The organism is Pseudomonas sp. GNP013, assembly GCF_054343995.1.
In genome coordinates this window covers 172,744-285,806 of record NZ_JBTGUT010000001.1, presented here as the reverse complement: position 1 = coordinate 285,806, position 113,063 = coordinate 172,744, and the positions used below count along the sequence as shown (strand labels likewise).

Genomic DNA, 113,063 nt, shown 5'->3' with positions numbered 1-113,063 from the left:
TGCCCTGTTGCTCACCGCCTGCGGAGACGGCGAATCGCTGTTGCCGCCCGATGCGCGTCTGCCCGATGGGGGTCGTTACCGTGGCGATGTGGTCAATGGCCTGTTGCAAGGCCAGGGCCGTGTCGACTACCCCAACGGCAGCTGGTATGCCGGCGCGTTCGACAAGGGCCAGTGGCACGGCCAGGGCGAATGGCATGGCAGCAACGGCGAAGTCTATAAGGGCGAGTTCCAGCAGGGCCTGTTCGATGGCCAGGGCAGCCTGACCACTGCCGGCAGCCAATACGTGGGCGGTTTCAAGAACGGTCGCCGCAACGGCGAAGGCACCCTCAAAGAGGGGCAGATGACCTATCGCGGCGAGTTCCTCGACGACCAGTATTCAGGCCTCGGTCGCCTGGAGCTGGCCGACGGCAGCCAGTATCAGGGTCAGTTCGCCCACGGCAAGCCGAACGGCGAAGGCCAGCGCAACGACGACAGCGGCAACCAGTTCAGCGGCCGTTTCGTCGATGGCCAGTTGGAAGGCAACGGCACGTTCAACAGCGCCGACGGCGACATCTACGTAGGCCAGTTCAAACAGAACCAGCTCAACGGCAAGGGCCGCTACGAAAACGCTGACGGCGATGTGTGGATCGGCGAATTCAAGGAAGGCGCCTTGAGCGGTAAAGGCGAGTTGATCGGCGTGGACGGCAGCCACTACGTGGGCCAGTTCAGCGATTGGCGCTTTACCGGCGAGGGCCGTCTGAACCTCACGGACGGCAGCTTCTATATCGGCGGTTTCGACAGCGACAATTATCAAGGTCGCGGCACACTGGTGCTCGCCGATGGCGCCGTGCAGGCCGGCACCTGGGTCAATGGCCTGCGCGTGCGAGACGCCGACGGCAAGCTGCTGCCCGACCCGCTGGAAATCGGCGTGCTCGCCCAGGGCCGTTTGCTCAACGAGGCGCTTGCCGCGGTGCCCGCCTCCACCCCTGCCGTGGAGCTGTACACCCTGGCCGTGGCCGGCGACGGCAAGCAAAGCGTGTTCCTGCGCGAAGCCGATTACGTCAGCAACATGCTCGCCACGCGCTTCGGCGCCCGTGGGCAGATTCGCCTGGTCAACCATCGCGACCACATCACCGACCGCCCCCTGGCCACCCGCGAAAGCCTGCGCCGCGCGGTGCAGACCCTGGCCGAACGCAGCGGGCCGGAAGACCTGGTGTTTATCTACCTGACCAGCCACGGCACCCACGAACATGAACTGGTGCTCGACCAGCCGCGCATGGAACTGGCCGACCTGCCCGCCGACGAGTTGGCCGCCGTGCTCACCCCGCTGCAAAACCGCGACAAGATCATCGTGATTTCCGCCTGCTATTCCGGCGGCTTCATTCCGGCGCTGAAAGACGAACACACGCTGATCATGACCGCTTCGCGGGCCGATCGCGTGTCGTTCGGCTGTTCCGAGGAAGCCGACTTCACCTACTTCGGCGATGCCCTTTTCGCACAGGCTTTTAACCAGACCGACGATTTGCAGCAAGCCTTCAAACTGGCGCAACTGCACGTGACCGAGCGCGAGCAGGCGGACAACTTCGAAGCCTCCGAACCGCAGATCTGGGCGCCCAAGGGGGTGATCGCCCACTGGCAACTCTTACGCAAACAGCAGGCACGAAAGGCGCTCGAAAGCGTCTCAATGAATAGCAAGGAAGCCAAAGGCAACTAAGCTGTAATGTGTAATAAGGGGGAAACACCATGTACCTGACACCTCAGCATATCCTGCTCGCAGGCGCCTCAGGCCTTACCGGCGAACACCTGCTGGACCGCCTGCTCAACGAACCTACCGTCAGCCGCGTACTGGCGCCGAGCCGTAAACCACTTGCCGAACACCCCCACCTGGAAAACCCGGTGGGCGAACCGGCAGTGGTTCTGCCACAGCTGAGCGGCCAGGTGGATATCGCCTTCTGCTGCCTGGGCACCACCATCAAGAAAGCCGGCTCCGAAGCGGCCTTTCGCGCCGTCGACCTGGACATGGTCGTGGCCTTTGCCAAACGCGCGCGGGAACTGGGCGCGCGACACCTGATCGTGATCAGCGCGATTGGCGCCGACCCGAAATCCTCGGTGTTCTACAACCGGGTCAAAGGCGAAATGGAACAGGCATTGAAGGCGCAGGACTGGCCGCAATTGACCATCGTGCGGCCTTCGCTGCTGCTGGGTGACCGACTGGAACCGCGTCTGGCCGAACAACTGGCCGGGCCGTTGTCGCGCTTGATTCCAGGCAAGTACCACGGCATCGAAGTGTGCGACCTGGCTCGGGCCATGTGGCGCCTGGCTCTGGAGGAACAGAATGGGGTGCGGGTGGTGGAGTCGGATGAGTTGCGCAAACTCGGCAAGTAACCGCTCTTATCAACACAAAATAGCGCGTTGATTTTAAAGCCTGAAGTTCAGGCAGCCACATGCCTGTGGGGAGCGGGCTTGCCCCGCGTTGGGGTGCGAAGCGCCCCCAATCGAGCAAAACGCGGTGTACCTGATACGGCTCAGCGCCTGGCTTTGGGGCTGCTGCGCAGCCCAACGCAGGACAAGCCTGCTCGCCACAGGGAATCTGCGCTTAACTGAACGGCATTAGGGCAAGCCCGCTCGCCACAACAGACCGGCTCGCCACAGAGGCGCCAATCGTTAGAGACCGCCCGTCGCGTTAAAGCCTACGCCCAGCACTGTCAACACCGACAGCGGCAACAACAGCGTATCGAGCAGTGCGCTGGCCGGCAGGTCTGCATGTGGGTAGCGCGGCGCCTCAGCCCCGAACTTGTCCTTGGCACAACAGCCGCCGTCAATCGCGTACAGGTCCAACCGTGTACCGGCATACACCACCGGCGCGCCGGGCTGCGCGGCATCCAGCGTGCGTGCCGTGGCGCAGCCGGCCAGTTGCAGCGCCAACACCACCAGCAACGCCTTATTCATCACTGCTCAAATGGTGCTCGCCCCAGCGCGGCAGCATGTCCTGGGGAATATTGAGCAGGTTGAGAATGCGCGCCACCACGAAATCCACCAGGTCGTCGATGGTCTGCGGCTGGTGGTAGAAGCCCGGCGACGCGGGCAGGATGGTCACGCCCATGTTCGACAACTTGAGCATGTGCTCCAGGTGAATGCTCGAGTACGGCGCTTCACGCGGCACCAGAATCAACTGGCGACGCTCCTTGAGTGTCACATCCGCCGCCCGCTCGATCAGGTTGTTGCAGGCACCGGTGGCAATCGCCGACAACGTACCGGTGGAGCACGGCACCACCACCATCGCCGCAGGTGCGCCGGAGCCCGAGGCCACCGGCGACATCCAGTCCTCTTTGCCGTACACCTTGATCTGCCCCGCCGCCGCACCGGTGTATTCGGTGAGGAACGCTTGCATCGTCTGCACCTTGGGCGGCAGCGCCACGTCGGTTTCGGTGGCCATTACCAACTGCGCGGCCTTGGAGATCAAAAAGTGCACCTCGCGCTCTTCACGCACCAGGCAATCGAGCAGGCGCAGGCCGTAGGGCGCGCCCGAAGCGCCGGTCATTGCCAGCGTAACGCGTTCCGGGCCGCTCATTTGAGCGCCTCGGCCAGCTTGCCGTGCAGGCCGCCGAAGCCGCCATTGCTCATGACCACCACGTGGGTGCCTGGCCCGGCCTGCTGTTTGACGTGCTCAATGATGCCGTCGATGGAATCGCACACCGTCGACGGGACGGTGCACAGCGCGGCAATCGCCGGCAGGTCCCAGCCGAGATTGGCAGGGGCATACCAGACCACCTCGTCGGCATCGTTGACGCTCTGCGGCAAGCCATCACGGTGCGCGCCGAGCTTCATGGAGTTTGAACGAGGCTCGACAATCGCGATAACCCGGGCATCACCGACCTGCTTGCGCAGGCCATCCAGGGTGGTGGCAATCGCCGTGGGGTGGTGGGCAAAGTCGTCGTAAATGGTAATCCCATTCACGTCAGCGACCTTTTCCATACGACGCTTCACACTTTTGAACGCGCTCAACGCAGCGATACCCATAGCGGGCACCACACCCACATGCCGTGCGGCAGCCAGGGTGACCAAGGCATTGGCGACGTTATGCTGGCCGGTCATGTCCCACGCAATGATGCCCTGCGCCTCGCCTTCAAACAGCACTTCAAAGCGCGAACCGTCTTCGCTCAGCAGCCTGGCCTGCCACTGCCCGCCAGCGCCGGTGGTCTGCACCGGGGTCCAGCAGCCCATGTCGATCACGCGCTGCAGCGCAGGCTCTGTGGTGGGATGGATCACCAGGCCTTCGCTGGGGATGGTGCGTACCAAATGGTGGAATTGCCGCTCAATGGCAGGCAAGTCGGGGAAAATGTCGGCGTGATCGAACTCGAGGTTATTGAGAATCGCTGTACGCGGACGGTAATGGACAAACTTGGAGCGCTTGTCGAAAAAGGCGCTGTCGTATTCGTCGGCTTCGATTACAAAAAATGGCGTGTTGCCCAGACGGGCCGACACCGAAAAATTCTGTGGCACACCGCCGATCAAAAAGCCCGGACTCATGCCGGCATGCTCCAGCACCCAGGCGAGCATGCTGCTGGTGGTGGTCTTGCCGTGGGTGCCGGCCACCGCGAGTACCCAGCGACCTTGCAGCACATGGTCGGCCAGCCACTGCGGGCCGCTGACATACGGCAGACCTTTATTGAGCACGTACTCGACCGCCGGGTTGCCACGGGACATGGCATTGCCGATCACTACCAGGTCCGGCACGGGGTCGAATTGTGAGGGGTCGTAGCCTTGGGTCAGCGCAATGCCTTGAGCCTCAAGTTGCGTGCTCATCGGTGGGTAGACGTTGGCATCGGAGCCGGTGACGTGATGGCCCAACTCTTTGGCCAGCACTGCCATAGAGCCCATGAACGTACCGCAGATACCGAGAATATGAATGTGCATAATCGACCTCGTAAAACATCGACGCAGGTTAGCGCAGGGCGAGGGAAATCGCACTCTTTAGGTCAATACCACGGATCAGGGCGCGTCCGGGTTCAGCAGTTTGTACAGCGTCGCCTGGACCTTTCTCACTGCGGCTATCTTCTTCTCAATCACCTCCAGACGCTTTTCCATCCCCTCAGGGCCTTGATCAACGGCACCATAGAAGTGATAGGGTTTAAAAAACACTTCATGCATCTGCGCGTCGGTTTCGGAACGCTCCTCGACCAAACTCACTTCCGCTTCTAACTGATCCAGAAGCTGCAGTGGATCTTCCGACCAGACTTGCCTTGGAACGTGATTAAGCACCGTGCCACCCGCCGAATACTCCAGTGAGTGTTTTTCGATATTGACGGTATTTGACTTTGCGACTTCGAACCGAAGATGCAGGGCAGAGCCGACGCGTACCTGAGCAGCAGGCGCGATATCTTCGGTTTCGGGCAATCCAGTTAACGGAGCAGACGCCTGGTGAGTCATAGATGGCAGCGAGCGATGATAGAGGTGCTTATTCAGCGCCATGTTGGCCACCGAAAAACCTGAGTCTATGACGACGCCCACTGCCGGGACCACCAACTGCTGAGTCACGTTGAATGACGGACGAGGGTCGAATTCTTTGAGTGGCGCCCCATATGCTGTACGGGTGTGGGCATCAAAGGCATACCATTTGCCGTTGCGCTGAACCGCCTCGGCAGGCACCCATTCTGAATGCCCGTCTACTTTTCGATAGACACCTTGAGCGATGTTCTCTCTATTACCCAATTTTGAGGGGGTAAAGCTGCCGCTACGCGGGCCATGGATACTACGCAACTTATCGAGCGATGATGCTCGCAGTCGGCTCAACTGCTTGATGCCTTTCCCACTCAGCTTAAACACGCCACGGCTCACATCAAACACATTAGCCAGAGGGTTGGCTGCCTGCACGCCTGTCACGGCAAAGCCTTTGGTGAACCTCAAAAGCGAGCCCAGCCCTTTGGCTCCAACCCTCACGGCTTGAGCGCCGCCTCTGGTCGCGGGGATGAAAAAACCGAACACGTCCATTACAAGGTTTACAAAACCCTCGCCAACGCGGCCATTAATAAAGCTTTTGACTGTCGAATAAAAAGGCACCAGGTTCAAGAAAAACTCACGAACCGCAGCATGAAACGCAATCGACCGCTCTTGGGGTGTCTGCCCTTTAGCGGTCTTTTTGACCGACTCAAGACCACGGGTAAAGTAAGCACCGGCAATAGTGGACAATTCACTGAGCTTAGGGGACCTAACACTTGGAACCGGCCCCACAAATAACCCTGGCACGACAGACTCCAGGGATTTAGAAGGGTAAATGCGACGCGCGGTAACGCCCAAAGCAGGTTCGTCGGCCAACTGCCAATGTATATCGATGGTTCTTTCAGTTTCGCCGGAAGAGCCGGGCTGGGGCATCGTGAAATAAAGATGCGTATTGGGGAACTGCAAACCTGGCCGAGAAGGGTCGGCATCCTTGACAATTTTCCCCTGCGCAGGCGAGTACAAATAATGTACGACCTTCCCCTCCGACTCTGCGCGAATAAGCATGGCGCCCGTGGCGATATAGTCGGCTATTTTATGACCAGCCATTACACTTTTATCGCCGGCGGGTGCTTCGAGACTAAAGGTTGTAACCTTGCCCCGCTCAAGCAAACGCCTGTCCTCCAGCGACAACAATGAAAACTGATAGCTGAACACGTCCTTGAACATTTTCGTCAACTGAGCCGTATAGACATCAAACGCCTCATCGAACGCTTTATTTATATCCCGCAGTTCCGAAAGCCGCGACGCCACTTTTTCAGCCGAAAACTCTGCGCTGGTGGAGTTCCACGGATGGGCGTGCAAGTCGCCGGACATATAAATATCCACCAGCGAATAAAACAATCTGTTGCCGGTTTTTTCTTTGCTGAACAGCCCCTCCTCAAAGAAATGTTCGTTTTCAGAACCATAAACGCGCTTTAATTCTGCAAGCGCCAACTCTTTTCGTGCCGGTACCGGCGCAGCCAGTAGCTCAACAGCCTCAACCATACTGTTTACTTGAACATTCATCGCCGCGACTGAGCGTTCGACTTCATCGACCGTGTACTCATCGCCAGCGTTCTCTTGAATAACGCCCTGTACGATCGCCCAATCAATCACTGACCTCATCAGGGCAACTTGTGCCTGGCGCTGCGCACTGTCGGTGATAGGCGCAATACTGTCGAGTTCCATAATCGTTTGATACGTCTCGCCTGCGGTTGAGCCCACCGCAGTCAGCTCCCTGCGAGATACCGCAGCACTGAAGAGCGCCCATGAATGGGAACCGTATACAAGCGACGGCGGAATGTCTTTTACAAGGAACTCAGGCGCGCAGACGGATAACAATTGAAACGCCACCACTTTTGCCAGCGAAGCACCAAATCGACCGCCGAGGTGTTTTTCAAAACGGTTGACCACCTCAGTCGGTGAGCAGCCCCAGTTGGCGTGTTGGCGCAGGTTGTAGCCGGCCAGATTATTGCGCTGTTGCCCTGCGTTAATATCGGCATCCAGCAATAATGCGGTCATCAATGCTTCCTCGCTGCTGGTGGCGGTGGGGATTGCATCAATCGCCATCTGTATGCGCTTACCCAGTGCCTGTGCACCTGGAGAGTTGATGAGGCTCTTTAGAAAAACTTCCGGATTATTAGACTCGGGAATTGAGCGGCTCAGGTATTCGATTAAACTCCTGGCGCTGCCCCGCTTCTCAGGTTGCTGTTTTTTCTGTTGAGCAATCCATGTTTCAACAACCTGGGTGACTGTGGCCTGATCCGGGGCACTCATTGATACATCCTTGGTGAGCAGTCCGCCTGCGCTTTTTTTGCTCTCGCTGCTAAAGGTTTGCGCTCCCAGTGCGAGACCGAGATTGAATAGTTCGTCCTTGTTCTCCGGAACGAACCAGCCATTGTCAAGAATCAACTGCTTGAGGCTGACCGTCACAGGCTGGCGCCGCTCCTGACTCCAGTGTTGAGAATAAGGGGCGACTTCTACCTGCTGCAGCGCGAGGTCGAAATCAGGGCCTGGTGCGGCAAGGACAGCCCGAATCGCGGCGAGCATGTTATAGAAGGTATCCGAGTCGCCTACCGCTTGCTGCACCTGCTCCATTAGCGAGTGGTCAGGCAACGCATCCTGGCCTTTAAAAACCGGATTGTTCGCCAATTCCTTCGCACGTGCGGTCGCTTGCTCGGGCATCAAATGCTGCGGTTCACCGTAAAATTTCTGTACGTCAGTTAACGCCACGGTGCCGCCCTGATAAAACGCCGGAATACGCAACTCGGCATTGGGGGCGAGCACACTGGCGAGATTCAACAAGGCATTCTTTATCTCACGCCCACCTAAAAGATCTGTCAACGCAACAGGCGGGCTTTGAATGCGAGCATTAAAGTAATGGGTTACTTCGCCGGTTCGAGTATTGACTCGAATTTCATCAACGGCACCACCGGCTATCGATTCCAACCGCCGCGTGGCAGAAGAATGGACAGTCGACTTCAACACGTCAATCCAACGGCCCAGCGTGGAGTGCGCAGGCACTTTAACTCTTGCGCCTGTTGACAACTGCTTTCCAACTGTTTTAGCCAGCTGCGCATCACCCGTCATCTGAGACGTCTGCCCATCAACAACTGAAGGGTTCAAATGTGTTGACGACGCCATTGTTTGTCCTTCAATAAGACGTGAGCGAGTACTCATAAGTGATGTCACCTTCGGTAGTGAGCGCTGAATTACCCCATCAACGGAAAAGCGTTTTCTGGCAGCGCAACTCGCCCCACCAGAAAACGCCTATGCCCAAATCAAACACTAAGGTATCGCTCAATAAAACACCCAACGCTGGGCATAAAACCACCCCACCGCCAAGCACGACACTTAAGTATTAGATGAGCAAAAGCAACACCGCTTATTCCACGTCGGTGCGACTCTTAAAATACTCCAAAATACCCGCTTGGGATTTATCGATCACCTGCAGTCTTCGCTGGGCCGTGTCGACTCGCTCAGAGAGCCCCGCGGCGCCCTCGGGTGCGTCCTTCAACGGCAAGTAGGATTTAAAGAAAACTTCGCATTTTTCGGCCAACTCACACGTTATAGCCTCACTGCGATCCAGTAACTCCTCAAGTTGAGTCATTCGTTGGAGGGGGTCGGCTGACCAGTCAGTAGAAGGAAGCCAGCCTTTTTCGAAGCTTCCAAGTTGCAAAGCCATCGCAGTATTCGTCGAAGCAAATGCTGCGACTTGCAAGCTGTCCATTTTGCTGTACAGCGCTTTGGTTTCTGCATCCAGCTCTTTGGTGGCCCCTGTCTCTTTCGGGGCCTTGACTAAGGAAGGGTCAACGATCGACTTGGTGCCGGGGGCTTGTGGCGAAAGCGGAATTGGCAGGTAGGAAGCTTTGATACTCTCGCCCCACGAGGTAGAAGCGCCATAGGCACCGACGCTGATAGGTGCCGAAACCAAGCCGCTGATTGCAGCGTTGGTGGCTGCTTCCGCTGCAACATTTTTGATACCAGGCGATTTGGGAATCACTCCGGTTTTGACCAGTTTTTCCGCATCCATCATGCGCTGGGTTAGTTCGGCCATGTTTTTAGTCAGTAGCGTTTGCGAACCCTCAGCAGGTTTGCTGGCTGCGGATTTTTTTTTCCACTTGGCAAACGCATTACTCGCTGAAACAGTGACCTGACCCACTGGCGGCGCGACATCACCCTTCACCGCTGTTTCCATACTCCTGGCGACGTTGCCCTTCTTGTCGAGAGGCCGACCAACAGGATCTACGAGATACTGATCTTTGTTAACCGGCCTGTTTTGCTTATCGATCAAGTGATGCTGATCATTGATAGCGTACCCCTGGGCATTAATGCGCTGATTAAACTCATTGATTAAATGACCCGAGGCATTAATCGGTTTGCCCTGCACGTTAAGCGTTTGCCCCAGCGCATTTTTTTTAACCGCCGGACTTGCATGCCTCTGATTAACACTGGCACTGCGCGGTTTAACGACAGGGTTATCACCAGTTCGCGTCCCCGAAAAACTAGCGCTCCTTGTATTTACTACCGGAGCGGCAGGAGGCCTCGGAATAAAAGCCGGCATAACCAGGGACACAGACGAACCAATTTTAGCCATTGAAATCACCTCTATATAAAATTTAAGTTTTCATTAAGAGATCTCCCTGCTCTCGATTATTGAGTGGACCCTTGCCAGCATCGAGTTCCATGAGCCTTCAAAATTACAGCCTATTTCCTACAAGCGTTAAACAGCATTCGCCAATCGCACAGTAACTAATATTAGACAAGTCCTACGCAACCAGAAAAAATACACACTTAGTCAAACCTAACAGCTCAACCAAACTTAACTGAAGGTCTCTAAAACTCAGGCTTATATAGGCCTTGCCAATCCATACTTGTGCAGTTTTCGATACAATGTATTACGACTTAGGCCCAAGTATTTCGCCGTGTGACTTATGTGCCAACGCTGTAGTTTAAGGGCATTAAGCAGCGTAAGACGCTCGGCATCGCCTAAAGGTGAATACCCTACGCCGTCCAGTGATCCCGAGTGCGGCGTGAGTTGGCCAATCGCCTTGGGCAAATCTTCCAGCCCCACACGCCCGCAATCACACAGTGCTACCAACCCGCGTAACACCGTACTTAACTGCCGCACATTGCCAGGCCAGGTGTAAGACAGCAGTGCTTGGCGGGCTGCGACGTCCAGCATGACCTCTTGTTCCGCCGCTTCCCGAGCCAGCAGAAAGTCCAGCAACTGTGATTTGTCACTCCGCTCGCGCAACGGCGGCAAGGCGATCTCCAAGCCATTTAGGCGATAATAGAGATCTTCACGGAAGGTTGCGTCGGCAACTCGCGCCAGCAAATCCCGATGGGTCGCACTGATGATTCGCACATCGACCGCCAGTGGCTCGCCGCCAATGGGCACCACCATACGGTCGTCCAGTACTCTTAACAGACGGGTTTGCAACGCCAGCGGCATGTCGCCGATTTCGTCGAGGAACAGCGTGCCGCCGTCGGCCTGCTGCAACTTGCCTTGCATGCCTTCCTTCCGCGCGCCGGTAAAGCTGCCGCCGCAATAGCCGAACAGCTCACTCTCGATAAGGCTCTCTGGAATGGCGGCGCAGTTGAGCGCCACGAAGGGTTTGTCAGCACGCTGGCTGGCGTGGTGCACAGCTTTGGCGAATGCTTCTTTGCCAGAACCGGTTTCGCCATTGATCAATATCGGCACGTCACGCTCGAATACGCGCAACGCTTTGCGGAAATCGTTTTGCAGGTTCGGATCGCCCATGCAGATACCGGACAAACGCGATGGCGCAGGCGCAGACTTGGCGACTGCCGTGGGCGGGCTGCATGCCTGCCCACGCAACGCGGCGAACAGATGCCGCCCATCACATGTGCGCAGTGGCCAACTGGCAGTGGCATTGGCGCTTGCGCGCCCAAGCAATTGGTCAAGCGTACAGTCGAACAGCGCTTCAACAGGGTGCCCGAGCAAACCGCCGCGAGCCTGCCCCAGCAGGTTCAGGGCACTTTGATTGGCCGCGCAGATACGCCCATCGCCATCGAACGCCAACAGCCCCTCACTGAACAGGCCCACTGACTCGGCCTGCAGATGAAAGCGCAGCAACCAGTGATGCTCAAAATGACGCAGGAAGTAACAGCTCTCGATCATCTTGGCCGACAGGTTCACCAGCGCCATCGTGTGAAACTGGCTCTGACGCGACACGGCTTCACGCGCCGATGACACATCCAGCACCGCGAGCAATTCGCCATGGGGGTCGAACACCGGGCTCGCCGAGCAGGTCAGGCCGGTGTGACGGCCACGAAAATGCTCATCGCGGTGAATCGTTACGGACTGGCGCTCCACCAGGCAAGTGCCGATGCCATTGGTGCCTTCGCACGCCTCGCTCCAATCGGCACCAAGCCAAAGCCCGGCGCGCTCGAAAATCCTGCGCTCGGACGGCGCAGTGACACAGTTGAGGATCACCCCGCGCGCATCGGTGAGCAGCACCGCGTGACCAGCTCCGGAGAGTTGCTGGTGCAGGCTGTTCATCTCGCTGCCGGCGATGTGCAGCACCTGTTGCAGGCGCTCGCGGCTTTCCTGCAAGCGGCCGTGTTCGAGCACGGTGGGGGCGATAGTCTGAGCAGGGTCGAGGTGGTAGTCCTCCAGGCAGCGCAGCCAGGAGCGCGCGATGGAAGGATCGCTGGACGGGTCGCGGCCATGGGCCACGGTGATGACTTGTCGGGCATGGCGGCTGAAATGATCGTTGCGCATTTTTTATTGTTCTCCCTGCGTGAGAACGGCCAGCATCCCCCAGCCATCCAGCCAATGCAATCGCGCGCCCATGGGGTGTACCGTTTATGGCACAAACTGTCACTTCGACTGTACCGCCTGCGTGACAGCAACGGTTTGCAACAAACGCCAACCCCTTGATTTACCTGACCTGCCACGCGCTGGCCCGACCTTTGCTCTACGCTTTATCACGTTTATCACGCGCAACATCGCTGTACTCCAATAAACATAAAAGTCAGGAGATACCCACCATGCGTTACGCACACCCCGGCACCGAAGGCGCCATCGTTTCGTTCAAGGCCAAATACGGCAACTACATCGGCGGCGAATTCGTGGCGCCGGTCGACGGCAACTATTTCACCAACACCTCGCCGGTCAACGGCAAACCGATCGCCGACTTTCCGCGCTCCACCGCCAAAGACATCGACAAGGCGCTGGACGCCGCCCATGCCGCCGCTGACGCCTGGGGCAAAACCTCGGCCCAGGACCGCTCGCTGGTGCTGCTGAAAATCGCCGACCGCATCGAACAGAACCTTGAACTGCTGGCCATCACTGAAACCTGGGACAACGGCAAGGCCGTGCGTGAAACCCTCAACGCCGACATTCCGCTGGCCGCCGACCACTTCCGCTACTTCGCCGGCTGCATCCGCGCGCAGGAAGGCAGCAGCGCCGAAATCAACGAACACACCGCCGCCTATCACTTCCATGAACCGTTGGGCGTGGTCGGGCAGATCATCCCGTGGAACTTCCCGCTGCTGATGGCCGCCTGGAAACTCGCGCCGGCCCTGGCCGCCGGTAACTGCGTGGTGCTCAAGCCCGCCGAACAAACACCGCTGGGCATCAACGTGCTGATGGAGCTGATCGGCGACCTGCTGCCACCGGGCGTGCTGAACGTGGTGCACGGGTTCGGCAAGGAAGCCGGCGAAGCCCTGGCCACCAGCAAGCGCATCGCCAAGATCGCCTTCACCGGCTCCACGCCGGTGGGCTCGCACATCATGCATGCGGCGGCCGAGAACATCATTCCGTCCACCGTCGAGCTGGGTGGCAAGTCGCCGAATATCTTCTTTGCCGACATCATGAAGGCCGAGCCACAATTCATCGAGAAAGCCGCTGAAGGCCTGGTGCTGGCGTTCTTCAACCAGGGCGAGGTGTGCACCTGCCCATCGCGCGCGCTGGTGGAAGAGTCGATCTACGACGACTTCATGAAAGTGGTGATGAAAAAGGTCGAGTCGATCAAACGTGGCGACCCGCTGGACACCGACACCATGGTCGGCGCCCAGGCATCCGAGCAACAGTTCGACAAGATTCTGTCCTACCTGGAAATCGCCAAGGGCGAAGGCGCCGAGCTGCTGACCGGTGGCAAGGTGGAGAAACTGGCGGGAGACATGGCCGGCGGCTATTACATCCAGCCGACCCTGCTCAAGGGCACCAACAAGATGCGTGTGTTCCAGGAAGAAATCTTCGGCCCGGTGGTGAGCATCACCACCTTCAAGGACGAAGCCGAAGCCCTGGCAATTGCCAACGACACCGAGTTTGGCCTGGGCGCTGGTCTGTGGACTCGCGATATCAACCGCGCGTATCGCATGGGCCGCGCGATCAAGGCGGGCCGTGTGTGGACCAACTGCTACCACCTGTACCCGGCGCATGCGGCATTCGGTGGTTACAAAAAGTCCGGCGTGGGCCGTGAGACCCACAAGATGATGTTGGATCACTACCAGCAGACCAAGAACTTGCTGGTGAGCTACGACATTAATCCGCTGGGCTTCTTCTGATTTTCTGACTGCAATGCAAGCCCCTGTGGGAGGGGATTTGCTCCCGATTGCAGTGTGTCAGCCACTCTGTGTGCCACTGACCCACCGCTATCGGGAGCAAGCCCCCTCCCACACTTGGATCTCCACAGGTACTTGCGATGTGTATTCGGCCTATATAGGCCGAGTTAAAAACAATAAGAATGGAAGGTACTTCCTCATGTCCAGCGAACCCACTCGCTCCTCCGTCGACTTCGAAAACGTCGACAGCGACTACTTCCAACAACGCGAACTGAAAAAAGGCGCCGCTGGCTGGGTGCTGCTGGTCGGCCTGGGCGTTGCCTACGTGATTTCCGGCGACTACGCCGGCTGGAATTTCGGCCTGGCCCAGGGTGGCTGGGGCGGCATGTTCCTCGCCACGTTGCTGATGGCCACCATGTACCTGTGCATGTGTTTTTCCCTGGCCGAGCTGTCTTCCATGATTCCTACCGCCGGTGGCGGCTACGGCTTTGCCCGCAGCGCCTTCGGACCCTGGGGCGGGTTCCTTACCGGCACCGCCATCCTTATCGAATACGCCATTGCCCCCGCCGCCATCGCGGTGTTTATCGGCGCCTATTGCGAGTCGCTGTTCGGCATTGGCGGCTGGATGATTTATCTGGCGTTCTACATCCTCTTTATCGGCATCCATATCTTCGGCGTGGGCGAAGCGCTGAAGCTGATGTTTGTGATCACCGCCGTCGCCGCCATTGCCCTGGGCGTGTTTCTGGTATCGATGGTGTCGCACTTCAGTGTCGCCAACCTGCTGGACATGCCGGTGACCGAGGCGCGAGGCGCCAGCAGCTTCCTGCCGTTCGGCTACGTCGGCGTGTGGGCTGCGATCCCTTATGCCATCTGGTTTTTCCTTGCGGTGGAAGGCGTGCCGCTGGCCGCCGAAGAAACCCGCAACCCCAAGCGCGACCTGCCGCGCGGCCTGATCGGCGCCATTGTGGTGCTCACCAGTTTTGCCTTGTTGATTCTGGTGATTGCGCCGGGCGGCGCCGGCACCTATGCGCTGGTCAAATCCGGCAACCCGCTGGTTGAGGCGCTGGCCCTGGCGTACGGCGGTTCGACCTGGATGGGCAGCTTCGTCAACCTGGTCGGGCTGGCAGGACTGATCGCGAGCTTTTTCTCGATCATCTATGCCTATTCCCGGCAGATTTTTGCCTTGTCCCGTGCCGGCTACCTGCCGCGCAAGTTGTCCGAGACCAACAAGAGCAAGGCGCCGGTACTGGCGCTGGTGATCCCCGGCATCATCGGCTTTGGCCTGTCGCTGACCGGCCAGGGCGACTTGCTGATCCTGGTGGCCGTGTTTGGCGCGACCATTTCCTACGTGCTGATGATGGCCGCACACATCACCCTGCGCATTCGCCGCCCCAAAATGGACCGTCCGTACCGCACGCCGGGCGGCATCTTCACCTCGGGCGTGGCGCTGGTACTGGCCTGCGTGGCCGTGGTGGCGGGCTTTCTGGTGGATCCACGGGTGGTGATTGGCGCCGCGATCATCTATGGAGTATTAATTGCTTACTTTGCTTTCTACAGCCGGCATCACTTGGTAGCAGGCACGCCCGAAGAAGAATTCGCGGCGATCCAGGCCGCAGAGGCCGCCTTGCACTGAGCTGCCGTAAACCTCGACGCGGGCGCTGCCTGCGTCGCCAAGGAGACACTGTATGGCAAGTTTTTCCCACGCGGTGGGTGCGCAAACCTACCGCTTCGACAGCCTCAAGGACGTGATGGCCAAGGCCAGCCCGGCCCGTTCCGGTGACGTCCTCGCAGGCGTCGCCGCGCAGAACGACGGTGAACGGGTCGCGGCGCAAATGGCCCTGGCGAACATCCCGCTCAAGCACTTCCTCGAAGAAGCGCTGATCCCGTATGAACGCGACGAAGTCACCCGGCTGATCATCGATACCCACGACAAACAAGCCTTTGCCGTGGTCAGCCACCTGACCGTGGGCGGCCTGCGCGACTGGCTGCTCAGCGATGCAGCCGACGAACATTCCCTACGCGCCCTGGCGCCCGGGCTGACACCGGAAATGGCCGCGGCGGTCTCCAAGATCATGCGCGTGCAGGACCTGGTGCTGGTGGCGCAGAAGATCCGCGTGGTCACCCGCTTTCGCGGCACCATGGGCCTGCGCGGGCGCCTGTCGACGCGCCTGCAACCCAACCACCCCACCGACGAACCGGCGGGCATCGCCGCGAGCATCCTCGACGGCCTGCTCTACGGCAACGGCGACGCCATGATCGGCATCAATCCGGCCACCGACAGCACCGCCTCGATCTGCGCCATGCTGGAGATGCTCGACGCAATCATCCAGCGCTACGAAATCCCCACCCAGGCCTGCGTGCTGACCCACGTCACCACCTCCATCGAGGCGATCAACCGTGGCGTACCGCTGGACCTGGTGTTTCAGTCGATTGCCGGCACCGAGGCGGCCAACGCCAGCTTCGGCATCAGCCTGAGCGTGCTGCAGGAAGGTTACGACGCAGGCTTGAGCCTCAAGCGCGGCCCCCTGGGCCAGAACCTGATGTATTTCGAAACCGGCCAGGGCAGTGCGTTGTCCGCCAACGCGCACTTTGGCGTCGACCAGCAAACCTGCGAAACCCGCGCTTATGCGGTGGCGCGGCATTTCAAGCCGTTTCTGGTCAACACCGTGGTCGGCTTTATCGGGCCCGAGTACCTGTACAACGGCAAGCAGATCATCCGCGCCGGCCTTGAAGACCACTTCTGCGGCAAGTTGCTCGGCGTGCCCATGGGCTGCGACATCTGCTACACCAACCACGCCGAAGCCGACCAGGACGACATGGACACCCTGCTGACCCTGCTGGGCGTGGCCGGGATCAACTTCATCATGGGCATCCCCGGCTCCGACGACATCATGCTCAACTACCAGACCACCTCGTTCCACGATGCCTTGTACGCACGCCAAACATTAGGTTTAAAGCCAGCGCCGGAATTCGAACAGTGGCTGGCCAAAATGGGCATCTTTACCCAGGCCGATGGCAAGGTGCAGTTTGGCAACAGCCTGCCACCGGCGTTCCGCCACGCCCTGGCGCAACTCGGATGAAGGAGCCACCCGTGTCACTCGACCTGCCTGACAACCCGTGGCTGCAATTGCGCCGCCTCACCCCGGCACGCATCGCTCTGGGCCGCACCGGCACCAGCCTGCCCACCAGTGCGCAACTGGACTTCCAATTCGCCCACGCCCAGGCGCGGGATGCGGTGCACCTGCCCTTCGATCACGCAGGCTTGAGCAGCCAACTGGCCGAACGCGGCCGCGACAGCCTGTTGCTGCACAGCGCCGCCGCCGACCGCCACAGCTACCTGCAACGGCCGGACCTGGGTCGACGTTTAAGTGATGAGTCGGCCCAACACCTGCGCGACTACGCCGCAGCGAATCCCGGCGGCGTGGACCTGGCGGTGGTGGTGGCCGATGGTTTGTCGGCGCTGGCGGTGCATAAACATACGCTGCCGTTTCTGACGCGCATGGAAGAACAGACCCACGCCGAGGGGTGGTCCCTGTCGCCGGTTATTCTGGTGGAGCAGGGCCGCGTGGCCGTGGCGGATGAAATCGGCCAGTTGCTCGGCGCCAAAATGACGGTGATCCTGATCGGCGAGCGGCCAGGGCTCAGCTCGCCGGACAGCCTGGGCCTGTATTTCACCTACAACCCCAAGGTGGGCCTCAACGACGCCAATCGCAACTGCATTTCCAACGTGCGCCTGGAAGGCCTCAGCTACGGCATGGCGGCCCATCGCCTGCTTTACTTGATGCGAGAGGCGTGTCGCCGGCAGCTGTCGGGGGTCAATCTCAAGGACGAGGCGCAAGTGCAAACCCTCGAATTCGACGATCCCGACCTGATGAAAGGAAACTTCCTGCTTAGCCCGCCCAGCGACTGATCGCGGCACGATTGCGCTTTTTCGCGTCGTTAGGCAGCATCAAGTCACGGCCGCTCCTGTGGTCATATCCTTTGGAAGTTGAGGCCTGGCATGCGGATTACTCAAGCGACCCTGGAACACCTGGACCTGTTGACCCCGCTGTTCGTCAAATACCGTGAATTCTACGGCGCGCTGCCGTTTCCGGATTCGTCGCGGGACTTTCTGGAAAAGCGCCTGCGCCGTAAAGAGTCGGTGATTTACCTGGCGCTGGCCGATGACGACGACAAGCGGTTGCTGGGGTTCTGCCAGCTGTACCCGAGCTTTTCCTCTCTGTCGCTCAAGCGCGTGTGGATCCTCAACGACATCTATGTGGCCGAGGATGCGCGCCGGCAACTGGTGGCCGACAACCTGATGCGCACTGCGAAGAAAATGGCCAGGGAAACCCACGCGGTGCGGCTGCGGGTGTCGACCAGCAGTGACAATGAAGTGGCGCAGAAAACCTATGAGTCGATCGGCTTTCGCGAAGACACCGAGTTCAAGAATTACGTTCTGCCGATCAACCAAGACTGACGCCAAAGCCTCTCGCAGCGCCAATGTGGGTGCCTATCCCACATTGGCAACCACGACACGCCCCGCTACAAAAGCAGCACGCTTTTCAACGCTCAATCCGTATAATGCGGACCTTTCCAGGGTTGTAAGAAATGCGACAGTCACTTGTAGCCTTATTGCCCGAGCCTCCGCAGAGGCCTGCCGAGTCGGGCCGTTCACACAGGTGCCATCCATGGATTTCAACCCGCTTGACCTGATCCTGCATCTCGACGTTTACCTCGACATGCTGGTAACCAACTACGGTCCGTGGATTTACGCCATTCTGTTCCTGGTCATTTTTTGCGAAACGGGCCTGGTGGTCATGCCCTTCCTGCCGGGTGATTCCCTGCTGTTTATCGCTGGCGCCGTCGCCGCCGGTGGCGGCATGGACCCGGTACTGCTCGGCGGCCTGTTGATGCTGGCCGCGATCCTCGGCGACAGCACCAACTATGTCATCGGGCGAACCGCCGGAGAACGCCTGTTCAGCAACCCGAACTCGAAGATCTTCCGCCGCGACTACCTGCAAAAAACCCATGACTTCTACGACAGGCACGGCGGCAAAACCGTGACCCTGGCGCGCTTCCTGCCGATCCTGCGCACCTTTGCGCCGTTTGTGGCCGGCATCGCCAAAATGCCCTACCCGCGTTTCTTCGGGTTCAGCGTGCTGGGCACCATTCTCTGGGTCGGTGGCCTGGTGACCCTGGGCTACTTCTTCGGCAACGTGCCGTTTATCAAGAAGAACCTGTCGCTGCTGGTGGTGTTCATCATCCTGCTGTCGCTGGTGCCGATGATCATTGGCGTGTTCCGCAGCCGTTTCGGTCGCGCTTCCTCCGAAGCCAAGCCGCAGTAACCGGCCATGTGGTCCCTCAGCGCCTGGCGTCGCCGGCGCCTGCTGGCCCGGCACCCGATCGCCGATGACACCTGGCAGCGGGTGCGCAGCCACCTGACCTTCCTCGACGGCCTCACCGCCGAACAGGATCAGTGGTTGCGCGAAGCCTGCATCCTCTTCCTTGCCGACAAACACCTCACCGCCCTGCCCGGCGTCGACCTGCACCAGGAGCAACGCCTGCTGCTCGCCGCCCAGGCGCAGTTGCCGCTGATGAACCTGGGCGATCTCGACTGGTATCAAGGCTTCCACGAAATCGTGCTGTACCCCGACGACTTCCTCAGCCCCCAGCGCCATCGCGATGCCAGCGGCGTGGAGCATGAGTGGGACGGCGAGCACAGTGGCGAAGCCTGGCAACAGGGCCCGGTGATTCTCGCCTGGCCCGGGGTGCTGGCCAGCGGCAATTGGGAAGGCTACAACCTGGTGATTCACGAGCTCGCCCACAAGCTCGATATGCTCACCGGCGACGCCAACGGCCTGCCGCCGCTGCACAAGAATATGCGCGTGCAGGAATGGGCCAGCGTGATGCAAGACGCCTTCGATGACCTCAATCGCCAACTGGATGCCGATCCCGACATCGAGACGGTCATTGATCCCTATGCAGCGGAAAACCCGGCGGAGTTCTTTGCCGTCACCAGCGAATATTTTTTCAGTGCCCCGGATTTGCTGGTCGACAGTTATCCACAGGTGTACACCCAACTCAGCCGCTTTTATCGCCAGGATCCCCTGGCCCGCCTGCGCCACCTGCAAGCCCACGACCCGCGCTACCAGCCGCCGGTTGAATGACCGTACGACGTCTGGCGCATGGCATCGGCGTCAGAATATGCCTATAATCGCCGCCACTTTTAGGCCAATCCGGCCATGTTCAATGGCCAACTACGGGGGCAACGCCCAATGAGCTACAGCAAGATTCCGGCTGGCAAAGACCTGCCGAACGACATCTACGTCGCCATCGAAATTCCGGCCAACCACGCGCCGATCAAATACGAAATCGACAAAGACAGCGACTGCCTGTTCGTTGACCGTTTCATGGCCACCCCGATGTTCTACCCGGCCAACTACGGTTTCATCCCCAACACCCTGGCCGACGACGGTGATCCCCTCGACGTGCTGGTCGTGACCCCTTACCCGGTTACGCCAGGCTCGGTTATCCGCGCCCGCCCGGTCGGCATCCTGAACATGACCGACGACGGCGGCGGCGACGCCAAGGTGATCGCGGTGCCACACGACAAGCTGTCCCAGCTGTACGTGGACGTGAAGGAATACACCGACCTGCCACCGCTGTTGCTGGAGCAGATCAAACACTTCTTCGAGAACTACAAAGACCTCGAAAAAGGCAAATGGGTGAAGATCGAAGGTTGGGGCAACGCAGACGCCGCCCGCGCCGAGATCATGAAGTCGGTGGCTGCCTACAAAGGCTGATCCCTGATTTTCATTGCCTCGCCCATAGAAAAGCCCCGATCACTCGGGGCTTTTCTATGGGCGCACCTAAACGTCAAGTTCAACTAACAACAAACAGAGTTTAGCAAACCGATAAAGTTGAAAAATCAGGCCACAACTAAGTAAAAACCTACAGGCGCAATTCAACGCATGGTTTATTTGATTGGTTTTCTTGGCCAGTAAACTCTGCGTTTATGAATACATCAGGTGATCGTTTAAAAGCACTATTAAGGGAAGTTCATCTTTCCGCCTCCGACTTCGCCAAGAACCGCGGCGTCACGCCCCAGCACGTGAACAACTGGTTCAAACGCGGCGTGCCCATGGGCCGACTCAACGAGATCGCAGAGCTGTTATGCGTCTCCAGCCGTTGGCTGCGCACTGGCAAAGGCTCCAAACACCCACCGGCCAACTTCCTGCTGGAAGGCCCGGGAACCACGAAAGGACTCACCTACGTCCGCGAGGAAAGCGGAAAATACCTCACAGGCCCAGCCTGTCTCCCGGAAAAACTCGACGTGGAACTCCCCCTCCACCCCACGTTCACCTCCACCGAGCGCATCCGCGTCTCCCTGCACACCCTTGACGCCCTCAACGTAAACCCCGACCGTGCGGTAGGCGCCTACATGGTCGACAACAGCATGATCGACATCATCCAGCAAGGCGCTACCCTCGCCATCGACCGAGGCCGCACCCAAATCATCAACGGCGAAATCTACGCCGTGGAGCATGACGGCATGCTGCGCATCAAATACCTCTACAACCGGCCCGGCGGCGGATTGCGAATGCGTAGCCACAATGCCGCCGAGCATCCGGATGAATACCTCACCTACGATGAGCGCTTCGAACAGAACTTCCTGATCGTGGGCTGGGTATTCTGGTGGTCCACCCTGAATAACCGCCGCCCACCAGTGCCGCTGGACGATCACTTATTAGGCTGGGAAGGCTCTAAATCGGATCCTGAGGTGGGCAACTGAGGTGAATGTGGGTATCATCCGCCGCACATTTGGCAGGGGGTGGCTTTGCGCTATCTATCCTGCCCGGCGATGCGGAGGAGTTCCCGCGGATGCCCCGACTATTCAGCCCGACTCGATGTGGGCTGAGCGATTTGAAGGCTGGTGAGGTTTGTCAGAAGCAAGCCGAAGCAGTCAGCGAGAAGCCGGCCACAAGCCGGCTTTTTAATGCCTGTAAAAAACCTCACTCCAGCCGTTGCATCAAGCCGGCCGCATGCACTCCACAGCCCGCTCCGCAACCATCTTCGCCATGTCCACCAAATGCATCACCGCCCTCTGCGGCGCAGCTACCGGCTGTGCGAGCGCCTGCGAAGTTGCCACTGCACATTGCAGCAGCTCGGCTACCCGCACCCAGGCATCTTCAAAGCTCAGTTCTTCATTGACAGTGAATGGGTTAGTTGAAGTCGATGACAGCGAATCCGAACGAACGTTATCCATAGCAAAACCCCTAGCAGTAAGTGGATACCACCGTCATTTCGCGACTAAACGAATAGAGGTGGCGGCTGAACGCAGGTTAGTCGACCGGCCGCTAGGCACCGGCGCACCCGAAGGTGCCCTGCGCACAGCCACCATAATGTTCAGGCGAGAAGAAACCTGAATTTGGGATGGCACGTGCGCCTAGCGATATCCGGGCGACTAAACCCGATCACTGAATAGGCAGTGACGGATCGCAGCCTAGTCGCGGGATTTCACTGGCGCAAGCCGCTGGGATTCTCTAGGAAATGTCCTGCAAATGAAAGGGATCGGACCTGCTGGCTATTCAATGCTCGAGAAAGCGGCCACTTCCTACTGTCCCCTTCAAGTTGACAGTAAGACGCCCGCCACCCGATTTATCCCCCAACACCCACGCTTTAACCTGTGCCCATGTTGAACAAAACATCCAACCAACCAAAAAGGACTTCAACCATTAGCACTCCAACCTACAGCCGCTTGAACAAAGACGACGCCATCGTTCTGCTGGTCGACCACCAGACCGGCCTCATCTCGCTGGTGCAGGACTTCTCCCCCAACGAGTTCAAGAACAACGTGCTTGCGCTGGCCGACCTTGCCAAGTTCTTCAACCTGCCGACCATCCTCACCACCAGCTTCGAGCAAGGCCCCAACGGCCCGTTGGTGCCGGAGTTGAAGGAGATGTTCCCGGATGCGCCGTACATCGCGCGTCCTGGTCAGATCAACGCGTGGGACAACGAAGACTTCGTCAAGGCGATCAAGGCCACCGGCCGCAGGCAGATCATCATTGCCGGTGTGGTCACGGATGTGTGCGTGGCGTTCCCGACCTTGTCGGCGCTGGCGGAAGGGTTCGAGGTGTTTGTGGTGACGGATGCGTCGGGCACCTTTAATACCACGGTGCAACAGGCGGCCTGGAGCCGGATGACACAGGCCGGTGCGCAACTGATGAACTGGTTCTCGGTGGCGTGCGAGCTGCACCGCGACTGGCGCAACGATATCGAAGGACTGGGGAATCTGTTATCCCAGCGCATTCCCAACTATCGCAACTTGATGAATGGCTATGCGGCGCTGACAGTCCAGCAGAAGTAAGTGATCTGCCAAGCCTGCCCTGAAAAGCAGGCTTTTCACGTCTCAATCGACAAGCAAATGTGGATCGATACGCCCAAGAGCCCGCATGTACAGGTTCATGGTGGTCCCCTCACCCAATGCCGTGTGGACTTTTACCGTGCCACCCGCGCGCTGCGCGAATTCCATCACTTGGGATAATCCCAGCCCGGTGCCTTTGCCTGCGCACTTGGTGGTGAAAAAGGGCTCAAAAATCTGCGCGGCAAGGGCTTCGGGGATGCCCGGGCCGTCGTCGCTGACGCTGAGCAACAGGTAGTTGCCTGCGGCCAATGCTTCGTCCTGGGTCAGGTTGACCAGACGCGAGGTGATGTGGATACGGCCTTTGCCGCCCAGGGCATCCCGGGCGTTGGTCAGCAGGTTGATCACCGCTGCGCTCAACTGCGCTTCTTCGCACAATACGCCGGTGCCCGGCGGCGCCAATGCCATTGAGAACTCGACACCGTCCGAAGCGGTGCGCAACAGCACGTCGCGCATGCTCTCCAGACGCTCGTTCACGTCGATGCACATCAGGTTGGGGCTGTCGTGGCGCACGCTGGTCAGCAGGTGGTTGACCAGCAATCGGCCTTGATCCACGGCTTGCATGCCGGCATCGCTGAAGCGTTCGACATCCGCCGGCCTGCGTGCGCGCAGGCGAATCATTTGCAGGCTGGCACTCAGGGCCTGGAGCAAGTTGTTGAAGTCGTGGGCGATGCTGGCGGCTACCATGCCCAGGGACGAAACGCGCTTGGCATGATGAAGAAACTGTTCGGCCTGGCGGCCCAAGGCTTGCGCCTGGGCGAGCTCGTTCTCCAGGCTGCGCGCGCGTTGTTCGCGTTGTTCGCTGAGCAGGCGCAACTGCAGCAACGAGGCCGTTTGACGGGCCAGGGCCTGCAGCGCGCCGTGTTGCGCAATGGTCAGCGTGCGCGGTCGCGTGTCGATGACGCACACGGTGCCCAAGGCAAAACCTCGATCATCGCGAATCGGCGCACCTGCATAAAAGCGGATATACGGCGGGCCCAGCACCAGTGCGCTGTGCTCGAAACGCGGGTCGCACAGGGCGTCTTCAACCACCAGCACTTCATCGGGCGCGAGGATGGCATGGGCGCAGAACGCCAGGTCGCGATGGGTCTCGCGCACGTCAAGGCCAATGCAGGCCTTGAACCACTGACGCTCGTTGTCCACCAGCGACACCAGCGCAATCGGCACATCGCACAGGCCGGTCGCCAGCAGCACGATGTCGTCGAAACCTTGCTCAGGAACGCTGTCCAGAATGCCCAGGTGCTCCAGGGACCGGATGCGCTCATGCTCGTTGGCAGGAGGCGGGGCAGGAAGATGAGGCATCTGCATACGTCGCGATCAGTCCGTGAAAGAAAAGGATGCGCAGGGCATTGCGACCCGGCAAGGTAAACAAAGGAAATCTTGTGCCCGTCTGTCTCTTGGTAGCAGCAGCGAATATTCGCTGTTTTCCTGACGCCTCAGCGTACACCCGCAGGCATGCGCTGCGGTGGTTAGAGGCACCCCTACGGCAATCGTTCATTGGCTCCCCTCCGACACTGCGGTGGCGGTGTCAGTCAATCAGCAGGATCGCTATCTGAAGTAGCCGTCCAGCATGAGTTGCCGCTGACTTCTGCGCTGCTGTCGTAAGCCCATTCTGATTTTGCAAACCGTTCATCCAGCCCTATTTCGCCGGAGCAGAATCCGACGCCTTGACCCCTGCCGAGACGTCACGGATGACCCACGCTGCCCACATCGCTTTTATCGAGCATGAGCTCAATGACTTTCATCAGAGCCTGCTGATTTATCGCCAGCAGATGGGCGCCTGGTATTCGCGCGCGCTGGACTCAGTGAGCGATGGGCTGGATATGCCGTCGTTGCTCGGGATGGACCGGGTGCTTCGGGTGGGCGATGCCCAGCGCTCCGTGAGCATTGCCGATGCTGACTTTTCCACCGTGGCCCGCTGCCCGGCGGGTGGTGTGCTGAAGATTGAGAGCACGTTCGAGTCGGTCTATGACGTGCCGATTGGCGATATTACGGTTGAGGTGATCGGCCTGGATGACGGCAGTTCGACGCTGATTCAGCTGGATGAACACGGCAAGGGATCACACGTTTGCGGGGCCGGCGGGCGTTATCAGGTGCGGGTGCAGGGCGGAGTTTCGACGCAACAGGTGGACGCGTTGTTCGCCTCCTACACCGGGCTGACGACAGACCTGGAGCAATGGCTGCGCAAGCAGTGGGAAGGCTTCAAGCCGTATTGGCAGCAATCCACGGCCAGTGCGATTGGCAGCGGTGTGCTGACGGGCAGTTGGGCGGCGATCCGCGATGCGTGGGACAGCATCAAGCGGGTCCAGGCCATTCTTGAAGACCCGCTGAAGTACGTCGAGCAACTCGGTGCGCAAGCAACCAGCCTGGCGCAACTCGCCATCGATGCGCCCAAAGTCATGGAACAGGCAATGCTGCTGGCCAGTGATGAGGCGGCGCTGTTTCTGTTGGTGCGTACGGCGATGCTGTGGCTGGCCGCATTGCCGCCCGGACAGATGGCCGAAGTCGCGGCGGGGTTTGTGGTGTCGTTGCTGATCGATCTGGTGATCGGCGCTGTACTGACCATCGCATTGCCTGCGGCGGGTGTGGCGTATTTGAGTATGCGGCTGGTCAAGTACGGCGGGCAGATTCTCGACGCGGCAGTTGGCTTTGTTAAGAGCGTGCTGGCGATTCTGAGCACGTTCATGCAGGCGGTGGATCGTTACAAGGCGGTGGCAATTCGCGGTGTGGTTGGCGGGTTAAGGCAAGGCACGCTGCAGATGCGCTGGCGGGCGCGGCAGAACGCAGTGTTGAGGCAGAAAGAGGCCGTGGATGATGTGCCGGTTTCGGCGAAGAACCCGGCGGGGGATGCGGCTGCGTCTTCGGACAAGACCGTGACCCACGGTTGCCCGGTGTCGATGGTCACCGGCGAGGAATTGCTCACCCTCACCGACGGCACCTTGGACGGGATTCTGCCGTTTGAGTGGACGCGGGTGTATCGCACCAGTGCGGTGGAAATCGACGTTGGGCTGGGGTTTGGCTGGAGTCATGCCCTGGCGCAGCGGCTGGTGGTGTCCGGCGATTCGGTGGTGTGGACGGATCATGAGAATCGTTCGACCGAGTTTCCGCTGCCGACCGCTTCGCGACCGGCGATCACCAACAGCCTGGCCGAAGCAGCGATCTTCCTGGGCGATTTGCCGGATGAACTGGTGCTGGCCCAAGCGTCGCGGCTTTATCACTTTCGCGATGGCGTGCTGGTGTCGATCAGCGATGCGTATGACAACCGGCTGCGCATTTCCCGCGATGTGCTGGGGCGCATTGAACGGCTGGACAACGGCGCCGGGCGCTCGCTGTGGTTGCGTTATGCGCAGGGCCGGATTGGCGCGGTGGACTATCAGGTGCATCGCGCCATGGGGCGTGAGCCTTACGAGTGGGTGACTGAACAGACGAGTGTTTCCTACGCCTACGACGACACAGGCCGACTGGTGTCGGCGACCAATGCTGTAGGTGAATGCGAGGTTTATCGGTACGACGAGCAGCACGTGATTCTGGAACGTGGGCTGGCCGGTGGGGCGAGTTTCTTTTGGGCGTGGGAACGTTCCGGCAAGGCGGCGCGCTGTGTACGGCACTGGGCCAGTTTTGCGCAGATGGACACGCGCTATGTGTGGGGTGATGACGGACGCGTCACCGTGCATAACGCCGATGGCAGTCAGGAAGTGTATGTGCATGACCCGCGGGCGCGGCTGGTGCAGCGGGTTGATCCGGATGGCGCTCAACACTTCAAATCCTACGATGAAAAAGGCCGGCTGACGGTTGAGCAGGACCCGCTCGGCGCGGTGACGGCGTATCAGTATGACGATGCTGGGCGGTTGGTGGCGCTGTTTCCCGGGGACGATGAGCCGACGTCCTACGAGCATGACAACGGGTTCGTACGGGTGGTGCGCCGAGGCGAGGCGGTTTGGAAATACGAGCGTAATGAACAAGGCGACGTAACGCGTAAGACCGATCCTGACGGCCATGTAACCGACTACAGCTACAACAAACACGGGCAACTGATTGGCGTCTGGTATCCCGATCACAGTTGCCAACGGCTGGTATGGAATGAGCGCGGGCAACTGCTTGAGGAGCAGTTGCCCAATGGCGGGATCAAGCGCTACCGCTATGACGACCTGGGACGGGAGGTTGCCCGCGAGGATGAGCATGGGGCGCTGAGCCAATACCAATGGGACAGCGTCGGTCGATTGACTCGCCTGATATTGCCGGGCGGTGCATGCAGGGAATACAGCTACAACGCCTACGGAAAAATCACCGCCGAACGCGATGAACTGGGCCACGTCACTCGCTACGAGTATGCCGACGGGCTGCACCTGATCAGTCGACGGTTCAATGCCGATGGCTCGCAGGTCCAGTACCGCTACGACAATACTCGGTTGCTGCTGACCGAGATCGAAAACGAGGTGGGCGAGACCTACCGGCTCGCTTATCACCCCAACGGGTTGATCCAGCAGGAAATCGGCTTTGACGGCCAGCGTACCGCCTACGTTTATGACCTCAACGGCAATCTGCAGGAAAAGACTGAATACGGCGACGATGGCAGTCAGTTGGTTACCCGCTACGCGCGTGACCACGCCGGACGCCTTGTCAGAAAAACCCTGCCCGATGGCGCCCTTGTTGACTATGCCTACGACCGCCAGGGCAATCTCCTCCACGTCGAAGACGGCCACTGGGCGCTGGCCTACGAATACGATCGACAAAACCGTCTGACCGCCGAGCATCAAGGCTGGGGCACCTTGCGTTATGGCTATGACGCCTGCGGTCAACTGCAGCGCCTGCGCCTGCCGGATAACAACCGCGTCACGTTTAACCACGATAAAGGCGGCCACCTCGCGACGGTTCAGCTCAACGGTGAAGTGCTCACCTCGCATCTATTCAAAGCGGGCAGGGAGCAGCAACGACAGCAAGGCGAATTAATCAGCCATTACCATTACGACGACCAACACCGCCTGCACGCCCACGCCATCACGCAACAGGAAAACCGCCACTACCGCCGCCAATACGACTACGACAAATCCGGCAACCTCGCCCGCATTCTCGATACGCGCAAAGGCGAACACCACTACGCCTACGACCCGCTCCACCGCCTGACCCGCGCCGACCATTCGCAGGACCTGCAGGAACGCTTCGGCCACAACCCGGCCGGCAACCTGCTGATGCACGACCGCCCCGGCCCGGACATCGTCGCCGGCAATCGCCTGATGATCCAGGGCGACCGGCATTACGACCACGACGCCTTCGGCAACCTGATCCGCGAACGCCGTGGCAAAGCTCACGCATTGGTCACCGAATACCGCTACGACTGTCAGCATCGGCTGATCGCCGTCAAAAAACCCAACGGCCAAACCGCCCACTACCGCTACGACCCCTTTGGCCGCCGCATCAGCAAAACCGTCGATGACAAAACCACCGAGTTCTTCTGGCAAGGCGACAAACTGATCGCCGAACACCACGCCGACCGCCACCGCAGCTACCTCTACGAACCCGACAGCTTCCGGCCGTTGGCCCTGCTGGAAGGCTTCGGTCCCAACGCCACCAAACCCTACCACTACCAACTCGACCACCTCGGCACCCCACAGGAACTCACCGCCGCAGACGGCGAAATCGTCTGGTCCGCCCACTACCGCGCCTACGGCCAGATCAGCCGCCTCGACGTCGGAAAAGTCGACAACCCGCTGCGCTTTCAAGGCCAATACTTCGACGAAGAAAGCGGCCTGCACTACAACCGTCATCGCTACTACAATCCGGATGTTGGGCGCTATCTGACGCCGGACCCGGTGAAGCTGGCGGGTGGGATCAATGCGTACCAGTACGTAATAAATCCCACAGGATGGACAGATCCTCTTGGGCTAACCTCCTGCCCTGGCGGAGACGGCTGCAAGCCGAGCTATAGCGTCAAAACCCCGGAAAATACGGCTTCAGTCAATAAGGGCGATGTAGAGCTACCCAGAGGAGCAGACAGCAAACTCTCCAGAAATGGTGCATTCAAACGAGCAAAAGATATAGGAGGTGTCCCAAGAACCCAGCAGCCGGTGCTTGTTTATCGAGAGCCCATCAGAGATCAAAAACAGCACACCGAGGGCAGGGTATACGTATTTAAAATGCTTGAGCGCAGAGTAGAAATTCGTGAACATTCACTAGGCCATAAAAAAGGAAACCATGCTCCACATTTCAATACCCAGCCAAGCGTTAAGGGGAAAAAGATATCTTTAACGATTGGAACTGACACACACACTTACTTTAAGAGATAGATGATGGAGTCCGTATATATCAAGGAAACCGGCATTCACCCCTGGGATCAACTGCACCCAGATGCAGACCCTGAATTCACAACAATGACCTTGCTAAACCAAAATTTCTCAGATGTTTGGAACACGTGGTGTGATTTAAGTGTGCTGCTTACCCGAAAATGGCCCACGATTCTCCAGTGGAACACATCGATGACTCCCCTTAGCAGTAAAACTCAAGAATACTTGATGCTGAAGGAATTCAGCAAGCGTTCAGATCCTAATGACATTTTAAAGAAAAACCAGACCACCTCAATTTATTCCGAAATCGTGCATTTGAATTCCAATCCCACAAATATAGACCCTACAGGCCTGACGACATATCGAACGAGCATTATCATCATGCAAAATAAAAATCATGAACCTGAAAAAACCTGGAATAAACTAAGTCATTTAAAAAATATATCTACCACTGAAGACCTCAAACTAATCCTCACTAACAAAGACTCCATCTGCTTCAGATTTTATGACATGGAAACACACGGAGCAGCACAACTAATTTGCCATTCCAAAAATGCAAAATATGCCGACAACGCACTTAGCAATGTCAATATTACGAAAATAAACAAAACCGATATTTACGCCTACATCCACCGAAAATAGATAACTTCGTCAAAACCCAAAACAAGCGTTAACTGAGCGAACACTTACCAACGGAAAGCAATGTTAGAGAAGAATAAAAAAATAGTACTTACAGGCGAAGAAGCTCTTGACGCTTTGAAAGAGGTTGAATTTATATTGATATCCCTACATAAAATGGGCAGCTATTATGCTGAAAAGCCTGGCGCCCTGGAAGAATATCGCAAAGCGACCACTGACTTTATCGATGATTGCGCCGTTACCCAGCGATTATCAAAGGTACGCACGATAATTTCTCAACACTTTGATGACTCTCTCGGCGATGATGAACTGGATGATATAGAGAGACACTTTTCCGACCTGAAATTCTGGAACCCCGATCAACCCTTGAATGGAAAAACACCTGAAACAAAAGCACTTGAAGTTTCGAAAGGAACCATTCAACAAGTCACGTGCAAGCGTAACGAATTACTGGTGGTTTTTACCAACCAGCAAGATGAACTTCTACTAATTACCTTTCACAACCCCATAGCATTCAAAAGCAATAGTGCGATTGGAGTTGAAACAGATGGCCTTTTTAAAGAAGAACACCCTACCCTTTCGCAAGACGCAAAATGCATTACCCCTCTGCAAAATACGGAAAGTTACTGCTTCAAGGCAGCCATCAGCAAAGAGATTATTTTTACAGTGACCTCAGACGGATACAGCGTTGAAAAGATATGACTAAAACTCAACAAACTCTCCAGACCAAAAATCCAAATTTGAGCGACCACCCAACGCTATGAAACACTGATTAATAGTCCTAATGGGCAAACCGCTAACTACCGTTATGACCCGTTTGGAACGCTCGCAAAAAAAATGAGCTATTTCGATGACGAGCTAGTTACGGAGCTGAGCTCCCAGAAAATCAACTTTGATACTCTACCCACAAATGACCACGATTCCTTTGTTAGAAAAATTAATGAAAGCATAGCTTTTCAGGAAGCAATTGCCTGGAACAGGCTGTACAAAAGCATTAAGCTCGCGGACAACCTCCCGGACTTGGCAACCTCACGACGGCTCAGAAAAATCATAAAAGTCGCCGACGATGAGATAATTATTGTGGGTGATGCGGTTTTTGACGAGGCATATTGCGTAATCTCTAACAACTAGAAGAAGCACCCAGAATCCTCCCTCAAATTAGATCCCGAGCCGAATCCGAAGCACAATCAGCTCACCAAATGAGCCGAATAACTTTTTTATTCGGCTCACGCACCCCAGGCATTCCACCATGGCTCATCCGCACTGAATCTGGCCGCACTTCCGCTGGCAACCCGGTCGCCCCGCGGCGTTGCTGCGCGAGTGTGGACAAGCCCGAGGCAAGCCGTTGAGCATGCTCGGCGATTGAGGGTGAGCAGTCGAATGTCGGCTCGGTGCGCTCGTCACTGGCACGGCGACAGACGGTCAGGTAAGCCGCCACCGCACGCGTTATCAGGTCAATACAGCAGACGAGTGATGCCCCGCTCATTTGCCCACAATCCCCATGTCTGCTAGTGTCGCGCCGGTTTACCGTCTACCGGAATAGCCGCCATGGCCCGCAAAAAAGTTGCACTCGATTTCGAACAATCCCTCGCCGACCTGCAAACCCTGGTCGAGCGTCTGGAGAACGGCGAGTTGTCGCTGGAAGACTCGTTGACGGCGTTTGAGCAAGGCATCGGCCTGACCCGTGACTGCCAGAGCGCGTTGGCGCAGGCGGAGCAGAAGGTGCAGGTGCTGCTGGAACGTGACGGGGAGCTGGCCGAAGAACCTTTCGATGCGGAACAGCCCGAATGATCGATGCGTACCAGGCCAGTAGCCAAGCCCGGGTCAATGCGGCGCTTGCGCCCTTGTTTGTTGCGCCGGGCCCTGAACTCAACCGCCTTTATGACGCCATGCGCTACAGCGTGATGAATGGCGGCAAGCGTGTGCGCCCGTTGCTGGCCTATGCCGCGTGCGAGGCATTGGGCGCGCCGGCCGAGCAGGCCAATGGCGCGGCCTGTGCAGTGGAGCTGATTCACGCCTACTCCCTGGTGCATGACGATTTACCGGCCATGGACGATGACGATCTGCGGCGCGGCCAGCCGACCACCCACAAAGCCTTTGATGAAGCGTATGCGATCCTCGCCGGTGATGGCTTGCAGAGCCTGGCGTTCAGCGCATTGCTGGACCCGGCGCTGAGCCGCGTCGATGCCGAAACACGCCTGCGCATGGTCACCGCCCTGGCCCTGGCAGCAGGCCCGGCCGGGATGGTCGGCGGGCAGGCCATCGACATGGGTTCGGTCAGTCTCAAGCTGGACCAGGCTGCCCTGGAACACATGCATCGCCACAAGACCGGCGCGCTGATCGAGGCTGCGGTGCACCTGGGTGCCCTGGCCAGCGGTCGCGCCGAGCCCGCAAAGTTGGCGGCGCTGCAGACCTACTCGCGGGCCATCGGCCTGGCCTTTCAGGTGCAGGACGACATTCTCGACGTGGAAAGTGATACCGCCACCCTCGGCAAACGCCAGGGCGCCGATATCGCACGGGACAAACCGACTTATCCTGCACTGCTCGGGCTCGATGCGGCCAAGGCGTACGCCCTGGAACTGCGCGATCAGGCCCTGGATGCCCTGCGACCGTTCGACGCGGCGGCCGCGCCACTGCGCGAGCTGGCGCGGTATATCGTCGAACGTCGCCACTGATCAACGGCGGCCATTTGCGCCGCCTATCGCTCAACTTCGGCGCTCCGCGTGGGCAGTTTGCGATGCTTGAGGTAAACTGCCGCCTCTTCTATACCTATAACGATTCGCCTGATGCCCACGACGTTTCAAGAGATTCCCCGCATACGCCCGTCCACGCCGCTGCTCGACCGTGCTGCCACGCCGGACGGCCTGCGTCGACTGGCTGAAGCCGAGCTGGAAACCCTGGCCGATGAACTGCGCCTGGAATTGCTCTACACGGTCGGCCAGACCGGTGGGCATTTCGGTGCCGGCCTGGGCGTCATCGAGCTGACTATCGCGCTGCACTACGTCTTCGACACCCCGGATGACCGGCTGGTGTGGGACGTGGGCCATCAGGCGTACCCGCATAAAATCCTTACCGGCCGTCGCGAGCGCATGAACAGCCTGCGCCAGAAGGACGGCATCGCCGCCTTCCCGCGCCGCGCCGAGAGTGAGTACGACACCTTTGGCGTCGGCCACTCCAGCACCTCCATCAGCGCCGCGCTGGGCATGGCGATTGCCGCCCGTCTGCAAGGCAGCGATCGCAAGGCGATTGCGGTGATCGGTGACGGCGCGCTGACCGCCGGCATGGCGTTCGAAGCGCTCAACCATGCGCCGGAAGTGGACGCCAACATGCTGGTGATCCTCAACGACAACGACATGTCGATCTCGCGCAATGTCGGCGGCCTGTCCAATTACCTGGCAAAAATCCTCTCCAGCCGCACGTACGCCAGCATGCGTGAAGGCAGCAAGAAGGTGCTCTCGCGTCTGCCCGGCGCGTGGGAAATTGCCCGGCGCACCGAAGAATACGCCAAGGGCATGCTGGTGCCCGGCACACTGTTCGAAGAGTTGGGCTGGAACTACATCGGCCCCATCGACGGCCATGACCTGCCCACCCTGATTGCCACGCTGCGCAACATGCGCGACCTCAAGGGCCCGCAGTTCCTGCATATCGTCACCAAGAAGGGCAAAGGCTTCGCGCCGGCGGAGGTCGACCCGATCGGCTACCACGCGATCACCAAACTCGACCCCCTGGACGCCCCCGCCGCCGCGCCGAAAAAAGCCAGCGGTCCCAAATATTCCGGAGTGTTCGGCGAATGGCTGTGCGACATGGCCGCCGCCGACCCACGGTTGGTGGGGGTTACCCCGGCGATGAAGGAAGGCTCCGACCTGGTGGCGTTCAGCGAGCGTTTCCCGCTGCGTTACTTCGACGTGGCGATTGCCGAGCAACACGCGGTGACCTTCGCCGCCGGCATGGCCTGTGAAGGTGCCAAGCCAGTGGTGGCGATCTACTCCACATTCCTGCAGCGCGGTTATGACCAGCTGGTTCACGACGTGGCGGTGCAGAACCTCGACGTACTGTTTGCCATCGACCGTGCGGGCCTGGTGGGCGAAGACGGCCCGACCCACGCCGGCAGTTTCGACCTGTCGTACCTGCGCTGCATCCCCGGCATGCTGGTGATGACGCCAAGCGACGAGAACGAACTGCGCAAGATGCTCAGCACCGGCCACCTGTACAACGGCCCCGCCGCCGTGCGCTACCCGCGCGGTACCGGCCCGAACGCAGTGATCGAAAAAGACCTCGAACCCATCGAGATCGGCAAGGGCATCGTGCGTCGCCAGGGCAGCAAGGTCGCCTTCCTGGTGTTCGGCGTGCAATTGGCCGAGGCGCTCAAAGTCGCCGAGAAGATCGACGCAACGGTGGTCGACATGCGTTTCGTCAAACCCCTGGATGAAGCCCTGGTGCGCGAGATCGCCGGCAGCCATGAGCTGCTGGTCACGCTCGAAGAGAACGCCATCATGGGCGGCGCCGGTGCGGCGGTCAGTGAGTGCCTGGCGCGGGAGAATATCCTCAAGTCGGTGCTGCACCTGGGCTTGCCGGACGTGTACGTCGAACATGCCAAACCTGCACAGATGCTCGCCGAATGCGGGCTGGACGAGGCCGGTATCGAAGCCTCGGTGCGCCAGCGCATGGCGTTGCTGGGCCTGTAGAAACAGGAACCAATAGGTGGGAGGGGGCTTGCTCCCGATTGCAGTGGGTCAGCGACATTCGAGTTGACTGACCCACCGCAATCGGGAGCAAACCCCCTCCCACATTGGTTTTGGGTTAACTTTCAATGCTATGGACAGCCATGAAACCTCTTCACCTTGCCCTCCTGCTTCTGCCCGCCTCGGACCTGCTCGCCGCCAGCCGTGACGATGCCCTCAATCTCCCCGACGTGGTGATCAGCGCCAACCGCCAGGTCCAGGCCCGCAATGACAGCAGCGCCGCCAACACGGTGTTCACCCGCGACGACATCGTCCGCCTGCAACCCACCAGCCTCACCGACCTGCTCAGCCGCGTCCCAGGCGTGCAAATCGCGCGCACCGGAGGGCGTGGCAGTTTGCCGGGGGTCTACATCCGTGGCACGACATCCGCACAAAGCCTGGTGCTGGTGGACGGTCAGCGCATTGCCAATGCCACGTCCGGCGACAGCGGCCTGCAATACCTGAATGTCGACCAGATTGAGCGGGTGGAAGTGCTGCGCGGCTCACGCTCGGTGATCTACGGCAGTGATGCGATTGGCGGGGTGATCCAGGTGTTCACTCGGCGTAACGCCGAGCAGGGCCTGCAACCGCGCCTGAAGCTGGGTTTTGGCAGCAACCAGAGCTGGGAGCGCAGCGTCGGTCTGTCTGGTGGCGACGAACACACGCGCTTCAACCTCGGCGCGAGCCTGGATGAAACGGCTGGCATCAACTCAAGCCATGAGTCATTTGCCAGCGACGGCGACCGCGACGCCTACCGCAACCAGTCCATCAGCCTGAACCTCAGCCATTCGTTCAGCGATGAATGGGAAGCGGGTTTCAATCTGTTGGATAACCGTGGCAAGTCGGAATACGACAACAGCTTCGGCCGCTACGACCTTGCCACCGGGCAAAGCGTCGGACAAAAGCCCTACACCGACTACACCGTGAGCAGCGCCAGCGGCTACGTGGATGCGAGGCTCAGCGAGGGCTGGCAATCGCGCCTGGAACTGGGCCACAGCGAAAACCGTGACACCAAGCGCGACACCCTCAGCGATGATTTCAGCGTATTCAACACCTACCGCGACTCGCTCAACTGGCAGAATGACCTGACGCTCAATGACCGCAACAGCCTGATCCTCGGCGGCGACTGGTACGAGGACCGCTTCCACGGCTCCACCACCTTCAGCGAAAACAGCCGCTGGAACCGCGCAGTCTTTGTGCAGCATCGCTTTCACGGCGAGTGGTTCTCCACCGAGCTGGGCCTGCGCCGCGATCAGAACCAGCAGTTCGGCAGCCAGAACAGCTGGAGCGGCACCCTGAGCGTACCGATCAACCCCAACAACGACGTGCTCTTGAGCTACAGCGAAGGCTTTCGCGCGCCGACCTTCAACGACCTCTATTACCCGGATACGCAGTACAGCAACCCCAACCTGCGGCCCGAAACCTCAAAGAGCTACGAGCTGCAATGGCGCAGCCAACTGTCTGACCACGCCCGCCTGGAAGCGTCGCTGTACCGCACGAACTTGAGCGACGCGATCATTCTGGACAGCACCAGCAAACCGCAGAACGTCGCCTCGGCGCGCATCAATGGCTTTGAAGCGGCGCTCAAGCAGGAGCTGTTCGGTTGGCAGGGCAATGTGGGCGTTTCATTCATCGACCCGCGTGATCGCGATACCGGCCACACCCTGGCCCGTCGCGCGCGCCGCACGTTAAGCCTGGATCTGGACCGGCAATTTGACGCGTTGGGCGTGGGCGCAAGCTGGCAGGCAATCAGCAACAGCTACAACGCTCAAGACAATCAGGACCGCCTGGGCGGTTACGCGCTGCTCGGGTTGCGCAGCAGATGGGCGGTCACGCGCGAAGTCAGCGTTTCGCTCAACGTCGACAACCTGCTCGACCGCCAATACGCCCGCGCCCGCTACAGCTACAACGCAGCGGACTTTTCCAATAACCAGAACTACCGCGAAGAAGGCCGCACCTGGATGCTGGGCCTGACCTGGACACCTCGGTTGTAGCGACCCGGCAACCTCTAGCGGACAGACGCCTTGCCGGCATCCAGATAACCTTCCTTGATTGCCCGTTCACAGCCTATGAACCCGTACGCGCCAACACGGCCCGCGTCGGTAATGCCGACGTAAAAGTCCTGTTTCTTGCCTTTGTTTTCCAACTGGTAGTCAAGGCACTCCAAAACACCGTTGCGCGCCGCGATAACACGCCGGGGCTGCTGGATCGCAAGCATGTCCTGCTTCGTGGCGCCACCTGCGTAGATTCTGGTGGGAATAGCGTGGTCGTTGAAATTCATGATCGTAGAGATACCTTCCAACGTGCTGCACCCGGTCAGCAAAATGGCGGCGCAACTACCAATGATCAAACGTCGCATGGTCACCTCCTGTTATTGAACGATCGCTATGCAGTACGCATCGCGCGCAGCAGCGTAGCGTCACATCGCCGAAATCACCCGACCGACAAGTCTCAATAACAGGTAGGAAAACGTTTACCGTGCGTGCCTACTCACGTTGCGGCGCAATCAACTGGCAGAGTTTGGCCACCGCGTCGACCATCTGGCCGCTGGGCCGCTCCAGGCCTTTATCGGGCACCTGCAGCAAGCGCCCTTGCGCTACCGCGGCGATCTGCGGCCAGACCTTCCAGGCTTCCAGTTGAAGCTGATCCCCCGCCACGATCACCTCAGGGTTGCGCTGCAGTACCGACTCGACGCTGACCTGCGGTGCCGGCAGCGTAAGGTCGTCGAACACGTTGCGCGCCCCGCACACCGCCAGGGCATCACTGATGATCTGCCCACCGCCCACGGTATACAGCGGCTGATTCCATACCTGATAAAACACCCGCAGCGGTTCGGCGCGCTGGTAGCGCTGGCGCAATTCAAGCAGGCGCTGGCGCAGCCGGGTGGCGAGCTGGCGACCTGCGTCGGCACGACCCACCTGCTCGGCAATGGTCTGCACTTGGCTGGCCAGTTGCTCAAGGCTGTGGGGTTCAGCGACGTACACGGGGATCTTCAGGCGTTGCAGTTGCTCACGCTGGCCCGGGCCGACGCTGCCGAGCCACAGCAGGATCAGGTCGGGTTGCAGGCTCAGCAGGCGCTCCATGTCCAACTGCCCGTAACGCCCGACCGAGGGCACGTTCGCCAGCGCCGCCGGGCGCTCGCCGCCATCGAGCACGCCCACCAATACATCGGCGGCGCCCAGTTCCAGCATGATTTCAGAGAGTGACGGCGCCAGGCTGACGACGCGCTCGGCGGCCAATGCCTGGGCACTGAATGCCAACAGCAGCGCCAGCCAGTAGCGTTTCATCCCAACTGACGCGGAATGCGGTAGAGATAAAACAACACCGTCGTCGACAGCGCCAGCAGGAACAACGGCACCGCCTCCAGACCGACGAACACCGCCAGCGCGCCGATCCAGGCAGGCAGCGCCGCCACCAGCAAGGCCGTGCGTCGACGGGCCGCGAGGGTAATCCAGGCGGCGGGTTCTTCGGCGGTGTCGAGGGCTTTGGAGGTGACGATCAGCGCCTGTTTATAGCCATGAAAATAGCGCAGGCTGAGAAACATCGAGGCCACGCCGGCAATGAACAACGGCATGGCCAGCATGGGCAGCAGGGATTGGGCGCGGCCGAACACCAGGTTGATCACGAACAACGGCAGCAAGGCCAGGGCCAGGTACTGCCACCAGTTGATGGACAGTCGCCGTTTCACCTGGCCGCGAGTCACGCGCGGTCGACCTCGCCCTGGTGCTCGTTGCCCATCATGTGGTCAAGCTTGCTGGCCTTGGTCGCCAGGTAAAGCTTGTTGTGCGGGTTGTGCCCGGTGTGCAGCGGCACACGCTCGGCAACGGTGATGCCCATCTCGGTCAGGGCCTTGACCTTGCGCGGGTTGTTGGTCATCAGGCGCAGGGATTTCACCCCCAGGTGCTCCAGCATCGGCAGGCAGATCCCATAATCGCGCTGATCGGCGGCAAAACCCAGGCGTTCGTTGGCTTCAACGGTGTCGGCGCCGCCGTCCTGCAACTCATAGGCGCGGATCTTGTTCATCAGGCCGATGCCCCGGCCTTCCTGGCGCAGGTACAGCAACACGCCACGGCCTTCGCGGGCGATAGCCTGCAACGCCGCTTCCAGTTGCGAACCGCAGTCGCAGCGCTGGCTGAACAAGGCGTCGCCGGTGAGGCACTCGGAGTGCACACGGCCCAGCACCGGCTCGCCATCAGCGATATCGCCCAGGCTCAGCACAACGTGCTCGCGCCCGGTGGCTTCTTCGAGAAAGCCGTTCATGGTGAACGTGGCAAAAGGGGTAGGCAGCTTGGAAGCGGCGACGAAAACGACGGGCACCGTGTGCTCCTGATTTCAGATTTCACAGAGGCGGGCATTGTACAGCAGGTTCCGGCAGACGCTTAAGTTGAATGCGCGCTGATCAAGATCAATCGGTTCGATTGGCCTTCGCCACGGTTCTATGCACGTCAGAACGGATACGGCAGCTTCCAGCGCTGAAAGATCGGCTTCAGCTCGCCGCTTTTAACCAGCGCGGCCATGCGCTGGTTATATACCGCCATCAATGCTCGCCCGCGCTCGTTGTCGGCAAAGCCCACGTAGAGCGGCAGTTCGATGATGGGGGTGAGCCTGAATTTTCCGGGATCGTCGGCCTGGCTGAGAACGTATCGGGCTTCGGTGAGCGAATCGATATAGAAGTCGGCGCGACCGTGCTCCAGCATCGGCAGGATCCCGTCGCGCCGCTGAATCTGGTTGAAGCGGTGGACGTTGGGCAGGTAATCCTCGTATTTATAGCCACGCACCCAGGCCAGACGGTAATTGCCCACCGTCGCCGGGGTCGGCGCCGGTGTAGTGGAAAGCCCCAGGGCGTAGACGTGATCGGCGTCGAAGGGCAAATCCGGGTACAACACGCCTTCGGTTTCGTCATGGTAGGAACCGACCCAGCCGTCCACTTCTCCGCGCCGGGTCAGGCCGACCGAACGGGTGTACGGCACACTGCGGGTTTGCAGGGCGATGCCGGCGGGCTCGAACACCTGGCGCAATACGTCCCAACCCAGGCCGCTACCGTCGCGGTTGGTGTAATTGTCCCACTCCTCACTGGCCAGCGTGATTTTTCCCGGCACCGGCGATTCGTGCGCGTGCACCAGGGGCGCCACGACGCAAAGGAGGATCAGCAGCCAGCGGCGCACATCCATGGTGACGGTCTTCCATAGGTATTAATGGATTAAAGGGTAGCGCAGGTCGCCGGACTACGGCGCTTCATGAAAATGCTGATAGCCACGAACCCGCGGGGTAACGTCGTGCCCATCGGCATCCAGCAGCGTCACGCCCTGCCCCGCCGCGACCCGACCGATCACATGGATCGGCCAGCCGGCGGCCAGCAACGGCGTCAGCTCGGCCGCCGGTAACGTAAACGCCAGCACGTAATCATCACCACCACTCAACGCGGCCACACGGGCCTCGTCATCGCCGACAAACGCCAGCAAGGCTGCAGACAACGGCAGCGCCTGACGCTCGATCAACAGGCTGACCGCCGACGCCCTGGCGATATGCCCGCAGTCGGCCAACAGCCCGTCGGAGATATCCATCGCCGAGGTCGCCTTGCCGCGTAGCGCCATACCCAGGGCTAGCTGCGGTTGCGGCGACCAGTAATGGGCCAGCAGCGGATCGGCAATGGCGGCATCCGCCGTGCGCTGGCCCAGCACCAACGGCAAAGCGCCGGCGGCATTGCCCAGCTCGCCGCCCACGCAGAGCAGATCATCCGGCTGCGCGCCGCTGCGGGTTAATGCCTGACCGGCCGGCACACGGCCAAACACAGTCAGGGTCAGGCTCAGCGGGCCGCGCGTGGTGTCGCCGCCGACCAACCCAACGCCGCAGTGTTGCGCCATGGCGTTCAAACCCTGGGCATAGCGTTGCAACCAATCGGCATCAACGGTCGGGGTGGTCAGGGCAAGGGTGAATGCAAGGGGGCTGGCGCCCATGGCGGCCAGGTCGCTCACCGCCACGGCCAACGAGCGCTGGCCGAGCAGGAACGGGTCACAGGGGTCGGCAAAATGCACGCCGGCCACCAGGGTATCGGTGGAGACCGCCAGTTGCTCACCGGCAGGCAGCGCCAGCAAGGCGCAGTCGTCGCCGATCCCCAGGGCAATGCCTTCGCCGCCCTGCGCACAGGGCGCGGCGGCGAAGTAATTGCGGATCAGCTCGAACTCGCCCATGCCGGACTCAAGCGCAGATCAGCGCTTGTACGCCTTGACTTCGGCTTCACGCAGGCGCGGGGCCAGCTTGTCGAGCACGCCGTTGACGAACTTGTGGCCGTCGGTGGAACCGTAGACTTTCGCCAGTTCGATCCCTTCGTTGATCACCACGCGGTACGGCACGTCGACGCGCTTGAGCAGTTCCCAGGCGGACAGGCGCACGACGCACAGTTCAACCGGGTCGAGTTCTTCGATGGTCAGGTCCAGGCACGGAGCCAGGGCCGCGTCGATCTCGCTCAGGTTGGCGTGCACACCGTGCAGGATGTCGTGGAAGTACGGCAGGTCAGCGAAGGTGAAGTCGTTGTCGACGCGAAACTGCGCTTCGATCTCGGTCAACGAGGTGCCCGCCATCTGACGCTGGTACAGCGCCTGGGTGGCCAGTTGACGCGCAGCGCGACGCTTTTCGTTTTTCGAAGGCTTGCCGGCGTCCGCAGGGCGCGGGTCGCGTGGGTTGAAGTTGTCGCCGTCGTCGGAAATCACTTGGCCTCCAACTGCGACAGCAGGCTGACCATTTCCAGGGCGGACAAGGCAGCTTCTGCGCCCTTGTTGCCGGCTTTGGTGCCGGAACGTTCGATGGCCTGCTCGATGGAATCCACGGTCAGCACGCCGAACGCGACTGGCACGCCGAACTCCATGGACACCTGGGCCAGGCCCTTGGTGCATTCACCGGCAACGTATTCGAAGTGCGGGGTGCCGCCACGAATCACAGCGCCCAGGGCGATGATCGCCGCGTATTCACCTTGCTGAGCAACTTTTTGCGCAACCAGTGGAATTTCGAAGGCGCCAGGGGCACGGATCAGGGTGATATCGCTTTCGCTCACACCGTGGCGAACCAGGGCGTCCACGGCACCGCTTACCAGGCTTTCAACCACGAAGCTGTTGAAGCGGCCAACCACCAGGGCGTAGCGGCCTTTGGGGGCGATGAAGGTACCTTCGATGGTCTTCAGGGTCATTCGACAAATCTCTTAAAGAGCAGGGACGCGAAAAATGCGTCCCTCAGTGATGTGTTAACCGCGAACAAGGGGCAAAAATCGCCAGGCTTTATTCGGAGGGCACGTATTCTACAACTTCCAGGTCGAATCCGGATATCGCATTAAATTTCATCGGTGCGCTCATCAGGCGCATTTTGCGCACGCCCAGGTCGCGCAGAATCTGCGAACCGGCACCGACGATGCTGTAGGTGGTCGGCGTCTTGATCTTCGAGTGTTCGGCGGTTTCGCGGATATGCGCGAGCAGAACATCGCCATCCACCGGGTTGCCGAGCAACAGCACGACACCGCTACCGGCCTCGGACACCGCAGCCATGGCGGCGCGCAGGCTCCAGCGACCCGGTTGCTTGACCATCAGCAGGTCGCGCAGCGGGTCCATGTTGTGCACCCGCACCAGGGTCGGTTCGTCGGCGCTGATGCTGCCCAGGGTGAGGGCCATGTGCACGTCGCCTTCCACCGAGTCACGGTAGGTCACCAGATTGAACTGGCCCAGTTCGCTGTCCAGCGGCTGCTCGGCAATCCGCTGAACGGTACGTTCGTGGATCATGCGGTAGTGGATCAGGTCGGCGATGGTGCCGATCTTGAGGTTGTGCTCTGCCGCAAAGGTCTCGAGTTCACTGCGACGGGCCATGGTGCCGTCGTCGTTCATCACTTCGCAGATCACACCGCTGGGCTCGAACCCGGCCATGCGCGCCAGGTCGCAGGCCGCTTCGGTGTGGCCAGCGCGTGCCAGGGTGCCGCCCGGCTGGGCCATCAGCGGGAAGATATGGCCGGGGCTGACGATGTCTTCGGCCCTGGCATCGCGTGCGGCGGCCGCTTGCACGGTGCGCGCGCGGTCGGCAGCGGAGATCCCGGTGGTAACGCCGGTGGAGGCCTCGATGGACACGGTGAACTTGGTGCCGAACCCCGAGCCGTTGCGCGGCGCCATCAACGGCAGCTTGAGCAGTTCGCAGCGCTCGCGGCTCATGGGCATGCAGATCAGCCCGCGGGCATGCTTGGCCATGAAGTTGATGTGTTCAGCCTTGCAGGCCTCGGCGGCCATGATGATGTCGCCTTCGTTCTCGCGGTCTTCGTCATCCATCAGGATGACCATCTTGCCTTGGCGGATGTCTTCAACCAGTTCTTCGATGCTGTTGAGCGCCACGCGGCACCCCCTTGGTCAGGATTTGAGGTAGCCGTTGGCGGCCAAAAAACTTTCGGTGATGTTACTGCCGGTGGGCTCTGCGGCCTTATCGCCCATCAACAGGCGCTCCAGGTAACGGGCCAGCAAGTCCACTTCCAGGTTCACCCGGCGGCCCGGCTGGTAGGACGCCATGATGGTTTCGCTGAGGGTGTGGGGAATGATGGTCAGCTCGAACTCGGCGCCATTCACGGCGTTAACGGTCAGGCTGGTGCCGTCCACGGTGATCGAACCTTTGTGGGCGATGTACTTGGCCAGCTCTTTGGGCGCGCGGATGCGAAACTCCACGGCCCGCGCGTTTTCGCTGCGCGCGACCACTTCGCCGACGCCGTCGACGTGGCCGCTGACCAGGTGGCCACCCAGACGCGTGGTCGGCGTGAGGGCTTTTTCCAGGTTCACCGGACTGCCGGCCTTGAGGTCGCTCATCGCGGTGCAGTCCAGGGTTTCGCGGCTCACATCGGCGGCAAAGCCATTGCCCGGCAGTTCAACGACGGTGAGGCATACGCCGCTCACCGCAATGCTGTCGCCCAGTTTGACGTCGCCCAGGTCGAGCTTGCCGGTTTCAACCAGCAAGCGGATATCGCCGCCTTTGGGGGTCATTGCGCGGATGCTGCCGATGGATTCGATGATGCCGGTGAACATGTCGTTCTCCTGAAAACGGGGGACGGGCGCCTGAGCCCGGTCAGAATTATACGCTCGCTGCTGGCACAGGGATGGCAGTGACTCGCCAGTCGTCGCCCACAGCGCGCATGTCAGTGATCTTGAGTTGGGGGGCGTCGGCCAGTTGCTCAAGCGGCCAGTCCAGCAACGGCCGGGCGGCGGAGCCGAGAAACTTGCCGGCGACGAAAATCACGTATTCGTCCACCAGGCCCTGCCGGGCAAATGCACCGGCCAGGCTTGGCCCGGCTTCCACCAGCACCTCGTTGACGCCACGGGCTGCCAGGGCCACCAGCGCCGAGCGCAGGTCGACCTGCCCCTCCACGCCCGGCACCACCAGGCATTCGGGGCCACGGGGGAACTGGTTTTGCGCGGTGACGCAGGTAATCACCAGCGCCGGGCCGGCCTTGAAGAACGGCGAATTGAGCGGCACGCGCAGACGGCCGTCGATCAGCACGCGCAACGGCGGGCGCGACATGGCCAGGGCGGTGGTTTCGGGATCGAGGCCGAGTTCGGCGGCGCGCACGGTCAGGCGCGCACCGTCGGCCAGCACCGTGTCGGCGCCGGTCAGCACCACACTGGCCTGGGCGCGTAGGCGCTGCACGGCGGCGCGGGCGGCGGGGCCGGTGATCCATTGGCTTTCACCGCTGGCCATCGCGGTGCGCCCGTCCAGGCTCATCGCCAGCTTCACCCGCACGAACGGCAGGCCATGTTCCATGCGCTTGAGAAAGCCGGGGTTAAGCGCCCGCGCTTCGGCTTCCAGCACACCGCTGCGCACCTCGATACCGGCCTGCGCCAGGCGCTGCATGCCGCGCCCGGCCACTTCCGGATTGGGGTCCTGCATGCCGGCCACAACCCGCGCGACGCCGGCCGTCACCAGCGCATCGGCGCAGGGCGGCGTGCGGCCGTGGTGGCTGCAGGGTTCGAGAGTGACGTACACCGTGGCGCCGCGCGCCTTGCTACCTGCGGCGCGCAGGGCGTTGGGTTCGGCATGGGGTTCGCCGGTGCGCTCATGCCAGCCTTCGCCGACAATCTGCCCGTCACGCACGATCACGCAACCCACGCGGGGGTTGGGATGGGTGGTGTACAGGCCCTTGCGCGCAAGTTCCAGGGCGCGGGCCATGTAATGAGCGTCGAGCACAGCCTGTTCATTGCTCATTGTTTGGACGGCTCACGCGCCAGGCGGTCGATCTCTTCGCGGAACTCGTTGAGGTCCTGGAAGCGTCGATACACGGAGGCGAAACGGATATAGGCGACTTCGTCGAGCTTTTGCAGCTCGCCCATCACCAGTTCGCCCACCACCAGGCTCTTGACCTCGCGCTCGCCGGTCGCACGCAGCTTGTGCTTGATGTGCACCAGCGCCGCTTCCAGGCGCTCGACACTCACCGGGCGTTTTTCCAGGGCGCGCTGCATACCGGCGCGCAGTTTGTCTTCGTCGAAAGGCTGGCGGCTGCCGTCGGACTTGATCAGACGGGGCAATACCAGTTCGGCGGTTTCAAAGGTGGTGAAACGTTCACCGCAGCCAGACGCCAGGCATTCGCGCCGGCGACGCACTTGATCGCCCTCGGCGACCAGACGCGAATCAATGACTTTGGTGTCGTTGGCACCGCAGAAGGGACAGTGCATGGTTGGCAGGCAACAAAAAATGGGAGGGCCATGGTAGCGCATCCCCGTGGCAAGACAAGCCATAGCCTTTACGGTATATAGGCAGGCTTATATGTTTGTTACCTTTCACGTCACGGATTTAGTCCTTTCTGGAGCTGTACATGCAGTTACGACCACTTGTTTTGCTCACTCTGCTCGGTTTTCTGGTCGCCTGCAGCAGCGAAGCCCCCAAGCCCGCCGCACCGGTGCCTGCGCCCGCGCAGGAGAAAAAAGTGCCGGGCATTGAAGAGGTCGGCCCCCTGCCCGCCTATCAGCGTGAAATCAGCGGCAACCTGACCAACGTGCCGGCCGGCGCCGAAGTCGAGATGGCCCTGCTGGTGATCGACGAACGTTCGCGCCCGCAACAACTGCTCGCCAGCAGCGTGTTGACCGGCAACGGCAAACCCCTGGCCTTCCGCCTGCGCTTTAACCCCGAGGCCTTCCCGGCCGGTGCACGGGTTGAATTGCGTGGCCGCGCCAGCCAGTCCGGCCAGTTGATCCTGCACCTGCCCGCCGTGCGCATCACCCAGGCGATCACCCAGACCACCGGCCCCCTGCAACTCGTCAAGGCGCCATGATTGCACCGCTGGACCTGCAACGCGCCTTGAGCGAACTGATCGGTGACGCGCAACTGCTGCCCTGCGCGCTGCCGGGCACCGCGCTGTCGCTGTGGCTGCTGGACGCCGACAATATGGACCGCGCATTCAGCCAGGAAGAAACCCGGCGCATCCTCCATGAGCCGCCGTACTGGAGCTTTTGCTGGGCCAGCGGCCTGGCGTTGGCGCGCTACCTGGCGGCGAATCCGCAGTGGGTCGAGGGCAAGCGCGTGCTGGACTTTGGCGCCGGTTCCGGTGTGGCCGCGATTGCAGCGGCCAAAGCGGGCGCGCTGGAAGTGGTGGCCTGCGACCTGGACCCGCTGGCACTGGCGGCCTGCCGGGCGAATGCCGAACTCAACGGCGTGGAACTGGGTTATTCGGCGGACTTTTTTGCCGAAACCGATCGGTTCGATCTGATCCTCGTCGCCGATGTGCTGTACGACCGCGCCAACCTGCCGCTGCTGGATCACTTCCTCACCCGAGGCCGGGAAGCACTGGTGGCGGATTCGCGGGTGCGGGACTTTCAGCATGCCGATTACCGGCGACTGGAGATCCTTGACGCGCTGACACTGCCGGACCTGGCCGAGCCTTGGGAGTTTCGCAGGGTGAGCCTGTACCATTCGCGGCGCGCTTGAGGCCATCGCGGGCAAGCCCGCTCCCACAGGTGGCCGCATTCTTTTGTGGGAGCTGGCTTGCCTGCGATAGCGTCTTGCATGCACTGCGCTTTCAGCCAATGGCGCCAGCCCTTATAGTTGCCATCATTCCCGCTTTATTCGAGACGCCCCATGAGTGAACCCTCCCCATACATCTTCGACGTCACCACCGCCAACTTCGAACAGGCGGTGATTCAGAATTCTTTCGAAAAACCCGTGCTGGTGGATTTCTGGGCCGAGTGGTGTGCGCCGTGCAAGGCGTTGATGCCGATGCTGGCGCAGATCGCCGAGAGTTATCGGGGTGAGTTGTTGCTGGCCAAGGTCGATTGCGAGGCGCAGCCGGACATCGTCGCGCGTTTCGGCATTCAAAGCCTGCCGACGGTGGTGCTGTTCAAGGATGGCCAACCGGTGGACGGGTTTGCCGGGGCACAACCGGAATCGGCGGTGCGCGCGATGCTTGAGCCCCACGTGCAGATGCCGCCACCGGCGGCGGCGGACCCGCTGGAGCAGGCCCAGGCGCTGTTTGCCGAAGGCCGTATCAGCGATGCCGAAGCCCTGCTGGTGACGCTGCTCGGTGAAGACAATACCAACGCTGCCGCGCTGATCCTGTATGCGCGCTGCCTGGCCGAACGCGGTGAATTGGGCGAAGCCCAGGCCGTGCTGGACGCCGTCAGCGGCGACGATCACAAAGCCGCCCTTGCCGGCGCCAAGGCACAGATCACCTTCCTGCGCCAGGCCGCCGACCTGCCGGACGCCGCCGACCTGAAAAGCCGTCTGGCACAGAACCCGCAAGACGACGAAGCGGCCTACCAGTTGAGCATTCAACAACTGGCGCGCCAGCAATACGACGCGGCGCTCGAAGGCCTGCTCAAGCTGTTCATCCGCAACCGCAGCTACAGCGAAGGCCTGCCGCACAAGACCCTACTGCAAGTGTTCGAGTTGCTGGGCAATGAACACCCGCTGGTGACCGTGTACCGCCGCAAGTTATTCGCCGCGCTGTATTAATCGCCGACCCAATGAAACAGCGGTGTATCCCCGCCGCTGCTCACCTTGACGCTGGCGCTATGGCGCAGGCGCACCAGCAGGCGCTTGCCCGTCGCGGCATCACCGGCCAAACCGTCCAGTTGATCAAGCAATTCCAGGCCGCTTAACTGCCCGGCCTTGCGCAACAGCGCCTGGGCGTTCTGCCACAGGTCGTCATCCTGTTTAACCGGCGGCACCGCAGCCGGCGTACTCGGCGCCGGAGCGGTCTGTAATTGCGCGCCCAGCCGTGCCCAGTCGCCGTCGTCCAGCTCCAGGGTCAAGTCCACCGGCAGGTCGCCGACGGTTCCACGAATTCGCAACATCGTCTTTCTCCTGCATTTTTTCTGACGGGCATGCTCCCATGCGGCTTGCGCAACGCCAAGCGCGCGGTCAAACTCTCGCCACTATTGTTATAAGATCACATAACAAACCTTTCATGTTCTGGAGCCTTCCCATGCACCGTCTGCTGCTCGCTTTGCCGTTTGCCCTGCTGCCACTGGCCGTGGCCCATGCCCATGAAGATCATGACCACGAACACGGCAGCCTCGGCGCCCATGAACATGGCGTGGGCCGCCTCAACGCCGTGCTCGATGGCCAGACCCTGGAGCTTGAGCTGGAAAGCCCGGCGATGAACCTGGTGGGTTTCGAACACCTGGCCACCACCGCCGCCGACAAGGCCAAGGTCGCCGCCGCGCGCAAGCAGCTGGAGAACCCACTGGCGCTGTTCAACCTGCCCAAGGCCGCCGGCTGCGCAGTGAGCACCCAGGAACTGAACAGCCCGTTGTTTGGCGACAAGCCTGAAGCCGATCACGACGATGACGATGATGCTGATGACCACGCCACCGACGGCAAGGGCGCAGCGGCCCACGAACATCACCACGACCACAGCGAAATCCACGCGCACTACCAGTTCACCTGCGCCACGCCGACGGCGCTGAGCAACCTGGACCTGAGCCAGGTGTTCAAGACCTTCCCCGCCACCAAAAAAATTCAGGTACAACTGATCGGCCCGAGCGGCCAACAAGGGGTCGACGCAACGGCCACAGCAACCACCCTGAAGTTCTGATTGCCCATGACCCACGCCTTGATCGAACTGTCTGACCTGAGCTTCAACTGGCCCGGTCACCCGCAGTTGCTGGACATCCCCGCGTTTCGCCTGGAACGCGGGGAAACCCTGTTTCTCAAAGGCCCCAGCGGCAGTGGCAAGACCACCCTGCTCGGGCTCCTCGGCGGTGTGCAGAAGCCCAGCCAGGGCAGCATTCGCCTGCTCGGCCAGGAACTGACCGAACTCTCGGCCGGCGCCCGCGACCGCTTTCGCGTCGACCACACCGGCTATATCTTCCAGCAGTTCAACCTGCTGCCGTTTTTGTCGGTGCGCGAGAACGTCGAGCTGCCCTGCCACTTTTCCAACGTGCGCGCGCAGCGGGCAAGGCAGCGCCACGGCAGTGTGGACAAGGCCGCCGCCGCCCTGCTCGCGCACCTGGGCCTCAAGGATAAAGACCTGCTGGAACGCCGCGCCGACTCGCTGTCCATCGGTCAGCAGCAACGGGTGGCCGCCGCCCGGGCGCTGATCGGCCAGCCGGAACTGGTGATCGCCGACGAACCCACTTCGGCCCTGGACTACGACGCCCGCGAGGCGTTCCTTCAGCTGTTGTTCGCCGAATGCCGCGACGCCGGCGCCAGCCTGCTGTTCGTCAGCCATGACCAGAGCCTGGCGCCGCTGTTCGACCGCAACCTGTCGCTGGCCGAACTCAATCGCGCCGCCATGCCCGCAGAGGTTTGAGATGTATCTGTTCCGTCTAGCCATGGCCAGTCTGGCTAACCGCCGCTTCACCGCGACGCTCACCGCTTTCGCCATCGCGCTTTCCGTGTGCCTGCTGCTGGCCGTGGAGCGCGTGCGGGTCGAGGCGCGCAACAGCTTTGCCAGCACCATCAGCGGCACCGACCTGATTGTCGGCGCCCGCTCGGGTTCGGTGAACCTGCTGCTGTACTCGGTGTTTCGCATCGGCAACGCCACCAACAACATCCGCTGGGACAGCTTTGAGCACTTCGCCGCCAGCCCGCAGGTGAAATGGGCGATCCCGATTTCCCTCGGCGACTCCCATCGCGGCTACCGCGTGATGGGCACCAACTCATCCTACTTCGAGCACTACCAGTACGGCCGCAAGCAGAACCTGGAACTGGCCAGCGGCCGCGCCTTCGCCACTGACCCGTTCGAAGTGGTGCTGGGCGCCGAAGTGGCTGACGCACTGCACTACAAACTGGGCGACAAACTGGTGCTGGCCCACGGCGTGGCGGTGGTCAGCCTGGTCAAGCACGACGACAAACCCTTCACCGTGGTCGGCATTCTCAAGCGCACCGGCACGCCGGTCGACCGCACGCTGCACATCAGCCTGGGCGGCATGGAAGCGATCCATATCGACTGGCACAACGGCGTGCCGGCCCAGGGCAAAGGCCGCATCAGTGCCGATCAGGCGCGCAATATGGACCTCACCCCGCAGGCGATCACCGCGTTCATGCTGGGCCTGAACAACAAGATCTCCACCTTCGCCCTGCAACGGGAGATCAATGAGTTCCGTGGCGAGCCGATGTTGGCGATCCTGCCCGGCGTCGCACTGCAAGAGCTGTGGAGCATGATGGGCACCGCCGAAAAGGCGTTGTTCGTGATCTCGCTGTTCGTGGTACTGACCGGTTTGATCGGCATGCTCACGGCAATCCTCACCAGCCTCAACGAGCGCCGCCGCGAAATGGCGATTTTGCGCTCGGTGGGCGCGCGGCCTTGGCATATCGCAACCCTGCTGATTTTCGAAGCGTTCGCCCTGGCCTTGTCCGGAGTGATCGCCGGCGTCGGCTTGCTGTACGTGTGCATCGCCGCGTCTCGCGGGTACCTGCAGGCCAATTACGGTTTGGACCTGCCGATGTCCTGGCCAAGCCAATATGAATGGACCCTGCTGGCGGGTATTCTCGCCGCGGCGTTGTTGATGGGCAGCGTGCCGGCCTGGCGCGCTTACCGACAATCCCTGGCCGATGGCCTGTCCATACGTTTATGAGGAAGGCTTTGATGCGTCGTGCCCTGTTTGCATGCTTGCTGCTGATCAGCGTGCCCGTCTGGGCGCAGGACCAGCCCAGGGATCTGTCCTGGCAGGAGATGATCCCGCCGGACGCGCCGCCGGAAATCCCCAATATGAAACCGCTGCACGACCTGTCGAACATGGCCGATGCCCTGTCCGTCGAGGCCGCGCCCGCCGCCAAGCAGGACCTGCCCAACGCGCCGGTGGTGCAGAGCCTGGACGGCAAGCACATTCGCCTGCCGGGCTATATCGTGCCACTGGAAGTCAGCGAAGAAGGCCGCACCACCGAGTTCTTGCTGGTGCCGTATTTCGGCGCGTGCATCCACGTGCCGCCGCCGCCGTCGAACCAGATCGTGCATGTGAAAAGCGAAGTCGGCGTGAAGCTCGATGAGCTGTACCAGCCTTATTGGATCGAGGGCGCGATGCAGGTCAAGCCGTCGTCCAGTGAGCTGGCCGATGCCGGTTACCAGATGGATGCCGAGAAGATCTACCTGTACGAACTGCAGGAATAGTCCCGCACCCAAGCACACCAACGAACAACGGTGGGAGCAAGCCCCCTCCCACCGTTTTAATGCACGCATAGCGCCTTTCATTGAGCTGAGTCAAAAGATCGGGCGGTACGATCTTTACCATTGGACGTACACCTTTTAACGTCCTTTTGGAGCTCCCATGAACAAGTCTCTGCTCGGCGCGTCGTTCTTCGCGCTGGCACTCGCCGCCCCGCTCGCCCAGGCTCACGAAGCGGGCGACATCCTGATTCGCGCCGGTGCGATCACCGTGAATCCGAAGGCCGACAGCAGCAGCGTCAAGGTCGATCAAGGCCCCTTGGCCGGTGCCAACCTGGGCGGCAAGGCGACCATGAGCAGCGATACCCAGCTGGGTCTGAACTTCGCCTACATGCTCACCGACCACGTCGGCCTCGAACTGCTCGCGGCCACGCCATTCGAGCATGACGTAAAAATCAAAAACACCGCCCTCGGTGCTGCCAACGGCAAGCTCGGCACCCTCAAGCACCTGCCGCCGACCCTGAGCGTCGTGTACTACCCGCTGGACAACAAATCAGCGTTCCAACCCTACGTCGGCGCGGGCATCAACTACACCTGGATCTACGACGAGCACGTCGGCAGCCGCGCCTCCAACGCTGGCTTCAGCAATTTCAAGGCGGAAAATTCCTGGGGCTGGTCGGCGCAGATCGGCGCCGACTACATGATCAACGACAAGTGGATGATCAACGCCCAGGCGCGCTACATCGACATCAGCACCAAGGCGACAGTGGATAACAACGCGTTGGGCCAGGGCACCCGGGCCAAGGTCAATGTGGATGTCGACCCGATGGTGTACATGGTGGGGATTGGCTACAAGTTCTAAGCAGTCGTTCACAGACAGCACAAAACCAAAGTGGGAGGGGGCTTGCCCCCTCCCACTTTGGGTTGTGTGGTGTGTCAGGTATGCCGGTAAAACCGGTCCAGCAATGCCGGCAACCCCGCCCGCCATGCCCGGGGCTTGATGCCGAAGGTGTGGAGGATTTTCTTGCAGGCCAGCACCGCGTGCTGCGGTTCGTCCGCCGCGTCCGGCCGCGCGGCGTGGGCCTGGGCGGCGGGCGACTCGATGGCCAGCGCACGGAAGTTGCGCGCTTCGGTGAGGATCGCCTGGCCCAACGCCAGCGGCGTGGTGGCCTCGTGGCCGGCGTAATGGTACGTGCCCCACAAAGGCGCTGCGCAATCGAGTTGCTTGAGCACCGAAATGATCACCCGCGCGGCATCGTCCACCGGCGTCGGGTTGCCGCGTCGGTCATCGGCCATCGGCAATTCGCCCGGCTTTTCGGCCTGGGCCAGAAAGCGCCCGAGGGTGCCGTCGGCGCTGTCATCCAGCAGCCAGCCAAACCGCAGCAGCACATGTTGCGGACAGGTGGCGCGCACGCTTTGCTCGATGCGCCACAACGCCTGACCGCGCAGGCCCAATGGCACTGGATCGTCTTTTTCGCTGTAAGCAGTGGCGCGCGAGCCATCGAATACGCGGTAGCTGGACGGTTGCAGCAAGGTGATGCTGTGGTGCTGGCACAATTCGGCCAGACGCTCGATGGCGTATTCCTGAGCAGCCAGACGGGTTTCGCTGACGGCCTCGGCCTGGAACCAGTCGAAATAGTAGGCGAGGTTGATCAATGCATCGGGACGGGTGTCGTCGAGCAATTGGGTGAGGCTCGCGGCATCCCAGCCGTCTTGGGGCGGTTTGGGGGCGAGGAACCCGATGTCTTCCTCTGCACCGAGGCGAATCAGCGCCTGCCCGAGGGCATTCCCGCCGCCCAGTAACATAAGGCGCATTCGCATAGATTGTGCAGGCCCAGTCTGTTTGGAACGATGGTTAGTGTCGGCAGACGTGTATGCCATACCGTGGGGTGTAGCCGGAATCGTTGCATTTTGCGGGTTTGTAGCGCAACCGTCACGGATAAAGTAAGCCTTTGCAACTTGTTGGAGCCGGTGGCATCAATCATTGCATGAACCTTCCTGAATCAACGGACAGGGCATTGGACGGTTTCCACCCCGCCGTCAGCGCCTGGTTTCGCAGCACCTTCCCCGCAGTCACCGGCGCCCAGGCCCAGGCATGGCCGCTGATCCGCCAGCGGCGCTCGACGCTGATCGCCGCGCCGACCGGCTCGGGCAAGACCCTCACGGCCTTCCTCGCGGTGCTCGACGACCTGGTCCAACAGGGCCTGGCCAACGGCGGCCACCTGCCGGACGCGACGCAGGTGGTGTACGTGTCGCCGCTCAAGGCACTGTCCAACGATATCCAGATCAACCTGCAAAACCCGCTGGCCGGGATCAGCGCGCAGTTGCAGCGCCAGGGCCTGGCGCCGCTGGAGATCCGCACCGCCGTGCGCACCGGTGACACCCCGCAAAAAGACCGCGCGTTGATGCGCAAACGCGCGCCGCATATCCTGGTGACCACCCCGGAGTCGCTGTATGTGCTGCTCGGCTCGGACTCCGGCAGGCAAATGCTCGCCAGCACGCGCACGGTCATTGTCGACGAGATCCACGCCATCGCCGCCGGCAAGCGCGGCAGCCACCTGGCGCTGAGCCTGGAGCGCCTGCAAGGCCTGTGCGCCGAGCCGCTGACGCGCATCGGCTTGTCGGCCACGCAAAAACCCATCGAGGCGGTGTCGCGGTTTCTGGTGGGCACCGCGCGCGAGTGCGCCATTGTCGACATCGGCCATGCCCGCCCGCGCGACCTGGGCATCGAAGTGCCGCCAGTGCCGCTCTCGGCGGTCATGGCCAATGACGTCTGGGAACTAGTCTACGATCGCCTCGCGACACTGGCCCGCGAACACCGCACCACGCTGATTTTCGTCAACACCCGGCGCCTGGCCGAACGCCTGGCCCGCCACCTCAGCGAGCGCCTGGGCAAGACCGCCGTGGCCGCGCACCACGGCAGCCTCGCCAAGGAGTTGCGCCTGGACGCCGAGCAACGGCTCAAGGCCGGCGCGTTGCAAGTGCTGATCGCTACCGCGTCGCTGGAGCTGGGGATCGATATCGGCGAGGTGGACCTGGTGTGCCAGATCGGCTCGCCCGGCTCCATCAACGGTTTTTTGCAAAGAGTTGGACGCTCCGGCCATCAGGTCGGCGGCACGCCCAAGGGGCGCCTGTTCGCCACCACCCGCGACGACCTGATCGAATGCGCCGCCCTGCTCGACTGCGTGCGCCGTGGCGAACTGGACACCCTGCACATCCCGGTCGCGCCGCTGGACGTGCTGGCCCAGCAGATCATTGCCGAAGTCAGCGCCCGCGAATGGCCCGAACAAGACCTGCTGGCACTGATCCACCGCGCCGCGCCCTACGCCGCGCTGGATGAACGCCACTACCAGGCGCTGTTGCAGATGCTCGCCGAGGGCTACAACGGGCGCCAGGGCATTCGCAGCGCCTACCTGCACCGCGACGCCCTGACCCGCACCCTGCGCGGTCGCCGGGGCGCCAGGCTGACCGCCGTGACCAGCGGCGGCACCATCCCCGACAACGCCGACTACAGCGTTTTGCTCGAACCCCAGAGCCTGAACATCGGCAGCGTCAACGAAGACTTTGCGGTGGAAAGCATCGCCGGGGACATCTTCCAGCTGGGCAACACCTCCTACCGCATCCTGCGGGTCGAAGCCGGCAAGGTACGGGTCGAGGATGCCCATGGCCAGCCGCCGACCATTCCGTTCTGGCTCGGCGAAATGCCCGGGCGCAGCAACGAGCTGTCCGCCGCCGTGGCACGCTTGCAGGGCCAGTTGGACCGCCTGCTTGGCGCCAGCCCCGGCGACCTGCAACCGGCGCAGGACTGGCTCACCGGCACCCTGGGCCTGAACCGCGCCAGCGCCGAGCAAATCCTCGATTACCTGGCCCGCGCGCGCCTGGCGCTGAGCGCATTACCGTCCCAGGACACGCTGATCATGGAGCGGTTTTTCGACGCGTCCGGCGGCACCCAGTTGATCATTCACACGCCGTTCGGCAGCCGTCTGAATCGCGCCTGGGGCCTGGCGTTGCGCAAGCGTTTTTGCCGCACGTTCAACTTCGAGCTGCAAGCGGCGGCCAGTGAAAACGCGATTGTGCTGTCGCTGTCCACCAGCCACAGCTTTGAGCTGGATGAGGTGTGGCGTTACCTCAACAGCCACAGCGCCGAACACATTCTGATCCAGGCGGTACTGGACGCTCCGCTGTTCGGCGTGCGCTGGCGCTGGAATGCCGGGGTGGCGCTGGCATTGCCGCGCTTTACCGGCGGGCGCAAGGTGGCGCCGCAGATCCAGCGCATGAAAAGCGAAGACCTGATCGCCAGCGTGTTTCCCGACCAGATCGCCTGCCTGGAAAACCTCGCCGGCGAACGTGAAGTGCCCGAACACCCGCTGGTGGAACAGACCCTCGACGACTGCCTGCACGAAGCCATGGACAGCGACGCCTGGCTGGCCCTGCTGCGGCGCATGGAACGCGGCGAGGTGCGCCTGATCAGCCGCGACTTGCCGGCGCCCTCGCCCATGGCGGCGGAAATTCTCAGCGCGCGGCCCTACACCTTTCTCGACGATGCGCCGCTGGAAGAGCGCCGCACCCAGGCCGTGCTCAACCGGCGCTGGAGCGACCCGCAAAGCACCGACGACCTTGGCGCCCTGGATGCCGAGGCCATTGCTGGCGTGCGTGAGGAGGCCTGGCCAACGCCCCATGGCCCGGACGAAATGCATGAAGCGCTGATGAGCCTGGCGTGCATCGCCGAAAGCGAAGTCACGCCGCCATGGGCACAGTGGCTGAACGCGCTGGCGAAGGCCGGGCGCGCCTATCAATTGCCCAACGGGTTGTGGGTCGCCGTCGAACGCCTGAGCTGTTGGCAGGCGATTTATCCTCACGATTTGCCGTTATTGCCCGGCTTCGATGAGCCCTGGACCTTCGAGGACGCAGTGCTCGAAGTGCTGCGTGCGCGCCTCGGTGGTTTTGGTCCGTTGAGTGTGATCGAGATCGCCGCGCCCATCGGGTTGCCGGTGGCCGCCGTGACCCAGGCGTTGGCCCGGCTGGAGCAGGAAGGCTATGTGTTGCGCGGGCATTTCAGCCCCGGCGCCAGCGCAGAGCAATGGTGCGAACGGCACCTGCTGGCGCGTATTCACCGCTACACGGTCAAGCGCCTGCGCCGCGAAATCGAACCGGTGGCGCTGCAGGATTTCATGCGCTTTCTGTTCGACTGGCATCACGTGTCCGAGGCCACCCGTGGCCAGGGCAGCGCGGTGTTGCCGCAGATCGTCGGCCAGTTCGAAGGCTTTGCGGCCGCCACCTCGGCCTGGGACAGTGACCTGCTCAGTGCGCGCATCAAGGACTATTCCTCCACCTGGCTCGATGAGTTGTGCCGCAGCGGCAAGCTGGTGTGGATGCGCTTGAGCGACAAGGCCGGCGCCATGGCCCTGCGCAGCACGCCGGTGGTGCTGTTGCCGCGCAGCCAGGTAGGATTGTGGAGCGGCCTGACCGACCCCGTCGACAGCACCGCGCTGTCGCCCAAGGCACAAAAGGTCCACCTGGCCCTGCGCGAGCACGGCGCGCTGTTTTTTGATGAACTGGTGCACGAAGCCCGTCTGCTGCGCAGCGAGCTGGAAACAGTGTTGCAGGAACTGGTGGGCGCGGGCCTGGTGAATGCCGACAGCTTTGCCGGGCTGCGCGCCCTGACCACGCCCGCCAGCAAGCGCCAGGCGCGCAGCAGCCGGCGCGGGCGCGGTGCGTTTATCGGCGGCATGGACGATGCCGGACGCTGGGCCTTGATCCGCCGCCCGCCCACCGCCGCCGGCCCGCACGCTGCCGAAACCCTCGAACATGTGGCCATGACGCTGCTGCGCCGCTACGGCGTGGTGTTCTGGCGCCTGCTTGAACGCGAGGCGGACTGGTTGCCGAGCTGGCGCGAATTGCTGCGCACCTTCCACCGCCTGGAAGCGCGCGGGGAGATCCGCGGCGGGCGATTTGTGAGCGGCTTGGCGGGTGAGCAGTTTGCGTTGCCCGAGGCGATTCCTCTGCTGCGCGAGGTACGGCGGCGCGCGCACGACGGGAGCCTGGTGGCGGTGTGTGGGGCGGACCCGCTGAACCTGGTGGGCACGCTGTTACCGGGCAGCAAGGTGCCGGCGGTGAGTGGCAATCGGATTGTGTACCGCGACGGGTTGCCGGCGGCGGTTATGGTTGGCGGCAAGCAGCAGGTGCTGGTTGAGGTGGATCAGCAGGCGGTGCAGGAGAAGTTGCTTGGGCGGTCTTGAGGGCCTCATCGGGAGCAAGCCCCCTCCCACACTGGATTGGGTTCACATAGTTCGATGTGTGAACCCATTCCAGTGTGGGAGGGGGCTTGCTCCCGATAGCATCCTCACTGGCTACGCGGCGGCTCGGTAATTTCCACCACCTCTTCAGCGTGCCCCACCCGCTTGGGCAACAGCACCTGCTGTGGATAAGTCTGCGCGAAATGCACCTCGTCACAGTTATCCACAAGCTTCTTCAACCGCTGGTTAAACGCGCGGCTGACTGCATATTGCCCGCCCGACACGGTGCGGAACTGCGCGGTGAGCACCACGCCGTTGAGGTCCATTTTATCGACGCCGAACACTTCCAGCGGCCCTTGCAGGTTGTACTTGAGGAACGCGTCGTCGCGGATCGACTGCCCCGCTTCATGGATCAGTTCCACGGCCTTGTCCACATCGGTGTCGTAGGTGAACTGCACCGAGAAAAACGCGTAGGCAAACTGTCGCGACTGGTTGGTGACCGCCTTGATCTGCCCGAACGGCACCGAATGCACAAAGCCCTTGCCGTCGCGCAGGCGCAGGGTGCGGATGGTCAGGCCTTCGACGGTGCCGGCGTGGCCGGAGTCGAGTACCACCCAGTCGCCGATCGACAAGGTGTCTTCGATGATGATGAACAGGCCCGTGATCACGTCCTGCACCAGTTGCTGGGAGCCGAAACCGATGGCCAGGCCGACCACACCGGCACCGGCCAACAGCGGCGCGACGTTGATGCCCAGGTTGGCCATGGTGGTGATCGCGCAGATCACCACGAGGATGATTTTCACCGCATTGCGCAGCAGCGGCAGGATAGTCTTGACCCGCGTGCTGGGCTGGCGACTGGAGCGTTTGTTGACCGGCGGTTTGAGCGCTTCCTGAATCGCCGTGTCGAGCACCACCCAGAACAGCCAGGTCATCAGCAGGATCAGGCCGATGCTGCTCAGCGAGTCGCTGATGGCGCGCCCGATCGAGTTGCGCTCGGCGAACTCGAACAGCGACACGCCCCAGATACGCCCAAGCACTTCGATAAACGCCACGGCCATCGCGATGCGCAGGATCGCGTGCAGCAAACTGAGGAAGCGCTCCTTGTAGGCGCTGCTGCGCTGGATCGCCACCTGGCTGCGCGACTTGAACAGGTGTTGCAGCACCGTGCTGAGAAACACCGTGCCGATCAGCAGGATTGTGGTGAACAGCGCACAACGCAGCGCCTTCTGATTATCGTCGCCGGCACCGATCAGGTTGATCGCCGAGACCAGCACCATCAGCAGGATCGGCCAGTACCACAGCCCCGAGAAGATACGCAGCGATTGCTGCAACGCAGGGTGCTTGATGCGTTGGGCCAACGACCGATTGCGGATCAAGTGGGCGACCGGACGGCGCAGGCGCACCACCAGCACGCCAAAGATCACCGTGGCGAACAGCCCGGTGAACACCGCGATGCTGCTGGTGATATTGCCGCCCAACTGGCGGGCGATCTGCGGGCTGGTCAAGGCATCGCTGAGGGCGGCGAGGAAGCCGATCAGGAACAGCGGCTTGGGGCAGTAGTCACAAATGATCTGCACCGCCGGACGCTTGTGGCCCACGTTGAACATGACGATGACGCACAACAGCATTGAGGTGGAAAAGATGCCGCTGCTGGTGGCGTAGGCAAGGCACAGCGCCAGCGCGCGCCCCACGGAGGTGGCGAGAAAATGGCTGACGTACAGGGTAAGCGGCAGGCAGATCAGCGCCGGGAGCGTATAGGGCACGACGTAGCCCAGCACATCCAGCAACCGCCCGCGCCGTTCAAAAAACGCGCGCTGGCCCAGGCGTCGCACCATCATCCGGCCCAGCAAGGTCAACAGGCTAAAGGCGCCGATCCAGACGCCGGACAACAACAGGAAATCCCCAGCCACGCTCCACGGTGAGCGGGCTGACGTCTGATTGACCAGGCGCCCGACTTCGTTGGCGGCGCGGTCGGCGCGCAGACGCCACTCGTCAATGAAGTTCTGATTGAGGTCGAGCTTCTGCTGCACGTCGTCAATGCTGGAACTGATCGCGCCGAGCAGTCCGCCTTCCACCAGCAACTCCGGCTTGGCCGGGGCCTCGGCTTCGGGGGCGGTGGCGGGTGCGGTCGCCGCCGCCTGAAGTGCGCCGCTGCCGCAAAACAGCAGCGCGCCGAGTAGCCATGCAGTCTTTAGATTCAGCAAAACACCGGGCTCCTGGGAAAGGGTCTGTAAGGAACTGACGGGTTTGAGCCCTGATCGTTCCCTGTGCGAGGGGGCTCGCTCGCTCCCACACTGGATCTACTGCATTGGAAGCATGCCGTTTGTAGGAATCGGGAAACTTTCCGACAAAAATCACAGTCATCCAACCACGCACTCTTTCCCACGGACCCAACCATGGCGGCGATTCATATCGGCATATCCGGCTGGCGCTATACGCCTTGGCGCGGGGACTTCTATCCCGAGGGGCTGACCCAGAAACGCGAGTTGCAGTTTGCGTCACGTGCCGTCAACAGCATCGAAATCAACGGCTCGTTCTACGCGCTGCAAACGCCCAAGCGCTACGCCGAGTGGTACGCCGATACACCCGAGGGTTTCATGTTCAGCGTCAAGGCGCCGCGTTATATCACGCACATCCTGCGGCTCAAGGATGTGCATGCGCCGCTGGCGAATTTCTTTGCATCCGGCGTGCTGGAATTGAAGGAGAAACTGGGGCCGATCCTGTGGCAATTCCCGCCCAGCTTTAAATTCGATGCGCCGCTGTTCGAAGCCTTTTTGCAGCAACTGCCCGGCGACACGCAACAGGCCGCCGCCCTCGCCCGCCAGCATGAGCCCCGCCTGAACGGCAAGGCGAGCATGCAGGCCCATGGCAAGAGAGCCCTGCGTCACGCCGTGGAAATTCGCCATAAAAGCTTCGCCGTGCCGGCGTTCGTAAAGATGCTCGAAAAATATGGCGTCGCGCTGGTGGTGGCCGATACCGCCGGCAAGTGGCCGTCTATCGAAGACGTCACCGCCACCTTCATGTACCTGCGTCTGCACGGCGACAAGCAGCTGTACGCCAGCGGCTACACCCCTGAAGCCCTCGAACGCTGGGGCGACCGCATTGAGCGGTGGGCCCATGGCAAACAACCGGAGGATGCACACTTGGTCGACCCGCAGCATAAACCCCGCACCCGCAAGCAACGCGATGTGTTCTGTTTCTTCGACAATGACCTCAAGGTGCGCGCGCCTTTCGACGCGCGCCAGTTGCTGCAGCGTTTCGGCCTGGACCAGCACCTGGCCACAGTGCCCGGACAGCTGCCTGAACCCGGGGTGCTGGCATGACCCATCCAGAACCGCTCCCGGTGGTGGCGCCGGACGTTGCCGTCGCCCGTCTTACGGTGCTCACGGTCAATATCCACAAGGGTTTCACCGCGCTGAACCGGCGTTTCATCCTGCCCGAGCTGCGCGAAGCAGTGCGCAGTGTCGGCGCCGACATGGTGTTCCTGCAGGAAATCCACGGCACCCATGAGCAGCATCCCCAGCGCTACAGCGATTGGCCGAACATGCCGCAGTACGAATTTCTCGCCGACAGTATCTGGCCGCAATTCGCCTATGGCCGCAATGCGGTCTACCCCCATGGCGACCATGGCAATGCGCTGCTGTCGAAATTCCAGATCGTGCGCTACGAGAACCTCGACATTTCCCAGAGCGGCCACGAAAACCGTGGCCTGCTGCATTGCGTGTTACGCCTGCCCGGCAGCGGCCAGGAGGTGCATGCGATCTGCATGCACCTGGGCCTGCGCGAGGTGCATCGCCAGCAGCAACTGCGCCTGCTCGAGCAGCGCATTGGCGAAATACCCGCCGACGCGCCGCTGGTGGTCGCCGGCGACTTCAACGATTGGCGCCAGCGTGCCGACCTCAGCCAGAGCGGCCTGCAGGAAGTATTCATGCAGTCTTCGGGCAAACACGCGCGCACCTTCCCCGCGCGCTTGCCGCTGCTGGCGCTGGACCGCATCTACGTGCGCAACGTGACGGTGCATAACCCCCGCGTGCTGAATACCCGGCCCTGGTCCCACCTCTCAGACCATGTGCCGCTGTCGGTGGAGATTGAGCTATGAATATTGCGGTGGAGCATATCGCGACCGATCAGCCGCCGGATGAGGCCAAGGCCCGCGACCTGGATTACGGCTGGCAGAGTGGCAACCAGGTGGAGTTGCTGGAGAACGGCGAGGCGTACTTCCCCAGGGTCTTCGATGCCATGCGCGCGGCGCAGCGAGAGATCCTGCTGGAGACGTTTATCCTGTTCGAGGACAAGGTCGGCCATGAGCTGCAAGGCATTCTGATCGAGGCAGCCCAACGTGGCGTGAAGGTGGTGGTCAGCCTGGATGGCTTCGGCTGTGGCGAGCTGAGCGCGGCGTTTCTTGCAGCGCTGGCAGATGCCGGGGTGATGGTGCAGATGTTCGACCCGGCGTCCAAGACCCTGGGCATTCGCACCAACTGGTTTCGCCGCCTGCACCGCAAGATCGTGGTGGTGGATGCCGAGGTCGCGTTTATTGGCGGGATCAACTTTTCGGCCGACCATCTGGGCGATTTCGGCCCCGAGGCCAAGCAGGATTATTCGGTGCAGGTGACAGGCCCGGCGGTGGCCGACCTGCATCACTTTGCCCTGGCGCAAAGCGGTCGTCAGGTGCGCACGCGGCGTGGCTGGCGTCGTCGCCAGCAGCGGCCTTCGCCGTGGGCCACCGACAGCGGTGAGGGCCTGGTTCGCCTGATCTATCGCGACAACCTGCAGCATCGCGACGACATCGAAGAAGCGTATATCTACGCCCTGAGCCAGGCGAAAAAACGTGCGGTGATCGCCAACGCGTATTTCTTCCCCGGTTACCGTTTGCTGCGCGAAATTCGCAATGCGGCACGGCGCGGCGTGCAGGTGCAGTTGATCATGCAGGGCCAGCCCGATGTGCTGCTGGCCAAACTGGCGGCGCGCATGCTCTACGACTATCTGCTCAAGGACGGCGTGGTGATCCACGAATACTGCCAGCGCCCGCTGCACGGCAAGGTGGCGCTGGTGGACGACGACTGGAGCACGGTGGGTTCGAGCAACCTCGACCCGTTAAGCCTGGCGCTGAACCTGGAGGCCAACGTGCTGATTCGCGACCGCGCGTTCAATCAGCAGCTGTACGACAGCCTGGAAACCCTCAGCAAAAACCACTGCCAGGTCATCCCGGCAAAGCACAAGCCGCGCCTGTGGCTGTGGCGCCTGACCGTCGGCTTCCTGGTGTTCCATGTGATGCGCCACTTCCCGGCGCTGACCGGCTGGCTGCCAGCGCACAAACCCCGCTTGAAACCTTTCGAGAGCCAGGCCCATGACTGACCACACAGGCTCACGCTTCAAGCGCTGGAAGAAGCCACTGACCATCGCCTTCTTCCTGCTGTTGATTGTGCTGTTCACGATGCTTGCGCGGCGGATCGACTGGAGCGAAGTGATCCAGACCCTGGGCGATTTCAAATGGCGCACCTTGCTGATCGCCGCCGGGCTGACCTTGTGCAGTTTTCTGGTGTACGCGTGCTTCGACCTGATCGGCCGCACCTACATCGGCCAGCCATTGCGCTGGAAGCAGATTTTGCCGGTGGGCTTTATCAGCTATGCGTTCAACCTGAATCTGAGCGCGTGGGTCGGCGGGATCGCCATGCGTTATCGGTTGTATTCGCGGCTGGGGGTGAGCACCGGCAATATCGCCAAGATCCTCGGGCTGAGCCTGGCGACCAACTGGTTCGGCTACATGGCCCTGGCCGGGGTGGTGTTCAGCAGCGGGCTGGTGACCATGCCACCGGGATGGAAGGTCAGCACGACGGCATTGCAGGGGATTGGCGCGCTGCTGGTGCTGGTCAGCCTGGGCTACCTGGCGGCCTGTCAGTTCTCGAAGAAGCGCGCGTGGTCGATTCGCGGCATCGAGATCAACCTGCCTTCGCTGCGCATGGCGTGCCTGCAATTGGCGCTGGGCGCATTGAACTGGTCGCTGATGGCGGCGGTGATTTTCACCCTGCTGCCTGCCAAGCTGGATTACCCGCTGGTGTTGGGGGTGTTGCTGATCAGCGCGATTGCCGGGGTGGTGACGCATATCCCGGCCGGGCTTGGGGTGCTCGAGGCGGTGTTTATCGGGCTGTTGCAACATGAGGCGTCGCGGGGCAGTTTGTTGGCGGGGTTGATTGCGTATCGGGCGATTTATTTTATTTGCCCGTTGCTGATTGCGTTGGTGATGTACCTGGGCGTGGAGGCGAAGGCCAAGGCGCTGCGGGTGAAGAAGACGCCGGCTTGATTGTGGGTGATTGACATACCGCCATCGGGAGCAAGCCCCCTCCCACACGTTGAATGCATTTCAAATGTGGAAGGGGCTTGCTCCCGATGGCGGTTATCGAGCCTGGATAATGCTCAACCGTTCACCCACCACCATCTCCGTAATCCAGTCCACCAGGATCGAGGTATAGGCCTGCTGCGACACCGGATCGCTCAACGAATGGTCGGCGCCATCGATGATGCGGTGCGTCAGGGAATGGGTCTGCTGGCACGCCGCGCGGTAACTCATGATGGTGGCGTGGGGCACGTGGTCGTCGGTTTCCGACTCGACGATCAACACATCACCGGTAAACGCCGAACAGGCGTGCAAGGCGCGATTGGTGTCGGCACGCACCAGGGTGCTGCGGTAATCCATCAGGTCCATCTTGTTCAGGTCACGCTTGGGCTTGAGCCATTCTTCGTCGCGGTACAGCGCCGGCACGCGCAGCGCCAGCCAGCGTACCGGGCGCAATGAGGTGAGAATCGCCGCGAGGTAGCCACCATAGCTGGTGCCCACCACCGCCACGGCCGAGGTGTCGATGGCCGGGTGGGCGAGCAGACGGTCGTAGGCCGCCAGCAGGTCGCGCAGGTTGTCTTCGCGGGTGACGCGGGCCAGCGGAATGCCGGCGCCGGCATGGCCGCGCAGGTCGAAGGTCAGGCACACGCAGCCCAGACCTGCGATGCCTTTGGCGCGTTCCAGGTCGCGTTCCTGGCTGCCGCCCCAGCCGTGCACGAACAACACGCCGGGGACTTTGGATTTGGGACTGAGGAATGTCCCGCTCATGTGTTCGTCGTCTATCTCGATTGCAATGCTTTCGCTTCTAGCCGTCATAAGATTTAACCGTTACGTACTTGAGAAGAAAGTCGCTGTTTTCGGCCGGGCCGCGATACACCTCGATGGCCTGCGCCGGAAGCGGCTGGTCCTCGTAGGTTTCCACCGATGACACATGAATGGCTTTGAGGCCCGGGTGGTTGATGAAACTTTGCAGCGCCGCGACTTCCGCGCTGCTGGCCCCGCCCATGCGCCAGGATTGTTCGAGCACGCCGCTACGGCGCTGGCCGTCGCTGTCCAGGCCCTGGGCGATGTCGTAATTGCGCCGCGAGGCATAGAACCCAGGGTAGGCCTCATCGGCGGCGCTGTCGAAAACCTGGGCCTGTTCGATGGCTTCACGCACGTCGACGGGCAGGCCGAGGGCGAGCAGGTCGTCGTAGTCGCCGGGCACCACGATCAGGTCGGAGCCGCCGTACACCTCATCACCGTTTGCGTCATGCGTGAGGTATTGCTCGCCGCAGTAGCTGAACACATGGTCGCCGATATAGCTCTGGCCCACGCTGTGGGTGATCACCTCGTGCAAGTCCTGCTCAAGCACTGCGCCATCGCTGAACAATTGCTCGGCGCCGTCCCGTTTGAGCAGCGCATCGAACTCATCAAGGCTGCGAATGACTACCTGGCCGCGCCCGGCGCAGGCATGCACCGGTTTCAGGCGAATCGGCCCGCTGTAGAGCAGGCGCTCAGCGGCGGCACGGGCGTCCTGCAAGGCAAATACGCTGAGGCCGTCGAGCACGACGGGCCTGACAAGTTCGCAGAACAACGGCGACCAGCCCTCCGGCGCCGTTGCATCGGGCCCGAGCAGGCCATGGCTGATGGCTTTGGTGCAGATGAAGTCGTGATCGACATAACCGCCCCACAGGTCTTCGGGGCCCTGGATGTTGAGCGCGCGGGCCTGGGCCGGACCCACCAGCGTCTGCGTGGGCAGTATGTAAAGGTCGCGGCCGGCATGGACCTTGGGATCGAAGCTGCCGGCGAACTCCAGCCCGAGTATCTGCGCCAGCCAACGGGCCAGTGCACGGTTGGTTTCCACTTCATGCTGCGGCGCGCCCTCTCTTGTGGAGTGAGCGACCACCAGTTTCCTGCGTTGAGTCGCGTTCATGCGGCCCCCTTGCTTCCTGCCAGGTATGTAAATGAGAGGTTGCAGGGATCAGGCCAAGGCGCGGTTGAGGCGCAGGGTTTTAAAATCAATCAGTTGCCGAATGGGCGATAGCAGTTGGCCTGTTTTATTTTGCACGACGCCACGTGCAGGGCGTGGCGTTCTGCACGATTCACCGCCACAAGGAGCGCGCCAATCCAGTGGGCGAAAGGCCAGGGCGCCAGCTAAGATAGCGGTCTGCTCAACTCATCACGAGGCAAAACCCATGGCCAAGCAGGCGCTCATTCTGATCGATATCCAGAACGACTACTTCCCCCAGGGCAAGTGGCCGCTCGTCGACGTGGACGCGGCGGCGGACAAGGCGGCGCAGGTGCTGCAGGCGTTTCGTCAGGCGGGCGATGCCGTGATTCACGTGCGCCATGAATTCACCGCCGAGGATGCGCCCTTCTTCACTCCAGGCTCGGAAGGCGCGCAGTTGCACCCCAAGGCACTCAACGAAGGCAGCGAGCCGGTGGTGCTTAAACATTTCGTGAATGCGTTTCGCGAAGCCGATCTGCGCGCTCTGCTGGAACGACGCAGCATCACCGACGTGGTGGTGGTGCGCGCAGCGGCGGACCTGGGCTACAAGGTCACGGTGATCCACGATGCCTGCGCCACGCGGGATCTTGAATTCAATGGCAAGGTCATCCCGGCGACGCAGGTGCATGATGCATACATGGCGGCGCTGGCGTTCGGTTATGCGAGCGTGGTGTCGGCGGATGAGTACCTGAAGGCGCAGACGGCGGCCGTGTGACCGCCCTGTGAAGCGTCAGCGAGTGGCGATGATGAACAGGCGCGGAAATGGCAACAGCACGCTGCCGTCGCTCAGGGCTGGGTAGGCTTTGGTAATCCTCGTCTGGTATTCGCGTAGGAACGCGGCCTTTTCGTCATCGCTCAAAGGCGCGAGAAACGGCCGCAACCCCGAGCCCTTGAACCATTCCACTACCGCCGCGTGGTCGGCCAGCGGGTGCTGGTAGGTGGTGCGCCAAACATCCACGGTGCTGCAATGCTGGCTCAGCAACTCGTAGTAGTAGCTCGCGGGGTGACGCGGATTGTGCTTGAACGCTCCGATCTTCGCCGACCAGGGCCCCTGTGCCGCCACGTCGCGGGCCAGTTGGTGGGCAGGCTCGTCGAGGTTATCCGGCGTTTGCACCGCCAGCGTGCCGCCCGGCGTCAGATGACTGACCAGGTGCGGGTAGAGCGTGGCGTGGTCGGGCAGCCATTGCAGAGAGGCGTTGGCGAGAATCACATCGAATTGCCGCGCCGGGTTCCAGGCGCCGATATCCGCCAGCTCGAAATCAAGGTTAGGCAGACGCTGACGGGCGTCGAGCAACATGTCATCGGAACTGTCCATGCCGGTGACCTGCGCCTGCGGATAGCGCTCGGCCAACACCTGCGTTGAGTTACCGGGGCCGCAGCCCAGGTCGACGGCGCTGTGCACGTCGACATTCGGGATGGCCGCGACCAGATCGCGGACGGGACGGGTACGTTGTTGCTCGAACAAGGTGTATTGCTTGGCAGACCAGGTCATCGCGGTTTTCCTTCTGCGTGGTGTAAAAACTGCACCAGTCTGCCAGAACTCATTCACACGACGGCTGCCAATAAATGCGTCCTTTTGTTTCCCTACAGTTTGAACCGCGAAACCACCGTACGCAGCTCCCCCGCCAGCAACGACAGCTCCTGCGCCGTCGCAGCGTTGTCTTCGATGCCCTCCATCAACGTGATACTGCCGTTGCGAATTTCGGTCACGTTGCGGTTGATGTCTTCGGACACGGCGTGTTGCTGCACCGCTGCGCTGGCGATCTGCGTGTTCATGCCGACGATCTGGTCAACGCCATCATTGATTGCATCCAGGCTGGTCGAGGCTTGTTGAGCAGACTCGAGACAGGCCTGCGCGCGCAACTTGCCCGACTTCATCTGCTCCACGGCCGCGGACGTCGCCAGTTGCAGCTCCTGGATAATGGTGCGGATTTCTTCGGTTGAGTTCTGCGTGCGCGAGGCCAGGGTTCGGACCTCGTCCGCCACCACCGCAAAGCCGCGGCCCTGCTCACCGGCACGGGCCGCCTCGATGGCGGCATTCAACGCCAGCAGGTTGGTTTGATCGGCGATGTTACGGATCACTTCAATAACCCCGCCGATCTGCTGGCTGTGCTGGGCTAGCGCGGAGACTTTCTGCGCGCTGCGCTCCACTTCTTCGGCCAGGGCTTCGATGGTGACGCGGGTTTCCTGCATCTTCGCAAGGCCTGCGATCGAAGACTGACTGGCATGCCCGGCGGCATGGGCGGCGCCCTCGGTGTTCTGCGCCACATCGGCAACGCTGGCGGTCATCTCGTTGATGGCCGTGGCGACTTGCTCGGTTTCGCTTTGCTGCACATTCATCGAGCGTTTGGCCACGTCGATAGACACGCCCATGCGCGCGGCCGCCTCGGACACCGATTGCGAACTGCGCTCAACCTGCGCCAGCGACGCACTGAAGGCCTGCACCATCGCGTTGAGAGCGTTGCCCACGTCGGCCATTTCATCGTTGCCGCGCACCGGAATGCGCGTGCTCAGGTCGCCCTGGGCAATCAGCTGCGTGGCACTCAACACATCGTTGAGGGTGCGCCGCATGGCGCTGTAGATGCCGCTGAAGGCGTACACCAGCAACAGGCCAAGCCCGGCCAGCATGCCGAGGATGAGCAGGCGCTCTGCGCTTTTTTCCTGGACACGGCGTTCGAGTCTCTTCAACAGCGCGTCTTGCAGGGTGTCCTGCGCCTTGTACAACTCGGCGACTACCGCGTTGCCCTTGGCCGGCAGGTTCTGCACGCCGCTGATGGTGTCGGTGGTGGAGCCAATCATCAGATCAAGATCGGCGCGAAAACCCTCCAGGCTCGCAAAGGCACTGGTAATCGGTGCCTGAATGCGATCGGCCAGGGCCGGCTCGCGACGACGCAAAAGGTCCAGGCTCTGCTGGAGCTCCTTGTGGATCATCACCTCGTTCTTGAGCATCGCCCTGATCACGCCACGCGTGCCCGGGCTCAATACCTGCCCCTCATGCAGCCCACTGACCAGACCGCGCAATTGGCCGACGATATTGATCTGGCGCGGCAACCGCAAGGTGCTCTGGTCGATCATGAACAGCGAGGCAAAGTCTTCATCGAGCACCATGCCCGAGGTGGCCGATACGTAATAAACGAAGTTCAGGGTTTCGGTGAGTTGATCGTTCCACTCGTCGAAGGTAGTGCTCGGGTTGGCGTCGCCCTTGGCCAGCTCAATCAGGCGCTGCGCCCCGGCACGCAGGCGCTGCACGCGGTCACCGGTTTCGAGCTGGGCGTTGAACTGGCGGTCGGTGGTGGCCAGTTTAGAAAATGCGTCTTCCAGCTTTGCCTGGTTGGCGGAAAGATCGGGCTGCGCGCTCTTGTCACCGCTGAGCAGGCGGTTGGTGAGTGCGCGTTGCAACATCGACAAGCGCAGCACAGGGGTCACGTCCAACAGATAGCGTTGGCCCGATTGTTCGGAGCGGATGACTTCTAGACTCTCGTTGATCTGGTGGACGATACGGGAGCCAAGCAGCACCAGAGGGATCAGGACGATGATTGCCAGCACGCCGAATTTGGTAGGGAAACGTAAACGGCTGGCCAGGTGTACGGCAGGAGCAAGGATATTCATACAGTTCTCACAGCCCGCAATGGGACAGTTTGTGGAAGGTTTATAGGTGAGAACTGTCCGTTTTCTCTCAAATGCCTGGCTCTGTCTGGCACATTTGGCTAATCACGCTGTGCATGTAACTAATCGTTTCATGCTCGGTGTCGGCATTGAGATTGAGAACTTTAAGAAAAGTTGTACATTTTTTTATATTTGTACAACTCTGGAACGCTTAAAGAAAAGTGATGTCGCGTTGATATCAACGCTGTGTGATGATTTTGTGCAGGAGAATGGCGGCGAGCGTTGCGACTATTTGAGCGCATACGAAAACGCCCCTGGGATTTTGCAATCCGCAGGGGCGTTGGGATCAGCTGAGCGCTGGGTGCCAGCGCGGGCGTAGATCAGAACGGAATATCGTCATCAAAGCTGTCGAAATCCGGAGCCGGCTGTGGCGCGGCCTGTTGTGGCGCTGGACGCGACTCACGCTGTGGCTGCTGGCTTGGCTGTGGACGCGACTGCTGTGGACGCGGTGCCGAGTTGGACATGCCGCCCTGGCCCTGTTGGTCGCCCTGTGGACGGCCGCCCAGCAGTTGCATGGTGCCTTGCATGTCGACCACGATTTCAGTGGTGTAACGCTTGATACCGTCCTTTTCCCACTCGCGGGTCTGCAGTTTGCCTTCGATGTAGACCTGCGAACCTTTGCGCAGGTATTCACCGGCGATTTCGGCAACCTTGCCGAACATCGACACACGGTGCCATTCGGTTTTCTCGACCTTCTGGCCGGTCTGCTTGTCGGTCCACTGTTCGCTGGTCGCCAGACTCAGGTTGGTCACGGCGTTACCGTTAGGCAGGTAGCGAACTTCGGGATCCTGGCCGCATGTACCGACCAATATGACTTTGTTAACCCCACGGGCCATAACGTTCTCCTAGGCTGGGCGCGCTGTCGGCACTGGGTTGACCAGTTGCTCGAGCGTCGCGCGATCCAATAATTCGGTGTCCAATTTAATGTAAATGGCCGCCTCTTCAGCGACCACTACTGCATCCGTTACTCCAACGACGGCCTTCAGGCGCTCTGCCAGACCGGCTTCGCGCATCGCCTCGGGCGACAGCGGTAAACGCAGACTGGTGACGTAGGGAGGTTCGCGCATGGTAACAGCAAAGGCCAGCCAAAGTGCAGCCAGCCCGGCGCATCCGAGGAACACAACCGACAGACCGCCATGCTGGAACATCCAGCCGCCCATGATGCCGCCCAACGCGGAACCGAGGAACTGGCTGGTGGAATACACCCCCATCGCCGTGCCCTTGCCTCCGGCCGGTGAAACCTTACTGATCAGCGAAGGCAATGACGCCTCCAGCAGGTTGAACGCGGTGAAGAACACCACCGTGCCGCTCACCAGCGCCCGCAGGCTGTCGCCGAACTGCCAGAAGAATAGTTCAGTGAGCATCAATGTCGCGACGGCGCCGAGCAGAACTCGTTTCATTTTGCGTTTCTTCTCGCCATAGATGATGAACGGGATCATGGCGAAGAACGAAATCAACAACGCAGTGAGATAGACCCACCAGTGCTGCTCCTTGGGCAGACCGGCTTTTTCCACCAGCGCCAGGGGCAAGGCGACGAAGCTGCACATCAGCATGGCGTGCAACACGAAGATACCTAAATCCAGGCGCAGCAGGTCCGGATGCTTGAGCGTCGGCAGCAGCGCCTTGCGCGCCACACCGGACTCACGGTGCTGCAAGGTGCCGGTAGAGCGCGGCACCATGAACGCGACGATGACAATGCCGATCAGCGCCATGCCGCCGGTGGCCAGGAACAGCCCATGCAGGCCGAACGCACTGGTCAGCAGCGGGCCGACCACCATGGCCACGGCGAACGACAGCCCGATAGTCATCCCGATCATTGCCATGGCCTTGGTGCGATGTTGTTCGCGGGTCAGGTCCGAGAGCAGCGCCATGACCGCCGCGGAAATCGCGCCGGCGCCCTGCAGGATGCGTCCGGCGATCACGCCCCAGATCGAATCGGCCTGGGCCGCGAGCACGCTGCCGAGCGCGAAGACGATCAGGCCGAGGTAAATCACGGGGCGGCGGCCGATGCGGTCGGAAATGATCCCGAACGGAATCTGAAAAATGGCCTGGGTCAGACCGTAGGCGCCAATCGCCAGGCCGATGAGTGCGGGGGTCGCTCCTGCGAGATCCATTCCATAGGTCGCCAGCACCGGCAACACCATAAACATGCCAAGCATACGGAAGGCGAACACCAGGGCCAGACCGCTTGCCGCTCGGGTCTCGCCGCTACTCATGCGTTCGCTGTGGGGATCGTGCATGGAAAAACCTCGTGTGAACCGGCGGCGATTCTACCAGTCCCATCGATTGAGAGGGTATATGCGGCGCTTTGCCGCGCAGCTTTCATGCAAGGCTGCAAGCGGCCTTTTGACAGTGTATATTCATCCAGTCTTTAGCCGTATACTCCGGCATTATTTACGCCCGCCGTGCGAGGCCATCTTGGACAAGATCCTGATTCGTGGGGCTAGAACCCACAACCTGAAGAACATTGACCTGACCCTGCCCCGGGACAAACTGATCGTCATCACCGGCCTGTCCGGCTCGGGCAAATCGTCCCTGGCGTTCGACACGCTGTATGCCGAAGGCCAGCGTCGCTACGTGGAATCGCTGTCGGCCTATGCCCGCCAGTTCCTGTCGATGATGGAAAAACCCGACGTCGACACCATTGAAGGCTTGTCGCCGGCCATTTCCATCGAACAGAAATCGACCTCCCACAACCCGCGCTCCACCGTGGGCACCATCACCGAAATCTACGACTACCTGCGTCTGCTGTACGCGCGCGTGGGTATTCCCCGCTGCCCGGATCACGACATTCCGCTGGAAGCCCAGACCGTCAGCCAGATGGTCGACCTGGTGCTGGCCCTGCCGGAAGGCGCCAAGCTGATGCTGCTGGCGCCGGTGATTCGCGAGCGCAAGGGTGAACACCTTTCTGTTTTCGAAGAGCTGCGTGCCCAGGGTTTCGTGCGCGCGCGGATCAACGGCAAGCTCTATGAGCTGGACGAAGCGCCGAAGCTCGACAAGCAGAAGAAGCACTCCATCGATGTGGTGGTCGACCGCTTCAAGGTGCGCGCTGACCTGCAGCAGCGCCTGGCAGAGTCTTTTGAGACCGCACTGAAGCTGGCGGACGGTATCGCCCTGGTGGCGCCGATGGACGACGAGCCGGGCGAAGAGATCATCTTCTCCGCACGCTTCGCCTGCCCGGTCTGCGGGCATGCCATCAGCGAGCTGGAACCCAAGTTGTTTTCCTTCAACAACCCGGCCGGCGCCTGCCCGACCTGTGACGGCCTGGGGGTGAAGCAGTTCTTCGACATCAAGCGCCTGGTCAATGGGGAACTGACACTGGCCGAGGGGGCGATACGCGGCTGGGACCGGCGCAACGTCTATTACTTCCAGATGCTTGGCTCGTTGGCGTCTCACTACAAGTTCAGCCTGGAAGTGCCCTTCAACCAGCTGCCGGCAGAGCAGCAGAAGGTCATCCTCACCGGCAGCGGCTCGCAGAACGTCGATTTCAAATACCTCAACGACCGAGGCGATATCGTCAAGCGCTCACACCCGTTCGAGGGCATCGTACCGAACCTGGAACGTCGCTACCGTGAGACTGAATCGGCGAGCGTGCGTGAAGAGCTGGCGAAGTTCCTCAGCACCCAGCCGTGCCCGGACTGCCGTGGCACTCGCCTGCGCCGCGAAGCGCGGCACGTATGGGTGGGTGAAAAGACCTTGCCGGCGGTGACCGGTCTGCCGATCGGTGATGCCTGCGAATACTTTGGCGGACTCAAGCTGACCGGCCGCCGTGGGGAAATTGCCGACAAGATCCTCAAGGAAATCCGCGAGCGCCTGCAGTTTCTGGTCAACGTTGGGCTCGATTACCTGTCGCTGGATCGCAGCGCCGACACGCTGTCGGGCGGTGAGGCACAGCGGATCCGCTTGGCCAGTCAGATTGGCGCGGGTCTGGTCGGCGTGTTGTACATTCTTGATGAGCCATCCATTGGCTTGCACCAGCGCGACAACGACCGTCTGCTGGGAACGTTGAAACACCTGCGCGATATCGGCAATACCGTGATCGTGGTAGAGCACGATGAAGACGCGATTCGTCTGGCGGACTATGTGGTCGATATCGGCCCGGGGGCCGGCGTGCATGGCGGGCACATTGTCGCCGAAGGCACACCTGCCGAAGTCATGGCTCACCCGGACTCGCTGACCGGCAAGTACCTGTCTGGCCGCGTGAAGATCCAGGTACCGGCCAAGCGTACGCCGCGTAACAAGAAGATGGCGCTGCACCTCAAGGGGGCGCGTGGCAACAACTTGCGCAATGTCGACCTGGAAATCCCGCTGGGCCTGCTGACCTGCGTTACCGGCGTGTCCGGCTCGGGCAAGTCTACGCTGATCAATAACACGCTGTTTCCGCTAAGCGCGACGGCCCTCAATGGCGCGACCACGCTGGAAGCCGCAGCGCATGACAGCATCAAGGGCCTGGAGCATCTGGACAAGGTAGTCGATATCGACCAAAGCCCGATTGGCCGTACGCCGCGCTCCAATCCAGCCACCTATACCGGGTTGTTCACGCCGATTCGCGAATTGTTCGCCGGCGTGCCAGAATCCCGTTCGCGGGGCTATGGGCCTGGGCGTTTCTCGTTCAACGTCAAGGGCGGTCGCTGCGAGGCTTGCCAGGGCGATGGTCTGATCAAGGTGGAGATGCACTTCCTGCCGGACATCTACGTGCCGTGCGATGTGTGCAAGAGCAAGCGTTATAACCGCGAAACCCTTGAGGTGAAGTACAAGGGCAAGAACATCCATGAAACTCTGGAAATGACGATCGAGGAAGCGCGGGAGTTCTTCGACGCGGTTCCGGCGCTGGCGCGCAAGCTGCAGACGCTGATGGATGTGGGTTTGTCGTACATCAAGCTAGGCCAGTCGGCGACCACGCTGTCTGGTGGCGAGGCGCAGCGGGTGAAGCTGTCTCGCGAGCTGTCCAAGCGCGACACGGGTAAAACCTTGTATATCCTCGATGAGCCCACCACAGGCCTGCACTTTGCGGATATCCAGCAGTTGCTGGATGTGTTGCACCGCTTGCGCGATCACGGCAACACGGTGGTGGTGATTGAGCACAACCTCGATGTGATCAAGACCGCAGACTGGCTGGTGGACCTAGGGCCGGAAGGCGGCTCCAAGGGGGGTCAGATTATTGCGGTGGGTACGCCGGAGCAAGTCTCCGAGATGTCGCAATCACACACCGGTTACTACTTGAAACCGTTGTTGGCGCGCGACAGGGCCTGATGGATCGGCCAATAAAAAGCCCCTGTCACCTCATCGGTGTCAGGGGCTTTTTACCGTCTGAAGTCAGAACTGCGATTGCAGGTAATTTTCCAGACCAATCAGCTTGATCAGGCCCAGCTGCTTTTCGAGCCAGTAAGTGTGATCTTCTTCGGTGTCATTCAACTGCACCCGCAGGATTTCCCGGGTGACATAGTCGTTGTGCTGCTCGCACAGTTCGATGCCTTTGCAGAGCGCGGCACGCACCTTGTACTCAAGGCGCAAATCGGCGGCGAGCATGTCAGGCACCGTGGTACCCACGTCCAGGTCGTCAGGACGCATGCGTGGCGTGCCTTCGAGCATCAGAATGCGGCGCATCAAAGCGTCGGCGTGCTGTGCCTCTTCTTCCATTTCGTGATTGATACGCTCGTAGAGCTCGGTAAAGCCCCAGTCTTCGTACATGCGCGAGTGGATGAAGTATTGGTCACGAGCTGCCAGTTCGCCCGTCAGCAACGTGTTGAGGTAATCGATTACGTCGGGGTGACCTTGCATCGCCCTACATCTCCCTGCTTGAAAGTCTGTAGTTTGAACCATGCTGACGTTTTGGTCACGGGACCAACGGCAGAAAAGTGAAGATTTCCTGAGAAAAGTGGCTGAAATAACGCAAAAACCGCCCAAATGAGGGCGGTTCTGCTTATCGTTTAGAGTTAGTTAAGCGATACACCCAGTGCGGTTGCGATTGCTTCTCCATAAGCAGGATCTGCCTTGTAGAAGTGCTGCAACTGACGCTGAACCACATCACTGGATACACCCGCCATTGCACCGGCGATGTTGCTGGTAAGCAGCGCTCTCTGATCGTCGCTCATCAGGCGGAACAATGCACCGGCGTGGCTGTAGTAATCGGTGTCTTCGCGGTGATCGTGGCGATCAGCTGTACCGTTCAGTGCCAGAGCAGGCTCAGCGTACTGCGGCGCTTGTTTGGGAGCATCGGCGTAGCTGTTGGGCTCGTAGTTGGGTGCCGAGCCACCGTTGCTGCCAAACGCCATTGAGCCGTCGCGCTGATAGCTGTTCACCTGATTGCGTGGAGCATTCACCGGCAACTGCTGGTGATTGGTACCGACACGGTAGCGATGAGCATCGGCATAAGCGAAGACGCGACCTTGCAGCATGCGGTCTGGGGACAACCCCACACCTGGCACCATGTTGCTTGGGCCGAAGGCGGCCTGCTCTACTTCAGCGAAGTAGTTCTGCGGGTTGCGGTTGAGTTCCAGCTCGCCGACTTCGATCAGCGGGAATTCCTTTTGCGACCAAGTCTTGGTCACGTCGAAAGGGTTCTCGTAGTGAGCGTTGGCCTGGGCCTCAGTCATGATCTGAATGCAGACGCGCCATTTCGGGAAATCACCGCGTTCGATTGCGCCAAACAGGTCGCGCTGGGCGTAATCAGGGTCGGTGCCCGCCAGGCGAGCAGCTTCAGCCGGCGCCAGGTTTTTGATGCCCTGTTGGGTTTTGTAATGCCACTTGACCCAGTGACGCTCGCCCCGGGCGTTGATCAGGCTGTAAGTATGGCTGCCGAAGCCGTGCATGTGACGGTAGCCGTCCGGGATACCACGGTCGGAAAACAGGATGGTGACTTGGTGCAGCGCCTCGGGGGAGTGCGACCAGAAGTCCCACATCATCTGGGCGCTTTTCAAGTTGCTCTGCGGCAGACGTTTTTGAGTGTGGATAAAATCCGGGAATTTCAGCGGGTCACGGATGAAGAACACGGGCGTGTTATTGCCCACAATGTCCCAGTTGCCTTCTTCGGTGTAGAACTTCAAGGCAAAACCGCGCGGATCACGCTCGGTATCCGCAGAACCACGTTCACCCCCCACAGTAGAGAATCGCAGGAACGTAGGCGTTTGCTTGCCGACCGATTCGAACAGCTTGGCGCTGGTGTATTGAGTGATGTCCTGGGTAACGGTGAACGTGCCGTACGCGCCCGAACCCTTGGCGTGGACGCGACGTTCAGGGATGTTCTCGCGATTGAAGTGAGCGAGTTTTTCGATCAGGTGAAAATCGTCGAGCAGCAACGGACCACGTGGCCCCGCCGAGCGGGAATTCTGGTTATCCGCGACGGGCGCGCCGCTGGCGGTGGTAAGGATTTTGTTCTGGCTCATGCTCAATCTTCCTCAGGTCAGTCATGGAACTGCCGGCTAATCGGCTTGGAAGGAGTATCGACCATCAAGATGACACCATCAAATTCATTAAATCATGGTCTTTGATAGAAAATAACTAACGCGTCACAGCACAAATAGATATCGGCTTGTAAGCGCGGCAGTCTGATGAGGATAGTGGGTTTATTTACGCCCACAAAAAACCGGGCACTAGGCCCGGTTCTTCGATACAGCTTGTCGTCTTACTCGGCGCTTACAGCTTCGCCGGCAGTAGCACGATCAACCAACTCGACATACGCCATAGGCGCGTTGTCGCCAGCGCGGAAACCGCACTTGAGAATGCGCAGGTAGCCACCCTCACGGGTAGCATAACGCTTGCCCAGGTCGTTGAAGAGCTTACCAACGATAGCTTTCGAGCGAGTACGGTCGAAAGCCAGACGGCGGTTAGCCAGGCTGTCTGTCTTGGCCAAAGTGATCAGCGGCTCAGCAACGCGACGCAGTTCTTTAGCTTTCGGCAGTGTAGTTTTGATCAGCTCGTGCTCGAACAGCGACACCGCCATGTTTTGAAACATGGCCTTGCGGTGCGAGCTGGTACGGCTCAGGTGACGACCACTTTTACGATGACGCATGGTTCATTCCTTACCAAACTCACGTTCGGTGATTACGACGATCAGGCAGTCGCCTTGTCGTCCTTCTTAAGACTTGCAGGCGGCCAGTTGTCGAGGCGCATGCCGAGGGACAGACCGCGGGAGGCCAGAACGTCCTTGATTTCAGTCAAGGATTTCTTGCCCAGGTTCGGAGTCTTCAACAGTTCTACTTCGGTACGCTGAATCAGGTCGCCGATGTAGTAAATGTTTTCCGCCTTAAGGCAGTTAGCCGAACGTACAGTCAGTTCCAGATCGTCAACCGGGCGAAGCAGGATCGGATCGATCTCGTCTTCCTGCTCGATTACCACTGGTTCGCTGTCACCTTTGAGGTCGACGAACGCAGCCAACTGCTGTTGCAGAATGGTTGCAGCGCGGCGGATAGCCTCTTCAGGATCCAGAGTACCGTTGGTTTCCAGATCAATAACCAGCTTGTCCAGGTTAGTACGCTGCTCGACACGGGCGTTTTCCACCACGTATGCGATACGGCGAACCGGGCTGAACGAAGAGTCAAGCTGCAAGCGACCAATGCTGCGGCTTTCATCTTCATCGCTCTGACGCGAGTCGGCCGGTTCATAACCACGACCACGAGCTACAGTGAGCTTCATGTTCAGGGCGCCGTTAGACGCCAGGTTAGCGATTACGTGATCGGGGTTAACGATCTCGACATCATGATCCAGCTGAATATCGGCAGCGGTAACCACCCCCGAACCCTTCTTCGACAAGGTCAGCGTAACTTCGTCACGGCCGTGCAGCTTGATAGCCAGACCTTTAAGGTTCAACAGGATTTCAATTACGTCTTCCTGTACACCTTCGATGGCGCTGTACTCGTGGAGCACACCGTCAATCTCGGCCTCGACTACTGCACAGCCGGGCATTGAGGACAACAGGATGCGTCGCAGCGCGTTGCCCAGGGTGTGGCCAAAACCACGCTCGAGAGGCTCGAGAGTGATCTTGGCGCGGGTTGGACTGACAACCTGCACATCAATGTGGCGGGGTGTCAGGAACTCATTTACCGAAATCTGCATGGATGCACCTATTTTCTAGCCCTTACTTGGAGTAGAGCTCGACAATCAGGCTTTCGTTGATGTCGGCGGACAGATCACTGCGAGCAGGAACGTTCTTGAAAACGCCCGACTTCTTCTCAGTGTCTACTTCTACCCATTCTACGCGGCCACGTTGGGCACACAGATCGAGAGCTTGGACAATGCGAAGTTGGTTTTTTGCTTTCTCGCGAATCGCGACCACGTCACCAGCACGAACCTGGTAAGACGGTACGTTAACGGTTTGGCCGTTTACGCTGACGGATTTGTGCGATACCAACTGACGGGATTCGGCGCGAGTCGAACCAAAGCCCATACGGTATACAACGTTGTCCAGACGGCATTCGAGCAGTTGCAGCAGGTTTTCACCGGTTGCACCTTTCTTGCCAGCAGCTTCTTTGTAGTAGCCGCTGAACTGACGCTCGAGAACGCCGTAGATACGACGTACCTTCTGCTTTTCACGCAGTTGGGTGCCGTAGTCGGACTGGCGACCGCGGCGTTGGCCGTGGATACCAGGTGCTGCTTCAATGTTGCACTTCGATTCGATCGCGCGCACGCCGCTCTTCAGAAAGAGATCGGTGCCTTCACGACGAGCGAGTTTACATTTTGGACCAATGTAACGAGCCATTCTTTACAATCTCCTGGATTACACGCGGCGCTTCTTCGGCGGACGGCACCCGTTGTGCGGGATTGGCGTCACGTCGGTGATGCTGGCGATCTTATAGCCACAGCCGTTCAAAGCACGGACAGCAGACTCACGACCTGGACCTGGACCCTTGACGTTAACGTCGAGGTTTTTCAGGCCATATTCCAGCGCAGCTTGACCAGCACGTTCAGCAGCTACTTGAGCAGCAAACGGGGTGGACTTGCGGGAACCGCGGAAACCCGAACCACCGGAGGTAGCCCAAGAAAGCGCGTTACCTTGACGGTCGGTGATGGTCACGATTGTGTTGTTAAAAGATGCATGGATGTGGGCGATGCCATCAACCACTGTCTTTTTAACTTTTTTACGAGGACGAGCAGCAGGTTTTGCCATGATAATTTTCCTGTCGATTCGCGTGGGCGATTACTTGCGGATCGGCTTACGCGGACCTTTACGGGTACGCGCGTTAGTCTTGGTACGCTGACCGCGCACTGGAAGACCACGACGATGACGCAGACCACGGTAGCAACCGAGGTCCATCAAACGCTTGATTTTCATGTTGATTTCGCGACGCAGGTCACCTTCAGTGGTGAACTTCGCCACTTCGCCACGCAACAGCTCAATCTGCTCGTCGCTCAGATCCTTGATCTTTGCGGCTGGGTTTACCCCAGTGTCTGCGCAAATTTTCTGCGCAGTAGTGCGACCAACACCATAGATGTAGGTCAGCGAGATAACAGTGTGCTTGTTATCTGGAATGTTAACGCCTGCAATACGGGCCATTCAGTGGGACTCCAATTGACAGCTACCTACGCCCCGGAAGCCAAGAAATAGGGCGCGAGATAATATCGCTGTAATAACAAATAATCAACCCGGCAGCGCACTAGCTGCCGGGCTTCAAGCGGATCACACTCAGCCTTGGCGCTGTTTGTGACGCGGTTCCGCGCTGCAAATTACTCGAACAACACCTTCGCGGCGAATAATCTTGCAGTTACGGCACAGCTTTTTCACCGATGCACGAACTTTCATCACCAACTCCTCGAACCTTATGGGGTACTCAGCGCAACATGCCGCTGCCGTAGCCCTTCAGGTTGGCTTTCTTCATCAGGGATTCGTACTGGTGCGAAACGAGGTGCGATTGTACTTGGGACATGAAGTCCATCACAACCACGACCACGATTAGCAACGAGGTCCCGCCAAGGTAGAACGGAACGTTTGCTGCAACCACCAGAAACTGGGGCAACAGGCACACGGCCGTCATATATAGAGCACCGAACAGGGTCAAGCGAGTCAAAACGCCATCAATGTAGCGTGCAGACTGCTCACCTGGACGGATGCCCGGAATAAAGGCACCGGACTTCTTCAGGTTTTCCGCTACGTCTTTCGGATTGAACATCAACGCCGTATAGAAGAAGCAGAAGAAAATAATCCCTGCACTAAACAGCAGAATATTCAACGGCTGACCAGGAGCGATCGACTGAGAGAGGTCCTGCAGCCAGCCCATATTTTCGGACTGACCAAACCAGGTACCCAACGAAGCCGGAAACAGCAAAATGCTGCTCGCGAAAATTGCCGGGATAACACCGGCCATATTCACTTTCAGCGGCAAGTGGCTTGTCTGCGCAGCAAAGACCTTGCGACCCTGCTGACGCTTGGCGTAGTGAACAGCAATACGACGCTGGCCACGCTCAATGAACACCACAAAACCGATAATCGCTACTGCCAGCAAACCGATGGCAACCAAGGCAAAGATATTGATATCACCCTGACGTGCAGACTCGAAAGACTGCCCGATTGCTCTCGGAAGACCGGCGACGATACCTGCGAAAATCAACATCGAGATACCGTTACCAACACCACGCTCAGTAATCTGCTCACCCAGCCACATCATGAACATCGCACCAGCCACAAAAGTGGATACCGCGACGAAATGGAAGCCAAAGTCACCAGTGAACGCAACGCCCTGCCCTGCCAGGCCAACGGACATGCCGATAGCTTGAACAAGGGCGAGGACGACAGTGCCGTAGCGGGTGTACTGGCTAATCTTGCGACGACCAGCTTCACCTTCCTTCTTCAACTGCTCCAGTTGCGGGCTGACGGCGGTCATCAGTTGCATGATGATCGATGCCGAAATGTACGGCATGATCCCCAGTGCAAAGATGCTCATCCGTTCCAGCGCGCCGCCGGAAAACATGTTGAACAAGCTAAGAATGGTCCCCTCATTCTGTCGAAACAGGTCTGCGAGTCGGTCCGGGTTGATACCTGGAACCGGGATGTGTGCGCCTATTCGGTAGACGATAATCGCCAGGAACAGAAAACGCAGACGAGCCCAAAGTTCAGACATACCGCCTTTGCCGAGCGCTGAGAGAGCACCTTGCTTAGCCATTTATTCCTCGAACTTGCCGCCAGCTGCTTCGATAGCCGAACGCGCACCTTTGGTGGCGCCGATTCCCTTGCCGATAGTGACAGCGCGAGTCACTTCACCGGACAGCATGATTTTCACACGCTGTACGTTGACGTTGATCACGTTGGCATCTTTCAGGGTCTGCACAGTAACGATGTCGCCTTCCACTTTAGCCAGCTCGGACAGACGCACTTCTGCGCGGTCCATGGCTTTCAGGGAAACGAAACCGAACTTGGGCAGGCGACGATGCAGCGGCTGTTGACCGCCTTCAAAGCCTGGAGCGATGGTGCCACCGGAGCGGGAGGTTTGACCCTTGTGGCCACGGCCACCAGTCTTACCCAAACCGCTACCGATACCACGGCCCGGACGATGCTTTTCGCGACGGGAACCCGGCGCTGGACTCAGATCATTGAGTTTCATCGATTAACCCTCTACACGCAGCATGTAGTAAGCCTTGTTGATCATCCCGCGATTCTCGGGAGTATCCTGGACTTCTACAGTGTGACCGATGCGACGCAGACCCAAACCCTTAACGCACAGTTTGTGGTTAGGAATGCGGCCGGTCATGCTTTTGATCAGCGTTACTTTAACGGTAGCCATGATCAGAAGATCTCCTTGACGGTCAAGCCACGCTTGGCGGCAATGGACTCAGGAGATTGCATGGCTTTCAGACCCTTGAAAGTGGCGTGAACCACGTTTACCGGGTTAGTCGAGCCGTAGCACTTGGCCAGAACGTTCTGAACGCCAGCAACTTCGAGGACAGCACGCATAGCGCCGCCAGCGATGATACCGGTACCTTCAGAAGCAGGCTGCATGTACACCTTCGAAGCGCCATGGGCGGACTTCATTGCGTATTGCAGCGTGGTGCCGTTCAGATCAACTTGGATCATGTTGCGACGAGCAGCTTCCATTGCCTTCTGGATCGCAGCAGGCACTTCACGTGACTTGCCACGGCCGAAGCCAACACGCCCTTTACCATCACCCACCACGGTCAACGCGGTGAAAGTGAAGATACGGCCGCCTTTAACGGTTTTGGCTACGCGGTTAACTTGAACCAGCTTCTCAATGTAGCCTTCGTCGCGCTTTTGGTCGTTATTTGACATAACTTAGAACTCCAGCCCAGCTTCACGAGCAGCATCAGCCAGCGCTTTAACGCGGCCGTGGTACTTGAAGCCAGAGCGGTCGAAAGCCACTTGCGAGACGCCAGCGGCCTTAGCACGCGTAGCGACCAGCTGGCCAACCTTTGTGGCCGCGTCGATGTTGCCGGTGGCACCATCACGCAGTTCTTTATCCAAAGTCGAGGCGCTTGCCAGGACCTGGTTGCCGTCGGCCGAGATGACCTGGGCGTAGATGTGCTGCGACGAGCGATACACGCAGAGACGCACGACTTCGAGTTCGTGCATTTTCAGGCGTGCTTTGCGAGCGCGACGCAGTCGAGTAACTTTTTTGTCGGTCATTTGCTATGCCCTACTTCTTCTTGGCTTCTTTACGACGGACGACTTCGTCCGCGTAGCGCACACCTTTGCCTTTGTACGGCTCTGGTGGACGGAAGTCGCGGATCTCAGCGGCCACCTGACCTACCAGCTGCTTATCGATGCCCTTGATCAGGATATCGGTTTGGCTAGGGGTCTCAGCGGTGATGCCTTCCGGCAGTTCGTAATCCACTGGGTGCGAGAAGCCAAGGGCCAGGTTCAAAACCGTGCCTTTTGCTTGCGCTTTGTAACCAACACCGACCAGCTGGAGCTTGCGCTCGAAGCCTTGGCTTACGCCTTGGACCATGTTATTTACCAACGCACGCGTGGTACCGGCCATTGCGCGAGTTTGTTGATCGCCATTGCGAGCAGCGAAACGCAACTCACCAGCTTCTTCAACGATCTCAACGGACGAATGGATGTTCAGTTCAAGAGTGCCCTTGGCACCCTTCACCGAAAGCTGTTGGCCTGCGAATTTGACTTCGACACCGGCTGGCAGCTTAACGGGGTTCTTAGCGACGCGAGACATGCTTATCCCCCCTTAGAACACAGTGCAAAGAACTTCGCCGCCGACACCGGCAGCGCGCGCAGCACGATCCGTCATCACACCTTTGTTGGTGGAGACGATAGACACGCCCAGACCGCCACGAACTTTCGGCAGATCTTCAGCGGACTTGTACTGACGCAGGCCTGGACGGCTAACGCGCTTCACTTCCTCGATGACCGAACGGCCTTCGAAGTACTTCAGCTCGATGGACAGCAGTGGCTTGATTTCGCTGCTGATCTGATAACCCGCAATGTAGCCTTCGTCTTTCAGGACTTTGGCAACAGCTACCTTCAACTTGGAAGATGGCATGCTTACGACGGACTTTTCAGCCATCTGGGCATTACGGATACGAGTTAGCATGTCCGCTAACGGGTCCTGCATACTCATGGGCTAGACGCTCCTAATACAAAAAAATTAGCCTTGCGGCTACATATGTCGCCGAGAATCTCCGGCCATAAAAAACACGGGCTCAGGCGAGCCGCGTATTTTAGACACACTCCGGAAATGAAACAAGCCCCAAAAGGGGCTTGTTCCAGATTCAAGGCCACCGGCGGTCAGTATCTTGCGATAAAGGACGCCGGGACGCTGAACGTACTTACCAGCTGGCTTTAACCAGACCTGGTACGTCACCACGCATTGCCGCTTCACGCAGTTTGTTACGGCCGAGGCCGAACTTGCGGTAAACGCCGTGCGGACGACCAGTCAGGCGGCAGCGGTTACGCATGCGCGAAGCGCTTGCGTCACGTGGCTGCTTCTGCAGAGCTACTGTCGCCTCCCAACGTGCTTCTGGACTTGCGTTCAGATCCACGATGATTGCTTTCAGTGCTGCACGCTTCTTGGCGTACTTGGCAACCGTGAGCTGACGTTTCAGCTCGCGGTTTTTCATGCTCATCTTGGCCATGGTCCTACTCCAATCAGTTGCGGAACGGGAATTTGAAAGCACGCAGCAGGGCGCGACCTTCATCATCGTTCTTGGCAGTGGTGGTCAGGGTGATGTCCAGACCGCGGAGAGCATCGATCTTGTCGTAGTCGATTTCCGGGAAGATGATCTGCTCTTTCACGCCCATGCTGTAGTTACCACGACCATCGAAGGACTTGGCATTCAGGCCGCGGAAGTCGCGAACCCGAGGCAGGGAGATCGACAGCAGACGATCCAGGAATTCATACATACGCTCACGGCGCAGAGTCACTTTGACGCCGATCGGCCAACCTTCACGGACTTTAAAGCCAGCGATGGATTTCCGAGCGTAAGTCACAACGACTTTCTGACCGGTGATCTTTTCCAGGTCAGCAACAGCGTGCTCGATGACTTTTTTGTCACCGACCGCTTCGCCCAGACCCATGTTCAGGGTGATTTTGGTAACGCGTGGAACTTCCATCACGTTCGAAAGCTTAAGTTCTTCCTTAAGTTTCGGTGCGATTTCTTTCCAGTAAATCTCTTTTAGTCGTGCCATGGTCTTCTACCTAGCAGTGTTCAAGCATCAACCGCTTTTTGGGTCGACTTGAAGACACGAATTTTCTTGCCGTCTTCTACTTTGAAACCAACGCGGTCAGCCTTGTTGGTTTCGCCGTTGAAAATGGCGACGTTAGAAGCGTCCAGTGGAGCTTCTTTTTCGACGATACCGCCTTGCACGCCCGACATCGGGTTTGGCTTGGTATGACGCTTGACCAGGTTCAGACCGCCGATAACCAGACGGTTATTAGCGAGAACCTTGAGCACCTTACCGCGCTTACCTTTGTCTTTGCCGGCGATCACGATGATCTCGTCGTCACGACGAATCTTTTGCATGTCGGATCTCCTTACAGCACTTCTGGGGCGAGCGAGACGATCTTCATGAACTTCTCAGTACGAAGTTCACGGGTCACTGGCCCAAAGATACGGGTGCCGATCGGCTCTTGCTTGTTGTTCAAAAGAACAGCAGCGTTGCCATCAAAGCGGATAATGGAGCCATCAGCACGACGTACGCCGTGACGAGTGCGGACTACAACAGCAGTCATCACTTGGCCTTTTTTCACTTTACCGCGAGGAATTGCTTCCTTGACGGTAACCTTGATGATGTCACCGATACCAGCGTAACGACGATGGGAGCCACCCAGCACCTTGATGCACATAACACGGCGAGCGCCGCTGTTATCGGCCACATCGAGCATGGATTGAGTCTGAATCATATAATTTCTCCGACCCCTAGTCCTTAGACTTCCACAGCGCGTTCGAGAACATCAACCAGTGCCCAAGACTTGGTCTTGGCCAGCGGACGAGTTTCACGAATAGTGACTTTGTCGCCGATGTGGCACTGATTGGTTTCGTCGTGCGCGTGCAGCTTAGTCGAACGCTTAACATATTTACCGTAGATCGGGTGCTTAACGCGACGCTCGATCAAAACGGTGATGGTTTTGTCCATCTTGTCGCTGACAACACGGCCAGTCAGCGTACGGACAGTCTTTTCGGCTTCAGCCATGATCACTTACCTGCCTGCTGGTTGAGCACAGTCTTCACGCGAGCGATGTCACGCTTAACTTGCGAGAGCAGATGAGACTGCCCCAACTGGCCAGTTGCTTTCTGCATACGCAGATTGAACTGGTCGCGCAGCAGGCCGAGCAGTTGCTCGTTCAGCTGCTGTGCGGATTTTTCACGAAGTTCATTCGCTTTCATCACATCACCGTCCGTTTAACAAAGGCGGTGGCGAGCGGCAGCTTTGCAGCAGCCAGGGCAAAAGCCTCACGCGCCAGCTCTTCAGTTACACCCTCGATTTCATACAGGACTTTGCCTGGCTGAATCTGGGCTACCCAGTATTCCACGTTACCCTTACCTTTACCCATCCGAACCTCGAGAGGCTTTTTGGAGATCGGCTTGTCCGGGAATACACGGATCCAGATCTTGCCGCCACGTTTAACGTGACGGGTCAGAGCACGACGCGCTGACTCGATCTGACGAGCGGTGAGACGACCACGAGCTACAGACTTCAGCGCGAACTCGCCGAAGCTGACTTTGCTACCGCGCTGAGCCAGACCACGGTTGTGGCCTGTCATCTGCTTGCGGAACTTCGTACGCTTTGGTTGCAACATTTGGCGTACCCCTTACTTAGCAGCTTTTTTACGAGGCGCTGGTGCTTGTGGTTTCAGTTCTTCTTGGCGACCACCAATTACTTCGCCTTTGAAGATCCAAACCTTTACACCGATCACACCGTAAGTGGTGTGAGCTTCGTAGTTGGCATAGTCGATGTCGGCACGCAGGGTGTGCAGTGGCACACGACCTTCGCGATACCATTCAGTACGTGCGATTTCAGCACCGCCGAGACGACCGCTCACTTGGATTTTGATGCCTTTGGCACCAATGCGCATGGCGTTCTGTACAGCGCGCTTCATAGCGCGACGGAACATTACACGACGCTCCAGCTGCTGAGCTACGCTCTGCGCAACCAGCATACCGTCGAGCTCCGGCTTGCGGATCTCTTCGATATTGATGTGCACAGGCACACCCATTTGCTTGGTCAGGTCCTGACGCAGTTTCTCAACATCTTCACCTTTCTTCCCGATAACGATACCTGGACGAGCGGTGTGGATGGTGATACGTGCGGTTTGCGCCGGACGATGGATATCGATACGGCTTACGGACGCGCTTTTTAGTTTGTCTTGGAGATACTCACGCACCTTCAGATCAGCGAACAAATAGTCCGCATAAGTCCGGCCGTCTGCATACCAGACGGAGGTGTGTTCCTTGACGATTCCCAGGCGAATGCCAATGGGATGTACTTTCTGACCCATCTCTTCGACTCCGTTACTTGTCAGCAACCTTGACAGTGATATGGCAAGACCGCTTGACGATGCGATCAGCACGGCCTTTGGCACGTGGCATGATTCGCTTCAGCGAACGCCCTTCGTTGACGAAAACGGTGCTGACCTTCAGGTCATCAACGTCTGCGCCTTCGTTATGCTCGGCGTTGGCTACGGCCGACTCCAGCACTTTCTTCATGATCTCGGCGGCTTTCTTACTGCTGAAAGCCAACAGGTTGAGCGCTTCGCCCACCTTCTTCCCGCGGATCTGGTCGGCGACCAAGCGGGCTTTCTGGGCGGAGATTCGAGCGCCCGACAACTTAGCGGCTACTTCCATTTCCTAACCCCTTAACGCTTGGCTTTCTTGTCTGCCACGTGCCCACGATAAGTGCGGGTACCGGCAAACTCGCCTAGTTTGTGGCCGACCATGTCTTCGTTCACGAGAACTGGGACGTGCAAGCGACCGTTGTGTACAGCGATGGTCAGACCGACCATTTGTGGCAGGATCATCGAACGACGCGACCAGGTTTTCACCGGCTTGCGATCATTCTTTTCCGCCGCCACTTCGATCTTCTTCAGTAGGTGAAGATCAATAAAAGGACCTTTTTTCAGAGAACGTGGCACTGTCGTATCCCTCTATTTACTTGCGACGACGGACGATCATTTTGTCGGTACGCTTATTACCACGAGTCTTCGCGCCCTTAGTCGGGAAGCCCCATGGCGATACCGGATGACGACCACCAGAGGTACGACCTTCACCACCACCGTGTGGGTGGTCAACCGGGTTCATGGCAACACCACGAACGGTTGGGCGAACGCCACGCCAGCGTTTGGCACCGGCTTTACCCAACGAACGCAGGCTGTGCTCGGAGTTCGAGACTTCGCCCAGGGTCGCACGGCATTCAGCCAATACTTTACGCATCTCACCAGAACGCAGACGCAGGGTCACGTAGACACCTTCACGAGCGATCAGCTGAGCCGAAGCACCAGCGGAACGAGCGATTTGCGCGCCTTTACCTGGCTTCAATTCGATGCCGTGTACGGTGCTACCAACTGGAATGTTACGCAGTTGCAGAGCGTTGCCCGGCTTGATCGGTGCCAGGGCACCTGCGATCAGCTGGTCGCCAGCACTCACGCCTTTAGGCGCGATGATGTAGCGACGCTCGCCATCTGCGTACAACAGCAGAGCGATGTGAGCAGTACGGTTTGGATCGTATTCAATGCGCTCGACAGTGGCAGAGATGCCATCTTTGTCGTTGCGACGGAAATCGACCATACGATAATGCTGCTTATGGCCACCACCGATGTGACGAGTGGTAATGCGACCATTGTTGTTACGACCACCAGTCTTCGATTTCTTCTCGAGCAGCGGTGCGTGAGGAGCGCCTTTATGCAGCTCCTGGTTGACCACCTTGACCACGAAACGGCGGCCAGGGGAAGTCGGTTTGCATTTAACGATTGCCATGATGCACCCCTTCCTTACTCAGCACTGCTGCTGAAATCGAGATCTTGGCCTGGCTGAAGGGAGATAACTGCCTTCTTCCAGTCATTACGCTTGCCCAGACCGCGAGCAGTGCGCTTGCTCTTACCCAGAACATTCAGGGTAGTAACACGCTCTACTTTCACGCTGAACAGGCTTTCGACGGCCTTCTTGATTTCCAGCTTGGTTGCGTCAGTTGCAACCTTGAAAACGAACTGGCCTTTCTTGTCAGCCAGAACCGTAGCCTTTTCGGAAACGTGCGGGCCAAGCAGAACTTTAAATACGCGTTCCTGGTTCATCCCAGCAGCTCCTCGAATTTCTTCACGGCCGACACGGTGATCAACACCTTGTCGTATGCGATCAGACTAACTGGATCGGAACCTTGCACGTCACGTACATCAACGTGTGGCAGGTTGCGAGCAGCCAGGTACAGGTTCTGATCAACAGCTTCAGACACGATCAAAACGTCGGTCAGGCTCATGTTGTTCAGTTTGCCCAGCAGATCTTTGGTTTTTGGACTTTCAACAACGAAGTCCTGAACCACGACCAGACGATCAGTACGCACGAGTTCAGCAAGGATGGAGCGCAGAGCTGCGCGGTACATCTTCTTGTTGAGCTTCTGAGAGTGATCCTGCGGACGTGCTGCGAAAGTGGTACCACCGCCACGCCAGATTGGGCTACGGATAGTACCGGCACGAGCACGGCCAGTGCCTTTCTGACGCCAAGGGCGCTTACCGCCACCACGTACGTCGGAACGGGTCTTTTGCTGCTTGCTACCTTGACGGCCGCCGGCCATGTAGGCCACGACTGCTTGGTGAACCAGCGTCTCGTTGAATTCGCCGCCAAATGTCAGTTCGGAAACTTCGATCGCTTGAGCGTCATTTACATTTAATTGCATGTCAGCTTCCCCTTAACCGCGAGCCTTGGCCGCTGGACGTACAACCAGGTTGCCGCCAGTAGCGCCAGGAACAGCACCCTTGACCAACAACAGATTGCGTTCAGCGTCGACGCGCACTACTTCGAGGGACTGCACGGTCACGCGCTCAGCGCCCATATGACCGGACATTTTTTTGCCCTTGAATACACGACCAGGAGTCTGGCACTGGCCAATAGAGCCCGGGACGCGGTGGGAAACGGAGTTACCGTGAGTGTTGTCTTGACCACGGAAATTCCAACGCTTGATCGTACCCTGGAAGCCTTTACCCTTGGACTGACCGGTTACATCAACCAGTTGACCAGCGGCGAAGATTTCAGCGTTGATCAGATCGCCAGCCTGGTAGTCGCCGTCTTCAAGACGGAACTCCATGACAGTACGACCAGCTGCAACGTTTGCTTTAGCGAAGTGACCTGCTTGAGCAGCAGTCACACGCGAAGCGCGACGCTCGCCGACAGTGACTTGCACTGCACGATAGCCATCGGTTTCTTCAGTTTTGAACTGGGTGACGCGATTCGGCTCGATCTCAATGACCGTGACCGGAATGGAGACACCTTCTTCGGTGAAAATACGGGTCATACCGCATTTACGACCGACTACACCAATAGTCATGTTGTAAACCTCATGAGTGTACGGGGCTTTCACCCGCTATGGCCGCCCATTTCAGAGCGTTACACGACTAAGACCCAAGTCTTAGCCGAGGCTGATCTGTACTTCCACACCGGCTGCCAGATCTAGCTTCATAAGTGCATCAACGGTTTTATCCGTTGGCTGGACGATGTCCAGTACGCGCTTATGAGTACGGATCTCGTACTGGTCGCGCGCGTCTTTGTTGACGTGCGGAGAGACCAGAACGGTGAACCGCTCTTTACGAGTAGGCAGTGGGATAGGACCACGCACCTGAGCCCCAGTACGTTTCGCGGTTTCCACGATTTCCTGGGTGGATTGGTCGATCAGGCGATGGTCGAAAGCCTTCAACCTGATACGAATTTTCTGATTTTGCATTGGATTTCAGACTCCGGCTGCTTTTCCCAGCGAGCGCAATACGCCCGTTAAAAGGAGGCGCAATTCTATAGACGCTCCAGATAGGTGTCAACTCAATAAAAAAGGCCCCCGCTGAGCGGGGGCCTTCTCAAACATCCGAAGCCATCTCAGAAGAGATGCTTACTCGATGATTTTAGCTACAACACCAGCGCCAACAGTACGGCCGCCTTCACGAATCGCGAAGCGCAGACCGTCTTCCATTGCGATGGTCTTGATCAGGGTAACTTCCATCTGGATGTTATCGCCTGGCATTACCATTTCAACGCCTTCTGGCAGCTGGCAGTTACCAGTCACGTCAGTAGTACGGAAGTAGAACTGTGGACGGTAGCCTTTGAAGAACGGAGTGTGACGACCGCCTTCTTCCTTGCTCAGAACATAAACTTCTGCGGTGAACTTGGTGTGCGGCTTGACCGAACCTGGCTTAACCAGAACCTGGCCACGCTCAACGTCGTCACGCTTGGTACCACGCAGCAGAACGCCGCAGTTCTCGCCAGCACGACCTTCGTCGAGCAGCTTGCGGAACATTTCAACACCTGTGCAGACGGTGTTGGTGGTGTCACGCAGACCAACGATTTCCAGTGCATCCTGAACGCGAACGATACCGCGCTCGATACGACCAGTCACAACAGTACCGCGACCGGAGATCGAGAATACGTCTTCGATTGGCATCAGGAACGGCTTGTCGGTCAGACGAACTGGTTCTGGGATGTAGCTGTCCAGAGTCTCTACCAGCTTCTTAACAGCGGTAGTGCCCATTTCGTTGTCGTCTTTGCCTTCCAGAGCCATACGAGCGGAACCGATGATAATCGGAGTGTCGTCGCCTGGGAAGTCGTAAGTGCTCAGCAGATCGCGCACTTCCATCTCAACCAGTTCCAGCAGCTCAGCGTCGTCTACCAGGTCAGCCTTGTTCAGGAAAACCACGATGTACGGAACGCCTACCTGACGGGACAGCAGGATGTGCTCACGGGTTTGTGGCATCGGACCATCAGCGGCCGAGCAAACCAGGATTGCGCCGTCCATCTGGGCAGCACCGGTGATCATGTTCTTCACATAGTCAGCGTGACCTGGGCAGTCAACGTGAGCGTAGTGACGAATCGAAGAGTTGTACTCTACGTGCGCGGTGTTGATGGTGATACCACGAGCTTTTTCTTCTGGAGCGCTGTCGATTTTATCGAAATCAACGACTGCGGAACCGAAAACTTCGGAGCAGACGCGAGTCAGAGCTGCGGTCAGAGTGGTTTTACCGTGGTCAACGTGACCGATAGTGCCAACGTTGACGTGCGGTAGGGAACGATCAAATTTTTCTTTAGCCACGACAATTAACTCCTTGCCTAAAGGACTGAATCAGCCTTGTTTTTTGGATACAGTTTCAGCGATGTGCGCCGGAGCTGTGTTGTATTTTTTGAATTCCATAGAGTAGCTTGCGCGACCCTGGGACATGGAGCGAACGTCGGTCGCATAACCGAACATCTCACCCAACGGAACCTCGGCGCGAATCACTTTGCCGGAAACCGTGTCTTCCATACCCAAGATCATGCCGCGACGACGGTTAAGGTCGCCCATGACATCACCCATATAGTCTTCAGGTGTAACAACTTCTACCGCCATGATTGGCTCAAGCAACTCACCACCGCCCTTCTGGGCCAGTTGCTTGGTTGCCATGGAAGCAGCCACCTTGAACGCCATCTCGTTGGAGTCGACGTCGTGGTAAGAACCGTCAAAAACGGTTGCTTTCAGGCCGATCAGCGGATAGCCGGCAACAACACCGTTCTTCATCTGCTCTTCGATACCCTTCTGGATAGCAGGGATGTATTCCTTAGGAACCACACCACCCACTACTTCGTTCACGAATTGCAGACCTTCCTGACCTTCGTCAGCAGGAGCAAAACGGATCCAGCAGTGACCGAACTGACCACGACCGCCGGACTGACGAACGAACTTGCCTTCGATTTCACAGTTCTTCGTGATGCGCTCACGATAGGAAACCTGAGGCTTACCGATGTTGGCTTCGACGTTGAATTCACGGCGCATCCGGTCAACCAGGATGTCCAGGTGAAGCTCGCCCATGCCGGAGATGATCGTTTGACCAGTCTCTTCATCAGTCTTGACGCGGAAAGATGGATCTTCCTGAGCAAGCTTGCCCAGAGCGATACCCATTTTTTCCTGGTCATCCTTGGTCTTGGGCTCTACGGCAACCGAAATAACCGGCTCCGGGAAGTCCATGCGAACGAGGATGATTGGCTTATCAGCGTTGCACAAGGTTTCACCAGTGGTGACGTCCTTCATGCCGATCAGGGCCGCGATGTCACCAGCGCGTACTTCCTTGATCTCTTCACGGGCGTTTGCGTGCATTTGCACCATACGACCCACGCGCTCTTTCTTGCCTTTAACCGAGTTGATCACGCCGTCGCCGGAGTTCAACACGCCCGAGTAAACACGGACGAAGGTCAAGGTACCCACGAATGGGTCAGTGGCAATTTTAAACGCCAGAGCGGAGAACGGTTCTGCGTCGTCTGCATGACGCTCCAGCTCGATAGTCTCGTCATCCGGGTCGGTACCCTTGATGGCTGGAATATCAACCGGGGCCGGCAGATAGTCGATCACAGCATCGAGAACCAGGGGAACGCCCTTGTTCTTGAACGAAGAACCGCAAACAGCCAGGACGATTTCGCCAGCGATAGTACGCTGACGCAGAGCGGCCTTGATTTCCACGTTGGTGAGCTCTTCACCTTCGAGGTACTTGTTCATCAGCTCTTCATTGGCTTCGGCAGCAGCCTCAACCATGTTGTTGCGCCACTCGTCAGCCAGCTCCTGCATATCAGCAGGGATAGGCTTACGAACAGGAACCATACCCTTGTCAGCATCGTTCCAGTAAACAGCTTCCATGGTCAGCAGATCGATCTGGCCCTGGAAGTTGTCTTCGGAACCGATAGCCAACTGGATTGGCACCGGAGTGTGACCCAGACGCTGCTTGATCTGACCGATCACGCGCAGGAAGTTGGCACCAGCACGGTCCATCTTGTTTACATAAACAAGACGTGGAACGCCGTATTTGTTGGCTTGACGCCATACGGTTTCCGACTGCGGCTCAACACCCGAGGTACCGCAGAACACAACAACAGCGCCGTCGAGTACACGCAGGGAACGCTCAACTTCAATGGTGAAGTCTACGTGGCCCGGGGTATCGATTACGTTGAAGCGGTGCTCATCTTTGTACTGCTTCTCGGAACCTTTCCAGAAGGCGGTAATAGCAGCAGAAGTAATGGTAATACCACGCTCCTGCTCCTGAACCATCCAGTCTGTGGTCGCGGCGCCGTCATGCACCTCGCCCATTTTGTGACTTTTGCCGGTGTAAAACAGCACGCGCTCGGTGGTGGTGGTTTTACCAGCATCCACGTGAGCGACGATACCGATGTTACGGTAACGGCTAATCGGTGTAGTACGAGCCATAAAGCCCTCGCAAAATTAGTGAAGCTAAGATTAGAAGCGGTAGTGCGAGAAAGCTTTGTTGGCTTCAGCCATACGGTGCACGTCTTCACGCTTCTTAACAGCAGCACCTTTACCTTCAGCAGCGTCCAACAGCTCGCCGGCCAAACGCAGAGCCATAGACTTCTCGCCGCGCTTGCGGGCGAAGTCTACCAACCAGCGCATTGCCAGGGCGTTACGACGGGACGGACGAACTTCGACCGGAACCTGGTAAGTAGCACCGCCTACACGGCGCGACTTCACTTCGACCAGCGGAGCGATGGCGTCGAGAGCTTTCTCGAAGATTTCCAGGGGATCGCTGTTCTTGCGTTCTTTAACCTTTTCCAGCGCGCCATAAACGATACGCTCGGCAACGGCTTTTTTACCGCTTTCCATTACGTGGTTCATGAACTTGGCCAGAATTTGGCTTCCGTATTTTGGATCGTCAAGCACTTCGCGCTTGGCTGCTACGCGTCTTCTTGGCATGGATAAGCCCTCAAACGGTCTTCAGGTTCGTTCGGAATCAGTGCCCTTTCGGGGCGCCTCCGACCTTACTCTTATCGACTCAGAAAATAAGATGATTCAGTTTTACAAGAAGCGACTACTACTTAGGCTTCTTGGTACCGTACTTCGAACGACCCTGATTACGGCCTTTAACGCCGGAAGTATCCAGGGAGCCGCGTACGGTGTGGTAACGAACACCTGGCAAGTCTTTTACACGACCGCCGCGGATCAGTACCACGCTGTGCTCTTGCAGGTTGTGACCTTCACCGCCGATGTACGAGGAAACCTCGAAACCGTTGGTCAGGCGCACACGGCATACTTTACGCAGTGCCGAGTTAGGTTTTTTCGGCGTGGTGGTATACACACGGGTGCATACGCCACGACGTTGCGGGCAGTTCTGCAGCGCAGGCACGTCGGATTTCTCGACGATACGCTTACGCGGCTGACGTACCAGCTGGTTGATAGTTGCCATCTACTAGCTCCACTGTTGTCTTGCGACGCTATTGTCTTGCAAGAAAAGCAAAATGGCAGGAACGAATTCCCGCCAAATTTAGGGGTACAAGAGTCTAAAGAGGATCTTGCCCCCAGTCAAGGCAAGGCCCCGACCTCCCCGCCCGTCGAATTGGGGCATAAATGCCTCGATCCGACGAATGGGGCTGCCAGGGCCCAGTCTCATCTATCGCAGAACTCAGTTACCGCTTGAGTTCAGCGCTTCGGTCAGTGCAGCTTCCACTTCACTGGCGCTTACGCGCAGCGGCTTGTCAGCATCACGGCGGCGCTTGCGCTCGCTGTGGTAAGCCAAACCGGTACCAGCCGGGATCAGACGACCCACGACCACGTTTTCTTTCAGGCCACGCAGGTAATCGCGCTTGCCGGTTACCGCTGCTTCGGTCAGTACGCGAGTGGTCTCCTGGAAGGAGGCCGCCGAGATGAACGACTCAGTGGACAACGACGCCTTGGTGATACCCAGCAGCACGCGAGTGAACTTGGAAACAAACTTGTCATCCGCGCCCAGACGCTCGTTCTCTACCAGTACGTGAGTCAGTTCCATCTGGTCGCCCTTGATGAAACTGGAATCGCCGGATTCAGCGATTTCAACTTTACGCAGCATCTGACGCAGGATGGTCTCGATGTGCTTGTCGTTGATCTTCACGCCCTGCAGGCGGTAAACGTCCTGGATCTCGTTGACGATGTACTTGGCCAGCGCACTCACACCCAGCAGACGCAGGATGTCGTGTGGATCGCTCGGGCCGTCGGAGATAACTTCGCCGCGGTTTACCTGTTCGCCTTCGAAGACGTTCAGGTGACGCCACTTCGGAATCAGCTCTTCGTACGGATCGGTACCGTCGTTCGGGGTAATGACCAGACGGCGTTTGCCCTTGGTCTCTTTACCGAACGCGATGGTGCCGCTGACTTCAGCCAGAATCGACGCTTCCTTCGGACGACGCGCTTCGAACAAGTCGGCAACACGCGGCAGACCACCGGTGATGTCGCGGGTCTTCGAAGTTTCCTGCGGGATACGCGCGATAACATCACCGATCGCGATCTTCGCACCATCCGCCACACCGACCAGGGCGTTGGCTGGCAGGAAGTACTGAGCGATTACGTCAGTGCCTGGCAGCAACAAGTCCTTGCCGTTGTCGTCGACCATCTTCACGGCAGGACGGATGTCTTTACCGGCAGCTGGACGATCTTTCGCATCGAGTACTTCAATGTTGGTCATACCGGTCAATTCGTCGGTCTGACGCTTGATCGTGATGCCTTCTTCCATGCCCACGTAGGTCACGGTACCTTTCATTTCGGTAACGATTGGGTGAGTGTGCGGATCCCACTTGGCCACGATTGCGCCAGCGTCGACCTTGTCACCTTCTTTAACCGAAATCACAGCACCGTACGGCAGCTTGTAACGCTCACGCTCACGACCGTAGTCATCAGCGATTGCCAGCTCACCGGAACGGGACACAGCAACCAGGTGGCCATCCACTCGTTCAACGTGTTTCAGGTTGTGCAGACGGACAGTACCGCCATTCTTCACCTGAACGCTGTCGGCTGCGGAGGTCCGGCTCGCCGCACCACCGATGTGGAACGTACGCATGGTCAGCTGGGTACCCGGCTCACCGATGGACTGGGCAGCGATAACGCCGACCGCTTCACCGATGTTCACCTGGTGACCACGAGCCAAATCACGGCCGTAGCACTTGGCGCAAATGCCGTAGCGGGTTTCGCAACTGATCGGCGAGCGAACGATCACTTCGTCGATGCTGTTGAGCTCGATGAACTCGACCCACTTCTCGTCAACCAGGGTGCCAGCAGGAACGATAACTTCCTCGGTACCCGGCTTGAACACGTCACGAGCAATGACTCGACCCAGTACGCGCTCACCCAGCGGCTCTACAACGTCGCCGCCTTCAATGTGCGGCGTCATCAGCAAGCCGTGCTCGGTGCCGCAGTCGATCTCGGTAACAACCAGATCCTGTGCAACGTCTACCAGACGACGAGTCAGGTAACCGGAGTTAGCCGTCTTCAACGCGGTATCCGCCAAACCTTTACGAGCACCGTGAGTGGAGATGAAGTACTGAAGTACGCTCAAACCTTCACGGAAGTTCGCAGTAATCGGCGTTTCAATGATGGAGCCGTCCGGCTTGGCCATCAGGCCACGCATACCGGCGAGCTGACGGATCTGCGCAGCAGAACCCCGTGCGCCCGAGTCGGCCATCATGTACATGGAGTTGAAGGACTCCTGGTCAACTTCGTCGCCATGGCGGTCGATGACTTTCTCTTTCGAGAGGTTGGCCATCATTGCCTTGGACACTTCGTCGTTGGCCTTGGACCAAAGGTCGATCACCTTGTTGTACTTCTCGCCCTGGGTTACCAGGCCGGAGGCGTACTGGCTTTCGATCTCTTTCACTTCATCGGTGGCGGCACTGATGATGCGGGCTTTTTCATCCGGGATAACGAAGTCGTTAACACCGATGGAAACGCCGGAGATGGTCGAATAAGCAAAACCTGTGTACATCAACTGGTCAGCAAAGATCACGGTCTCTTTCAGACCAACCACGCGGTAGCACTGGTTGATCAGCTTGGAGATCGCCTTTTTCTTCATCGGCAGGTTGACGACGTCGTACGACAGACCTTTTGGCACAACCTGATACAACAGCGCACGGCCAACAGTGGTGTCGACGATACGCACGTTGCTCACACTGCCGCCGTCACGGTCGTTGACGGTTTCGTGGATCCGCACTTTGACCTTGGCGTGCAGTGCGGCTTCGCCGGCACGGAACACACGGTCAACTTCCTGCAGGTCCGCGAAGACACGACCTTCGCCCTTGGCGTTGATCGCTTCACGGGTCATGTAATACAGACCCAATACAACGTCCTGCGACGGAACGATGATTGGCTCACCGTTGGCTGGCGACAGAATGTTGTTGGTCGACATCATCAACGCACGCGCTTCCAACTGAGCTTCCAGTGTCAGCGGTACGTGCACGGCCATTTGGTCGCCGTCGAAGTCGGCGTTGTACGCAGCACAGACCAGAGGGTGCAGCTGGATAGCCTTACCTTCGATCAGTACCGGTTCAAACGCCTGGATACCCAGACGGTGAAGGGTCGGTGCACGGTTGAGGAGAACCGGGTGTTCGCGGATCACTTCAGCGAGAACGTCCCAAACCTCTGGCAGTTCACGCTCGACCATTTTCTTGGCCGCTTTGATGGTGGTCGCAAGACCGCGCATTTCCAGCTTGCCGAAGATGAATGGCTTGAACAGCTCGAGTGCCATCTTTTTGGGCAGACCGCACTGGTGCAGACGCAGGGTCGGGCCTACGGTAATTACCGAACGACCGGAGTAGTCAACACGCTTACCGAGCAAGTTCTGACGGAAACGACCTTGCTTACCCTTGATCATGTCAGCCAGGGATTTCAAAGGACGCTTGTTCGAACCGGTGATAGCGCGGCCACGACGACCGTTGTCGAGCAAGGCATCGACAGCTTCCTGCAACATACGCTTTTCGTTGCGCACGATGATGTCCGGAGCGGACAGATCAAGCAGGCGCTTCAAGCGATTGTTACGGTTGATCACGCGGCGGTACAGGTCATTGAGGTCGGACGTCGCGAAACGACCGCCATCCAACGGTACCAGCGGACGCAGGTCTGGCGGCAGAACCGGCAGAACGGTCAGCACCATCCACTCTGGCAGGTTGCCGGAACCCTGGAAGGCTTCCATCAACTTCAGACGCTTGGACAGTTTCTTGATCTTGGTTTCGGAGTTGGTTTGCGGAATCTCTTCACGCAGACGGCCAATCTCGTGTTCCAGGTCGATAGCGTGCAGCAGTTCACGGACAGCTTCGGCACCCATGCGGGCATCGAAATCGTCACCGAATTCTTCCAGCGCTTCGAAGTACTGCTCGTCGTTCAGCAGCTGACCCTTTTCAAGGGTGGTCATGCCTGGATCGATAACGACATAGCTCTCGAAGTAGAGAACGCGTTCGATATCACGCAGGGTCATGTCCATCAGCAAGCCGATACGGGACGGCAGCGATTTCAGGAACCAGATGTGGGCAACCGGCGAAGCCAGTTCGATGTGCGCCATGCGCTCACGACGAACTTTGGCCAGCGCGACTTCAACGCCGCACTTCTCGCAGATCACACCACGGTGCTTCAAGCGCTTGTACTTACCGCACAGGCACTCGTAATCCTTTACCGGGCCAAAGATCTTGGCGCAGAACAGGCCGTCACGCTCAGGTTTGAACGTACGGTAGTTAATGGTTTCCGGCTTTTTAACTTCACCGAACGACCACGAACGGATCATCTCAGGCGATGCCAATCCAATACGGATGGCGTCGAACTCTTCGACTTGACCCTGGTTTTTCAGCAAATTCAGTAGGTCTTTCAAGGCCTTTCCTCCTGGCGGAGCAGAGAGCGGGCATCGCTGCCACGCTCTCGATTCGCGTCACGTGTTATTCGGTTTCCAGATCGATATCGATGCCGAGGGAACGAATTTCTTTGATCAACACGTTGAAAGACTCGGGCATGCCCGGCTCCATACGGTGATCGCCGTCCACGATGTTTTTGTACATCTTGGTACGACCGTTCACATCGTCCGACTTCACTGTGAGCATTTCTTGCAGAGTGTATGCGGCACCGTATGCTTCCAGTGCCCAGACCTCCATCTCCCCGAAACGCTGACCACCGAACTGAGCCTTACCACCCAGCGGCTGCTGGGTAACCAGGCTGTAAGAACCGGTAGAACGAGCGTGCATCTTATCGTCTACCAAGTGGTTCAGCTTCAGCATGTACATGTAGCCAACAGTAACCGGGCGCTCAAACTTGTTGCCGGTACGGCCGTCGAACAGCTGCATCTGGCCGCTTTCCGGCAGGTCAGCCAGTTTCAGCATGGCCTTGATTTCGCTTTCCTTGGCACCGTCGAACACCGGGGTAGCCATTGGAACGCCGCCGCGCAGGTTCTTCGCCAGATCCAGGATTTCCTGGTCGGAGAAGGTGTCCAGCTCTTCGTTGCGACCGCCGATCTCGTTGTAGATCTCATGCAGGAACTTGCGCAGGTCTGCGACCTTGCGCTGCTCTTCGATCATACGGTTGATCTTCTCGCCCAGACCTTTGGCCGCGAGGCCCAGGTGGGTTTCAAGGATCTGACCAACGTTCATACGCGAAGGTACGCCCAACGGGTTGAGGACGACGTCGACCGGGGTGCCATTGGCATCGTGCGGCATGTCTTCAACCGGCATGATCACCGAGACCACACCCTTGTTACCGTGACGACCAGCCATCTTGTCGCCCGGCTGGATGCGGCGACGGATTGCCAGGTAAACCTTGACGATTTTCAGCACGCCTGGAGCCAGGTCATCGCCCTGCTGCAGTTTGCGCTTCTTGTCTTCGAACTTGTCGTCCAGCAGACGACGACGATCAACGATGTAGGCCTGGGCCTTCTCGAGCTGCTCGTTCAGAGCATCTTCAGCCATGCGCAGTTTGAACCACTGGCCGTGCTCAAGACCGTCGAGTACTTCGTCGGTGATGTCCTGACCTTTCTTCAGACCTGCGCCGCCTTCGGCCTTGTGGCCTACCAGAGCGGAACGCAGACGTTCGAAAGTCGCGCCTTCAACGATACGGAACTCTTCGTTCAGATCCTTGCGGATCTCGTCGAGTTGAGTCTTCTCGATGGACAGTGCACGAGCATCACGCTCAACGCCGTCACGGGTGAAGACCTGTACGTCGATGACGGTGCCCTTGGTACCGGTAGGTACACGCAGGGAAGTGTCTTTAACGTCGCTGGCTTTTTCACCGAAAATGGCACGCAACAGCTTCTCTTCCGGTGTCAGTTGGGTCTCGCCTTTCGGAGTGACCTTACCCACCAGAATGTCGCCTGCGCCAACTTCAGCACCTACGTAAACGATACCGGCTTCGTCCAGTTTATTCAGTGCAGCTTCACCCACGTTCGGGATGTCTGCAGTGATTTCCTCTGGGCCAAGCTTGGTGTCACGCGCCACACAGGTCAGTTCCTGAATGTGGATCGTGGTGAAGCGGTCTTCCTGAACAACACGCTCGGACAGGCAGATGGAGTCTTCGAAGTTGAAGCCGTTCCATGCCATGAACGCGATGCGCATGTTCTGACCCAGTGCCAGTTCACCCATGTCGGTGGACGGGCCGTCGGCCATGATGTCGCTGCGCTGAACGCGATCACCTTTGCGCACCAGCGGACGCTGGTTGATGCAGGTGTTCTGGTTCGAGCGGGTGTATTTGGTCAGGTTGTAGATGTCGACACCGGCTTCGCCAGTTTCAACTTCGTCATCGGCAACACGAACCACGATACGGCTGGCATCAACAGAGTCGATCACGCCGCCACGACGAGCCACGACGCAAACGCCGGAGTCACGCGCTACGTTACGCTCCATGCCGGTACCTACCAGCGGCTTGTCAGCACGCAGAGTCGGTACAGCCTGACGCTGCATGTTGGAACCCATCAACGCACGGTTGGCGTCATCGTGTTCCAGGAACGGGATCAGCGACGCTGCAACAGAAACTACCTGCTTGGGCGAAACGTCCATCAAGGTGACGTCTTCCGGCGCCTTAACGGTGAACTCGTTCAAGTGACGAACCGCTACCAGCTCGTCGGTCAGGACTTTCTTGTCGTTCATCGTGGCCGAAGCCTGAGCGATCACGTGATCAGCTTCTTCGATGGCGGACAGGAACACGATCTCGTCGGTGACCAGAGCGTCTTTCACCACACGGTACGGGCTCTCGAGGAAGCCGTACTGGTTGGTGCGCGCATAAGCGGCCAGCGAGTTGATCAGACCGATGTTCGGGCCTTCCGGCGTTTCGATCGGGCAAACACGACCGTAGTGCGTCGGGTGAACGTCACGCACTTCAAAGCCTGCACGCTCACGGGTCAGACCGCCCGGGCCCAGTGCAGAAACACGGCGTTTGTGGGTGATCTCGGAAAGCGGATTGTTCTGGTCCATGAACTGCGAGAGCTGGCTGGAACCGAAGAACTCTTTCACCGCTGCAGCCACTGGCTTGGCGTTGATCAGGTCTTGCGGCATCAGGCCTTCGCTTTCGGCCATCGACAGACGCTCTTTGACCGCACGCTCAACACGTACCAGGCCAACGCGGAACTGGTTTTCGGCCATTTCGCCGACACAGCGAACACGACGGTTACCCAGGTGGTCGATGTCATCGACAATGCCTTTGCCGTTACGGATGTCGACCAGGGTCTTCAATACGGCAACGATGTCTTCCTTGCACAACACGCCCGAACCTTCGATCTCGGTACGCCCGATACGACGGTTGAACTTCATCCGGCCGACCGCAGACAGGTCATAGCGCTCAGGACTGAAGAACAGGTTGTTGAACAGGGTCTCGGCAGCGTCTTTGGTAGGTGGCTCGCCAGGACGCATCATGCGATAGATCTCGACCAGCGCTTCCAATTGGTTGCTGGTGGAGTCGATCTTCAGGGTGTCGGAGACGAAAGGACCGCAGTCGATGTCGTTGGTGTACAGGGTCTCGATGCGAACAACCTGGGCCTTGGCGATTTTTGCCAGGATCTCGGTGTTCAGCTCGGTGTTGCACTCAGCCAGGATTTCGCCTGTAGCCGGGTGAACAATAACCTTGGCGGTAGTGCGACCCAGGACGTAGTCAAGAGGCACGTCCAGAGAGGTAATACCGGCTTTTTCGATCTGGTTGATGTGGCGCGCAGTAATACGACGGCCAGCCTCAACAATGACCTTGCCCTTCTCGTCCTGGATATCCAGAACGGCAATCTCACCACGCAGGCGCGAAGGCACCAGTTCCAGGCTGAGGGTTTCATCCTTCAGGCTGAATACGTTGGTGGTATAGAAAGCGTCCAGTACCTGTTCGGTGGTGTAGCCGAGCGCGCGCAGCAGTACCGAGGCCGGCAGCTTGCGACGACGGTCGATACGCACGAACACGCAGTCTTTCGGGTCGAACTCGAAGTCCAACCACGAACCGCGGTACGGAATGATCCGCGCGGAGTACAGGAGTTTGCCGGAGCTGTGCGTCTTACCGCGGTCGTGGTCAAAGAACACGCCCGGGGAACGGTGCAGCTGGGAAACGATTACGCGCTCGGTACCGTTGATAACGAAGGTACCGTTCTCGGTCATCAATGGGATTTCGCCCATGTAGACTTCTTGCTCTTTGATGTCCTTGATCGCTTTGTTCGACGACTCTTTGTCGAAAATGATCAGACGGACTTTTACCCGCAAAGGTACGGCGTACGTTACGCCACGCAACACGCATTCTTTGACATCAAATGCCGGTTCGCCCAGGCGATAACCGACGTACTCCAGCGCAGCATTGCCGGAGTAGCTGATGATCGGGAAAACGGATTTGAAGGCCGCATGCAGGCCCACGTCGCGGAACTGATCTTTGGTCGCTCCCGCCTGCAAGAATTCACGATACGAATCCAGCTGGATAGCCAGAAGGTACGGGACATCCATGACGTCCGGCAACTTGCTAAAGTCCTTGCGGATACGTTTTTTCTCAGTATATGAGTAAGCCATCAGCGTTCCCCAGCTTGGTCACCTGCTTGTTTGGCCCCTCCGACGGGAGCAGCCAGAAAATCTTGCAAACCCCATGGTTTGCACCACCGCTTCGGGTGGCTACAGCGCGTTAATGGCGGCGACCGAGTCGACAGCCAAGAACGGAAAAAGGCCGGTGGCAAGAGCCACCAGCCATCAGCCTTAAGCTTGACGCTTGGGCTGGAGACGCAAGGTCGATGCTTACTTCAGCTCGACTTTAGCGCCTGCTTCTTCCAGAGTTGCCTTGGCTTTGTCGCCGGCATCTTTGGTCACTGCTTCCAGAACCATGGCAGGAGCGCCGTCAACTACAGCCTTGGCTTCTTTCAGGCCCAGACCGGTCAGTTCACGTACTGCCTTGATCACGTTTACTTTCTTCTCGCCAGCTTCCAGCAGCATGACGTTGAATTCGGTTTGCTCTTCAACAACGGCAGCAGCAGCAGCTGGACCGGCGGAAGCAGCGGCAGCGGAAACGCCGAATTTTTCTTCGAAAGCTTTGATCAGCTCAACAACCTGCAGAACCGACATTTCAGCTACGGCGTTGAGGATATCGTCTTGGGAGATAGACATTGCTGTATTTCCTGAATTGGGGGACGGCCTACGCGGCCATCGAAATAAACAAAAATACGCGAGAGAAGTGACTCAGCCTTAGGCTGCGGCAGCTTCTTTTTGCTCGCGAACTGCAGCCAGGGTACGAGCCAGCTTGCTGGTAGCGCCTTGAATCACGCTCATCAGCTGCGAAATGGCTTCGTCGCGGGTCGGCAGTGTTGCCAGTACGTCGATTTGGTTAGCTGCGAGGAACTTGCCCTCGAACGCAGCTGCCTTGATCTCGAACTTATCCTGACTCTTGGCGAATTCCTTGAACAAACGGGCAGCAGCGCCTGGATGGTCCTTGGAGAACGCGATCAGAGTCGGGCCGGTGAACACGTCGTTGAGAACACTGTATTCAGTGTCAGCAACGGCGCGCTTGAGCAGGGTGTTACGTACAACACGTACGTATACGCCAGCTTCACGAGCCTCTTTACGGAGTCCGGTCATAGCGCCTACTGTCACACCACGGGCATCAGCCACGACAGCGGACAGAGCAGCTTTGGCAGCCTCGTTGACTTCAGCGACGATGGCCTTCTTGTCTTCGAGATTAATTGCCACGGGTTTAACTCCTGCTTGTTACCGTTTCATCTGGCCGGAGCCGGATGTCGTTTTGGTGTCTGATTCGGTAAGGAACCGGGAGCACCATCTGCGTAGGCTTGTTGGTTTAAGACTTGCGTCGCCTACGGTCTTGGATAGCCCCCGCCAGGCAGGGACCCCAATCTTTCAATTGGCGCAATCACTTGCGCCAACCTGTGTCTTATACGTCCAGCGAGCCTTGGTCGATGACCAGACCTGGGCCCATAGTGGTGCTCAGGGTGACGCGCTTGACGTAGATGCCTTTCGAGGAAGCTGGCTTGATACGCTTGAGATCAGCGATCAGCGCTTCAACGTTTTCCTTCAGCTTGACGGCGTCAAAGCCGACTTTGCCAACGGAGGTGTGAATGATGCCGTTTTTGTCGGTGCGATAACGAACCTGACCAGCCTTGGCGTTTTTAACAGCGGTGGCTACGTCTGGAGTTACGGTGCCGACTTTAGGGTTAGGCATCAGGCCGCGTGGACCCAGGATCTGACCCAACTGACCTACAACACGCATTGCATCCGGGGAAGCAATAACTACGTCGTAGTTCAGGTCGCCGCCTTTCATTTCGGCAGCCAGGTCGTCCATGCCAACGCGATCTGCGCCGGCGGCCAGAGCAGCTTCAGCTGCCGGGCCTTGGGTGAAGACAGCTACACGTACAGTCTTGCCAGTACCGTGTGGCAGCACAGTAGCGCTACGAACGACCTGGTCGGATTTACGCGGGTCAACACCCAGGTTTACAGCAACGTCAACCGACTCGCTGAACTTGACAGTCGACAGCTCGGTCAGCAGGGCAGCAGCGTCTACAAAGTTGTAGGCCTTGCCTGCTTCGATTTTGCCGGCGATAGCCTTTTGGCGCTTGGTCAGCTTAGCCATTACACACCCTCCACGTTAAGGCCCATGCTACGAGCAGAACCGGCGATGGTACGCACGGCTGCATCCATATCAGCTGCAGTCAGATCCGCGTTTTTGGTTTTCGCGATTTCTTCCAGCTGAGCACGGGTAACAGTGCCAACCTTAACGGTGTTAGGACGAGCGGAACCGCTAGTCAGACCAGCAGCTTTCTTCAACAGAACCGAAGCCGGGGTCGACTTGGTTTCGAAAGTGAAGCTACGGTCGCTGTATACAGTAATGATCACTGGAGTCGGCAGACCTGGCTCAAGACCCTGAGTACGGGCGTTGAAAGCCTTGCAGAATTCCATGATGTTCACGCCGTGCTGACCCAGAGCTGGGCCGACGGGTGGACTAGGGTTGGCCTGAGCGGCCTTCACTTGCAGCTTGATGTAAGCGGTAATCTTCTTGGCCATGAGGCACTCCAATTACGGGTTCGAACGCCTCGAAAGGCTCCCCGGTTACTTGCGCGTTTATCCCAGTGACGACAAAACCCCACAGCCTAAGGCTGCGGGGTTGGGATGCTTTGCCAGCTAGACCTTTTCGACCTGGCTGAACTCCAACTCCACTGGAGTGGAGCGACCGAAAATGAGCACTGCCACCTGGACACGACTCTTTTCGTAGTTAACTTCTTCGACAGTACCGTTGAAATCAGCGAACGGACCATCTGTGACACGAACAACCTCACCCGGCTCGAACAATGTCTTCGGCTTGGGCTTGTCGCTGCCATCAGCAACACGACGCAGAATCGCTTCCGCCTCTTTGTCGGTGATCGGAGCAGGCTTATCAGCAGTACCGCCAATGAAGCCCATCACACGAGGAGTGTCCTTGACCAAGTGCCAAGTACCTTCATTCATGTCCATCTGAACCAGCACGTAGCCAGGGAAGAACTTGCGCTCACTCTTGCGCTTCTGACCATTCCGCATTTCAACCACTTCTTCAGTGGGAACGAGAATTTCGCCAAAGCCATCTTCCATGCCTGCGAGCTTTACGCGCTCCAGCAAAGAGCGCATCACATGCTTCTCGTAACCCGAATAAGCATGCACAACGTACCAACGCTTAGCCACGGGACACCCTTAGCCAACAATCAAGGAAACAAGCCAACCGAGCAGGGAATCAAGCCCCCACAACAGCAACGCCATAACCAGAACAACAGCCACGACAATCAATGTGGTCTGCGTGGTTTCTTGGCGAGTCGGCCAAACGACTTTACGAATTTCTGTGCGAGCTTCCTTCACCAATACTGCGAAAGACTTACCCTTTGCGGTCTGCAGACCGACAAATGCAGCTACAGCAGCCAGGGCGAGCAAAGCGAGTACGCGGTACAGGATCGGCGAAGCAGAATAGTACTGATTGCCAACAACGCCTACGACCACCAAAGCGACAACAACAAGCCACTTGACCAGATCGAAACGAGAGCTTTGAGCTTCAGCCTTAGGAGTCATCTATGAAGATCCTGTGAAAAGAAAGCCAGACACATTACGTGAATCTGGCAGGTCAGGAGGGAATCGAACCCCCAACCTACGGTTTTGGAGACCGTCGCTCTGCCAATTGAGCTACTGACCTAAAACAAAATCAGGCCGACCATTATGCAGGCCTGAAAAAGACTTTACAACAACCAACCCCACGAGACTTGAATCCACCCAGCCTTTAAAGCCAGAAGCAACACAACCAAGCCGAGGCAGCCGTTAAAACAAAGGCAGATATTTTCATATCTGCCTTGTTATATGGAGCTCTTGAGCGGATTTGAACCGCTGACCTCACCCTTACCAAGGGTGTGCTCTACCAACTGAGCTACAAGAGCAAAACACCTTGCACAACCTGCAAATCTGGAGCGGGTAGCGGGAATCGAACCCGCATCATCAGCTTGGAAGGCTGAGGTTCTACCACTAAACTATACCCGCGGAGCTTGCAGCTCACGCTAAAAATGGTGGAGGGGGAAGGATTCGAACCTTCGAAGTCGTAGACGTCAGATTTACAGTCTGATCCCTTTGGCCGCTCGGGAACCCCTCCTAAGCGAGCCGGCATTTTACATTAGGCCGGCCTTCTGTCAAGCATTTTCTCATTTAAAAATATGAGGTTAGCTGCGTTGACGTGTTTCGCACTGAAGCTCTTAAAAGCTCTTCACTGCGAAGCGGGCGCCATTCTATGCAAACTATTCGCGAGTTGCAATGCCTTCGCACAGCATTATTTTATGTTTTAACTCGTTGAATTCCTTAGCAAGGTTTTCAAAGGGTAGATCGTTAGCCAGGCGCCGACTTTCGGGGGCGATTCTAAGCCAGTAACCCGAAGCATCAGTCGTACTTAGCAGTTGAATCCTGACCTTTATATCCAGACTGATCAGTCGCTGCTCAAGGGCCTGTGCCTGACGCTTGTCAGTGAAACCACCGATGTACATACATGTATTTTGCACTTCTGGCAGTTTTGCTCTATCCGCGCGCGTAGTAGCATCAGCCGACTCGCTCAAAAGGCGAATTTCCTGCTGGGTGCCCCGATACAAACTCAGCGGAGTGACGTCCTTGGCACGCAGCGGCGCCTCTTGCTGATGCCATATGTAATAAAAAATGTTGAGAACGAGCAAAAGCAAAAACAGCCAACGCATAATCACCTCAAGATAAAGGGCATGCCATTGCCAACCCGACGAATACAAGGTCAGGAACCAACCGGGCTTGTGGAACCGCGTCAGCTACCAGATTCGCATCCCCACCCGTCAGGAAGACCGTAAAGTCATCCCCCCAATAGTGACGGGCCAGCTCAAGCTGGGTCAGCACAAACCCTCGGAGCATCAGAGTACACCCGCGCTCGACAGCCTCGACGGTTGTTCGACCAGGATGAAGACATTCAAGGGCTTTTTCGGCCGCCGCATCGTCGTAACGTATCTTGCGGGTATGGGTGCGTAACTGGTTGCGCATCAGCGGCATGCCAGGACAAATGAATCCGCCCAAGTGCTCGCCATCGGCCGTAACGAAATCTGCAGTTGCGGCGGTTCCGAAATCGAGTACAAGGCATGCGCCCGTAGCCAGCCTATATCCGCCAAGCACCGCCAGCCAGCGATCAAGCCCAAGACGCTCGTAATCTTCGTAGCCATTGCGCACCCCGGCCATCTCCCTGGAGGAAGCCACACAGCACACAACAACTCCAAATGCCTGCTCCAACGTCGCGACCAACTTGTTGGTTTCCTCTAACGCGCGGACGCTCACAAGCCGGCAGCGCGTAAGGAGCAGGCCCGGAAGGGCCAACAGACTGTCAATCAGTGCGCTATCTGAGCTTACAATGCCCTCCGCACAGGCACTCGCGCTACCCGAACTGATCACGCGCCACTTGATAAAGCTATTCCCACAGTCGAGCTCAAGAATCATCACGCAACCTCAGGCTTAACTCACCGCCACTGTATATTTTTTCGACACCATCAACATCCAGACGCAAAGCACCCTGACGATCCACTCCCAAAACAACACCATCTATGTGGTTGATACCGGCAATAAGAGACACCGCCTTACCTTGCCACAGGTGATTCAGCTCCCACTCCTCCTGAAGCTCCGAAAAGCCGGAGGCCCTGTGTCGCTCGAGGTAGCTGTTTAGATGACGACTCAGTTGCGCGGCCAAGTGATTACGATTAATGGAAACACCCGTCTGCAATTGCACCGATGTCCATTCCTGATCAACATCGTCGGCCTTCTGCATGTTGACATTGATACCAATGCCCAAGACAACGTGACAGATGTCAGCGGGATCGCCCACCAACTCCAGCAAGATACCGGCAATTTTCTTCTGCCCGACTAGAACGTCGTTCGGCCATTTCAGGGCAGCACCTTGCACCCCCGATTCTCGCAAGGCATGCATTACAGCTAACCCGACAACTAGGCTCAACCCCTCCAGTTGCCGCAACCCACCTTCGATGCGCAACACGAGGCTGTAATAGATGTTCTGCGCAAATGGGCTCACCCACTTGCGGCCGCGCCTGCCTCTACCCGCTGTCTGCTGCTCCGACAGCACGATAAATGGGGGTTCCATACCCGCATTGACAAGGCGAAGGGCCTCGGCGCTGGTAGAGTCGATTGAATCGAAAACCTGAACTGCCCATGACAGAGGAGCCGTATTCAGCACGATCTCTTCAGCATTCAGGAACACCAGCGGCGAGGCCAACTGGTATCCGCGGCCGCGGACCTTATGGATGGGTAAATTCAGCTCCGCCTCAAGATTCTGCAGCTGCTTCCAGACAGCACTGCGACTAATCCCCAAGGCAGCGCCAAGCGATTCTCCCGAGTGGAATCGACCATCTTTTAGAAGTTTCAACAACGTCAGCATGCAAGTATCGCCTCACAAAGAGGCACGCATGATAGCCATGCGCAGAGTCATTGCATAGAAAGGCCGAACACTGGCACTGAGAATGGCAGCAGAGGCATCATTAGACTTTCCAACGCCCAAAACAAAACCCCATCTGCTTTCGCAAATGGGGTTTCGGAATTTAATCTTGACGATGACCTACTCTCACATGGGGAAACCCCACACTACCATCGGCGATGCATCGTTTCACTACTGAGTTCGGGATGGGATCAGGTGGTTCCAATGCTCTATGGTCGTCAAGAAATTCGGGTACTGAGTCGTGACCAGATGGCCTCGCTTCAGCAAATTGGGTATGTGACAGCTGTCGGTGTTTTGTGAGCGTCGAACTTTCGGTTCATCTCGTCTTCACACACCGCAATCTGATGCTCTTTCGAGTACTCAAATTGCTTGGGTGTTATATGGTCAAGCCTCACGGGCAATTAGTATTGGTTAGCTCAACGCCTCACAGCGCTTACACACCCAACCTATCAACGTCGTAGTCTTCGACGGCCCTTCAGGGAACTCAAGGTTCCAGTGAGATCTCATCTTGAGGCTAGTTTCCCGCTTAGATGCTTTCAGCGGTTATCTATTCCGAACATAGCTACCCGGCAATGCCACTGGCGTGACAACCGGAACACCAGAGGTTCGTCCACTCCGGTCCTCTCGTACTAGGAGCAGCCCCTCTCAAATCTCAAACGTCCACGGCAGATAGGGACCGAACTGTCTCACGACGTTCTAAACCCAGCTCGCGTACCACTTTAAATGGCGAACAGCCATACCCTTGGGACCGGCTTCAGCCCCAGGATGTGATGAGCCGACATCGAGGTGCCAAACACCGCCGTCGATATGAACTCTTGGGCGGTATCAGCCTGTTATCCCCGGAGTACCTTTTATCCGTTGAGCGATGGCCCTTCCATACAGAACCACCGGATCACTAAGACCTACTTTCGTACCTGCTCGACGTGTCTGTCTCGCAGTCAAGCGCGCTTTTGCCTTTATACTCTACGACCGATTTCCGACCGGTCTGAGCGCACCTTCGTACTCCTCCGTTACTCTTTAGGAGGAGACCGCCCCAGTCAAACTACCCACCATACACTGTCCTCGATCCGGATAACGGACCTGAGTTAGAACCTCAAAGTTGCCAGGGTGGTATTTCAAGGTTGGCTCCACGCAGACTGGCGTCCACGCTTCAAAGCCTCCCACCTATCCTACACAAGCAAATTCAAAGTCCAGTGCAAAGCTATAGTAAAGGTTCACGGGGTCTTTCCGTCTAGCCGCGGATACACTGCATCTTCACAGCGATTTCAATTTCACTGAGTCTCGGGTGGAGACAGCGCCGCCATCGTTACGCCATTCGTGCAGGTCGGAACTTACCCGACAAGGAATTTCGCTACCTTAGGACCGTTATAGTTACGGCCGCCGTTTACCGGGGCTTCGATCAAGAGCTTCGCGTTAGCTAACCCCATCAATTAACCTTCCGGCACCGGGCAGGCGTCACACCCTATACGTCCACTTTCGTGTTTGCAGAGTGCTGTGTTTTTAATAAACAGTCGCAGCGGCCTGGTATCTTCGACCGGCATGAGCTTACGGAGCAAGTCCTTCACCCTCACCGGCGCACCTTCTCCCGAAGTTACGGTGCCATTTTGCCTAGTTCCTTCACCCGAGTTCTCTCAAGCGCCTTGGTATTCTCTACCCAACCACCTGTGTCGGTTTGGGGTACGGTTCCTGGTTACCTGAAGCTTAGAAGCTTTTCTTGGAAGCATGGCATCAACCACTTCGTGTTCTAAAAGAACACTCGTCATCAGCTCTCGGCCTTAAGATCCCGGATTTACCTAAGATCTCAGCCTACCACCTTAAACTTGGACAACCAACGCCAAGCTGGCCTAGCCTTCTCCGTCCCTCCATCGCAATAACCAGAAGTACAGGAATATTAACCTGTTTTCCATCGACTACGCTTTTCAGCCTCGCCTTAGGGACCGACTAACCCTGCGTCGATTAACGTTGCGCAGGAAACCTTGGTCTTTCGGCGTGGGTGTTTTTCACACCCATTGTCGTTACTCATGTCAGCATTCGCACTTCTGATACCTCCAGCAAGCTTCTCAACTCACCTTCACAGGCTTACAGAACGCTCCTCTACCGCATCACTTACGTGATACCCGTAGCTTCGGTGTATGGTTTGAGCCCCGTTACATCTTCCGCGCAGGCCGACTCGACTAGTGAGCTATTACGCTTTCTTTAAAGGGTGGCTGCTTCTAAGCCAACCTCCTAGCTGTCTAAGCCTTCCCACATCGTTTCCCACTTAACCATAACTTTGGGACCTTAGCTGACGGTCTGGGTTGTTTCCCTTTTCACGACGGACGTTAGCACCCGCCGTGTGTCTCCCATGCTCGGCACTTGTAGGTATTCGGAGTTTGCATCGGTTTGGTAAGTCGGGATGACCCCCTAGCCGAAACAGTGCTCTACCCCCTACAGTGATACATGAGGCGCTACCTA

The 113,063-nt window shown here is 59.0% G+C and carries 109 protein-coding genes, 4 tRNA genes, 2 rRNA genes and 1 pseudogene (2 of these 116 only partly in view); 36 read left to right on the top strand and 80 right to left on the bottom strand.

Annotation, left to right across the window (positions count from 1 at the left end):
- Positions 1-1,693: the 3' portion of a C13 family peptidase gene (locus tag ACXX81_RS01340; RefSeq protein ID WP_209985221.1), read on the top strand. Its footprint begins 26 nt before the window's first position; the window shows 1,693 of its 1,719 coding nt (coding positions 27-1,719); the start codon falls outside the window, past its left edge; it ends in the stop codon at positions 1,691-1,693.
- Positions 1,694-1,722: 29 nt separating this feature from the next.
- On the top strand, positions 1,723-2,364 hold the full coding sequence (locus ACXX81_RS01335; RefSeq protein WP_209985224.1) for an oxidoreductase: 642 nt from the start codon (positions 1,723-1,725) through the stop codon (positions 2,362-2,364).
- A gap of 279 nt (positions 2,365-2,643) precedes the next feature.
- Here ACXX81_RS01335 and ACXX81_RS01330 read toward each other — a convergent pair whose 3' ends face one another.
- From ACXX81_RS01330 to ACXX81_RS01305, 6 genes are all read right to left on the bottom strand, one after another.
- Positions 2,644-2,928 carry a YceK/YidQ family lipoprotein gene (locus tag ACXX81_RS01330; protein ID WP_209985226.1) on the bottom strand — a complete coding sequence of 95 codons (285 nt, stop codon included), beginning with the start codon at positions 2,926-2,928 and terminating at the stop codon, positions 2,644-2,646.
- Positions 2,921-3,550 (bottom strand): flavin prenyltransferase UbiX, encoded by a 630-nt coding sequence (ubiX, locus tag ACXX81_RS01325; protein WP_209985229.1) that lies wholly within the window; start codon positions 3,548-3,550, stop codon positions 2,921-2,923. Before ubiX ends, ACXX81_RS01330 begins: the two co-directional genes overlap by 8 nt.
- A complete protein-coding gene (gene mpl / locus ACXX81_RS01320; protein ID WP_458571096.1) occupies positions 3,547-4,896 on the bottom strand; it encodes a UDP-N-acetylmuramate:L-alanyl-gamma-D-glutamyl-meso-diaminopimelate ligase in 1,350 nt (449 codons plus the stop codon). The genes ubiX and mpl overlap by 4 nt, the downstream gene beginning before the upstream one ends.
- A gap of 75 nt (positions 4,897-4,971) precedes the next feature.
- Positions 4,972-8,637, bottom strand: a complete 3,666-nt coding sequence (locus tag ACXX81_RS01315; protein ID WP_458571095.1) for a hypothetical protein — start codon at positions 8,635-8,637, stop codon at positions 4,972-4,974.
- A gap of 205 nt (positions 8,638-8,842) precedes the next feature.
- Positions 8,843-10,054 (bottom strand): hypothetical protein, encoded by a 1,212-nt coding sequence (locus tag ACXX81_RS01310; protein WP_245229027.1) that lies wholly within the window; start codon positions 10,052-10,054, stop codon positions 8,843-8,845.
- A 252-nt stretch (positions 10,055-10,306) separates the two neighbouring features.
- Complete coding sequence (locus ACXX81_RS01305) at positions 10,307-12,205, bottom strand: sigma-54-dependent Fis family transcriptional regulator (protein WP_458571094.1); 1,899 nt, start codon at positions 12,203-12,205, stop codon at positions 10,307-10,309.
- 269 nt (positions 12,206-12,474) lie between these two features.
- Between ACXX81_RS01305 and exaC the strand changes: the two genes are divergently transcribed.
- From exaC to ACXX81_RS01260, 9 genes are all read left to right on the top strand, one after another.
- A complete protein-coding gene (gene exaC, locus ACXX81_RS01300) occupies positions 12,475-13,995 on the top strand; it encodes an acetaldehyde dehydrogenase ExaC (RefSeq protein ID WP_209985236.1) in 1,521 nt (506 codons plus the stop codon).
- A gap of 196 nt (positions 13,996-14,191) precedes the next feature.
- The gene (gene eat / locus ACXX81_RS01295) at positions 14,192-15,625 is read left to right on the top strand and encodes an ethanolamine permease (RefSeq protein ID WP_458571093.1); all 1,434 of its coding nucleotides are present in this window, start codon (positions 14,192-14,194) and stop codon (positions 15,623-15,625) included.
- Between the two features lie 52 nt (positions 15,626-15,677).
- Positions 15,678-17,072: an ethanolamine ammonia-lyase subunit EutB gene (locus ACXX81_RS01290; RefSeq protein WP_209985242.1), complete on the top strand. Its 1,395-nt coding sequence runs from the start codon at positions 15,678-15,680 to the stop codon at positions 17,070-17,072.
- Complete coding sequence (gene eutC / locus ACXX81_RS01285) at positions 17,069-17,902, top strand: ethanolamine ammonia-lyase subunit EutC (protein ID WP_458571092.1); 834 nt, start codon at positions 17,069-17,071, stop codon at positions 17,900-17,902. The genes ACXX81_RS01290 and eutC overlap by 4 nt, the downstream gene beginning before the upstream one ends.
- A gap of 90 nt (positions 17,903-17,992) precedes the next feature.
- Entirely contained in the window at positions 17,993-18,451 is a 459-nt protein-coding gene (locus ACXX81_RS01280) for a GNAT family N-acetyltransferase (protein ID WP_231422551.1), read from the top strand.
- 211 nt (positions 18,452-18,662) lie between these two features.
- Positions 18,663-19,319 carry a DedA family protein gene (locus tag ACXX81_RS01275; RefSeq protein WP_209985252.1) on the top strand — a complete coding sequence of 219 codons (657 nt, stop codon included), beginning with the start codon at positions 18,663-18,665 and terminating at the stop codon, positions 19,317-19,319.
- A 6-nt stretch (positions 19,320-19,325) separates the two neighbouring features.
- Positions 19,326-20,141, top strand: a complete 816-nt coding sequence (locus ACXX81_RS01270) for a M90 family metallopeptidase (RefSeq protein WP_209985255.1) — start codon at positions 19,326-19,328, stop codon at positions 20,139-20,141.
- A gap of 108 nt (positions 20,142-20,249) precedes the next feature.
- Positions 20,250-20,777, top strand: a complete 528-nt coding sequence (ppa, locus tag ACXX81_RS01265; protein ID WP_003237090.1) for an inorganic diphosphatase — start codon at positions 20,250-20,252, stop codon at positions 20,775-20,777.
- A 212-nt stretch (positions 20,778-20,989) separates the two neighbouring features.
- Positions 20,990-21,766 (top strand): LexA family transcriptional regulator, encoded by a 777-nt coding sequence (locus ACXX81_RS01260; RefSeq protein WP_209985258.1) that lies wholly within the window; start codon positions 20,990-20,992, stop codon positions 21,764-21,766.
- Between the two features lie 237 nt (positions 21,767-22,003).
- Here the strand turns inward: ACXX81_RS01260 and ACXX81_RS01255 are convergent, their stop codons facing one another.
- Positions 22,004-22,240, bottom strand: coding sequence for a DUF6124 family protein (locus ACXX81_RS01255; protein ID WP_057010154.1), 237 nt, complete (start codon positions 22,238-22,240; stop codon positions 22,004-22,006).
- A 426-nt stretch (positions 22,241-22,666) separates the two neighbouring features.
- Here ACXX81_RS01255 and ycaC point away from each other — a divergent pair, with 426 nt between their 5' ends.
- A complete protein-coding gene (gene ycaC / locus ACXX81_RS01250; protein ID WP_458571091.1) occupies positions 22,667-23,341 on the top strand; it encodes an isochorismate family cysteine hydrolase YcaC in 675 nt (224 codons plus the stop codon).
- A 42-nt stretch (positions 23,342-23,383) separates the two neighbouring features.
- Here the strand turns inward: ycaC and ACXX81_RS01245 are convergent, their stop codons facing one another.
- On the bottom strand, positions 23,384-24,697 hold the full coding sequence (locus tag ACXX81_RS01245) for a sensor histidine kinase (RefSeq protein WP_209985286.1): 1,314 nt from the start codon (positions 24,695-24,697) through the stop codon (positions 23,384-23,386).
- A gap of 389 nt (positions 24,698-25,086) precedes the next feature.
- Here ACXX81_RS01245 and ACXX81_RS01240 point away from each other — a divergent pair, with 389 nt between their 5' ends.
- The 8 genes and pseudogenes from ACXX81_RS01240 (at position 25,087) to ACXX81_RS01205 (ending at position 37,030) form a co-directional block, all read left to right on the top strand.
- Positions 25,087-29,679: an RHS repeat-associated core domain-containing protein gene (locus ACXX81_RS01240; RefSeq protein WP_458571090.1), complete on the top strand. Its 4,593-nt coding sequence runs from the start codon at positions 25,087-25,089 to the stop codon at positions 29,677-29,679.
- Positions 29,680-30,318, top strand: coding sequence for a hypothetical protein (locus tag ACXX81_RS01235; protein ID WP_458571089.1), 639 nt, complete (start codon positions 29,680-29,682; stop codon positions 30,316-30,318).
- Positions 30,319-30,378: 60 nt separating this feature from the next.
- Positions 30,379-31,017 carry a hypothetical protein gene (locus ACXX81_RS01230; RefSeq protein ID WP_458571088.1) on the top strand — a complete coding sequence of 213 codons (639 nt, stop codon included), beginning with the start codon at positions 30,379-30,381 and terminating at the stop codon, positions 31,015-31,017.
- A gap of 565 nt (positions 31,018-31,582) precedes the next feature.
- Positions 31,583-31,730 (top strand): annotated as a pseudogene (locus tag ACXX81_RS01225) (DUF4172 domain-containing protein); the annotation flags it as partial.
- Between the two features lie 133 nt (positions 31,731-31,863).
- Entirely contained in the window at positions 31,864-32,106 is a 243-nt protein-coding gene (locus tag ACXX81_RS01220) for an exodeoxyribonuclease VII small subunit (RefSeq protein WP_003176346.1), read from the top strand.
- Complete coding sequence (locus ACXX81_RS01215; protein ID WP_209985305.1) at positions 32,103-32,990, top strand: polyprenyl synthetase family protein; 888 nt, start codon at positions 32,103-32,105, stop codon at positions 32,988-32,990. The genes ACXX81_RS01220 and ACXX81_RS01215 overlap by 4 nt, the downstream gene beginning before the upstream one ends.
- 111 nt (positions 32,991-33,101) lie before the next feature.
- Positions 33,102-35,000 (top strand): 1-deoxy-D-xylulose-5-phosphate synthase, encoded by a 1,899-nt coding sequence (gene dxs, locus ACXX81_RS01210; RefSeq protein ID WP_231423535.1) that lies wholly within the window; start codon positions 33,102-33,104, stop codon positions 34,998-35,000.
- Between the two features lie 140 nt (positions 35,001-35,140).
- Positions 35,141-37,030: a TonB-dependent receptor domain-containing protein gene (locus tag ACXX81_RS01205; protein WP_458571087.1), complete on the top strand. Its 1,890-nt coding sequence runs from the start codon at positions 35,141-35,143 to the stop codon at positions 37,028-37,030.
- 14 nt (positions 37,031-37,044) lie between these two features.
- Here the strand turns inward: ACXX81_RS01205 and ACXX81_RS01200 are convergent, their stop codons facing one another.
- The 12 genes from ACXX81_RS01200 to nrdR form a co-directional block, all read right to left on the bottom strand.
- Complete coding sequence (locus tag ACXX81_RS01200) at positions 37,045-37,395, bottom strand: hypothetical protein (protein ID WP_231423537.1); 351 nt, start codon at positions 37,393-37,395, stop codon at positions 37,045-37,047.
- Positions 37,396-37,522: 127 nt separating this feature from the next.
- Positions 37,523-38,323 carry a cobalamin-binding protein gene (locus ACXX81_RS01195; protein ID WP_458571086.1) on the bottom strand — a complete coding sequence of 267 codons (801 nt, stop codon included), beginning with the start codon at positions 38,321-38,323 and terminating at the stop codon, positions 37,523-37,525.
- Positions 38,320-38,739, bottom strand: a complete 420-nt coding sequence (locus tag ACXX81_RS01190) for an MFS transporter (protein WP_209985320.1) — start codon at positions 38,737-38,739, stop codon at positions 38,320-38,322. Before ACXX81_RS01190 ends, ACXX81_RS01195 begins: the two co-directional genes overlap by 4 nt.
- Positions 38,736-39,353: a GTP cyclohydrolase II gene (ribA, locus tag ACXX81_RS01185; protein ID WP_003232505.1), complete on the bottom strand. Its 618-nt coding sequence runs from the start codon at positions 39,351-39,353 to the stop codon at positions 38,736-38,738. The genes ACXX81_RS01190 and ribA overlap by 4 nt, the downstream gene beginning before the upstream one ends.
- 128 nt (positions 39,354-39,481) lie before the next feature.
- The gene (locus ACXX81_RS01180; protein WP_209985323.1) at positions 39,482-40,207 is read right to left on the bottom strand and encodes a substrate-binding periplasmic protein; all 726 of its coding nucleotides are present in this window, start codon (positions 40,205-40,207) and stop codon (positions 39,482-39,484) included.
- A gap of 54 nt (positions 40,208-40,261) precedes the next feature.
- Complete coding sequence (gene thiL / locus ACXX81_RS01175) at positions 40,262-41,227, bottom strand: thiamine-phosphate kinase (protein ID WP_231423538.1); 966 nt, start codon at positions 41,225-41,227, stop codon at positions 40,262-40,264.
- An 18-nt stretch (positions 41,228-41,245) separates the two neighbouring features.
- Positions 41,246-41,746 (bottom strand): transcription antitermination factor NusB, encoded by a 501-nt coding sequence (gene nusB, locus ACXX81_RS01170; protein WP_458571085.1) that lies wholly within the window; start codon positions 41,744-41,746, stop codon positions 41,246-41,248.
- Positions 41,743-42,219, bottom strand: coding sequence for a 6,7-dimethyl-8-ribityllumazine synthase (gene ribH, locus ACXX81_RS01165; RefSeq protein WP_003194576.1), 477 nt, complete (start codon positions 42,217-42,219; stop codon positions 41,743-41,745). Before ribH ends, nusB begins: the two co-directional genes overlap by 4 nt.
- An 88-nt stretch (positions 42,220-42,307) precedes the next feature.
- Positions 42,308-43,399, bottom strand: coding sequence for a bifunctional 3,4-dihydroxy-2-butanone-4-phosphate synthase/GTP cyclohydrolase II (gene ribBA, locus ACXX81_RS01160; RefSeq protein WP_209985329.1), 1,092 nt, complete (start codon positions 43,397-43,399; stop codon positions 42,308-42,310).
- Between the two features lie 15 nt (positions 43,400-43,414).
- Positions 43,415-44,077, bottom strand: coding sequence for a riboflavin synthase (locus ACXX81_RS01155; RefSeq protein ID WP_209985332.1), 663 nt, complete (start codon positions 44,075-44,077; stop codon positions 43,415-43,417).
- Positions 44,078-44,123: 46 nt separating this feature from the next.
- Entirely contained in the window at positions 44,124-45,251 is a 1,128-nt protein-coding gene (ribD, locus tag ACXX81_RS01150) for a bifunctional diaminohydroxyphosphoribosylaminopyrimidine deaminase/5-amino-6-(5-phosphoribosylamino)uracil reductase RibD (RefSeq protein ID WP_458571084.1), read from the bottom strand.
- Entirely contained in the window at positions 45,248-45,718 is a 471-nt protein-coding gene (gene nrdR / locus ACXX81_RS01145; RefSeq protein WP_003232491.1) for a transcriptional regulator NrdR, read from the bottom strand. Before nrdR ends, ribD begins: the two co-directional genes overlap by 4 nt.
- Positions 45,719-45,858: 140 nt before the next feature.
- Here nrdR and ACXX81_RS01140 point away from each other — a divergent pair, with 140 nt between their 5' ends.
- From ACXX81_RS01140 to trxA, 3 genes are all read left to right on the top strand, one after another.
- On the top strand, positions 45,859-46,314 hold the full coding sequence (locus ACXX81_RS01140; protein WP_003232489.1) for a YbaY family lipoprotein: 456 nt from the start codon (positions 45,859-45,861) through the stop codon (positions 46,312-46,314).
- Entirely contained in the window at positions 46,311-46,967 is a 657-nt protein-coding gene (locus ACXX81_RS01135; protein ID WP_322212031.1) for a class I SAM-dependent methyltransferase, read from the top strand. Before ACXX81_RS01140 ends, ACXX81_RS01135 begins: the two co-directional genes overlap by 4 nt.
- Positions 46,968-47,117: 150 nt before the next feature.
- On the top strand, positions 47,118-47,990 hold the full coding sequence (trxA, locus tag ACXX81_RS01130; RefSeq protein ID WP_209985342.1) for a thioredoxin: 873 nt from the start codon (positions 47,118-47,120) through the stop codon (positions 47,988-47,990).
- Here trxA and ACXX81_RS01125 read toward each other — a convergent pair.
- Positions 47,987-48,331 (bottom strand): hypothetical protein, encoded by a 345-nt coding sequence (locus ACXX81_RS01125; protein ID WP_322212032.1) that lies wholly within the window; start codon positions 48,329-48,331, stop codon positions 47,987-47,989. The genes trxA and ACXX81_RS01125 overlap by 4 nt on opposite strands.
- A 131-nt stretch (positions 48,332-48,462) precedes the next feature.
- Between ACXX81_RS01125 and ACXX81_RS01120 the strand changes: the two genes are divergently transcribed.
- The 5 genes from ACXX81_RS01120 to ACXX81_RS01100 all read left to right on the top strand — a co-directional run bounded on the left by ACXX81_RS01120 (position 48,463) and on the right by ACXX81_RS01100 (position 52,447).
- Complete coding sequence (locus ACXX81_RS01120; RefSeq protein WP_458571083.1) at positions 48,463-49,074, top strand: DUF2796 domain-containing protein; 612 nt, start codon at positions 48,463-48,465, stop codon at positions 49,072-49,074.
- Between the two features lie 6 nt (positions 49,075-49,080).
- Positions 49,081-49,791: an ABC transporter ATP-binding protein gene (locus ACXX81_RS01115; RefSeq protein WP_209985351.1), complete on the top strand. Its 711-nt coding sequence runs from the start codon at positions 49,081-49,083 to the stop codon at positions 49,789-49,791.
- 1 nt (position 49,792) lies between these two features.
- Entirely contained in the window at positions 49,793-51,058 is a 1,266-nt protein-coding gene (locus ACXX81_RS01110) for an ABC transporter permease (RefSeq protein WP_231423541.1), read from the top strand.
- 11 nt (positions 51,059-51,069) lie between these two features.
- Positions 51,070-51,591, top strand: coding sequence for a DUF3299 domain-containing protein (locus ACXX81_RS01105; protein ID WP_209985358.1), 522 nt, complete (start codon positions 51,070-51,072; stop codon positions 51,589-51,591).
- A 157-nt stretch (positions 51,592-51,748) separates the two neighbouring features.
- Complete coding sequence (locus tag ACXX81_RS01100) at positions 51,749-52,447, top strand: OmpW/AlkL family protein (protein ID WP_338478644.1); 699 nt, start codon at positions 51,749-51,751, stop codon at positions 52,445-52,447.
- Between the two features lie 74 nt (positions 52,448-52,521).
- Here the strand turns inward: ACXX81_RS01100 and ACXX81_RS01095 are convergent, their stop codons facing one another.
- Entirely contained in the window at positions 52,522-53,406 is an 885-nt protein-coding gene (locus ACXX81_RS01095) for a sugar nucleotide-binding protein (RefSeq protein ID WP_231423542.1), read from the bottom strand.
- A 167-nt stretch (positions 53,407-53,573) separates the two neighbouring features.
- On the opposite strand from ACXX81_RS01095, the gene ACXX81_RS01090 reads away from it, so the two are divergent.
- Complete coding sequence (locus ACXX81_RS01090; RefSeq protein ID WP_458571082.1) at positions 53,574-57,824, top strand: Lhr family helicase; 4,251 nt, start codon at positions 53,574-53,576, stop codon at positions 57,822-57,824.
- Positions 57,825-57,928: 104 nt separating this feature from the next.
- Here ACXX81_RS01090 and ACXX81_RS01085 read toward each other — a convergent pair whose 3' ends face one another.
- On the bottom strand, positions 57,929-60,025 hold the full coding sequence (locus ACXX81_RS01085; RefSeq protein ID WP_458571081.1) for a mechanosensitive ion channel family protein: 2,097 nt from the start codon (positions 60,023-60,025) through the stop codon (positions 57,929-57,931).
- Positions 60,026-60,217: 192 nt separating this feature from the next.
- Between ACXX81_RS01085 and ACXX81_RS01080 the strand changes: the two genes are divergently transcribed.
- Genes ACXX81_RS01080 through ACXX81_RS01065 form a run of 4 tightly spaced genes read left to right on the top strand, consistent with a single transcriptional unit; the run spans position 60,218 to position 64,122 of the window.
- Positions 60,218-61,144, top strand: a complete 927-nt coding sequence (locus tag ACXX81_RS01080; RefSeq protein ID WP_322212036.1) for a DUF72 domain-containing protein — start codon at positions 60,218-60,220, stop codon at positions 61,142-61,144.
- Entirely contained in the window at positions 61,141-61,920 is a 780-nt protein-coding gene (locus ACXX81_RS01075) for an endonuclease/exonuclease/phosphatase family protein (RefSeq protein WP_209985374.1), read from the top strand. The genes ACXX81_RS01080 and ACXX81_RS01075 overlap by 4 nt, the downstream gene beginning before the upstream one ends.
- A complete protein-coding gene (gene clsB / locus ACXX81_RS01070; RefSeq protein WP_458571080.1) occupies positions 61,917-63,176 on the top strand; it encodes a cardiolipin synthase ClsB in 1,260 nt (419 codons plus the stop codon). Before ACXX81_RS01075 ends, clsB begins: the two co-directional genes overlap by 4 nt.
- Positions 63,169-64,122, top strand: coding sequence for a lysylphosphatidylglycerol synthase domain-containing protein (locus tag ACXX81_RS01065; protein ID WP_458571079.1), 954 nt, complete (start codon positions 63,169-63,171; stop codon positions 64,120-64,122). Before clsB ends, ACXX81_RS01065 begins: the two co-directional genes overlap by 8 nt.
- A 93-nt stretch (positions 64,123-64,215) precedes the next feature.
- On the opposite strand, the gene ACXX81_RS01060 is transcribed toward ACXX81_RS01065, so the two are convergent.
- Both ACXX81_RS01060 and ACXX81_RS01055 read right to left on the bottom strand, forming a co-directional pair.
- On the bottom strand, positions 64,216-64,971 hold the full coding sequence (locus ACXX81_RS01060) for an alpha/beta hydrolase family protein (RefSeq protein ID WP_231423548.1): 756 nt from the start codon (positions 64,969-64,971) through the stop codon (positions 64,216-64,218).
- Positions 64,961-66,070: a DUF3182 family protein gene (locus tag ACXX81_RS01055; protein WP_209985385.1), complete on the bottom strand. Its 1,110-nt coding sequence runs from the start codon at positions 66,068-66,070 to the stop codon at positions 64,961-64,963. Before ACXX81_RS01055 ends, ACXX81_RS01060 begins: the two co-directional genes overlap by 11 nt.
- A 262-nt stretch (positions 66,071-66,332) precedes the next feature.
- Here ACXX81_RS01055 and ACXX81_RS01050 point away from each other — a divergent pair, with 262 nt between their 5' ends.
- Complete coding sequence (locus ACXX81_RS01050; RefSeq protein WP_458571078.1) at positions 66,333-66,860, top strand: cysteine hydrolase family protein; 528 nt, start codon at positions 66,333-66,335, stop codon at positions 66,858-66,860.
- Between the two features lie 15 nt (positions 66,861-66,875).
- On the opposite strand, the gene tam is transcribed toward ACXX81_RS01050, so the two are convergent.
- Positions 66,876-67,637, bottom strand: coding sequence for a trans-aconitate 2-methyltransferase (gene tam, locus ACXX81_RS01045; protein ID WP_209985391.1), 762 nt, complete (start codon positions 67,635-67,637; stop codon positions 66,876-66,878).
- Positions 67,638-67,729: 92 nt separating this feature from the next.
- Positions 67,730-69,754, bottom strand: coding sequence for a methyl-accepting chemotaxis protein (locus ACXX81_RS01040; RefSeq protein ID WP_458571077.1), 2,025 nt, complete (start codon positions 69,752-69,754; stop codon positions 67,730-67,732).
- Positions 69,755-69,800: 46 nt separating this feature from the next.
- On the opposite strand from ACXX81_RS01040, the gene ACXX81_RS01035 reads away from it, so the two are divergent.
- Positions 69,801-70,130: a hypothetical protein gene (locus ACXX81_RS01035; RefSeq protein WP_458571076.1), complete on the top strand. Its 330-nt coding sequence runs from the start codon at positions 69,801-69,803 to the stop codon at positions 70,128-70,130.
- Position 70,131: 1 nt separating this feature from the next.
- Here ACXX81_RS01035 and ACXX81_RS01030 read toward each other — a convergent pair whose 3' ends face one another.
- Both ACXX81_RS01030 and ACXX81_RS01025 read right to left on the bottom strand, forming a co-directional pair.
- On the bottom strand, positions 70,132-70,647 hold the full coding sequence (locus ACXX81_RS01030; RefSeq protein WP_003232445.1) for a single-stranded DNA-binding protein: 516 nt from the start codon (positions 70,645-70,647) through the stop codon (positions 70,132-70,134).
- Between the two features lie 9 nt (positions 70,648-70,656).
- On the bottom strand, positions 70,657-72,051 hold the full coding sequence (locus ACXX81_RS01025) for an MFS transporter (RefSeq protein WP_209985398.1): 1,395 nt from the start codon (positions 72,049-72,051) through the stop codon (positions 70,657-70,659).
- Between the two features lie 178 nt (positions 72,052-72,229).
- On the opposite strand from ACXX81_RS01025, the gene uvrA reads away from it, so the two are divergent.
- A complete protein-coding gene (uvrA, locus tag ACXX81_RS01020; protein ID WP_209985401.1) occupies positions 72,230-75,064 on the top strand; it encodes an excinuclease ABC subunit UvrA in 2,835 nt (944 codons plus the stop codon).
- 63 nt (positions 75,065-75,127) lie between these two features.
- Here the strand turns inward: uvrA and bfr are convergent, their stop codons facing one another.
- The 51 genes from bfr to ACXX81_RS00765 all read right to left on the bottom strand — a co-directional run.
- Positions 75,128-75,592, bottom strand: coding sequence for a bacterioferritin (gene bfr, locus ACXX81_RS01015; protein WP_003176400.1), 465 nt, complete (start codon positions 75,590-75,592; stop codon positions 75,128-75,130).
- A 155-nt stretch (positions 75,593-75,747) separates the two neighbouring features.
- Entirely contained in the window at positions 75,748-77,196 is a 1,449-nt protein-coding gene (locus tag ACXX81_RS01010) for a catalase (RefSeq protein ID WP_209985404.1), read from the bottom strand.
- Between the two features lie 239 nt (positions 77,197-77,435).
- Positions 77,436-77,822, bottom strand: coding sequence for a 50S ribosomal protein L17 (rplQ, locus tag ACXX81_RS01005; RefSeq protein WP_003176402.1), 387 nt, complete (start codon positions 77,820-77,822; stop codon positions 77,436-77,438).
- 41 nt (positions 77,823-77,863) lie between these two features.
- Entirely contained in the window at positions 77,864-78,865 is a 1,002-nt protein-coding gene (locus ACXX81_RS01000; RefSeq protein ID WP_003176403.1) for a DNA-directed RNA polymerase subunit alpha, read from the bottom strand.
- Positions 78,866-78,887: 22 nt separating this feature from the next.
- Complete coding sequence (gene rpsD / locus ACXX81_RS00995) at positions 78,888-79,508, bottom strand: 30S ribosomal protein S4 (protein ID WP_003210056.1); 621 nt, start codon at positions 79,506-79,508, stop codon at positions 78,888-78,890.
- An 18-nt stretch (positions 79,509-79,526) separates the two neighbouring features.
- Positions 79,527-79,916: a 30S ribosomal protein S11 gene (rpsK, locus tag ACXX81_RS00990; protein ID WP_002555466.1), complete on the bottom strand. Its 390-nt coding sequence runs from the start codon at positions 79,914-79,916 to the stop codon at positions 79,527-79,529.
- Positions 79,917-79,946: 30 nt separating this feature from the next.
- Positions 79,947-80,303, bottom strand: a complete 357-nt coding sequence (rpsM, locus tag ACXX81_RS00985) for a 30S ribosomal protein S13 (protein ID WP_003210063.1) — start codon at positions 80,301-80,303, stop codon at positions 79,947-79,949.
- 129 nt (positions 80,304-80,432) lie between these two features.
- Positions 80,433-80,549 (bottom strand): 50S ribosomal protein L36, encoded by a 117-nt coding sequence (rpmJ, locus tag ACXX81_RS00980; protein WP_002555468.1) that lies wholly within the window; start codon positions 80,547-80,549, stop codon positions 80,433-80,435.
- A gap of 28 nt (positions 80,550-80,577) precedes the next feature.
- A complete protein-coding gene (secY, locus tag ACXX81_RS00975; RefSeq protein ID WP_003194637.1) occupies positions 80,578-81,906 on the bottom strand; it encodes a preprotein translocase subunit SecY in 1,329 nt (442 codons plus the stop codon).
- Complete coding sequence (gene rplO, locus ACXX81_RS00970; RefSeq protein ID WP_003176407.1) at positions 81,907-82,344, bottom strand: 50S ribosomal protein L15; 438 nt, start codon at positions 82,342-82,344, stop codon at positions 81,907-81,909.
- A 3-nt stretch (positions 82,345-82,347) separates the two neighbouring features.
- On the bottom strand, positions 82,348-82,524 hold the full coding sequence (rpmD, locus tag ACXX81_RS00965; protein WP_003176408.1) for a 50S ribosomal protein L30: 177 nt from the start codon (positions 82,522-82,524) through the stop codon (positions 82,348-82,350).
- A gap of 2 nt (positions 82,525-82,526) precedes the next feature.
- Entirely contained in the window at positions 82,527-83,027 is a 501-nt protein-coding gene (gene rpsE, locus ACXX81_RS00960) for a 30S ribosomal protein S5 (protein ID WP_003176409.1), read from the bottom strand.
- 3 nt (positions 83,028-83,030) lie between these two features.
- Positions 83,031-83,381, bottom strand: a complete 351-nt coding sequence (gene rplR, locus ACXX81_RS00955) for a 50S ribosomal protein L18 (protein ID WP_003176410.1) — start codon at positions 83,379-83,381, stop codon at positions 83,031-83,033.
- Positions 83,382-83,391: 10 nt separating this feature from the next.
- A complete protein-coding gene (rplF, locus tag ACXX81_RS00950) occupies positions 83,392-83,925 on the bottom strand; it encodes a 50S ribosomal protein L6 (protein ID WP_003176412.1) in 534 nt (177 codons plus the stop codon).
- Positions 83,926-83,937: 12 nt separating this feature from the next.
- The gene (rpsH, locus tag ACXX81_RS00945; RefSeq protein WP_003176413.1) at positions 83,938-84,330 is read right to left on the bottom strand and encodes a 30S ribosomal protein S8; all 393 of its coding nucleotides are present in this window, start codon (positions 84,328-84,330) and stop codon (positions 83,938-83,940) included.
- Positions 84,331-84,538: 208 nt separating this feature from the next.
- Positions 84,539-84,844: a 30S ribosomal protein S14 gene (rpsN, locus tag ACXX81_RS00940; RefSeq protein ID WP_003176414.1), complete on the bottom strand. Its 306-nt coding sequence runs from the start codon at positions 84,842-84,844 to the stop codon at positions 84,539-84,541.
- A 13-nt stretch (positions 84,845-84,857) separates the two neighbouring features.
- Complete coding sequence (rplE, locus tag ACXX81_RS00935; protein WP_003176415.1) at positions 84,858-85,397, bottom strand: 50S ribosomal protein L5; 540 nt, start codon at positions 85,395-85,397, stop codon at positions 84,858-84,860.
- Positions 85,398-85,417: 20 nt separating this feature from the next.
- Positions 85,418-85,732 carry a 50S ribosomal protein L24 gene (rplX, locus tag ACXX81_RS00930; RefSeq protein ID WP_003176416.1) on the bottom strand — a complete coding sequence of 105 codons (315 nt, stop codon included), beginning with the start codon at positions 85,730-85,732 and terminating at the stop codon, positions 85,418-85,420.
- An 11-nt stretch (positions 85,733-85,743) separates the two neighbouring features.
- Complete coding sequence (gene rplN / locus ACXX81_RS00925; protein WP_002555479.1) at positions 85,744-86,112, bottom strand: 50S ribosomal protein L14; 369 nt, start codon at positions 86,110-86,112, stop codon at positions 85,744-85,746.
- Positions 86,113-86,135: 23 nt separating this feature from the next.
- The gene (gene rpsQ, locus ACXX81_RS00920; RefSeq protein WP_003176419.1) at positions 86,136-86,402 is read right to left on the bottom strand and encodes a 30S ribosomal protein S17; all 267 of its coding nucleotides are present in this window, start codon (positions 86,400-86,402) and stop codon (positions 86,136-86,138) included.
- 2 nt (positions 86,403-86,404) lie between these two features.
- Positions 86,405-86,596, bottom strand: coding sequence for a 50S ribosomal protein L29 (gene rpmC / locus ACXX81_RS00915; protein WP_002555481.1), 192 nt, complete (start codon positions 86,594-86,596; stop codon positions 86,405-86,407).
- On the bottom strand, positions 86,596-87,009 hold the full coding sequence (rplP, locus tag ACXX81_RS00910) for a 50S ribosomal protein L16 (RefSeq protein ID WP_003232424.1): 414 nt from the start codon (positions 87,007-87,009) through the stop codon (positions 86,596-86,598). Before rplP ends, rpmC begins: the two co-directional genes overlap by 1 nt.
- A gap of 12 nt (positions 87,010-87,021) precedes the next feature.
- Positions 87,022-87,708 (bottom strand): 30S ribosomal protein S3, encoded by a 687-nt coding sequence (rpsC, locus tag ACXX81_RS00905; protein WP_003176422.1) that lies wholly within the window; start codon positions 87,706-87,708, stop codon positions 87,022-87,024.
- Between the two features lie 13 nt (positions 87,709-87,721).
- On the bottom strand, positions 87,722-88,054 hold the full coding sequence (gene rplV, locus ACXX81_RS00900; RefSeq protein WP_003103908.1) for a 50S ribosomal protein L22: 333 nt from the start codon (positions 88,052-88,054) through the stop codon (positions 87,722-87,724).
- A gap of 11 nt (positions 88,055-88,065) precedes the next feature.
- Positions 88,066-88,341, bottom strand: coding sequence for a 30S ribosomal protein S19 (gene rpsS / locus ACXX81_RS00895; protein WP_003232420.1), 276 nt, complete (start codon positions 88,339-88,341; stop codon positions 88,066-88,068).
- A 16-nt stretch (positions 88,342-88,357) separates the two neighbouring features.
- A complete protein-coding gene (rplB, locus tag ACXX81_RS00890; protein ID WP_057010373.1) occupies positions 88,358-89,182 on the bottom strand; it encodes a 50S ribosomal protein L2 in 825 nt (274 codons plus the stop codon).
- Positions 89,183-89,196: 14 nt separating this feature from the next.
- Positions 89,197-89,496 (bottom strand): 50S ribosomal protein L23, encoded by a 300-nt coding sequence (gene rplW, locus ACXX81_RS00885; RefSeq protein ID WP_002555488.1) that lies wholly within the window; start codon positions 89,494-89,496, stop codon positions 89,197-89,199.
- Positions 89,493-90,095, bottom strand: coding sequence for a 50S ribosomal protein L4 (gene rplD, locus ACXX81_RS00880; RefSeq protein WP_209985407.1), 603 nt, complete (start codon positions 90,093-90,095; stop codon positions 89,493-89,495). Before rplD ends, rplW begins: the two co-directional genes overlap by 4 nt.
- 12 nt (positions 90,096-90,107) lie before the next feature.
- Positions 90,108-90,743, bottom strand: a complete 636-nt coding sequence (gene rplC / locus ACXX81_RS00875; protein WP_003194649.1) for a 50S ribosomal protein L3 — start codon at positions 90,741-90,743, stop codon at positions 90,108-90,110.
- Positions 90,744-90,824: 81 nt separating this feature from the next.
- Positions 90,825-91,136: a 30S ribosomal protein S10 gene (gene rpsJ, locus ACXX81_RS00870; protein WP_003232414.1), complete on the bottom strand. Its 312-nt coding sequence runs from the start codon at positions 91,134-91,136 to the stop codon at positions 90,825-90,827.
- A 159-nt stretch (positions 91,137-91,295) separates the two neighbouring features.
- Positions 91,296-92,489, bottom strand: coding sequence for an elongation factor Tu (gene tuf, locus ACXX81_RS00865; protein WP_057010371.1), 1,194 nt, complete (start codon positions 92,487-92,489; stop codon positions 91,296-91,298).
- 30 nt (positions 92,490-92,519) lie between these two features.
- Positions 92,520-94,625, bottom strand: a complete 2,106-nt coding sequence (fusA, locus tag ACXX81_RS00860; protein ID WP_003232412.1) for an elongation factor G — start codon at positions 94,623-94,625, stop codon at positions 92,520-92,522.
- A 30-nt stretch (positions 94,626-94,655) separates the two neighbouring features.
- Positions 94,656-95,126 (bottom strand): 30S ribosomal protein S7, encoded by a 471-nt coding sequence (rpsG, locus tag ACXX81_RS00855; protein WP_002555493.1) that lies wholly within the window; start codon positions 95,124-95,126, stop codon positions 94,656-94,658.
- A gap of 118 nt (positions 95,127-95,244) precedes the next feature.
- Positions 95,245-95,616 (bottom strand): 30S ribosomal protein S12, encoded by a 372-nt coding sequence (gene rpsL / locus ACXX81_RS00850; protein WP_002555494.1) that lies wholly within the window; start codon positions 95,614-95,616, stop codon positions 95,245-95,247.
- Positions 95,617-95,832: 216 nt separating this feature from the next.
- Positions 95,833-100,032, bottom strand: coding sequence for a DNA-directed RNA polymerase subunit beta' (gene rpoC / locus ACXX81_RS00845; protein ID WP_209985410.1), 4,200 nt, complete (start codon positions 100,030-100,032; stop codon positions 95,833-95,835).
- 64 nt (positions 100,033-100,096) lie between these two features.
- Entirely contained in the window at positions 100,097-104,170 is a 4,074-nt protein-coding gene (gene rpoB / locus ACXX81_RS00840; RefSeq protein WP_057010369.1) for a DNA-directed RNA polymerase subunit beta, read from the bottom strand.
- A 219-nt stretch (positions 104,171-104,389) separates the two neighbouring features.
- Positions 104,390-104,755: a 50S ribosomal protein L7/L12 gene (gene rplL, locus ACXX81_RS00835; protein WP_053138313.1), complete on the bottom strand. Its 366-nt coding sequence runs from the start codon at positions 104,753-104,755 to the stop codon at positions 104,390-104,392.
- A 78-nt stretch (positions 104,756-104,833) separates the two neighbouring features.
- Entirely contained in the window at positions 104,834-105,334 is a 501-nt protein-coding gene (gene rplJ, locus ACXX81_RS00830) for a 50S ribosomal protein L10 (RefSeq protein WP_003232405.1), read from the bottom strand.
- 199 nt (positions 105,335-105,533) lie between these two features.
- Positions 105,534-106,229, bottom strand: a complete 696-nt coding sequence (gene rplA, locus ACXX81_RS00825) for a 50S ribosomal protein L1 (protein ID WP_003232403.1) — start codon at positions 106,227-106,229, stop codon at positions 105,534-105,536.
- Positions 106,229-106,660, bottom strand: coding sequence for a 50S ribosomal protein L11 (gene rplK, locus ACXX81_RS00820; RefSeq protein ID WP_003176435.1), 432 nt, complete (start codon positions 106,658-106,660; stop codon positions 106,229-106,231). The genes rplA and rplK overlap by 1 nt, the downstream gene beginning before the upstream one ends.
- Before the next feature lie 117 nt (positions 106,661-106,777).
- Positions 106,778-107,311, bottom strand: coding sequence for a transcription termination/antitermination protein NusG (gene nusG / locus ACXX81_RS00815; protein WP_003232401.1), 534 nt, complete (start codon positions 107,309-107,311; stop codon positions 106,778-106,780).
- A gap of 9 nt (positions 107,312-107,320) precedes the next feature.
- Positions 107,321-107,689 carry a preprotein translocase subunit SecE gene (secE, locus tag ACXX81_RS00810; RefSeq protein ID WP_003232399.1) on the bottom strand — a complete coding sequence of 123 codons (369 nt, stop codon included), beginning with the start codon at positions 107,687-107,689 and terminating at the stop codon, positions 107,321-107,323.
- A gap of 45 nt (positions 107,690-107,734) precedes the next feature.
- Positions 107,735-107,810, bottom strand: a tRNA-Trp gene (locus ACXX81_RS00805).
- Positions 107,811-107,972: 162 nt separating this feature from the next.
- A tRNA-Thr gene (locus ACXX81_RS00800) sits at positions 107,973-108,048 on the bottom strand.
- A gap of 26 nt (positions 108,049-108,074) precedes the next feature.
- Positions 108,075-108,148 (bottom strand) — tRNA-Gly (locus ACXX81_RS00795).
- Positions 108,149-108,172: 24 nt separating this feature from the next.
- A tRNA-Tyr gene (locus tag ACXX81_RS00790) sits at positions 108,173-108,257 on the bottom strand.
- 142 nt (positions 108,258-108,399) lie between these two features.
- Positions 108,400-108,846, bottom strand: a complete 447-nt coding sequence (locus ACXX81_RS00785) for a hypothetical protein (RefSeq protein WP_458571075.1) — start codon at positions 108,844-108,846, stop codon at positions 108,400-108,402.
- A 7-nt stretch (positions 108,847-108,853) separates the two neighbouring features.
- Positions 108,854-109,603: a pantothenate kinase gene (locus ACXX81_RS00780; protein ID WP_231423555.1), complete on the bottom strand. Its 750-nt coding sequence runs from the start codon at positions 109,601-109,603 to the stop codon at positions 108,854-108,856.
- Positions 109,593-110,552, bottom strand: a complete 960-nt coding sequence (birA, locus tag ACXX81_RS00775; protein ID WP_458571074.1) for a bifunctional biotin--[acetyl-CoA-carboxylase] ligase/biotin operon repressor BirA — start codon at positions 110,550-110,552, stop codon at positions 109,593-109,595. Before birA ends, ACXX81_RS00780 begins: the two co-directional genes overlap by 11 nt.
- Before the next feature lie 164 nt (positions 110,553-110,716).
- Positions 110,717-110,832: ribosomal RNA gene (rrf, locus tag ACXX81_RS00770) — 5S ribosomal RNA — on the bottom strand.
- 157 nt (positions 110,833-110,989) lie between these two features.
- Positions 110,990-113,063: ribosomal RNA gene (locus tag ACXX81_RS00765) — 23S ribosomal RNA — on the bottom strand; it runs 818 nt beyond the window's last position.

Excerpts from the sequence above, each read along its gene's own strand:
- tam (WP_209985391.1), bottom strand. The coding sequence starts at position 67,637 with ATGACCTGGTCTGCCAAGCAATACACCTTGTTCGAGCAACAACGTACC.
- rplP (WP_003232424.1), bottom strand. The coding sequence starts at position 87,009 with ATGTTGCAACCAAAGCGTACGAAGTTCCGCAAGCAGATGACAGGCCAC.
- ACXX81_RS01235 (WP_458571089.1), top strand. The coding sequence starts at position 29,680 with ATGATGGAGTCCGTATATATCAAGGAAACCGGCATTCACCCCTGGGAT.
- ACXX81_RS01030 (WP_003232445.1), bottom strand. The coding sequence starts at position 70,647 with ATGGCCCGTGGGGTTAACAAAGTCATATTGGTCGGTACATGCGGCCAG.
- ACXX81_RS01290 (WP_209985242.1), top strand. The coding sequence starts at position 15,678 with ATGGCAAGTTTTTCCCACGCGGTGGGTGCGCAAACCTACCGCTTCGAC.
- ACXX81_RS01110 (WP_231423541.1), top strand. The coding sequence starts at position 49,793 with ATGTATCTGTTCCGTCTAGCCATGGCCAGTCTGGCTAACCGCCGCTTC.
- ACXX81_RS01000 (WP_003176403.1), bottom strand. The coding sequence starts at position 78,865 with ATGCAGATTTCGGTAAATGAGTTCCTGACACCCCGCCACATTGATGTG.
- thiL (WP_231423538.1), bottom strand. The coding sequence starts at position 41,227 with ATGGGCGAGTTCGAGCTGATCCGCAATTACTTCGCCGCCGCGCCCTGT.
- rpsK (WP_002555466.1), bottom strand. The coding sequence starts at position 79,916 with ATGGCAAAACCTGCTGCTCGTCCTCGTAAAAAAGTTAAAAAGACAGTG.
- rpsD (WP_003210056.1), bottom strand. The coding sequence starts at position 79,508 with ATGGCTCGTTACATTGGTCCAAAATGTAAACTCGCTCGTCGTGAAGGC.
- rplQ (WP_003176402.1), bottom strand. The coding sequence starts at position 77,822 with ATGCGTCATCGTAAAAGTGGTCGTCACCTGAGCCGTACCAGCTCGCAC.
- ACXX81_RS01270 (WP_209985255.1), top strand. The coding sequence starts at position 19,326 with ATGTGGTCCCTCAGCGCCTGGCGTCGCCGGCGCCTGCTGGCCCGGCAC.
- ACXX81_RS01200 (WP_231423537.1), bottom strand. The coding sequence starts at position 37,395 with ATGCGACGTTTGATCATTGGTAGTTGCGCCGCCATTTTGCTGACCGGG.
- rplO (WP_003176407.1), bottom strand. The coding sequence starts at position 82,344 with ATGAAACTCAATGATCTGAGTCCAGCGCCGGGTTCCCGTCGCGAAAAG.
- rplW (WP_002555488.1), bottom strand. The coding sequence starts at position 89,496 with ATGAACCAGGAACGCGTATTTAAAGTTCTGCTTGGCCCGCACGTTTCC.
- ACXX81_RS01335 (WP_209985224.1), top strand. The coding sequence starts at position 1,723 with ATGTACCTGACACCTCAGCATATCCTGCTCGCAGGCGCCTCAGGCCTT.
- ACXX81_RS01220 (WP_003176346.1), top strand. The coding sequence starts at position 31,864 with ATGGCCCGCAAAAAAGTTGCACTCGATTTCGAACAATCCCTCGCCGAC.
- nrdR (WP_003232491.1), bottom strand. The coding sequence starts at position 45,718 with ATGCACTGTCCCTTCTGCGGTGCCAACGACACCAAAGTCATTGATTCG.
- ACXX81_RS01060 (WP_231423548.1), bottom strand. The coding sequence starts at position 64,971 with ATGACGGCTAGAAGCGAAAGCATTGCAATCGAGATAGACGACGAACAC.
- rplF (WP_003176412.1), bottom strand. The coding sequence starts at position 83,925 with ATGTCTCGCGTCGCTAAGAACCCCGTTAAGCTGCCAGCCGGTGTCGAA.
- rpsC (WP_003176422.1), bottom strand. The coding sequence starts at position 87,708 with ATGGGTCAGAAAGTACATCCCATTGGCATTCGCCTGGGAATCGTCAAG.
- ACXX81_RS01195 (WP_458571086.1), bottom strand. The coding sequence starts at position 38,323 with ATGAAACGCTACTGGCTGGCGCTGCTGTTGGCATTCAGTGCCCAGGCA.
- rpmJ (WP_002555468.1), bottom strand. The coding sequence starts at position 80,549 with ATGAAAGTTCGTGCATCGGTGAAAAAGCTGTGCCGTAACTGCAAGATT.
- ribH (WP_003194576.1), bottom strand. The coding sequence starts at position 42,219 with ATGACCCTGAAGACCATCGAAGGTACCTTCATCGCCCCCAAAGGCCGC.
- mpl (WP_458571096.1), bottom strand. The coding sequence starts at position 4,896 with ATGCACATTCATATTCTCGGTATCTGCGGTACGTTCATGGGCTCTATG.
- clsB (WP_458571080.1), top strand. The coding sequence starts at position 61,917 with ATGAATATTGCGGTGGAGCATATCGCGACCGATCAGCCGCCGGATGAG.
- ACXX81_RS01240 (WP_458571090.1), top strand. The coding sequence starts at position 25,087 with ATGACCCACGCTGCCCACATCGCTTTTATCGAGCATGAGCTCAATGAC.
- dxs (WP_231423535.1), top strand. The coding sequence starts at position 33,102 with ATGCCCACGACGTTTCAAGAGATTCCCCGCATACGCCCGTCCACGCCG.
- rplB (WP_057010373.1), bottom strand. The coding sequence starts at position 89,182 with ATGGCAATCGTTAAATGCAAACCGACTTCCCCTGGCCGCCGTTTCGTG.
- ACXX81_RS01010 (WP_209985404.1), bottom strand. The coding sequence starts at position 77,196 with ATGAGCCAGAACAAAATCCTTACCACCGCCAGCGGCGCGCCCGTCGCG.
- rpsN (WP_003176414.1), bottom strand. The coding sequence starts at position 84,844 with ATGGCCAAGATGAGCATGAAAAACCGCGAGCTGAAACGTCAGCTCACG.
- ACXX81_RS01100 (WP_338478644.1), top strand. The coding sequence starts at position 51,749 with ATGAACAAGTCTCTGCTCGGCGCGTCGTTCTTCGCGCTGGCACTCGCC.
- trxA (WP_209985342.1), top strand. The coding sequence starts at position 47,118 with ATGAGTGAACCCTCCCCATACATCTTCGACGTCACCACCGCCAACTTC.
- rpsH (WP_003176413.1), bottom strand. The coding sequence starts at position 84,330 with ATGAGTATGCAGGACCCGTTAGCGGACATGCTAACTCGTATCCGTAAT.
- ACXX81_RS01125 (WP_322212032.1), bottom strand. The coding sequence starts at position 48,331 with ATGTTGCGAATTCGTGGAACCGTCGGCGACCTGCCGGTGGACTTGACC.
- ACXX81_RS01310 (WP_245229027.1), bottom strand. The coding sequence starts at position 10,054 with ATGGCTAAAATTGGTTCGTCTGTGTCCCTGGTTATGCCGGCTTTTATT.
- rplL (WP_053138313.1), bottom strand. The coding sequence starts at position 104,755 with ATGTCTATCTCCCAAGACGATATCCTCAACGCCGTAGCTGAAATGTCG.
- ACXX81_RS01315 (WP_458571095.1), bottom strand. The coding sequence starts at position 8,637 with ATGAGTACTCGCTCACGTCTTATTGAAGGACAAACAATGGCGTCGTCA.
- ACXX81_RS01120 (WP_458571083.1), top strand. The coding sequence starts at position 48,463 with ATGCACCGTCTGCTGCTCGCTTTGCCGTTTGCCCTGCTGCCACTGGCC.
- ACXX81_RS01305 (WP_458571094.1), bottom strand. The coding sequence starts at position 12,205 with ATGCGCAACGATCATTTCAGCCGCCATGCCCGACAAGTCATCACCGTG.
- ycaC (WP_458571091.1), top strand. The coding sequence starts at position 22,667 with ATGTTGAACAAAACATCCAACCAACCAAAAAGGACTTCAACCATTAGC.
- ACXX81_RS01025 (WP_209985398.1), bottom strand. The coding sequence starts at position 72,051 with ATGCACGATCCCCACAGCGAACGCATGAGTAGCGGCGAGACCCGAGCG.
- rplR (WP_003176410.1), bottom strand. The coding sequence starts at position 83,381 with ATGACCGACAAAAAAGTTACTCGACTGCGTCGCGCTCGCAAAGCACGC.
- rpmC (WP_002555481.1), bottom strand. The coding sequence starts at position 86,596 with ATGAAAGCGAATGAACTTCGTGAAAAATCCGCACAGCAGCTGAACGAG.
- fusA (WP_003232412.1), bottom strand. The coding sequence starts at position 94,625 with ATGGCTCGTACTACACCGATTAGCCGTTACCGTAACATCGGTATCGTC.
- ACXX81_RS01040 (WP_458571077.1), bottom strand. The coding sequence starts at position 69,754 with ATGAATATCCTTGCTCCTGCCGTACACCTGGCCAGCCGTTTACGTTTC.
- birA (WP_458571074.1), bottom strand. The coding sequence starts at position 110,552 with ATGCTGACGTTGTTGAAACTTCTAAAAGATGGTCGATTCCACTCGGGA.
- ACXX81_RS01205 (WP_458571087.1), top strand. The coding sequence starts at position 35,141 with ATGAAACCTCTTCACCTTGCCCTCCTGCTTCTGCCCGCCTCGGACCTG.
- rplA (WP_003232403.1), bottom strand. The coding sequence starts at position 106,229 with ATGGCTAAGCTGACCAAGCGCCAAAAGGCTATCGCCGGCAAAATCGAA.
- ACXX81_RS01215 (WP_209985305.1), top strand. The coding sequence starts at position 32,103 with ATGATCGATGCGTACCAGGCCAGTAGCCAAGCCCGGGTCAATGCGGCG.
- ACXX81_RS01115 (WP_209985351.1), top strand. The coding sequence starts at position 49,081 with ATGACCCACGCCTTGATCGAACTGTCTGACCTGAGCTTCAACTGGCCC.
- secE (WP_003232399.1), bottom strand. The coding sequence starts at position 107,689 with ATGACTCCTAAGGCTGAAGCTCAAAGCTCTCGTTTCGATCTGGTCAAG.
- rpoB (WP_057010369.1), bottom strand. The coding sequence starts at position 104,170 with ATGGCTTACTCATATACTGAGAAAAAACGTATCCGCAAGGACTTTAGC.
- eutC (WP_458571092.1), top strand. The coding sequence starts at position 17,069 with ATGAAGGAGCCACCCGTGTCACTCGACCTGCCTGACAACCCGTGGCTG.
- ACXX81_RS01090 (WP_458571082.1), top strand. The coding sequence starts at position 53,574 with ATGAACCTTCCTGAATCAACGGACAGGGCATTGGACGGTTTCCACCCC.
- exaC (WP_209985236.1), top strand. The coding sequence starts at position 12,475 with ATGCGTTACGCACACCCCGGCACCGAAGGCGCCATCGTTTCGTTCAAG.
- ACXX81_RS01105 (WP_209985358.1), top strand. The coding sequence starts at position 51,070 with ATGCGTCGTGCCCTGTTTGCATGCTTGCTGCTGATCAGCGTGCCCGTC.
- rplC (WP_003194649.1), bottom strand. The coding sequence starts at position 90,743 with ATGACTATTGGTGTAGTCGGTCGTAAATGCGGTATGACCCGTATTTTC.
- ACXX81_RS01245 (WP_209985286.1), bottom strand. The coding sequence starts at position 24,697 with ATGCCTCATCTTCCTGCCCCGCCTCCTGCCAACGAGCATGAGCGCATC.
- ACXX81_RS01255 (WP_057010154.1), bottom strand. The coding sequence starts at position 22,240 with ATGGATAACGTTCGTTCGGATTCGCTGTCATCGACTTCAACTAACCCA.
- rplX (WP_003176416.1), bottom strand. The coding sequence starts at position 85,732 with ATGCAAAAGATTCGTCGTGACGACGAGATCATCGTGATCGCCGGCAAA.
- ACXX81_RS00780 (WP_231423555.1), bottom strand. The coding sequence starts at position 109,603 with ATGATTCTTGAGCTCGACTGTGGGAATAGCTTTATCAAGTGGCGCGTG.
- ubiX (WP_209985229.1), bottom strand. The coding sequence starts at position 3,550 with ATGAGCGGCCCGGAACGCGTTACGCTGGCAATGACCGGCGCTTCGGGC.
- ACXX81_RS01230 (WP_458571088.1), top strand. The coding sequence starts at position 30,379 with ATGTTAGAGAAGAATAAAAAAATAGTACTTACAGGCGAAGAAGCTCTT.
- rpsL (WP_002555494.1), bottom strand. The coding sequence starts at position 95,616 with ATGGCAACTATCAACCAGCTGGTACGTCAGCCGCGTAAGCGTATCGTC.
- bfr (WP_003176400.1), bottom strand. The coding sequence starts at position 75,592 with ATGCAAGGTCACCCCGACGTAATCGATTACCTCAACACGTTGCTGACG.
- ACXX81_RS01280 (WP_231422551.1), top strand. The coding sequence starts at position 17,993 with ATGCGGATTACTCAAGCGACCCTGGAACACCTGGACCTGTTGACCCCG.
- ACXX81_RS00785 (WP_458571075.1), bottom strand. The coding sequence starts at position 108,846 with ATGCGTTGGCTGTTTTTGCTTTTGCTCGTTCTCAACATTTTTTATTAC.
- ACXX81_RS01135 (WP_322212031.1), top strand. The coding sequence starts at position 46,311 with ATGATTGCACCGCTGGACCTGCAACGCGCCTTGAGCGAACTGATCGGT.
- rpsG (WP_002555493.1), bottom strand. The coding sequence starts at position 95,126 with ATGCCAAGAAGACGCGTAGCAGCCAAGCGCGAAGTGCTTGACGATCCA.
- rpsJ (WP_003232414.1), bottom strand. The coding sequence starts at position 91,136 with ATGCAAAATCAGAAAATTCGTATCAGGTTGAAGGCTTTCGACCATCGC.
- rpsE (WP_003176409.1), bottom strand. The coding sequence starts at position 83,027 with ATGTCAAATAACGACCAAAAGCGCGACGAAGGCTACATTGAGAAGCTG.
- ribD (WP_458571084.1), bottom strand. The coding sequence starts at position 45,251 with ATGAGCAATGAACAGGCTGTGCTCGACGCTCATTACATGGCCCGCGCC.
- ACXX81_RS01180 (WP_209985323.1), bottom strand. The coding sequence starts at position 40,207 with ATGGATGTGCGCCGCTGGCTGCTGATCCTCCTTTGCGTCGTGGCGCCC.
- ACXX81_RS01075 (WP_209985374.1), top strand. The coding sequence starts at position 61,141 with ATGACCCATCCAGAACCGCTCCCGGTGGTGGCGCCGGACGTTGCCGTC.
- ACXX81_RS01065 (WP_458571079.1), top strand. The coding sequence starts at position 63,169 with ATGACTGACCACACAGGCTCACGCTTCAAGCGCTGGAAGAAGCCACTG.
- rpmD (WP_003176408.1), bottom strand. The coding sequence starts at position 82,524 with ATGGCTACCGTTAAAGTAACGCTGATCAAAAGCATGACCGGCCGCATT.
- secY (WP_003194637.1), bottom strand. The coding sequence starts at position 81,906 with ATGGCTAAGCAAGGTGCTCTCTCAGCGCTCGGCAAAGGCGGTATGTCT.
- ACXX81_RS01080 (WP_322212036.1), top strand. The coding sequence starts at position 60,218 with ATGGCGGCGATTCATATCGGCATATCCGGCTGGCGCTATACGCCTTGG.
- rplK (WP_003176435.1), bottom strand. The coding sequence starts at position 106,660 with ATGGCCAAGAAGATTACCGCTTACATCAAGCTGCAAGTGAAGGCCGCT.
- rplE (WP_003176415.1), bottom strand. The coding sequence starts at position 85,397 with ATGGCACGACTAAAAGAGATTTACTGGAAAGAAATCGCACCGAAACTT.
- rpsQ (WP_003176419.1), bottom strand. The coding sequence starts at position 86,402 with ATGGCTGAAGCCGAAAAGACTGTCCGTACGCTGACTGGCCGTGTTGTC.
- rpsM (WP_003210063.1), bottom strand. The coding sequence starts at position 80,303 with ATGGCCCGTATTGCAGGCGTTAACATTCCAGATAACAAGCACACTGTT.
- ACXX81_RS01260 (WP_209985258.1), top strand. The coding sequence starts at position 20,990 with ATGAATACATCAGGTGATCGTTTAAAAGCACTATTAAGGGAAGTTCAT.
- rplV (WP_003103908.1), bottom strand. The coding sequence starts at position 88,054 with ATGGAAGTAGCCGCTAAGTTGTCGGGCGCTCGAATCTCCGCCCAGAAA.
- ACXX81_RS01140 (WP_003232489.1), top strand. The coding sequence starts at position 45,859 with ATGCAGTTACGACCACTTGTTTTGCTCACTCTGCTCGGTTTTCTGGTC.
- rplN (WP_002555479.1), bottom strand. The coding sequence starts at position 86,112 with ATGATTCAGACTCAATCCATGCTCGATGTGGCCGATAACAGCGGCGCT.
- eat (WP_458571093.1), top strand. The coding sequence starts at position 14,192 with ATGTCCAGCGAACCCACTCGCTCCTCCGTCGACTTCGAAAACGTCGAC.
- ACXX81_RS01050 (WP_458571078.1), top strand. The coding sequence starts at position 66,333 with ATGGCCAAGCAGGCGCTCATTCTGATCGATATCCAGAACGACTACTTC.
- ACXX81_RS01155 (WP_209985332.1), bottom strand. The coding sequence starts at position 44,077 with ATGTTCACCGGCATCATCGAATCCATCGGCAGCATCCGCGCAATGACC.
- rplD (WP_209985407.1), bottom strand. The coding sequence starts at position 90,095 with ATGCAATTAAATGTAAATGACGCTCAAGCGATCGAAGTTTCCGAACTG.
- ACXX81_RS01095 (WP_231423542.1), bottom strand. The coding sequence starts at position 53,406 with ATGCGAATGCGCCTTATGTTACTGGGCGGCGGGAATGCCCTCGGGCAG.
- ACXX81_RS01330 (WP_209985226.1), bottom strand. The coding sequence starts at position 2,928 with ATGAATAAGGCGTTGCTGGTGGTGTTGGCGCTGCAACTGGCCGGCTGC.
- ACXX81_RS01275 (WP_209985252.1), top strand. The coding sequence starts at position 18,663 with ATGGATTTCAACCCGCTTGACCTGATCCTGCATCTCGACGTTTACCTC.
- ppa (WP_003237090.1), top strand. The coding sequence starts at position 20,250 with ATGAGCTACAGCAAGATTCCGGCTGGCAAAGACCTGCCGAACGACATC.
- ACXX81_RS01055 (WP_209985385.1), bottom strand. The coding sequence starts at position 66,070 with ATGAACGCGACTCAACGCAGGAAACTGGTGGTCGCTCACTCCACAAGA.